A 115,343-nucleotide genomic window follows, 5' to 3' on the forward strand; every position below is an offset into this window, starting at 1 on the left:
ACAGGCACGCCACCATCAACGCGCACATCCCGGCGACGACACCACCGAGGACTACGAATCGCCACAAAGAGTCATGTGCGAAGGACAGGGCTAGCTCAGGACCGGCCAACCCAACAGGGGCGCGGCGAACTTCGCGAAACCGGGAGGCAACGACCCGCAGCCTCCGCTTCGCGCGGTTCCTCGCGCCCCTGTTGTGGTTGACGCCGGACTGCCGGTGCTGCCGGTCAGTTGGCCCGGTCGAAGTCGATCGCGCTGTACGCCCGCAGCTTGGAGAGCTTGTGGGTGGAGTGGATCTCGCGGATGGTGCCGCTCTTGGAGCGCATGACCAGTGAGCTGGTGGTGGCGGTCTCCTGGCGGTAGTGGACGCCGCGCAGCAGTTCGCCGTCGGTGATGCCGGTGGCGACGAAGAAGACGTTCTCGCCGCTGACCAGGTCGTTGGTGGTGAGGACCCGGTCGAGGTCGTGGCCGGCGTCGAGGGCGCGCTGCTTCTCGGCGTCGTCCTTGGGCCAGAGGCGGCCCTGGATGACGCCGCCCATGCACTTCATGGCGCAGGCGGCGATGATGCCCTCGGGGGTGCCGCCGACGCCGAGCAGCAGGTCGACGCCGGTGCCTTCGCGGGCGGTCATGATGGCGCCGGCGACGTCGCCGTCGGTGATGAACTTGATCCGGGCGCCGGCTTCGCGGACCTGGCGGACCAGGTCGTTGTGGCGGGGGCGGTCCAGGATCATCACGGTGACGTCCTCGACCGAGCTGCCCTTGGCCTTGGCGACCCGGCGGATGTTCACGGCGGGCGGGGCGGTGATGTCGACGAACTCGGCGGCTTCGGGGCCGGTGATGAGCTTGTCCATGTAGAAGACGGCGCTGGGGTCGAACATGGTGCCCCGGTCGGCGACCGCGAGGACGGCGACGGCGTTGGCCATGCCCTTGGCGGTCAGCGTGGTGCCGTCGACCGGGTCGACGGCGACGTCGCACTCGGCGCCGGTGCCGTCGCCGACCCGCTCGCCGTTGTAGAGCATCGGGGCTTCGTCCTTCTCGCCCTCGCCGATGACGACGACGCCGTTCATCGACACGGTCGAGACGAGCGTGCGCATGGCCTTCACGGCCGCCCCGTCGGCGCCGTTCTTGTCACCCCGCCCGACCCAGCGGCCGGCCGCCATCGCGGCGGCCTCCGTGACACGGACGAGCTCCAGGGCCAGGTTCCGGTCGGGTGCCTCGGGGGCCACCTCGAGGGAGCTGGGGAGGTTGTGGGAGTAGCGGTTATCAAACGCGTGCGTGGTCATCGTCGATACCTCTCTGTACGCGACGGCCAGTTAGCGCCCGACTACTGCCTGGTCGAACGCCGTGCTGAGGGTCCTGCGATCGTATCTGCCCATCAGATGACTGTCTGTGGCGCATCTCCTGCTCACCTGCGATTCTGTGCCGAAATGAGCCGATTCACCCGCCCGTGGGGGCCCCTGGTGTCAGCAGCCGGGGCGCGATGGGTCACCATGTGGGGATGGCAGGCAAGAGCAGCACGAGAGGCCGGCAGACCGTACGGGACATGATCCTGTCGATGCTGGCGGTCGTTGGAGTGGCGGCCGGAGCGTACGTGTTCATCCCGCACGCGACCGGAAACACCGTCCGCGCGGTCGACTACTCGTCGGCGCTCGCTTCGGCGAAGCGCGCCGCGCCCTACCCGGTACTGGGCCCGGACGGGCTCGCCGGGGACTGGAAGGCCACCTCGGTGCAGTACCAGAAGGACCAGAAGGGGTACGCGGTCTGGCACCTGGGCTTCGTCACGCCCTCCGGCCAGTACGCGGCGGTCGAGCAGAGCAACGCGGGCCGGGACGACGTCCTCGCCACCACCGTCCCCGGCGCCCAGGCGGACGGCGACGCCTCGGTGGCGGGCAAGGACTGGAAGCGTTACCAGGGCAGCCACTACCGGGGTCTGGCCGTGCCGACCGGCACCGCGACCACCGTGGTCACCGGCACCGCCTCGTACCAGGAGCTGGCCCAGCTCGCGCAGGCCCTGAAGTAGCACCCGGTTCCGACCGGACCGCCCCGCTGTCGAAGGCCCCCGCACGGTCGAAGGCCCCCACCGCACGGTGGGGGCCTTCGGCAGCAGGCTCGCGGAGGCCTCAGACGGTGGTGACGACCTCGTCGTACGACAGGCGCGGGCCGCGCGGGTACGAGGCGTTCTCGCCCGGCTTGCCGATGTTGACGACCATCAGCACCGAGTGCTCACCGTCGCCGAAGAACTCCTTGTCGATGGCCGCACCGTTGTAGCCGCCCATCGGACCGGCGGCCAGACCGGCCGCCCGGATGCCGAGCAGGAAGTAGGCGGCCTGCAGGGACGCCTGGAAGCGCGCGGCGGCCTCGCGGCCCGGGCGCTCGGTGAAGAAGTCCTTGGCGTTCGGGACGACGGGGAACTGGGTCGGCAGGTGCTCGTGGAACTCGTGGTCGGCCGCGAGGATGGCGACCAGCGGGGCGGCGGCGGTCTTGGCGCGGTTGCCGTCGTTCATGTGCGGCAGCAGGCGCTCGCGGCCCTCGGGGCTGCGGACCAGGACTATGCGCAGCGGCTGCGCGTTGAGCCCGGTCGGGGCGTACTTCACCAGGTCGTAGATGGCCTGGACCTGCTCGTCGCTGACGGGCTCGTCGGTGAACGCGTGGGCGGTGTGAGCCTCACGGAAGAGCAGGTCCTGGGCGGCGGTGTCGAGTACCAGGGCGTCGCTGGCTGCTGAGTTCATGCTGGTCTACCTAATGCTGGGAGTGGCATACCGGGCGGCCGGAATACCGCCCACGTCCGTCAACAGTAGGTGAAACTTAAACTATTCCGCGCCTGACTGTGAGCTGGATCACTCGCGACTGTTTTTGATCATTTCTGCCCGGTGCCCCCGGTATTCCCGGCGCCCCCGGTGCCCCCGGCCTCCTCGGCGGCCAGTGCGGCGTCCAGCCGGGCCCGCGCGCCGTCCAGCCAGCGCTGGCAGACCTTCGCCAGTTGCTCGCCGCGCTCCCAGAGCGCCAACGACTCCTCCAACGACACCCCGCCGGCCTCCAGCTGCCGGACCACCTCCAGCAGGGCGTCCCTGGCCTGCTCGTACCCCAGGCTGTCGTCCGTGCTGCCCGCCCGGCCCGTCTCGTTCTCCCGATCTGCCATGGCGCCAGCGTAGGGGGTGGCCGTGACAATTCGGATGTGCGCGCGGGGAGGCTGTCGCTAGCCTCCCACCATGATCCTGGTACGCCCCGCGACACCCGATGACGCCGCCGAGCTCGTCCGCCTGCGCGGCCTGATGTTCGAAGCCATGCCGTCCATGGCCGGAAAGGCGGGCCCGGGTCCGTGGCAGGCCGCCGCCGAGGGGGTGCTCCGCGACCGACTGGTCGCCGTCCCGCTGACGATGCCCGCGTTCGTGGTGGACGATCCAGAGCACCCCGGCCGGCTGGCCTCCTGCGCCGTCGGCACGCTGGAGCAGCGGCTGCCCGCGCCCGGCCACCCGGACGGCCTGTTCGGCTTCGTCTTCAACATCTGCACCGACCCGCAGGCCCGCTACCGGGGCTACGCCCGCGCCTGCACCGAGGCGCTGCTCACCTGGTTCGACGAGCACCGGGTGACCAGGATCGACCTCCACGCCAGCTCGGGCGGCGAGCAGCTCTACCGCAGCCTGGGCTTCCACGAGCACTCGATCCCGCTGTCCCGGAACCGGCAGCTCACCGGCTGACCGTCGCTCCCGGCGAGCCCGTCACTCCGGCCCGACCGTCACCCCGAAGCCGCCCTGGGCCACCCTCGCGTGCAGCTCCTCGCCCGCCGTGACCTGCGCCGGATCCGTCACCACGTGGCCGTCGGCCCGCTGCAGCACGGCGTAGCCGCGCTCCAGGGTGGCCAGCGGGGAGAGCGCGACCACCCGGGCCAGGGTGTGGCCGAGGTCCGACTCCGCGCCGTCCAGCCGGTGGCCGAGGCAGCGCCGGGAGCGCTCCAGCAGCGCGGCGACCTCCCCAGCCCGCCCGGCCACCAACTGCTGCGGCGCGGCGAGCACCGGACGGCTGAGCAGGCTCGCCAGCCCGGCCAGCTCGCGCTCGACCCGGCCGAACACGTGCCGCCGGGCCCGGTCACGCAGCTGGTGCACCTTGGTCAGCTCCTCGCCGACGTCCGGTACGACGCGCTTGGCGGCGTCGGTGGGGGTCGAGGCCCGCAGGTCGGCGACGAAGTCCAGCAGCGGCTGGTCCGGCTCGTGCCCGATCGCGCTGACCACCGGCGTCCGGGCCCCGGCGACCGTCCGGATCAGCCCCTCGTCCGAGAACGGCAGCAGGTCCTCGACGCTGCCGCCGCCCCGGGCCACGATGATCACGTCCACCTCCGGGTGCTCGTCCAGCTCCCGGACGGCCGCCGAGACCTGGGCCACCGCCCCGACGCCCTGGACGGGCACGTTCCGCACCTCGAAGCGGACGGCGGGCCAGCGGCGCCGGGCGTTCTCCAGTACGTCCCGCTCGGCGGCCGAGCCCCGGCCCGTCACCAGACCGACGCAGTGCGGCAGGAAGGGCAGCGGCTTCTTCCGCTCCGCCGCGAACAGCCCCTCCCCGGCCAGCCGCCGCTTCAAGTGTTCGAGTTTGGCCAGCAACTCGCCGAGCCCGACGAGCCGGATCTCCGCCGCCCGCAGCGAGAGCGTGCCGCGCGCCGCGTACCACTCGGGCTTCGCCCGCACGATGATCCGCGAGCCCTCCTGCACCGCGTCCGCGACCTGCTCGAAGACGGCCCGGAAGCAGGTGACGGTCAGCGAGACGTCCCGCTCCGGGTCGCGCAGCGTCAGGAACACCACGCCCGCGCCGGGCCGCCGGCTGAGCTGGGTGATCTGCCCCTCGACCCACACCTCACCCAACCGGTCGATCCAGCCGCCGATCAGCGCGGAGACCTTGCCGACCGGGATCGGGGCTTCGGGAGAGCTGCTGTTGGCCATGCGTACGAGGCTATCGCCGGGCGCCGACACCGGAGGTCTTCCGGAAGCCCGCCGTGCCCAGCTTCGATCGTTCATCCCCCGAGTCCGGTCGGCTTCTGCCGCACCCGCCCGCTGCGCAGGTTCGGGTCGGCGTCGCCCGTACCATGGATGCCATGTCCAACACTGCTCAGCGCCGTGTCCTGCTCGCCGCCCCCCGGGGCTACTGTGCGGGCGTCGACCGCGCCGTCATCGCCGTGGAGAAGGCCCTCGAGCAGTACGGGGCACCGATCTACGTCCGCAAGGAGATCGTCCACAACAAGTACGTCGTGCAGACCCTGGAGAAGCAGGGCGCGATCTTCGTCGACGAGACGGAGGAGGTGCCCGAGGGCTCCATCGTGGTCTTCTCGGCCCACGGCGTGGCGCCGTCCGTGCACGACGAGGCCAAGGTCGGCAAGCTCGCCACCATCGACGCGACCTGCCCTCTGGTGACCAAGGTCCACAAGGAGGCCGTCCGGTTCGCGGACGAGGACTTCGACATCCTGCTGGTCGGCCACGAGGGCCACGAAGAGGTGGTCGGCACCATGGGTGAGGCCCCGGACCGGATCCACCTGGTGGACGGCCCCGAGGACGTCGCCAACGTGCAGGTGCGCGACGAGAGCAAGGTCGTCTGGCTCTCGCAGACCACCCTCTCGGTCGACGAGACGATGGCCACCGTCGGCGAGCTCAAGAAGCGCTTCCCGCTGCTGGTCAGCCCGCCCAGTGACGACATCTGCTACGCCACCCAGAACCGTCAGGTCGCCGTCAAGCAGATGGCCCCCGAGACCGACCTGCTGATCGTGGTCGGCTCCAAGAACTCCTCCAACTCGGTCCGCCTGGTCGAGGTCGGCCTGGAGTACGGCGCCAAGGCCGCGCACCTGGTGGACTTCGCGGACGAGATCGACGAGTCCTGGTTCGAGGGTGTCACCACGGTCGGCCTGACCAGCGGCGCTTCGGTGCCGGAGATCCTGGTCGAGGGTGTACTCAAGTACCTCGCCGAGCGCGGCTACGCCGACGTGCAGACCGTCAAGACTGCCGAGGAGCACCTGATCTTCTCGCTGCCGAAGGAGCTGCGCCGCGACCTGCGCGCCGAGGCGGCCGGCAAGATCTGAGTCCTGACCAGATGCCCGGGGTGCGCTAGCGGATATCAGCTGACAGATTTCAAAATCTGTCAGCTGATATCTGTCGCCGCATCCCGGGCATCGTGCATCGCGCATCCCTCGTCCGTCGAATCGGCAGGCGTACGCCGCCCGGCGCCCGTACGTTGTGCACAGGCTGTGGACGACGGAAGGCGACGTGACAGTGGCGACGGTATTCGGTGTGGACATCGGTGGCTCGGGGATCAAGGGTGCGCCCGTGGACCTCGAACGCGGCGCGCTTTCCGAGGAGCGGTACAAGGTCCTGACACCCCAGCCGGCCTCGCCGGAGGCCGTGGTCGCGGCGGTCCGCGAGGTGATCGGGCACTTCGACCACCACGGCCCGGTCGGGCTCACCTTCCCCGGAGTGGTGGTCGGCGGCCACACCCGGACGGCCGCCAACGTGAACCCGGGCTGGATCGGGCTCGACGCCCAGGGCCTGTTCCGGGAGGCGCTCGACCGGCCCGCCACGGTGCTCAACGACGCCGACGCGGCCGGCCTGGCCGAACTCCGGCACGGCGCCGGCCGGGGGCGGGGCGGGGTGGTGCTGGTGCTGACCTTCGGCACCGGCATCGGCAGCGCCCTCTTCGTCGACGGCGCCCTCGTCCCCAATACCGAGCTGGGCCACCTGGAGATGCGCGGCAAGGACGCCGAACGCCGGGCCTCCTCCGCCGCGAAGGACCGGCACGAGCTGACCTGGCCCGAGTGGGCCGTCCGGGTGGACGAGTACCTGGACCTGGTGGAGCGGCTCTTCTCCCCGCAGTTGATCATCATCGGTGGCGGGGTGAGCCGTAAGCACGACAAGTTCCTGCCGCTGCTCCGGGAGCGCGACGCGGGCGTCGTACCGGCGCTGCTGCGCAACGACGCGGGAATCGTCGGCGCGGCGATGGCGGCGGCTGCGGCGGGCTGACGCGCGCCGCGCCGTCTCAGGTGCTCAGGTACCGGTCCGGCCCCTTCTGATGTGGCGCTGGGCCAGGAACCGGGCCGCCACGATCACGACCGCCAGCCCTGTGCCGCTGAACAGCCACCCGGCCCGCAGGGCCAGCCCGGTCGCCAACGCCAGCACCTGCCCCGTCACGCCGGGAGACGAGACCGGCCCGAGCAGCAGCAGCGCGGCGGCGAAGGCGATCGGTCCGCTGATCGGCGCGGCCGGCAGGTCCGCGAGGCGCACCCGTACCGCGAGCTGGAAGCAGATCACCAGGTAGCCGAGCCCGAACAGCGTCCCGAGCCCGTCGAACAGCACCCGGTCCACCGCCGCCACCGCCAGCGTCCCCACGACGGCGAGGAGGCCCGTCCCCACGGCGGTCAGCCGGGCGGGCCGCCCGCCGCGCGGCCGTTCGCGGCCCGGGGGGCCGAACTGCAGTGGCAGCTTCAGCCGCAGGCGCGGCACGGCACTGCTACCGGACAGCGTTCGCAGGCGGGTGTCGGGGGGCATGGCGGGCCCCGGTACGGCGGCCTCGGCGGCGCCGGCTGGCGGTCGGCGTCGGGGCCCGGGCGGCTGGGTACGGATGCTCTGCTCCACCCGACCAACGTACGGTCCGATCATCGCCACACGGTGTAATGGCCGCGTTCCGCCTGCCGTCGTGTCCCCGGACGGCGTAATGTCGGCCCGAATCAGCTGATCATCGGGGAGGCATCGTGGCCGACAGCTCCACCAGCCCCATCGGTTCCGACTTCACCTTCGAGCGGCTGCACCACGTGCAGCTGGACATCCCGGCCGGCTCCGAGGAGCTGTGCCGCGAGTTCTGGGCGGGGGTGCTCGGGATGACCGAGCTGGAGAAGCCGCCGGTACTCGCGGCTCGCGGCGGATGCTGGTTCCGTGGCGGCGGCGTCGAGGTGCACCTGGGCGTGGTCCCCGACTTCACCCCGTCCGCGAAGGGACACCCCGGCATCCTGGTCGCCGCCCTGCCCGCGCTGGCCGCCCGCCTGGAGTCCCACGGTGTCCCGGTCGTCTGGGACGACAACTTCCCCGGCTACCGGCGCTTCCACTCCGCCGACCGGCTCGGCAACCGCCTGGAGTTCCTGGAGCCCACGTTCCTGGAGCCCACGGCCACCCCCTGACCCGGACCCGTAGACTGGGTCGTCGGCCCGTACGGTGCCGCTCCACGCCCTCCAAGCCCACGGGACTGCGCTTCATGTCGCTCACGATCGGAATCGTCGGCCTGCCGAACGTCGGCAAGTCGACCCTTTTCAACGCCCTGACCAAGAACGACGTGCTGGCGGCCAACTACCCGTTCGCCACCATCGAGCCCAATGTCGGCGTCGTGGGCGTCCCGGACCCGCGCCTGAAGGTGCTCGCCGAGATCTTCGGCTCGCAGCGCCTGCTCCCGGCGACGGTGGACTTCGTGGACATCGCCGGCATCGTGCGCGGCGCGTCGGTCGGCGAGGGTCTGGGCAACAAGTTCCTCGCCAACATCCGCGAGTCGGACGCGATCTGCCAGGTCATCCGCGCCTTCGTCGACCCCGACGTGGTGCACGTGGACGGCAAGGTCTCGCCGAAGGACGACATCGAGACCATCAACACCGAGCTGATCCTCGCGGACCTCCAGTCCATCGAGAAGGTGCTGCCCCGCCTCCAGAAGGAGTCGCGCCTGAAGAAGGAGTCGGCGGCCACGCTGGCCGCCGCCGAGGCCGCGCAGAAGATCCTGGAGAGCGGCAAGACCCTCTTCGAGGTCGGCTTCGACTCCACCTCCGTCCGCGAGCTGCACCTGCTCACCACCAAGCCCTTCCTCTACGTCTTCAACGTGGACGAGGAGGAGCTGATGGACGAGGAGTTCAAGGACGCCCAGCGCGCCCTGGTCGCCCCGGCCGAGGCGATCTTCCTCAACGCGAAGATCGAGTCCGAGCTGATCGGCATGGAGGAGGACGAGGCCCTCGAACTCCTCCAGTCCATGGGCCAGGAGGAGACAGGCATGGCCACCCTCGGCCGCGTCGGCTTCGAGACCCTCGGCCTGCAGAGCTACCTCACGGCCGGCCCCAAGGAGGTCCGCGCCTGGACCATCAAGAAGGGCGCCACCGCCCCGGAGGCCGCCGGTGTGATCCACACCGACTTCCAGAAGGGCTTCATCAAGGCCGAGATCGTCTCCTTCGACGACCTGGTCGAGTGCGGCTCCATCCCCGAGGCCCGCGCCAAGGGCAAGGCCCGCATCGAGGGCAAGGAGTACGTCATGCAGGACGGCGACGTGGTGGAGTTCCGCTTCAACGTCTGACTCTCTGTCAGTCCAAGGGCTCGGCCTGCGCGTTGGCAGGCCGAGCCCTTGGAGTATGTCCGCACGGAGTCCTCGCGACCTGACCTGTGCGCGGCCCCGCCTCAGAATCGGACCGGCAGCCCGACGGGATAGCTGCCGTCGCCCGCGAACCCGACGCGCTCGACGGCGTCCCGTCCGACGGCGAGGGCCAGGCTGTCGCGCCGCAACAGCAGCTGGTCGAGGATCACCTCGGTCTGCAGGTTGGCGAGCGCGGCGCCGATGCAACGGTGCGCGCCGTGCCCGTAGGCGATGTGCCCTGCGCCGGGCGCCGCCTCACGGGTGAGGTCGAGCCGCTCGGCCTCACCGAAGGTGCCCGGGTCGCGGTTGGCGGCGAGCAGTCCACTGGTCACGCCCTCGCCGCGGCGGACCAGGACGCCGCCGAGTTCCACATCCTCGGTGGCGTAGAGCGTGGCGCCGATCCGGACCGTGGACACGTACCGCAGCAGCTCCTGCACTGCGCGCGGCAGTAGTTCGGGTTCGGCGCGCAGCCGTGCCACCTCCTGCGGGTGGTCGAGGAGGGCGAGCACCCCATCGGTGATGAAGAGGGCCGGCGGTGCGATCCCCGTGTTGATCAGCAGGAAGACCAGCGCGATCATCTCCTGTCGGTTCAGCCGCTGCCCCTTCGCTGCCTCCGCGCTGGATCGCAGCAGATCGGAGGCCAGGTCCTGGGCGGGCGCGGTGGCGCGGCGGTCGAGGAGGCCGTCGATGTACGCGGCGAGATGATCGATACCGGGGATGAACCGGTCCGGCTCACCCGATTCGTAGTCCCGGATCCAGCTGCCGACCTTCGGCCGGTCCGCCTGGTCGACTCCGATGATCTCGCAGATCACGTTCGTCATCAGCGGGTACGCGAAGGCGTGCAGCAGGTCGAACTCGGCTTCCTTCGCGGCGAGTTCCTCGGTCAGCTGCTGGGTGATGCGCTCGATCCGCGGCCGCAGTGCAGCGATCCGGCGCGGTGCGAAGGCCCGCATCACGTGCGTCCGCAGCCGGGTGTGCTCCGGCCCGTCGACCATCACCAGGATCTCCAGGTACTGCCGGTACTCCGCGGGCAGCCCCGCGTCGTCGAGCAGTTCCGCGCCGACGCCGCCGCCCTCCGCCCCCGGAACCTTCGTCAGATCCCGGACGAACCGGCTGTCGCCGAGCGCCGTCTTGACCACGTCGTACTGCGTGGCCAGCCACACCGGGGTCTTCGTCTGCGGCAGCGTCACCCGCATCAGCGGCGCGTGGCCGTGCGAGGCGTCGTCGACCTGGGCGTGGGTCAGTTCGAGCGGGGTGGCGGTGGGCTCGGGCATGTCGGTACTCCACTCCGTGTGGGCTTGGTGTGCGTCGGTGTGTGGTGCTTCGTGCGCCTGGAGCCCCTGGGGAAGGGCATGGTGGGGTCAGATGACGAGTACCGGCTCGCCGACTGGAGCCGGCGCGGGCTGGGGCTTGGTGTCGCGCATGACCAGAGTGGCCAGCAGGGCGGCGGCGAGGACGCCGATCGCGCTGATGGCGAAGGTGGTCGACATCGAGGCGGTGAAAGCCTGGCGGGCGGTGTGGATCAGGGCGGTGTCGCCGTGGGCGAGGGTGAGTGCGCCGGCGATCGAGTGCTTCGCCTGCTCGGGGGCGTCGGCGGGCATCCGGCCGGCGAAGCCGCTGGAAAGGAGCGAGCCGAGGATCGCGATGCCGAGCGCGGTGCCGGCCTGCTGGATGGTGTCGTTCAGAGCGGACCCGACGCCCGCCTGCTCGGCCGGGATGGTGCCCATCAGTGCGCCGACCGCGGCCGGCATCGCGAGGCCGGCGCCGAGGCCGAGCGGGCCGAGCGCGACGGCCGGGACGGTGAAGCCGCTGTCGGCCGAGACGGTGGTCAGCAGCGCGAAGGAGGAGGCCATCACGAGCATCCCGGCCAGCACCAGGTAGCGGTTGCCGATCTTCGCGGTGAGCTTGGCGCCCAGGCCGTTGCCGACCAGCGCGGCGACGGCCAGCGGCACGAACGCGACGCCCGCCTTGACCGGCGAGTAGCCGAGTACGAACTGCAGGTACTGGGTGAGCACCAGCAACAGGCCGCCGTTGCCGATCTGAACGAGGGTCAGCGAGAGCGAGCCGCCGCTGAAGTTGCGGTGCTTGAAGAGGGCCAGCGGCGCCATCGGCGCGGGTGTGACGTTCTCCCAGACCACGAACCCGATCAGGGAGACAGCGGCGACGGCCAGGGTGATCGCCGAGTGGCCGCCGAAGGCGCCGTACTGCGGGAGGTCGATGATCCACCAGACCAGGGAGGTCATGCCGGCCGCGGAGAGCACGGCGCCGAGCGGGTCGGGCTTCTGCCACGGGCCCTTCGACTCCGGCATCAGGGTGAGGCCCGCCAGGACGGCCAGCGCGACGACCGGGACGTTGATGAAGAAGATCGAGTGCCAGGAGTAGTGAGCGATCAGCCCACCGCCGAGCACCGGGCTGCCGACCAGGCCGAGCATCGACACCGAGCCCCAGACCGCCATCGCCTTGCCGCGCTCCTCCTCGTCGAAGACGGTGATGAGGATCGACAGCGTCGAGGGCATGATCAGCGCTCCGCCGACACCCATCGCGATCCGTGCGGCGATCACTTCGCCGGGATTGGTGCAGAAGGACGCGGCCAGTGACGCGGCTCCGAAGAGCAGCAGACCGATGGTCATGACCTTCCGACGGCCAAATCGGTCGCCGAGGCTGCCGGAGGCGAGCAGGAGGCCGGCGAAGACCAGGATGTAGGAGTCGAGGATCCACTGGGTGTCCTGGGCACTCGCGCCGATGTCCTTGGTCATCGACGGCACCGCGACGGTCAGCGCCATGCTGTCGACCACCAGGACCAGCGAGCTGAGGCAGAGCACGATGAGGATCCACCAGCGGCGTGGATTGCGGGTTTCCATGGGGTCTTCCCTCCGGGCTGCGCACGTTGTTCCGTCGTTGCGCACACTGTACGCATGTCGGAACAGTGTGCGCAATCTCCATTCCTGTACGCTGCATGCGAACGCTGTACGCAGGTAGGCATTAAGGAGCGCCATGGCCGCGGAGACCAACCCGATCCCGTCCGTCTGGGCCCGGCGGCAGCGAGAAAGCGACCAGCCCGCGCTCACCCGGGCCGCCATCGTCCGCGAGGCGATCGCCATGCTTGACGCCGACGGCATCGACGCGCTCAGCATGCGCAAGCTGGGCGCCCGCCTGAACGCAGGTGCGACCTCCCTCTACCGGCACGTCGCCACCAAGGACGAGCTGATGGAGCTCGCGGTGGACGAGGCGATCGCCGAGATCTCCGTTCCGCCCGCCGACAGCCCCGACTGGCGCGCCGCGGCCACCGAGGCCGCCGGGTCCTTCCGCGCGACGGCCCTGCGCCACCCCTGGCTGGCCTCGGTCCTCGGTCAGGCCGGCCTGGCCTACCTGGGCCCCAACCTGATGTCCTACTCCGAGCGACTGGCCGCCCTGTTCACAGCCGCCGGCTTCCCCGAGCCGAGCCGAGCCATCGACACCGTGCTGTCCTATGTCATCGGCATGAGCACCACCGAGGCGGCCTGGCTCACCGCCGTCGCCCGCTCCGGCGAGACCGAGACCGCCTTCATCGCCCGCCTGATGCCCGCCGCCCGAGAGACCGTCGCCGACCACGACCACCTCGCCGCCGCCTACGCCGAGGTCGCCGCCCTCGACCCCGTAGAGATCCGCGACAGCAAGTTCGCCTACGGGCTGGACGTCGTCCTCGACGGCCTGGCGATCCGGCTCCCGCGCTGACAGGTCGGGCCGCTGTGTTCGGCTGTATGGAGTCCATCATTCGCCGATGTTGCGCCGGAGGTGGCGGCGGCGGAGTGGCTTCCGGTCCGGCGGGGGCCGGTGTGAACCGCTTCGGTCTTCACCCGGTCGGCCGCCCCTGAGAGTGGTACGTTATTCGGTACCACTCTTCGAAGGGGTTCGAGTCATGTCGATCACTGCGAGCGAGGCCCGCAAGGTGCTCTTTCCACTGATCAAGAAGGTCAACGACGACCATGAAGCCATCGAGATCGTCTCTAAGCACGGGAACGCCGTGCTGGTCTCCGCGGAGGACTACGCCGCCCTGCGTGAAGGTTCCTACCTCTTGCGCTCGCCGGCGAATGCCCGCCGCCTGCTCAAGGCGTACGAGAATGCCCTCAGCGGTATCGGACTCTCCGAACGCGAGCTGATCGACCCCGATGCGGCAGATGCGGGGAAGGGCGCCGCGTGAGGCTCGTCTTCGAGGAGCAGGGCTGGGAGGACTACACGTCCTGGCTCAAGAATGACCGCAAGATGCTTGCTCGGATCAACAAGCTCATCGAGGACGTCCTCCGCGACCCCTTCAGTGGGATCGGCAAGCCCGAGCCGCTGAAATATCACCTGCCCGGGGCGTGGTCGCGGCGGATCGATGAGGAGCACCGCCTCGTCTACCTCGTGACTGATCGTGAGATCATCGTCTTGGCTGCTCGCTACCACTACTGACCGCGTTCCAGTCCGCAGGCAGTCCGCAGCACAATCGATCGCGACCGTCGTGTGCTGTCGCCGGCCAACCAAGACATGCCAGGTCAGGCGCATCGTCGGCATCCCGCTGCAGGTCGGGTCCGGCCGTCATTCGTTCCGCTTCAACGTCTGACGTTCCGACGGAAAGGCCGCCCGATCTGCCTCCGAGCAGGCCGGGCGGCCTTTGCGGTCCGCGAGTAGGTCTACGCCTCCCGGCTCGGCCTCGCCGTCGACCGGGTGACAGCGCTGTCGGACCTCCGACGACCCAGGTGCTAACCCGCGTGCGCCGCCGCCACCAGGTCGGGCAGCAACCGGTTCGCGTCCGGAGTGCCGAGCCCGGTGACCGGGTCCCAGCCCGTGGTTGCCAGGTATCCGGCGACGGTTGGGTCGGTCGTGTTGTCGCCGGTGGTGACGTCGTGGAAGTCGGCCGCGTACTTCGCCGGGTCGGCCGCGATCCGGTAGAGCGCGGGGTTGATCAACCCGAGGCCGCCGCCGTTCAGTTGGTCCGCGATGGCGACCAGGCCGGCCCACTGCGGGCAGGCGAGCGAGGTGCCGCCGATGTCGTACCAGCCGGTGCTGCACGGGACGGCGCCGCACTTCAGGCCGCTCAGTCCGTCCGGCGGGAGCGAGACGTAGACCAGCGCGCCGGTGCCGGGGCCGGCCTGCAGTGCCACGTCGGGGACGCCGCGCATGCTGCCGATCGCCGTGCTGCCGACCGGAGTGGTGAGCTGGTAGTCGGGTTGGCCGAAGAGCTGGCTGAAGCCACCGCCGGAGTTGGTCCAACCGACCTCGGCCACACCGGGGTTGGCCTGGCAGGTGCCTGGGTTGTCGGCACTGTCGATCACCCGGGCGCTGGTGGCGCTCGGGTCCGTGCACAGGTCCGTGCCGCCGACGCCGGTCACCAGTGGGTCGGAGGCCGGCCACTCGACCGACGGGTACGGGAGTGTCGTCCCGCCCGACTTCACCGGCGTCTTGGTGTTGCCCGCGCTACCGCTGTCGCCGGACGAGCCCAGCACGGTGACGCCGTTCAGAGCCGCCGACTTGAACGCGTGCCGCAGTGTCCCGACCGACTGCGCGCTCGCGAAGGCACCTTCGGCAGAGGCGAAGGACTGCGAGATCACGGTGGCCAAGTGGTGGTCCACCACGTACTGCTCGGCGTCCATCATCTGCGGGAAGCCCTGCACCCCGAGCGTCTCGGCGGTCGGTGTGGTGACCAGCAGGATGTTGGCGCCGGGTGCCATCGCGTGGGCGGTCTCCACGTCGAGCGCGACCTCCAGCGCCCAGTCACTCCTGGCCTCCTGCCCGGGACCCTGGCTGGTGGGCGGCGGCGCGACGGTCGCCGGCGAACCCTGGAGGTGCAGCTCGCTGAAGCTCGGCATGCCCGGCCCACAGGTGGTCCCCTCCTCGCCGCACATCGCCGCCACACCGAAGGCCTGGTCGAAGACGTGCAGGTCGTGGGCCATGGTGTCGCTGCCGTACGAGTCGACGATCGCGATCGTCTGCCCCCGGCCGTCGTATCCGCCGGCCTGCAGCGGGTTGACGTCGTACGCGGCGCGGATGCCCTGCGGACTGAAGCAACGGCGCCCCGCCGAGGCGCACTGGGCCTGCGTCGGGGGCGTCTGGTCGGCGCTCAGCTGGGTGTAGTCGGCGACGATCGGGCGGACGGCCGGGTAGGCCACGGCCGACGCTGTGCTGCCGGGTGCCGACAGCACGCCGGAAGCGGCCAGCGCGAGGCTGCTCACCCCGGCGAGCAGCCATCGGCGTGCGGTGGGAGCGTTCAAGAGTCCTCCTTGTGAGGGTGAAGAAGGGGACTTGCTCGAACCCGGGCCGGAGCTGGATCCCGCAGCCCGCCCGGGACCGGGGCGAGCCTAGGGGTGGGATGGCCAGTCCTCAATAGTTCCAACGCAGTTGATCCAGCTGGGCCCACGCCGACCGGGACGACCTGCTCGAGAACCGCTCGGTCCGCCGGCACGTGACTCACGCCTCAGGCGGCGGCTCGCGCGGCCGTGACGGTCTCGCGGAGGGCGTCCTCGGTCGGTGTGGGTGTGAGGGCGAAGGCTTCCTGGGCCCGGCTGGAGTCCACCACGAACGGATGGTCGAACTGGTAGCGGACCTCGGGGATCTCCCGGGCTTCGGCGCTGAACAGGCCGGCCAGGCGGAGTAGAGCGGTGGGCATCCGGCTGGTCCGGGCGGCAGGGGCGGCGGCCAGGGTGGCGGTGAGGTCGGCCAGTTCGCGGATGGACCTGGGCGGTGGGGTCGGGGCGTGCCAGGGGCGGCCCCAGGCCGACTCGTCGTCGGCGACGGCGACGAGGGTGCGGGCCATGTCGCCGGTGTAGGTCCAGCTGTGCGGGGCTTCCACGTCGGCGGGGGCGAGGGCGCGGCGGCCGCGCAGGACGGCGGGCAGCACCATGACGGTGAAGGAGGACACGACCCCGGCACCGAGGTAGTCGGAGCCGCGCACCTCGGCCGTGCGGATCCGACCGCTGTCGTGGGCGGCGAGCTGGGCGGCCCAGAGCTCGGCACGGACCCGGCCCTTCGCGGAGTTGGGGCGAGCGGGCAGGTCTTCGGTCATCGGGCCGTCCACCAGGCCGTACAGGTAGAGGTTTCCCACGCTGACCAGCACGGCGCCGGTCACCTCGGCGGCGCGCAGGATGCTCGCGTTGAGCGGCGGGAACTCGGTCGTCCAGCGGTGGTAGGGGGGTTGGGCGCAGTGGTGGATGGCGGTGGCCCGGGCGGCCAGCCGGATCAGGGCCTCCGGGTCGGTGGCGTCGGCCCGCACGCGTTCGATGCCGGGGTGCACCGGTCCGGAGCCGCTGCGGGTGATCAGGCGGACCTCGTCCCCCCGGTCGGCCAGCAACCGGGCGGTGGCCGAGCCGACGGGGCCGGCTCCCACGATGACGTGCAGGGACATGATCGACTCCAATGAGAGAACGGCGTTCTCGAACGGCAACACCGTACGAGCGGACGCCGTACCGCGTCAAGAACGCTGTTCTCCAAGAGGGATGGCGTTCTCTGTTGTGGGAGACTGGGGGTATGTCAGCACCGTCACTTCGCGCCCGGGTCCGCTCCGAGATGACCGAGGAGATCAAGGCGGTGGCTCGCCGACGCCTGGCGGCGGACGGGGCCAACCTGTCGCTGCGCGGGGTGGCCAGGGACATGGGAGTGGTCGCGTCGGCGCTCTACCGGTACTTCCCGAGCCGGGACGACCTGCTGACCGCGCTGATCACGGAGGCGTACGAGGCGCTCGCCACCGCTGCGAGGGAGGCCGACGCCCGGGTGCCACGGACGGACACCCGGGGGCGCTGGCTGGCCGTAGGGCACGCCGTACGGGAGTGGGCGCTGGCCCATCCGGCCGAGTACGGCCTGCTCTACGGCAGCCCGGTGCCCGGGTACGCGGCGCCGCAGGACACCGGTGCGCCGGCCACGGCCGTGGTCTTCCTGCTGGTCGGGGCAGCGGCCGAGGCGGCACAGGAGCGGCCCGGCGCCCTCCCGCAGTCCGCGCCGCTGCCCGAGGCGGTACGGGCCGACCTGCGCAGGCTGATCGACCAGCAGCCCGGTGAGATCCCCGAGGAGCTGCTCGGACGCGTGTTCGCGGGCTGGGTCCACCTCTTCGGGCTGGTCAGTTTCGAGGTGTTCGGTCGGATGGAAGCGACCATCGAGGCCCGCCGGGAGTACTTCGAACACCAGATGGGCCTGATGGCCGATCTGGCAGGGCTGCCGTCCGGCGCCCATTAGCCCGCGTCGGCCTGCGTCGGCTCCCGGCGCCCTCGAACTCCGGGGTGTCCGCGACGAATTGGCCGTACGTGGCCCGTTGGGTGGGCGTCGGGTCGGGGCGCGGACCGGCTCATTCGAACAGGTGCGCGTTGACCGCCCGTGCGGCCTCGGCCAGTTCGGGCAGTTCGACGACCGTCACCCCGGCGGCGCCGAGCAGCGCGGTGCCCTGGCAGCCCGTGACGAAGAGATCCGGCTCCCGCCAGGTGACGACCACCCGTGGGATGCCGGCGGCGATGATCAACTGGGCGCAGGTGCGCGGCCGGGAGGCGCGCTGCCCGCAGGGCTCCAGTGAGCTGTAGATGGTCGCGCCGCGCAGCCGGGGATCGTCGGCGGGCAGCTTGCCGAGTGCCGCCTCCTCGGCGTGGTCGTGCGCGTCGACCTCGCGGCTGTAGCCCTCGCTGAGCACCGTCCCGTCGGCGCCGACGATCACCGCGCCGACCGAGAAGGCGGTCTCGGACGGCGGGCAGAGCTTGGACAGCTCGACCGCGCGGGCCAGCCAGAAGAGATCGGTCACTGGGCGTACTCCTTTGGGGCGTACCGGAGCAGGACGACATCACCCACAGTACGTGCCCCCAACAGCCGCATCCGCCCACCGGGCCCGCCCGGAAAGGCGGCCGGGCCGACGAAGCGCGGCGCGCCCGCCTGGCCGACCAGCAGCGGTGCGACGGTGAGCTGAAGCTCGTCGGCGAGCCCCTGGGCGAGGAACTGGGTGTGTACGCCGCTGCCGCCCTCGACCATCAGCCGTTCGACGCCGCGCCCGCCCAGATCGTCCAGTACGGCGCCGAGTTCCACCGTCTCGCCGACCCCGGCCACCTCCGCCAGCCCGTCCAGCTCGGCACGCAGCCGGGGTGCCGAGGCGAGCGTGGTGTACGCGAGCTTCCGGCCCCCGGTGTGCCAGAACCTCAGCCCGGAACCCAGCGAACCGCTCCCGCTGAGCGTGACCTTGAGCGGGTACGCGGGTTTCCCGGCGGCGACCCGGGCCGCCCGTCGCTCGGGTGAGTTGACCAGCAGCCGGGGGTTGTCCAGGCGCAGGGTGTTACCGCCGACCAGGAGGGCGTCGCAGGAGGCGCGTACCTCGTCCACCCGGTCGAAGTCCTCGGGGTTGGAGAGCAGCAGGCGCTCCGGGGACGCGTCGTCCAGGTACCCGTCGATCGACATCGCGGCGCTGAGCAGGACGTACGGGCGGCGAGGTGCCAAGGCAGGGTCCGTTCTCTCGGAGTCTTCTCCCTCCGAGGCTTCGCTCGGTGCTGCCACCGTACGACCTGCGGACCCCCGTGGCTCAGCCGGTGCGGGGCGGTACCGGCAGGGGGAGTGCGGGCAGGCCGTCGATGCTGCTGCCGATGTACTGCTTGCCCTCGCAGTAGGCCGAGAACTGGTCCTCGCCCTTGCGCTCGAAGTACTCGGAGTGCAGGCTGCGGTCCTCCCGGAAGTCCATGAACGGGACGGCGTAGCCGCAGGAGTCGCTGACCCGCTCGGCGTGCACCAGGACGATCGCCCGCAGTCCGGCGCCGTCCACGGACGGGTCGAAGAGCGCCAGCAGCCCGGCGAAGCGCGGGTCGTCACGGAAGACCGGCTCACCGCGTCCGTGCACCCGCACCACCGTGGGTGGCCCGGTGAAGGCGCACCACATCAGGGTGATCCGCCCGTTCTCCCGCAGGTGGGCGATGGTCTCGGCGGTGCTGCCACCGAAGTCCAGGTAGGCGAGGGTCAGTTCGTCCAGTATCGCCAGCGTTCCGGAGCGTCCCTTGGGGGAGACGTTGACGTGCCCGTCGTCCGCGAGCGGGGCGGTGGCGGTGAAGAAGATCGGCTGACTCTCGATGAACTTCCGCAGGCGGCCGTCGATGCGCTCGTAGGTTTTTCCCATGACCTCAATTATGGCCAACATGAGTCGGGATGAGGATGGGTCCGGAGTGCGTCTTGAGATATGAGACTCATGTTCTCGATAGACGAGACGGCGCGTACGTTCGAAGCCGTCGCAGAAGAGCTGCACGACGAGTTGAGGGGAACCGTCATGACGGACCGGCAGGCTGTCTACACCCATGGCCATCAGGAGTCGGTGCTGCGCTCGCACCGCTCACGTACCGCCGCCAACTCGGCGGCCTACCTGCTGGCCGAACTGCGCCCGGGCCAGGCCCTGCTGGACGTGGGCTGCGGACCCGGCACGATCACCGCCGACCTGGCGGAGCTGGTCGGCCCGGCCGGCCGGGTGGTCGCGGTGGACACCTCCGCCCAGGTGTTGGCGCAGGCGGCCGAGTACGTTGCCGGGCGCGGGCTGTCCAACGTGGTCTTCGAGATCGCCGATGTGCACCAACTGCAGTACCGGGATGGTGAGTTCGACGTCGTACATGCCCACCAGGTGCTGCAGCACGTCGCCGACCCGGTGGCGGCGCTGCGCGAGATGCGCCGGGTGGCCGTACCCGGCGGGGTGGTCGCGGCGCGCGACGCCGACTTCGCGGCGATGACCTGGTACCCGCAACTGCCCGAACTGTCCGACTGGATGGCCCTCTGTCAGCGGGTGTCCCGCGCCAACGGCGGAGAACCGGACGCGGGCCGCCGCCTGCTGTCCTGGGCCCGCGCGGCGGGCTTCACCGAGATCGAGAGCTCCTCCGCCACCTGGACGTACGCCACGCCGGGGCAGCGCGAGTGGTGGGGCGGACTGTGGGCCGACCGGGTCGTCGGCTCCGACCTCGCGGACAGCGCCATCGCCAAGGGGTACGCGACCCCGGCGGACCTGGAGCGGATCGCGGACGGCTGGCGCCGCTGGGCGGCCGATCCGGACGGCTGGTTCGCCGTGCTGCACGGCGAGGTGCTGGCTCGCGCCTGAGGCGCGGCCCAGCCGGCCCTTACCTGCTGTTAACGGGGGGCGTACTCGCCGGTAGCAGTCCGTCGGTACCGTCTGAGCTGTACCAGGCCCGGCCCGTCCCCCACCGGGCCGGGTCTGCTGTCACGGTCCCGCCGCCGGCCCGGTCCGCTACCGTCAAGCGCATGGAGACGGCGTACCGGGTGATGCGGCAGGACGACAACGGCAACCGCTTCCTGGTCGCCGAGGGGCTCACCCGGCCGGCGGCGGAGGCGCTCGCGGCCGAGTTCGAGGCTCGCGGCCACAAGCAGTTGTACTGGGTCGAGCGCAACGACGCCGCACAGGTCCCCGACGGGTCCGCATAGGGTCTCGTCCATGGAGAACCGGATTGTCGTCGGCGGTGCCCTCATCCACCAGGGCCGGGTGCTGGCCGCCCGTCGCAGTGCGCCGCCCGAGGTGGCGGGGTACTGGGAGTTCCCGGGTGGCAAGGCCGAACCCGGCGAGACCCAGGAGCAGGCGTTGGAGCGCGAGCTCCACGAGGAGCTGGGTGTACGGGCTCGCGCGCTGGCGCAGCTGCCCGGCCGGTGGCCGCTGCGGCCGGGGTTGGAGCTGCGGATCTGGACCGCCGAGCTGCTCGCCGGTGACCCGCAGCCGCTGGAGGACCACTCCGAACTGCGCTGGCTCGGGCCGGAGGAGCTCACCGAGGTCGACTGGCTCGAACACGACCGCGAGGTGCTGCCCCACGTCGCCCGGCTGCTCACCGGCCGGCCCGGACCTGCCTGAACCCGACCTGCCTGAACCAGACTTGTCCGAACTGGCCCGGGCGACGTTTAGGCCAGGTAGGTCAATCGGAAAAGACGACCCTGAATGCCGGGATAGCCGGGCATTTTGCGGGGTATGTCACTGTTCGGCAGCATTCGTCACCATCGGTGAGGCGGAGCCGGGGCAGTCGGTGCGGAGCGTCGGTCACCCGCCGACGCACCCGCCACGGCACCGCCGCCGGGGTGGCAGTCCGAGCAGTCCGAGCAGCCCGAGAGCCGGAGGCTCCGTCGGTGTCGAGTACGGGTAACGGCGGGGGAGAGCGACCGCCCCAGGGCCTGCCCCGGCGGGAGCCGCAGCGTGCGACCGGCGCGGGTGACGGCCCGGCCCGCTCACGCTCGAACCCCAGCGGCAGCAGCGGCAGCAGCGGCGCTCGAAGCGCCAAGGGCGCACGGAGCGTGGGCAGCGCTGCCGCCCGCGCCCGCCTGCGACGCAGCACGCCCCCGCGCACACCGCCACGTACCCCACCGCGTACGCCTCAACGCACGCCCCCGCGCACGCTCCCGTCCGCAGTCGGCCCGCGCGAGCAGGGTGACCGGACCGCTCGGGGGCAGCAGCCCCACCACCGCTCGGCCGCCGCACCGGGCGGTCCGCCCGGCGCCCCCACCGCCCCCGGTGTGTTCGCCGCGCCCACCGCGCGGGGCCGCCCCGCCGCGCCCTTCCCCGGGACCGTCGTCTCGCCCGCCGAGCGCTTCGGCAGACACGCGCAGGGCAGCCTCTTCGACATCGTCAAGGTCGCCATCGCGATCCTCGACACCGCCGGCCGGGTGGTCCTGTGGAGCCCGGCCGCCGAGCAGCTGCTCGGCTGGCCGAGCGAGCTGCTGGTAGGCCGCCGGATCGAGGAGCTGATCGTCCAGGAGGCGCGGGTCAGCGAGGCCCGGGCGGCGATCCGGGACGCCCTGCGTGACGGGGACTGGCGCGGCCTGACCGAACTGCAGCACCGGGACGGCTGGAAAGTCCCGGTCGAAGCCCGGATCTCGCTGCTGGTCGACGGCGACGGCACCCCGTTCCTGCAGGTCGCGCTCGCCGAGGCCGGTACGTTGCGGGCGGTCGAGCGCGACCTCGCCGTCCGGGACGCGCTGTTCGAGCAGTCGCCGCTCGGTATCGCCATCCTCGACACCGAGCTGCGCTACACCGCTGTCAACCGGACCCTGGCCGAGATGAACGGCCTCGCCGCCGAGGACCATGTCGGCCGCACCACCGGCGAGACCCTCCCCGAGCGGGCCGCCGACGAGATCACCGCGATCCAGCGGCAGGTGCTGGCGACGGGCGAGCCGGTCGTCGACGTCACGCTGGCCGCGCCGAGCACCGCCCGCTCCGGCTACCGCTCGATCTCGTACAGCCGGATGACCGACCGCGCGGGCAAGGTGCTCGGCATCTCCGGCACCGTGATGGACGTGACCGACCGCTACCGGGCGGTGGCCAAGGTCGAGAACGCCCGGCGCCGGCTGTCGCTGCTCAACGAGTTCGGCTCCCGGGTCGGTGACCTGCTCGACGCCTCCCGGATCGCCCAGGAGCTGGCCGGGGCGGTCGTTCCTCGGCTGGCGGACTTCGCGGCGGTGATCCTGCTGCAGGCGGTCGCGCACGGCGACGATCTGCCCCGGCACGGTCACGACCGCCGTACCTCGCTGCTCCAGCTCGGCGTGGCCGCCGTCCAGGACGGGCCCGAGGTGGAGGTGATGCTGCGGCGCGGCGCCCGGGTCACCTTCGCCGAGGACTCCTCCTTCGGCCGCGTGCTGCGCACCGGCGTGCCCGAGCTGCTCTCCGGGCCGGCCGAGCTGAGCGATCTCACCTATCCGGGCGACCCGAAGGTGCAGGCGGCGCACGACCTGGGCGTGCACTCCCGGCTGGTCGTCCCGCTGCGCGCCCGGGGCATCGTGATCGGGCTGCTGGTGGTCAGCCGGGCCGGCTACCGCGAGGGGTTCGACCGGGACGACCTGGCGTTCACCGTCGAGCTCGCCGACCGGGCGGGCAGCTCGCTCGACAACGCCCGCCTCTACGCCCGGGAGCGTACTGCCGCGCTCACCCTGCAGCGGACCCTGCTGCCCCAGCAGGTGCCGCAGCCCCCCGGGGTCGAGGTGGCGTACCGGTACGTGCCCGGCAGCAGTGGCACCGAGGTCGGCGGCGACTGGTTCGACGTGATCCCGCTGCCGGGCGAGCGGACCGCCCTGGTGGTGGGCGACGTGATGGGCCACGGGCTGCGGGCGGCCGCGACGATGGGACGGCTGCGCACCGCCGTCCGCACCCTGGCCGGGCTCGACCTGCCGCCGGACGTCCTGCTCCGGCACGTCCACGACCTGGCCGACGACCTTGCCCAGGGCCCGGACGAGGCGCTGCTCGCCACCTGCGTCTACGTCGTCTTCGACCCGGCGACCGGCCGACTGACGGCGACCAAGGCAGGCCACATCCCGCCGATCCTGATCGTCCCCAAGGAGCCGGTGGAGGAGTCCGCCGGGATCGGCGGCGCGCTGCCCGGCGGGGTGGGCCAGATCCTGGATCTGCCGTCCGGTGCCCCGCTCGGCGTCGGCGGCGTCCCGTTCGAGTCGATCGAGCTGGAGATTCCGGAGGGCAGCCTGCTGGCCCTCTGCACGGACGGCCTGGTGGAGTCCCGGGACAAGGACCTGGACGTGGGGCTGGGCAGGCTGCTCAGCGTCCTGGAACAGCCGTACGCGTCGATCCAGCAGGCCTGCGAGGCGGTGCTCGCCACCATGGAGCAGGGGCGGGAGCCGGACGACGTCGCGCTGCTGCTGGCCCGCCTCGGGCGCGGGCAGGCGGGCGTCCCGACGGCCGGGTGGACGCTGCCCGCCGAGCCGACCGCCGTCTCCCGGGCCCGCCGACTGGTCCGTGGCACGCTCGCGGAGTGGCGGGTCGAGCACCTCACCGACACCGCCGAGCTGCTGGTCAGCGAGCTGGTCACGAACTCCGTCCGGTACGCCAGCGCCCCCATCGGCGTCCGGCTCACCCTCGGTGACACCCTGCTGGTCGAGATCTCCGACCCGCTGCCCGACCCGCCCCGGGAGCGGCACGCGGCCGCGGCCGACGAGGGCGGCCGAGGGCTGGAGCTGGTCCGCCGCCTGGCACTGCGCTGGGGGGCCCGGGCCGAGGGCATGGGCAAGGTGGTCTGGTTCGACCTGGCCCTGGTCGACCCGGGGTACGAGCCGGACAGCGAGTTCGACGACGCCCCGGAGCTGCGGTGATGAAGCTGTGGTGATGTGGCAGGTGATGTCGCATCAGGAAACCACGTGATTACCGACACATGTGCGAGCAACGGCCGCCTGTGGCACGGCTGTAGCTCGGCTGTGACACAGCGTGGGGCGCACCCCTGCGGCGGAGCGTGATCTTGCCGCTGCCCTGCGTGGTTCGAACAGGCCCGGCCGGGTAGGGAGACCCGGAGAAGGGACCACCCGATTCGATGTTGTGATGTCAGGGACGTGTGCGCGTGCTCTCCGATGATGAATGATGGGTCTTCTCGACATCCGGATGGGCGCGGGTTGGAGGGGTCGGTCCGTTGAACAGCATCCCGGCGCGGAGTGTGCCGAGTGGCAGCGGCCATGCCGCCGTACCCGGACAACCGGGCCCGGCGCCTGGCCGGGCGGCGGATCGTGATGCCCCGGCCGGCTGGGGGCACGGACAGGTGGGCTCCATCTACGACTACATCCGGGTCGCCACCTTCGCGATCGGTCCGGACGGGCTGATCAGCCAGTGGAGCAGCCGGGCCGCCGAGTTCTTCGGGGTCCCGGCCGACGAGGCGGTCGGGGCGGACCCGGTCACCGCCTTCGTGCCGCGCGAGCTCTGGCAGCGCGGCCGGGCCCGGCTGGACCGCATCCTGTCCGGCGAGGAGTGGGTCGGCACCGCCCCCTACCGGGACGCCGACGGTGGGGAGGGCCTCGCCGAGGTCTACCTGATGCCCGACAGCGGCACCCCCGGCGCCACCTGCCTCGCCGTCGACCTGGGCAGGCTCCGCCGGATCGAGACCGACCTCGCGGCCTCCGAGGCCGTCTTCGGGCAGACCCCGACCGGCTTCTTCCTCTTCGGCCTCGACCTGCGCCTGCAACGCGTCAACGACGCCTTCGCGGCCGGCCTCGGGCTCCCGCACGCGGAGCTGGAGGGGCTCACCCCGTACGACCTGTTCCTGCCCGGCGAGGCGGACCGGCTGATGGTCGCGCTGCGCAAGGTGCTGGCCGGCGGCGAGCCGATGCTCGACCTGCGCTTCACGGGTGCGGTGCCGCGCACCGCGAGCCCCGCCGTCACCGCGCAGGTCCGCGACGGCGTCCGTAGCTGGGCCATCTCGCTCTACCGCCTGAACAGCTCCGCCGGTCTCCCGATGGGCATCGCCGGGCAGGTCCTGGACGTCACCAGCCGGCACGTCGCCGAGCGTGAGGCGGCGGGCGTCCGGCGCAGCCTGGCCCTGCTCAACGAGGCCAGCACGCACATCGGTTCCACCCTCGACCTGGAGACCACCGCGAAGGAGCTGCTCGACGTCATCGTCCCGCAGTTCTGCGACCTCGCGACCGTCGACCTGTACACCGCGCTGCTCAGCGGTGACTCCGGCCCGATCGCCGTCCGCCCGGGCCTCTCCGACGGCTGCGGCGAACTGCGCCGGGTCGCCGTCTCCAGCGTGGTCGGCGGGGCGTCGAGCGTGTTCGGCGCCGAGGGTTCCGTCCCGGTCGCCGAGGCCGGCGGCACGCTCTGTTACCCCCGCCGCTCGCCGCACGCCCGCGCGCTGCGCACCGGCCGCAGCGTCGTCCCGCAGCCCGGGCCCGACCCGCTGCTGCGTTCCACCCTGGTCGTCCCGCTGGTCGCCCGCGAGCAGGTGCTCGGCCTGGTGCAGCTCTCCCGGGCGATCGGCAGCGAGCCGTTCGACGCCCGGGACGTGGCGATCGCCGAGGAGCTGGTCGCCCGCGCGGCCGTCTGCGTCGACAACGCCCGGCTCTACCGCCGCGAGCACGAACGCGCCCTGATCCTCCAGCGCAGCCTGCTCCCCCCTGGCAACCCGGCTGCCACCGGCCTGGAGATCGCCCGCCGCTACCTGCCGAGCAACAACAACACCGAGGTCGGCGGCGACTGGTTCGACGTCATCCCGCTGCCCGGCAGCCGTACCGCGCTGGTGATCGGCGACGTGATGGGCCGGGGCCTGCGCGCGGCGGTCGCGATGGGCCAGCTCCGTACGGCGGTCCGCACCCTCGCCATGCTCGAACTCGACCCGGCCGAGGTGCTCACCGCGCTGGACGAGATCGCCCGGGGCCTGGGCGGCGACACCGGCGCGCCCGGCGCCGACTCCACCGAGCTGTACCTCGCGACCTGCGTGTACGCCGTCTACGACGCCGTCACCCAGCGCTGCGTCTTCGCCAACGCGGGCCACCTCCCGCCCGTGCTGCTCAGCCCGGGCGAGCCGGCCCGGATGCTCGACGTCCCGCCGGGCCTGCCGCTCGGTGTGGGCGGCGAGCCGTTCGAGGAGGTCGAGGTCACCCTCCCGGACGACGCCGTGCTCGGCCTCTACACCGACGGTCTGGTGGAGTCCCGCAAGCACCAGCTGGACGAGGGCCTGCGGGCCTTCCGGACGGCCCTGTCGAACGGCTCGAAGCAGCTGGAGCAGCTCTGCGACGAGGTCCTCCACGAGCTGATCCCGCACCACGGCGAGGACGACATCGCCCTGCTGATGGCCAAGGTGCAGCCCCTCCCCGAGGACTCGGTGGGGGACTGGCGGCTCCCGTCCGAGCCCACCTCCGTCTCCAAGGCCCGCGAACTCGCCTGCAGTTGGCTGCTGGTCCGGGGCCTGGACGAACTGGTCGACACCACCGAGCTACTGGTCAGCGAGCTGGTGACGAACGCCCTGCGGCACGGCCGGGGCGAGATCCGGCTGCGCCTGCTGCGCGACCGTACGGTGATGTGCGAGGTCTGGGACGACGGCTACGCGCAGCCCCGGCAGCGCCGGGCCCAGGAGACCGACGAGGGCGGGCGCGGGCTGCAGCTGGTCAGCCTGCTGGCCGAACGCTGGGGCAGCCGCCGGACGCCGAACGGAAAGATCGTCTGGTTCGAGCTGACTCTCTGAGGCACCGAGGCTCGGGCAATGAAAGGGCGGGCCGACGACAGCGTCGGCCCGCCCGAAGTGACGTCAGGTCAAGTGACGTCAGGTCAGTAGAGCTTGACCGACGCGTCGTCGATCAGGAACGCGGTGTTGCCGGTGGTGGAGTGCGAGACCAGCTTGATCCCGACGGTGGAGCCGAACTCGGCCGCCACGTACGGGGTCAGGTCGAGGCTGATCTGCTGGTAGCCGTTGGTGGCGTCCAGGTTCGACCAGGTCTTCACGGTCGCGATCTGGTTGCCGGAGTACTGGTCGTACAGCTCCAGCGAGAGGGTGTCGGCGGCGCTGGTCCTCGGCGCGGTGCCGGTGATGTTCAGCCAGAAGGAGAAGAACTCCTTGCTGTAGCCCGGCGTGGTCTCCACCCACTGGGTGATGGAGTCGTCGGTGGTGGTGTTCTGCCCGAGCCAGGCGTACGAGTTCCCGCTGTGCGGCTCGTGCGCGCTCGACGGGGTGATGATGTTGTAGCCCGAGGCGTTCCAGGCACCGTGGTCCGAGGTGCCGTTCTCGAAGCCGGGGTCGGTGAGCTGCTCGATCGGGGCGCAGCCCATCTGGCCGCCGGCCCAGAAGCCGTACCAGAAGGTCTGGCTCTGGCTGTTGCCCTTGTCGTCCGAGGCGGTCACGGTGACGCCCTGCCAGCCGGAGACGTTGGTGCTGCCGGTGATGTGCCCGGTGGCCGGGTTGATGGTCAGACCGGCCGGCAGGCCCTTGGCGCTGTACGTGATGGCGCGTGAGGCACTGTCCGAGGCGAGGATCGCGTTGTCGATCGGTCGGCCCAGCGGGGCGGACTGGTCGCAGGGCTTGGTCAGCAGCAGCGGCTGGTTGGTGAAGACCGGGTCGTCACCGACACAGGCGTGGTCGTAGTTGGACCACATCGTCTGCACCGGGAAGGTGCCGGTGGAGAGTTGGAGGTCGAACAGCCCGCCGTTGGAACCCTTCGGGATCCAGGCGCACTTGTCGCCGACCTCCTGCCCGGTGGCGTCCGTCCAGGCGCCGCTGGGGTTCTGGTCGGTGATGGTCTCGGCGTACTCGTGCCCGCCGATGATCCCGTAGCCGTCGAGCCGGCCGCGCGCGGTGTTCTCACCGAACCAGTTGGTGCCGCAGTACTTGTTGTCCGTCTGGTACGGCATCAGCGTGTACGCCAGCGTGCCGTACGAGCTGCGCTCGAAGGTGTGCCAGGCGCAGTAGCCGAGCTCCTGCCACTTGTCGGCGTCGGTGCCCTTCGGGGTGTTGATGATGTACTGGACGTTGCGGTTCTGGTTCGGGTCGGAGTTCCCGAAGTGCTTCGCGGCGGCGAGGGCCTCGGCCGCGATCTGCGGCTCGGTGGCGGCGGCCGGAGCGGCGGCGGAGTTGTCCAGCCAGACACCCGCGAGGGTCTGTCCGGCGACCGGCATGCCGACGTGGTTGGCACCGGCCGGGCAGCGGCTTGAGCCGTTCGAAAGCCCCTCGCAGTACTGGCTCATGACCTTGGACCAGGTGTCGGTGCTGCTGCCCAGGCCCTTGAAGAAGTCCTGCTGGTACGGGGCCGCGCTGTCCGGGTCACCGGAGAGCGTGGCGTCGCCGCTGGCCGGGTCGGTGCCCTGGGTGCCCCACTGGGTTCCCCAGTAGATCAGGTAGACCTTGGGCTGACCGGTGGTGACACCGATCGAGTCCTGACCACCCCGGTAGGTCATCTGCAGGTCGTAGTTGTTGTTGGGGCGTACGACACCGGTGGATGCTGCGGCCGCCGCGGCCTTCTGCTCGCTGAAGGTCTTCGAGTTGGGCATCACGTGCGGGCGGGTGGCCAGGGTCTGCACCCAGGTGCCGTTGACGTTCTTCCAGCCCTCGGAGGCGGGGTGCGGGTTGGTCGGCAGCTGGTGCGGGGCCGAGACCGGGTGGTGCACGGGGGTGGGGGCGGATGCGTAGGCGGCGCCGGAGATCCCGCTCGCGGCGAGGCCCAGGGCGAGCGCGGCGACGGTGAGGCGTCGGGCCGCGCGGTGTGGTGCGGAGGCAGCGGACACGAAGGTCCCTCTCTGCGTGGGGAGATGTGGTGGGGGAGAAGAGTCGTGCAGTGTGAAATAACACATGTCACGTGTCATCCACGTCAAGGGGTCTGCGTATGGCAAAAGATTCGGCCGGTGCGCCAAGCGGGTGCTCCGGTGCGCGACTCCGCCGTGTCGCAGGCCCTCCACCGGCCCCGATGGCCTTCAGTGGTCAACTACCCCGATCTTCCAGTCAGCTGACGAACCAACCGAAGAACCTGCTGACAAGTCAACTCGCGGATCAGCTGACGAACCCACTCGCGAGCCGGCTGACGACCTGACCGAGCACCTGACTCACGAATCAACTGACGAACCGACGGAGGAGCGCATGCGCGCCAACCAGCTCACCGCCGCAGCCGTCGCCCTGCTGCTGGCCGGCTGCTCGGGCCACCCGGCGGCCACCGTTGCCCAGGGTGCCGACGTGACCGCCGCCGACCGGGCCCAGGTCGGCGAGGGCGGCACGCTGCGCTGGGCCGTGGACGCCGTACCCGCCACGCTCAACGTCTTCCAGTCGGCCGCCACCCCGGACTCCGCGCTGCTCGCGCACGCCCTGCTGCCCAGCCTGTTCCGGCTCGACCAGCACGCCCGTCCGGCCGCCGACCCGGACTACCTGACCGCCGCCGCGTCCACCCCGGCCGGTCAGTCCCCGCAGACCGTCACCTACCGGCTCAACCCCAAGGCGGTCTGGAGTGACGGCACCCCGCTCTCGGCCGCCGACTTCACCGCCCAGTGGCACGCCCTGTCCGGTACGGACCCGGCCTACCAGGGCGAGCAACCCGCCGGGTACGCGGCGATCGCCGCCGTGGCCCAGGGCGCGGACGCCCACGAGGTCAAGGTCACCTTCAAGCAGCCCTACGCGCCCTGGCGCGCGCTGTTCAGCCCGCTCTACCCCGCCGCCGCGACCGGCACCCCCGCCGCCTTCAACCAGCCGCTCGCCGCCGCCTTCCGGACCTCGGGCGGCCCGTTCGCCGTCGGCGCGTACGACAGCCCCGGCGGGAGGGTCTCGCTGGTCCGCAACCCCGCCTGGTGGGGTGACGCGCCGAAGGCCCAGGCGATCGACTTCCTGGCCACCCCCGCCGCGAACCGCCTGGACGCCCTGGACCAGGGCAAGCTGGACGTCGCCGCCCTCGCGGACGCCGTCGACCACGCCGCCCCCGGGGGAGTGGCCGCCGCCGCGCCGCCGGACGCCGCCGCCATGGTCCAGGCCTCGGTCCAGGCCCTCCGGCGCGCCGAGTCGCTGCCCGGGCTGGCCCTGCACCGCGCCCCGGCGCCCGCCTTCACCCAGCTCACCCTGAACGCGACCAGGGGCCCGCTCGCCGACCTGAACGTCCGCCGCGCGGTGGCCAGGGCGGTCGACCGGCAGAAGACCGCTGCCGCCGCCCTCGGCCCGCTCGGGCTGACGGCCGTGCCACTCGGCAACCACCTGCTGATGGCGGACCAGGACGGCTACCAGGACAACAGCCGCTCCGCCGGGGACACGACCGCCGCCCAGCTGCTGGACCAGGCGGGCTGGAAGAGCAACCCCGCAGGCGCCGCCTCGGCCCGGACCAAGGACGGCAAGGACCTCACCCTCGGCCTGCTCATCCCGGACGGCTCCGCCACCGCCCGCCGCACCGCCGACACCCTGACCGCCCAACTGGCGGAGGCCGGCATCACCGTCCACCCGCAGCCCGTCCCGGCCGCCGCCTTCGTCAAGGACCACCTGGCCACCGGCGACTACGACCTGGCCCTGTTCTCCTGGCCGGTGACCGCCTATCCGGCGAGCGACGAACGCGCCTACTACGCCAAGCCCGAGCCCGGCCCGGACGGCATCCCGGTGATCGGCCGCAACTACGCCCGCACCGGCACCGAGGAGATCGACCACCTCTTCGACCAGGCCACCGCCGAACTCGACCCCACCGCCCAGCGCGCCCTCCTCCAGCAGGCCGACGCCCGCATCTGGCAGCTCGCCCACTCCGTCCCGCTCTTCCAACGCCCCGACCTGGTCGCCGTCCGCACCACCGTGGCAGGCGCCGGCGCGTACGGATTCACCGCCCCGCGCTTCCAGGACCTGGGCTTCCGAAAAGGGGCTTGAGCCAATCCACCCGAAAGGTTGAACCCAGCCGGAAGCCGTAGCGCTACGCTGAGTCGCAGGGCCACACTTCCGCCCATGGGAGCAACGATGACGCTTGAACCTGTGCCGGACTGGCTCATCCCACCGGACGCCGGCTTCACCGCCGAGGACCTCGACCGACTCCCCGACCTGCCCCCGCACACGGAGCTGATCGACGGGAGCCTGGTGCTCGTGAGCCCTCAGCGGGACTTTCATGGCCTGGCCATGTACTTGCTGGAATACGGACTGCGCGCGGCAGCGCCGACCTACTTGCGCGTCCGTCGCGAGATGACGGTCACCCTCGGTCCTCGCCAGCGCCCAGAACCGGACCTCATGGTGCTACAGGCGTCCGCCATCACCGGGCCGAACGTCACCGGCTACCAGCCCGCCGACGTCCTGCTCGCCGTAGAGGTACTGTCCCCGGACTCCGAGGTGCGTGACCGGAAGCGCAAGCCGGAGCTCTACGCGGAAGCCGGCATCCCGCACTTCTGGCTGGTCGAGCAGGAGGACGGCCACCCGGTCGTGCACGCCTACGAGCTGGACGTCGTCACTGGCAAGTACGTCGCCGTCGGCGTTCACCGTGACCGGCTGAAGCTCGCCCGTCCCTTCGCGATGGACATCGACCTCACCGCCATCGACCGGCTCTGAACCCTCCCCGGCACCCGGCAGTGGCGGTGGCCGGAATGTGATCTTGGACGCTGTCCGGCGTCCGGACCGGCCCGTTTCTGCTCCTTTGGGATGTTCCACGTACCATAGGAGTAAGCCGTGGCATGTCGTGCCCGGCGGGTGGACCGGTAGTAGCAGGCGGAACGGGCGGCGGCGATCAGTACTGATCGCCGGTCGGCGTCACGCAGCCGGGCGCCGTAACCCACGATTCCGGGAGAATCCGCTCAGCATGCCCACGCGCAATGACATCCGTAACGTTGCCATCGTCGCCCACGTCGACCACGGCAAGACCACCCTGGTCGACGCCATGCTGAAGCAGGCCGGCGCTTTCGCTGCCCACCAGCACCTCGACGACCGAATGATGGACTCTAACGACCTGGAGCGCGAGAAGGGCATCACCATTCTCGCGAAGAACACCGCCGTCAAGTACCACCCGAAGGAGGGTGGCGCGCCGATCACGATCAACATCATCGACACCCCGGGCCACGCCGACTTCGGTGGCGAGGTCGAGCGCGGTCTGTCGATGGTGGACGCGGTCGTCCTCCTGGTCGACGCCTCCGAGGGTCCGCTGCCGCAGACCCGCTTCGTGCTCCGCAAGGCGCTGACGGCCAAGCTGCCGGTCATCCTCTGCATCAACAAGACCGACCGTCCGGACTCCCGGATCGACGAGGTCATCAACGAGACCTACGACCTCTTCCTGGACCTGGACGCCACCGAGGAGCAGATCGAGTTCCCGATCGTCTACGCCTGTGCGCGTGACGGTGTCGCCTCGATGACCAAGCCGGAGAACGGCACCGTCCCGGCCGACAGCGACTCGCTGGAGCCGTTCTTCTCGACGATCCTGCAGCACGTCCCGGCCCCGACCTTCGACGAGGGTGCCCCGCTCCAGGCCCACGTCACCAACCTGGACGCCGACAACTTCCTCGGCCGCATCGCGCTCTGCCGCGTCGAGCAGGGCGAGCTGCGCAAGGGCCAGCAGGTCGCGTGGATGAAGCGTGACGGCTCGATCGCGCAGGTGAAGATCACCGAGCTGCTGATGACCGAGGCGCTCACCCGCAAGCCGGCCGAGGTGGCGGGCCCCGGTGACATCTGTGCCGTCGCCGGTATCCCCGACATCATGATCGGTGAGACCCTGGCGGACCTCGAGAACCCGATCGCGCTGCCGCTGATCACGGTCGACGAGCCGGCCATCTCGATGACCATCGGTACCAACACCTCGCCGCTGGTCGGCAAGGGCGGCAAGGGCCACAAGGTCACCGCCCGCATGGTGAAGGACCGCCTGGACAAGGAGCTGGTCGGCAACGTCTCGCTCCGCGTCCTGCCGACCGAGCGCCCGGACGCCTGGGAGGTCCAGGGCCGTGGTGAGCTCGCGCTCGCCATCCTGGTCGAGACCATGCGCCGCGAGCTCTTCGAGCTGACCGTCGGCAAGCCGCAGGTCGTCACCAAGATCGTCAACGGCAAGACCCACGAGCCGGTCGAGCGGATGACGATCGACAGCCCCGAGGAGTACCTCGGCGCGATCACCCAGCTGATGGCCGTCCGCAAGGGCCGCATGGAGACCATGACGAACCACGGCTCCGGCTGGGTCCGCATGGAGTTCATCGTCCCCTCGCGTGGCCTGATCGGGTTCCGTACCCAGTTCCTGACCGACACCCGTGGCACGGGTATCGCGCACTCCATCTTCGAGGGCCACGAGCCGTGGTTCGGCGAGCTCCGGATGCGCAACAACGGCTCGCTGGTGGCCGACCGCGCGGGCGTCGTGACGCCGTTCGCCATGATGGGCATCCAGGAGCGCGGCACGCTCTTCGTCGAGCCCACCACCGAGGTGTACGAGGGCATGATCGTCGGCGAGAACTCGCGCCAGGACGACATGGACATCAACATCACCAAGGAGAAGAAGCTCACCAACATGCGTGCCGCTTCCTCCGACACCACCGAGAACCTGGTGCCGCCGCGCAAGCTCTCGCTGGAGCAGAGCCTCGAGTTCTGCCGCGAGGACGAGTGCATCGAGGTGACCCCGGAGACCGTGCGTATCCGCAAGGTCGTCCTGGACCAGAAGGAGCGCGGCCGTACGGCCTCGCGCGCCAAGAAGAACTGACGCTCGACAGTTCGCAGCACTCAGCCTCAGCAGTTCCGAGCGCTGAAGAAGGCGCTGAAACGCCGTCGGCCGGCTCCCCGTCAGGGGGGCCGGCCGACGGCGTTTCCGGTTACTCCCCGCTACCTGCCGCCGGAGGCCGAGTGTCCGTTAATCGGAGCTGATGGCCCGTTATTCATGCGGGCTGTCCGTTTCATCCATGTCTGACTATGTCTTGAATGTCCGGTATCCGGACTCAAGCGTTCGCTCATGTGATCAAAATGAGATCGCTAATCGTCAGGTTCATACCGCAGCGTGACCGATAGTGGTTGAAGTCAAGCTCGGGTCCAGGGGTACGCGCAGGGGTGCGCGCCGAACCACGGGCGCGGAACGCCGATATCAGGAGGCATCCCCATGCGCGGTGCTAGCCAGGCCAAGTGGGTCGTCACGGCAGTCGCAGTCGCCCTCGCCGCTACCGCTTGCGGCAGCAGCACTTCCGCGTCGAGCGGTTCCGGTGCGATCGACGCCAAGGGCGTCTACAGCTACCAGAGCGGTGAGCCGCAGAACCCGCTCCAGCCGGCCAACGCCAACGAGTCGCTCGGCTCACGCGTCGTCAAGAACCTGTTCCGCGGCCTGGTCGACCTCGACCCGACCACCAACAAGCCGCGCTACCAGGTGGCCGACAAGATCGAGACCACCGACGCCAAGCACTTCGCGGTGACGCTGAAGTCCGGCTGGACCTTCCACGACGGCACGCCCGTCACCGCGCACTCCTTCGTGGACGCCTGGAACTGGTCGGCCAATACCAAGAACAACCAGATCAACAGCAACTGGTTCTCCGACATAGCCGGCTACGACGCCGTGCACCCGGCCAAGGGCGACCCGACGGCCACCACCATGTCCGGTCTGAAGGTCGTGGACGACACGCACTTCACCATCGACCTGACGGGCCCGGTCTCGTACTTCCAGTACAAGCTGGCCTACATCGCCTTCTCCCCGCTGCCGAAGTCGTTCTTCGCCGACCCGGTCAAGGCCGGCGAGAACCCGGTCGGCGACGGCCCGTACAAGTTCGTCTCGTGGGAGCACAACAAGGCCATCACGCTGGCCGCCTACGACCAGTACGCGGGTGTGGACAAGGCGCAGAACGGCGGCATCGTCTTCAAGAACTACAGTGCCGCCGAGGCCGCCTACAAGGACCTGACCTCGGACAACCTGGACGTGCTCGACCAGGTCGACCCGACCGACCTGCCCAAGTACAAGTCGGACCTGGGCGACCGCGCCGTCGACCAGCCGCAGGGTGGCATCGTCTCCATCAGCTTCGCGATGTACCAGCCGGAGTGGCAGGGCGTCGACAAGGCGAAGGTCCGTCAGGGCCTGTCGATGGCGATCGACCGCGACACCATCACCAAGACGGTGCTGAACGGCTCGCGACTGCCCGCCGACAGCTTCGTCGCCCCGGGTACGGTCGGCTACAAGGCCGGCATCTGCGGTGAGGCCTGCACCTTCGACCCGGCCAAGGCCAAGTCGATGATCGCGGCCGGCGGCGGTGTCCCGAACAACAAGATCACCATCACCTACAACGCCGACGGCGGCCACAAGGAGTGGGTGGACGCGGTCTGCAACTCCATCCGCCAGTCCACCGGCGTGGAGTGCGTCGGCGACCCGAAGCCGGACATGAAGACCGCGCGCAAGGAGATCACCGCGCACACGGTCCCGAGCATGATGCGCACCGGCTGGGCGCAGGACTACCCGCTCAACGTCAGCTTCCTGCGCGACCTCTACCAGACCGGCGCCGACTCCAACGACGCGCTGTACTCCAGCCCGGAGTTCGACAAGCTCGCGAAGGCGGCCGACGCGGCGGCCACGGTGGACCAGACCGCCGACCTGTACCAGCAGGCCGAGGCCCAGCTGGTCAAGGACATGCCGGCCATCCCGCTCTGGTACTACAAGACCAACGCGGGCTGGTCCAACAACGTGACCAACGTGAAGTACGACACCTTCGGTGACCCGGTCTTCACCCAGGTCGAGGTCAAGCAGAAGTAAGCACCGCAGAAGTAAGCACCGCAGAAGTAAGTACGCAGAGGTAAGCAAGCGGCAGAAACGCGGCCGGTGCCCGTCCGCCCTCCCCGGGGCAGGGCAGGCGCCGGCCGTCGTCATGCCGACCCACTGCCGGCTTCTGCCCGTCAACTTCACGACATGGAGGGCACGATGGGGCGTTTTGTCGCCAGGCGACTGCTCCAGATGATCCCGGTCTTCCTGGGGACGACCGCGCTCATCTTCTTTATGGTGCACGTGCTACCGGGTGACCCGGTCGCCGCGATGTGGGGGGACAAGGCGGCGGACCCCGCCCAGCTCGCCGCCAAGCGCCACCAACTGGGGCTGGACCAGCCGCTGTTGCAGCAGTACGTCACGTACATGGGCCACCTCCTCACCGGTGACTTCGGTACCACCATGGGCCAGCGCAAGGTGATCGACGTGATCTCCGCCGCGATGCCGGTGACCGTCCGGCTGACGCTGATGGCCTTCGGCGTCGAGGTGGTCTTCGGGGTGCTGATCGGCCTGTTCGCCGGTCTGCGCCGGGGCAAGGCGTTCGACAAGGGCACCCTGGTCATCACGCTGCTGCTGATCTCGATACCGGTGCCGGTGCTCGGGTTCCTGTTCCAGACGGTCTTCGCCGACCAGCTGAAGCTGGTCACCCCGACCGTCCAGGACTCGATGAACTTCGGCCAACTGCTGCTGCCGGCCGTCGTGCTGGGCTCGCTGTCACTGGCGTACGTCGCCCGCCTGACCCGCACCTCCATCGTGGAGAACGTCCGCGCCGACTACATGCGCACGGCCGTCGCGAAGGGTCTGCCGAGGCGCCGGGTGATCGGTACCCACCTGCTGCGGAACTCGATGATCCCGGTGATCACCTTCCTCGGCACCGACCTCGGTGCCCTGATGGGCGGGGCGATCGTCACCGAGTCCATCTTCAACGTCAAGGGCGTCGGCAACGCGATGTACCACGCGATCAACCAGAGCGACGGCGCCACGGTGTCCGGCTTCGTGGCGGTCCTGGTGCTCGTCTTCCTGGCCGCCAGCCTGATCGTCGACCTGCTCTACGCGGTCCTGGACCCGAGGATCCGGTATGCCTGACCTGATCGAGAAGAAGAAGACCGAGGCCGTGGCCGTGAGCGCGCCGGAGAAGCCCGAGAAGGCCCGCAGCCTCGGCTCGGACGCCTGGCAGGAACTGCGGCGCAACCCCGTCTTCCTGCTCTCGGCCGCGCTGATCCTGCTGCTGATCGTCATCACCATCGCGCCGGGCCTGTTCACCTCGGTGGACCCCCGGGCCGGTGACCTGCGCAACCACTACCTGAGCAAGCCGAGTTACGGCCACCTGTTCCAGGACGACTGGTTCGGCTACGACGGCCAGGGCCGCTCGATCTACGCCCGGGTGATCTACGGCGCGCGCGCCTCGATCATCGTCGGCACCTGCGTCACCGCCGCGGTGACCGTGTTCGGCGGCCTGCTGGGCATGCTCGCGGGGTACTTCGGCGGCTGGGTGGACACGCTGCTCTCGCGGATCACCGACATCTTCTTCGGCATCCCGCTGCTGCTCGGCGCCCTGGTGGTGCTCAACGCCTTCACCGCGCGCACCGTCTGGAGCGTGGTCTTCGCGCTGGTCGCGCTCGGCTGGACGCAGATGGCCCGCGTGATGCGCGGTTCGGTGATCACCGTCAAGCAGGCGGACTACGTCACCGCCGCCAGGGCACTGGGTGCCGGTACGCCGCGCATCCTGTTCAAGCACATCCTGCCGAACGCCGTCGCCCCGGTGATCGTGGTCGCCACCATCGCGCTCGGCGGCTACATCGCCACCGAGGCGACGCTGAGCTTCCTCGGCATCGGCCTCCAGGACCCGACGATCTCCTGGGGTATCGACATCAACTCGGCCCAGAACGTCATCCGTACCGCCCCGCACGTGCTCTTCTTCCCGGCGGGCATGCTGAGCCTCACCGTGCTGGCGTTCATCATGCTCGGCGACGCGGTGCGCGACGCCCTCGACCCGAAGCTGCGCTGAGAGGCGGAACGCACGATGACCACTGTCATGGAGAAGAAGACGGAGACGGGTCGGCTCGTCCCCGGCACCCCGCTGCTCGAAGTCCGCGACCTGCACGTGGAGTTCAAGACCCGGGACGGCATCGCCAAGGCCGTCAACGGCGTCAACTACTCGGTCGCGGCGGGCGAGACGCTCGCGGTGCTCGGTGAGTCGGGCTCCGGCAAGTCCGTCACCGCGCAGACCATCATGGGCATCCTGGACATGCCACCGGGCCGGGTCGCCTCGGGCGAGATCCTGTTCCGGGGCCAGGACATGCTGAAGATGTCGGGCGAGGAGCGGCGGCAGATCCGTGGCCAGAAGATCGCGATGATCTTCCAGGACGCGCTGTCCTCGCTCAACCCCGTGCTCAGCGTGGGCTACCAGCTCGGCGAGATGTTCCGGGTGCACCGGGGCGCCTCCCGCAAGGAGGCCAAGGCCAAGGCGATCGAACTGATGGACCGGGTGCGGATCCCGGCCGCCGCCCAGCGCGTCGGCGACTACCCGCACCAGTTCTCCGGTGGTATGCGGCAGCGCATCATGATCGCGATGGCGCTGGCCCTGGAGCCGGACCTGATCATCGCGGACGAGCCCACCACGGCCCTGGACGTGACCGTCCAGGCGCAGGTGATGGACCTGCTGGCGGAGCTTCAGGCCGAGTACCACATGGGTCTGATCCTGATCACCCACGACCTCGGTGTGGTCGCCGACGTCGCGGACAAGATCGCGGTGATGTACGCGGGCCGGATCGTCGAGACCGCCCCCGTGCACCAGCTGTACGCCAACCCGGCGCACCCGTACACCAAGGGCCTGCTCCGCTCGATCCCGCGCCTGGACCAGAAGGGCGAGGAGCTCTACGCGATCAAGGGCCTGCCCCCGAACCTGCTCAAGGTCCCGGCCGGCTGCGCCTTCAACCCGCGCTGCGACGCCGCCACCGACCTGTGCCGCACCGAGACCCCCGCGCTGCACCAGGTGATGGACAAGGACGGCGCCGAGCTCGCCGGCCGCCGCAGCGCCTGCCACCTCTGGAAGGAGACCCTCCATGGCTGAGCAGCCCATCCTCGAGGTCAAGGACCTGGTCAAGCACTACCCGCTGAGCCAGGGCGTCCTCTTCCGCAAGCAGACCGGCGCGGTCAAGGCCGTCGACGGCGTCTCCTTCGCCCTGGGCAAGGGCGAGACGCTCGGCATCGTCGGCGAGTCCGGCTGTGGCAAGTCGACGCTCGCCAAGGTGCTGATGAATCTGGAGCGCGCCACCTCCGGCCAGGTGCTCTACAAGGGCGAGGACATCTCCAGGCTCTCGGGCGCCGCGCTGAAGGCCGTCCGCCGTAACATCCAGATGGTCTTCCAGGACCCGTACACCTCGCTCAACCCCCGGATGACGGTGGGTGACATCATCGGTGAGCCGTACGAGATCCACCCCGAGGTGGCGCCGAAGGGCGAGCGGCGCAGGGCGGTGCAGGATCTGCTGGACGTGGTCGGGCTGAACCCGGAGTACATCAACCGGTACCCGCACCAGTTCTCCGGCGGCCAGCGGCAGCGGATCGGCATCGCGCGCGGTCTGGCGCTCAAGCCGGAGATCATCATCTGCGACGAGCCGGTCTCCGCGCTGGACGTCTCGGTGCAGGCCCAGGTGATCAACCTGCTCGACCAGCTGCAGAAGGACTTCGAGCTGTCGTACATGTTCATCGCGCACGACCTCTCGATCGTCCGGCACATCTCCGACCGGGTCGGCGTGATGTACCTCGGCAAGATGGTCGAGATCGGCAGCGATCTGGAGATCTACGACCACGCGACCCACCCGTACACCCAGGCCCTGCTGTCCGCCGTCCCGGTGCCGGACCCGACGGCCCGGGAGACCCGGGACCGGATCGTGCTCTCCGGGGACATCCCCTCCCCGGCGAACCCGCCGTCCGGCTGCCGGTTCCGCACCCGGTGCTGGAAGGCGGAGGACCGCTGCTCCACCGAGGTCCCGCTGCTCGCGGTGCCGTCGCTGCTCAGCGGCCCGGCGGCGCACGCGTCCGCCTGCCACTTCGCCGAGGTCCGTCAGACCGTCACCACCTGACCCGGACTCAACCCGTAGGGCCCACAGCTGAGCTGTGGGCCCTACGGGTTTTCCGGGGCACCCATCCGGCCCTACAGCGGTCGCGCCGCCGCGACGGCGCCCTTCTCATGGGGTGTGATGCGTCACACACTCCGAGGAGGGACCTCCATGCCTGTAGCCACCCGCGTTCGCTGGGCCGTGATCGCTGCGACGTCCGTGGCCCTGGTGGCCACCGGTTGCAGCAGCAGTAGTAGCAGTAGTTCGGGGACGAATGCGAACGGTGTGGTCCAGGCATGGTGGGGTGACCCGCAGAACCCGCTCGAACCGGTGAACACCAACGAGGTCAACGGTGGCGCCGTCCTCAACATGATCTTCACCGGCCTGGTCTCCTACGATCCGAAGACCAGCAAGGCCAGCAACGCCAATGCCGACTCGATCACCTCGACCGACCAGCAGAACTGGACTGTGAAGCTGAAGCCGGGCTGGAAGTTCAGCGACGGCACCACGGTGACCGCCAGCTCCTACGTGGACGCCTGGAACTACGGCGCGCTGGTCACCAACAAACAGGTCAACGCGAGCTTCTTCCAGTACGTCCAGGGTTACAACGACGTGGCGCCCCCGACCGGCGCGCCCACCGCCCAGACCATGTCGGGCCTCAAGGTCGTCGATGACAACACCTTCACCGTCGCGCTGAGCCAGAAGTTCTCGACCTGGCCGCAGACCCTCGGCTACTCGGCGTACTACCCGGTGCCCAAGAGCTTCTTCACCGACCACGCGGCGTACCTCAACAAGCCGGTCGGCAACGGCCCGTACCTGATCCAGTCCTGGACCAGGAGCCAGAAGATGCAGCTGCGGCCCAACACGGCCTACAGCGGCACCAACAAGCCGAAGAACGGTGGCATCGACCTCAAGGTCTACACCGACACCAACGCGGCCTACGCCGACCTGCAGTCGGGCAACCTGGACCTCGACAACGGCATCCCGAACAGCGCGCTGAAGACGATCCAGACCGACCTGAACGGCCGGTACATCAACGAGCCCGCCGGCATCATCCAGACTATCTCCTTCCCGCTGTACCAGGTGGACTGGAACACGGACAACGCGAAGCTGGTCCGCCAGGGGATCTCGATGGCGATCGACCGGGCCACCATCACCAAGGTCGTCTTCACCAGCACCCGCACCCCCGCCACGGACTGGACCTCGCCGGTGCTCGGCGACGCCGGTGGTTACAAGGCGGGGCTCTGCGGCTCGGTCTGCAACTTCGACGCGGCCAAGGCCAAGCAGCTGATCCAGCAGGGCGGCGGCATCCCCGGCGGCCAGCTGACGATCAGCTACAACGCCGACGGCCCGCACAAGGAGTGGGTCGACGCGGTCTGCAACAGCATCAACAACGCGATGGGCGACACCAAGTCCTGCGTCGGCCGCCCGGTCGGCACCTTCGCGGACTTCCGCAACCAGGTCACCACCAAGCAGATGACCGGCGCGTTCCGGACCGGCTGGCAGATGGACTACCCGCTGATCCAGGACTTCCTCCAGCCCGTTTACACCACCGGCGCCTCCTCCAACGACTCGCACTACAGCAACGCGCAGTTCGACGCCCTGGTGAGCAAGGCCAACGCCGACGCGGACGTGACGCAGTCGGTCACCGACTTCCAGACCGCCGAGAAGATGCTCGCCACCGACCTGCCCGCCATCCCGCTCTGGTACCAGAACGGCACCGCCGGCTGGTCCTCCAAGGTCTCCAACGTGATGTTGGACCCGTTCAGCGTCCCGGTCTACTCCGAGATCACCGTCAAGTAGTCGGCGGCCGGGGCCGGCCCTTCCCGGGGCCGGCCCCGGCTCGACCGACGGTTCACTGGAGGTTCGTATGGGACGCTACGTCCTCAGACGGCTGCTCCAAATGATCCCGGTGTTCATCGGGACCACCTTCCTGATCTTCGTGATGGTCCACGCACTGGGCGACCCGGTCAACGCGCTCTTCGGCGACAAGGCACCGGACCCGGCCGTCGCGGCCCAGATCCGGGCCCAGTACAACCTGAACGACCCGCTCTGGCTCCAGTACGTCAAGTACATGGGCAATCTGTTCCGCTGGGACTTCGGGACCACCTTCAGCGGCCAGACCGTCACCTCGCTGCTCGCCACCGCCTACCCGGCCACGCTCAAGCTCACGGCGGTGGCCTTCACCATCGAGGTGGTCTTCGGCATCGGCTTCGGCCTGATCAGCGGCCTGCGCCGGGGCGGGGTGGCCGACAACAGCGTGCTGATCCTCACCCTGGTGGTCATCTCGATCCCCACCTTCGTCACCGGCTACGTGCTGCAGTACCTGATCGGCGTGAAGTGGGGCATCGTGCCCGCGACGGCGGGCGACCCCCTGACGCTGCAGTCGCTGTTGCTGCCAGGCATCGTGCTGGCCTCGGTCTCGCTCGCCTACGTCGCCCGGCTCACCCGGACCACCGTCGCGGAGAACTCCAAGGCCGACTACGTACGGACCGCGACGGCCAAGGGCCTGCCGCGCCGCCGCGTGGTGATCAACCACCTGCTGCGCAACTCGCTCATCCCGGTGGTCACCTTCCTCGGCACCGACCTCGGTGCGCTGATGGGTGGTGCGCTGGTCACCGAGCGCATCTTCAACATCCACGGTGTGGGTTTCTACCTGTACCAGGGGATCGTCCGCCAGAACAGCAACACCGTGGTGGGCTTCGTGACCATCCTGGTCATCGTCTTCCTGGCGGCCAACCTGCTCGTCGACCTGCTCTACGCGGTCCTGGACCCGAGGATCCGTTATGCCTGATCAGGACAAGTACAACGAGGCCGACCCGCTCTCCGAGGCCGGTACGGGCGAGGAGGAGATGCCGAGTGCGGTGGAGAGCCGCACCTTCGACCTCGGCACCATGGAGGGCCAGAGTTTAATCAAAGCCGAACGGCTGGCGGACCACCCGGAGACACCCGCGATCGAGGACCGGGTCGTCGCGCGCAGCCTCTGGCAGGACGCCTGGCGGGACCTGCGGCGGAACCCGATCTTCATCATCTCCGGACTGCTGATCATCTTCCTGGTCGTCATGGCGATCTGGCCCGGCCTATTCACCTCGACCGACCCGCTCAAGTGCGACCTGTCGAAGTCCCAGCAGGGCGCCGAGTCGGGGCACCCCTTCGGTTTCGACACCCAGGGCTGCGACGTCTACTCCCGTACGGTGCACGGCGCCCGCGCCTCCATCACGGTGGGCGTCTGCGCCACGGCGGGAGCCGCGCTGACCGGCACCGTGCTGGGCGGCCTGGCCGGCTTCTTCGGCGGCTGGCTCGACTCGGTGGTCTCGCGGATCGCCGACATCTTCTTCGGCATCCCGATCCTGCTCGGCGGCCTGGTCTTCCTCTCCGTGATTCCCAGCCAGTCGATCTGGATCGTGGTGGCGTTCATCGTGGTCCTCGGCTGGCCGCAGCTGGCCCGCATCGGCCGAGGCGCCGTCATCACGGCCAAACAGCAGGACTACGTCACGGCGGCCCGGGCACTGGGCGCCGGGAACGCCCGGCTGATGCTGCGCCACATCCTGCCCAACGCGGTCGCGCCGATCATCGTCGTCGCCACCATCGCGCTCGGCACCTACATCGCGCTGGAGGCGACGCTGAGCTTCCTCGGTGTGGGACTCAAACCGCCCACGGTCTCCTGGGGCATCGACATCTCCTCGGCTGCGGACACCTTCCGCAACGCGCCGCACATGCTGCTCTACCCGGCCGGGGCGCTCAGCCTCACCGTGCTGGCGTTCATCATGCTCGGCGACGCGGTGCGCGACGCTCTCGACCCCAAGCTGCGCTGACCGGCAAACGCTGACCGGCAGGCGTTGACCACCCGGGTCGACCATCCGGCGCTGATCCCCAAGTTGAGCCCGTATCAGTGAGAGAGGTGCCATGAGTACCAGTGTGAGCAGCGCGTCGGCCGGCTCCCGGGCGGACACCGTCGACTCATCGGACGCGCCGCTGCTCCAGGTCAACGACCTGCACGTGGAGTTCCGGACCAGGGACGGCGTGGCCAAGGCCGTCAACGGGGTGGACTACTCCGTCCGGGCGGGCGAGACGCTCGCGGTGCTTGGTGAGTCGGGCTCCGGCAAGTCCGTGACCGCGCAGGCCATCATGGGCATCCTGGACAGCCCGCCCGGCCACATCACCGGTGGCGAGATCATCTTCAAGGGCCGTGACCTGCTCAAGCTGGGCTCGGAGGACCGCCGCCAGATCCGGGGCGCCCAGATGGCGATGATCTTCCAGGACGCGCTGTCCTCGCTCAACCCGGTGCACACCGTGGGCGCCCAGCTCGGCGAGATGTACCGGGTGCACAAGGGCTCCTCCCGGAAGGAGGCCACGGCCAAGGCGATCGAACTGATGGACCGGGTCCGGATCCCGGCCGCGAAGGACCGGGTGAACGACTACCCGCACCAGTTCTCCGGTGGTATGCGGCAGCGCATCATGATCGCGATGGCGCTGGCCCTGGAGCCGGACCTGATCATCGCGGACGAGCCCACCACAGCCCTGGACGTGACCGTCCAGGCGCAGGTGATGGACCTGCTGGCGGAGCTTCAGGCCGAGTACCACATGGGTCTGATCCTGATCACCCACGACCTCGGCGTGGTCGCCGACGTCGCGGACAAGATCGCGGTGATGTACGCGGGCCGGATCGTCGAGACCGCCCCCGTCGGCGAGCTCTACGCCCGCCCGGCGCACCCGTACACCCGGGGGCTGCTGGACTCCATCCCGCGCCTGGACCAGAAGGGCCAGGAGCTCTACGCGATCAAGGGCCTGCCCCCGAACCTGCTGCACATCCCGGCCGGCTGCGCGTTCAACCCACGCTGTCCACGGGCCCAGGAGATCTGCCGGCAGGAGGTCCCCCGGCTCTTTCAGGTGACCGAGAACGACGGGACCGAGCTGGCGGGCCGGGGCAGTGCCTGCTTCTTCTGGAAGGAGACCCTCAATGGTGAGTAACGGGTCAAGCGCGCTGGGCGCGGCGGTGCCGGAGGAGATCGCGTTCGCGCAGAAGGTGGCGCCGGGCGAACCGATCCTCGAAGTCCGCGACCTGGTCAAGCACTTCCCGCTGACCAAGGGCGTCGTGTTCCGTAAGCTGGTCGGGGCGGTCAAGGCGGTCGACGGCGTCTCCTTCGACCTGATCCAGGGTGAGACGCTGGGCATCGTCGGTGAGTCGGGCTGCGGAAAGTCGACGCTCGCCAAGGTGCTGATGAACCTGGAGCCCGCGACGAGCGGCTCGGTGAAGTACAAGGGCGAGGAGATCTCCAGGCTCTCGGGCGCCGCGCTGAAGGCCGTCCGCCGTAACATCCAGATGGTCTTCCAGGACCCGTACACCTCGCTGAACCCCCGGATGACGGTCGGTGACATCATCGGTGAGCCGTACGAGATCCACCCCGAGGTGGCGCCGAAGGGCGAGCGGCGCAGGGCGGTGCAGGATCTGCTGGACGTGGTCGGGCTGAACCCGGAGTACATCAACCGGTACCCGCACCAGTTCTCCGGCGGCCAGCGGCAGCGGATCGGCATCGCGCGCGGTCTGGCGCTCAAGCCGGAGATCATCATCTGCGACGAGCCGGTCTCCGCGCTGGACGTCTCGGTGCAGGCCCAGGTGATCAACCTGCTCGACCGGCTGCAGAAGGACTTCGAGCTGTCGTACATGTTCATCGCGCACGACCTCTCGATCGTCCGGCACATCTCCGACCGGGTCGGCGTGATGTACCTCGGCAAGATGGTCGAGATCGGCAGCGATCTGGAGATCTACGACCACGCGACCCACCCGTACACCCAGGCCCTGCTGTCCGCCGTCCCGGTGCCGGACCCGTCGCAGCGGGAGGCCCGGGACCGGATCGTGCTGGAGGGCGACGTCCCGTCACCCGCGAACCCGCCGTCCGGCTGCCGGTTCCGGACCCGGTGCTGGAAGGCCCAGGAGAAGTGCACGCTGGAGGAGCCGCTCCTCATCGTGCGGCCGGGGCTCCAGCGGCTCGCGGCCCATGACTCTGCCTGCCACTTCGCCGAGGAGCGGGAGGTCGAGCTGACGGCGGAGGAGCGGCAGCAGCGACCTGCCGACGAATAGCCGGTTCTACTGCGGACCGGCTGCACTGCAACCGCCTGCACTGCAAAAGGGTGCGAGGCCCTGCTTGACGGCTCAGTTCGTCAAGCAGGGCCTCGCACCCGTGTCGGGGTCGCCTCAGACCGCAGCGGGCGCAGCCGCGAGGCCGCCGTCCTCCGGGAAGTGGCAGGCGGTGAGGTGGCCGTCCAGGTTGCCGGAGAGCTGGACGAGCGGGGGCTCCTCCGTGGCGCACTTCTCCTGGGCCTTCCAGCAGCGGGTGCGGAACCGGCAGCCCGACGGCGGGTTGATCGGCGAGGGGACGTCGCCGACCAGGCGGATGCGCTCGCGGTCGTCGTCCGGGTCGGCCTCGGGGACGGCGGAGAGCAGCGCGTGGGTGTACGGGTGCCGGGGGCTCTCGTACAGCGACTGGCGGTCGGCGATCTCGACGATCTTGCCGAGGTACATCACCGCGACGCGCTGCGAGAAGTGCCGGACGATCGCCAGGTCGTGCGCGATGAACAGGAACGCGATGCCGAGGTCCTTCTGCAGCTGCTGCAGCAGGTTGACGACCTGGGCCTGGATCGAGACGTCCAGCGCGGAGACCGGCTCGTCGGCCACGATCAGTTTCGGCGAGAGCGAGAGCGCGCGGGCGACGCCGATGCGCTGGCGCTGGCCGCCGGAGAACTCGTGCGGGAAGCGGTTGTAGTGCTCCGGGTTGAGACCGACGGTCTCCAGGAGCTCCTGGACCTTCTTCTGGATGCCGCCGGGCGGGTTGATGCCGTTGATCTCCATCGGCGCGCCGATGATGGCACCGACGGTCTGCCGGGGGTTCAGCGAGGAGTACGGGTCCTGGAAGATCATCTGGATCTCGGACCGGATCGGCGCCAGCTGCTTGCGTCCGGCGTGCGAGATGTCCTGGCCGGCGTACGTGATGGTGCCGGCGGTCGGCTCGTACAGCCGGGTGACCAGTCGACCGAGGGTCGACTTGCCGCAGCCGGACTCGCCCACCAGGCCGACCGACTCGTTGGCGTGCACGGTCAGGTCGACGCCGTCGACCGCGTGCACGGCGCCGACCTGGCGCTTGAAGAGGAAGCCGTCCATCACCGGGAAGTGCTTCTGCAGCCCGGAGAGCTGGAGCAGCGGCTCACCGATGGTCGGGGTGTGGCCATCGGTCTTGTCGAGGGTCAGTTCGTTGCTCATGGTGTGTAACCGGTCCCTCTCAGCCGAGCCGCGGCTGGATCTGGTCGATGAAGATTTCCTGCTTCTGTCCGCTGGACAGGTGGCAGGCGGTGGCGTGTCCGGCCTCCGGGGCGAGCGGCGGGCGCTCGGTGGTGCACTTGCCGCCGATGACCTGCTCCAGGTGGTCGCACCGGGGGTTGAACGGGCAGCCGGTCGGCAGGTTGATCAGGCTCGGCGGAGTGCCGCGCACCGGGCGCAGCGGTACGCCGACCGGGCCGGTCAGGTTGGGCATCGAGGAGAGCAGGCCCCAGGTGTAGGGGTGCTGCGGAGCCTTGAGCACCTCGCGGACGGTGCCGCGCTCGACGGCCCGGCCCGCGTACATCACCATGATGTCCTTGGCGGTCTTGGCCACCACGCCGAGGTCGTGGGTGATCAGGATGATCGCCGTGCCCATCTCCTGCTGGAGTTCCTTGAGCAGGTCGAGGATCTGGGCCTGGACGGTGACGTCCAGTGCGGTGGTCGGCTCGTCCGCGATGACCAGGGCCGGGTCGCAGACCAGCGACATGGCGATCATCGCGCGCTGGCGCATACCGCCGGAGAACTGGTGGGGGAAGTCGTCCACCCGCGTGGTCGGCTGCGGGATGCCGACCTTGGTCAGCATCTCGATCGAGCGGTCGCGGGCTTCCTTCTTGCTCGCACCGGTGTGCTTGCGGTAGGTCTCGCCGATCTGCGCGCCGATGGTGTGGAACGGCGAGAGCGCGGTCAGCGGGTCCTGGAAGATCATCGACATGGTGTGGCCCCGGAGCTTCTCCAGCTCCTTGTTGGGCGCACCCACAAGCTCCTGGCCCGCGAGCTTGATCGAGCCGGTGATCTCGCTGTTGGCCGGGTTGTGCAGGCCGAGGATCGCCAGGTTGGTCACGGACTTGCCGGAGCCGGACTCGCCCACGATGCCGAGCGTGGTGCCACGCTCGACCTCGAACGAGAGGTTGTCCACGGCCCGGACCACGCCGTCCTCGGTGCGAAAGCGGACCGAGAGGTCGCGGACGGAGAGGAAGGACGAGCTACCGCCGGGGGCGGCCGTCTCCTCGGGCTTGGCCTGGGTGGTCATGGACAGGGCTCCTCGGTGTGGTACGTGAGGTCGTGGTACGTGGGGTCGGAACGGCGGGTCGGCCGGGGGTGTCGGCCAGAGGCGTCGGCCGGTCAGGCCAGCCGGATGCGCGGGTCGATGAGAGCGTACGCGGCGTCCACGACGATGTTCGAGACCACGATCAGGGTCGCGGCCACCATGGTGACACCGACCATCATCGACAGGTCGGACTGGCGGATCGAGTCGATCGACAGCTGGCCGAGGCCCTGCAGTCCGAAGGTGTTCTCGGTGATGATCGCGCCACCGAGCAGGACGCCGAGGTCGATGCCGAACACCGTGACGATGGTGCCCATCGCGCCGCGCCAGGCGTAGCGCAGGAAGACCGAGCGGCCGGACATGCCCTTGGCCCGGGCTGTCCGCACGTAGTCCTCGGAGAGCTGCTCGACCATCGAGGAGCGGGTCATCCGGGTGTAGTTGGCCGTCCAGATCAGCGAGAGCACGAGCCACGGAACGAGCAGGCCGGTGAACCAGCCGATCGGGTCCTGGGTGATCGGCACGTAGGCCGGCAGCTGCAGCCAGTTGGTGCTGTAGACGAGCGCCCAGAGTGCCAGCGGGCCGGCCACGTAGATCTGCAGGGAAGAGGCGATCAGCGAGGCCGAGCTGGCGATCTTGTCGGCGGGCTTGCCCTGCTTGTTGGCGGCGAGCATGCCGGTGCCGATACCGAAGATCAGGAAGATCACGGCCGAACCGACGGTCAGCGAGAGCGTGGTCGGGAAGCGGTCGATCAGGGTGTTGGTGATCATCTCCTGCTTGACGTACGAGTACCCGAAGCAGGGGGCGTTGCAGTAGCCGGCACCGCCGAAGTCACGGCCGGTGAAGATTCCGCTGAACCAGTGCCAGAACTGCAGCGGAACCGGCTGGTCGAGCTGCATGCTGTGGCGGATCAGGGCCAGGTTCTCGGGGGTGCAGACCTTGCCGCAGGAGAGGCGCGCCGGGTCCGCCGGAATGGCGAAGAACAGCGCGAAGGTGACCATGCTGATGATCAGCAGGATGACGAGTGCGCCGAGGGAACGGCGGACGAGGAAACGGAGCATGGGTCGGGCTCTCCTGGTCGGGGCGCCGGCTGCGAGTGCGGTGGGCGGAGCAGGGCGGGGCGGTGGGGCCGGGCAGTGGGGCACCGGTCTCCGGATGCGGAGGCCGGCGCCCCACCGTGGTTACTGCTGGGCGCTGAGGACTACTTGACGAAGATGTTCAGCGGGCTCTGCAGACCCTGCAGCGAGTCGAACGTCACGCCGCCGAGGCCCGAGCCGTACAGGCTCATCGAGCGCTGGTAGACGTCCGGGATGGAGACCGCCTTCTGCTGCAGCTCCTTGTCGATCGCGGCCCAGGCCTTGCCCTGCGCGACCGGGTCGGCGATCTTCACCGCGTCCGCCATCTCCTTGGAGACGGCCGGGTCGTTGAAGTGCGCGTAGTTGGACGCGCCGTCAGCCATCGCGGCGCCGTCCCAGACCGGCTGCAGCGAGGTGTAACCGGTCGGCCAGTCGGCGCCCCAGCCGCCCCAGTACAGGTCGTACGGGTTGTTGAGCAGCGCGATGGCGTCGTAGTACGTCTTGGCGTCGAGCGGCTTGGCGACGAACTTGAAGCCGGCCTTCTCCAGGGCGACGCGAATCGCCTCGGTGACGGACTGCTGGATCGGGGTGTTGTTGTACGCGTACACGATCGTCGTGCCGAGCGCGTTGGCGTCGGTCAGCAGCTTCTTGGCGGCCACCGGGTCACCGGCGGGCGACTTCAGCGTGTCGAACACGTCGCTGGCCTCGTAGCCGAGCGTCAGCGGGCTCATGTACGTGGTGGCGAAGTCACCGTAGCTGGTGCCGCCCTGGAGCTGACGGGTCTGCTGGTGCGGGAACGCGCGGATCAGGGCCTCGCGGACCTTGGGGTCCTTGATCCGGGTGTTGTTGATGAAGTAGTAGTCCGTGAACGGCGTCAGGCCGTTGAGGGTACGGGACTTCAGCTTCGGGTCGGCCTTCACCTGGTCGACGAAGCTCGGGGCGACCGTCTCGTGGAAGCTGAAGGCGTCCTTGTCCGAGCCGTTGTCGGCCATGAAGCGCTGGGTCGACTGGTCGATCTGGACGCCGAACTCCATGTGCCACTTGTCCGGGTACGCGTTACGGATCGGGTCCGTGGACGCGTCCCAGTTCGGGTTCCGCTCCAGGTCCAGCGACTTGTCCGTGACGTGCGAGACGATCTCGTACGGGCCGGACGAGAACGGCTTCTTGTCGTACTGGTCCTTCGTGTCCTGCGCCTTGGGCACGATGCCGTAGCCGGTCATGGCGAAGGTGAAGTTCGCGTCCGGGTGGACGTCCGTGAACTTGTAGATGACCGTCTTGGCGTCCGGGGTCTGGACGGACGGCAGGTCCTGGCCGCTGTACGGGCCCGGGTAGGCCTCGCGGTACTTGTCCGGGCTGCCGGTCAGCCAGCTCTGGATGTAGGTCGGGCCGGACTTGATGAACGGCGCGAAGGTCCGCTCGATCGAGTACTTGACGTCGGCCGAGGTGATCGCCGTACCGTCCTGCCACTTCACGCCGTCCTTCAGCGTGAACTTCCAGGTCTTGCCACCGTCGGTGGTGGTGCCGCTGTCCGTCGCGAGGTCACCGACCAGCTTGGTGGAGCCGTCCGGAAGGGTCTTGTAACCCGTCAGGCCACGCGTGAAGAGCAGCGAGACCTCGCTGTTGGTGTTCAGGTAGACCTGGGCCGGGTCGAGGTGCGAGAAGTCGTCGCGGTCGATCATGTTGACCGTGCCGCCCTTCTTCGCGCCCGCCGGGGCGATGGCGGGACCGGTCGAGTCGGCGGCGGTACCCACGGCCACGGTGGTGGCAGCGACCTTGGACTCGTCGGTGCCGGCGCCGGCGCCGCCGGAGTGGGCACTGGAGCAGGCGGTCGTGACGGTGAGTGCCCCGACAACCATGACGGCGGCTGCGAGCCTCCGCGACTTACGAGCGTTCATGTTCATCCTGCCTATGTGGAAGATGCTGATTATTCGGTGGGTTGCCCGGGGCGGGCGTGCCGATCCCCCCGGAGTCTGTGGGTGTGCCGCTGGGTGCCGACCCGTCAGCGCCTGGGTGTCAGCGCTTGGTCTTCGGGTCGAAGGCGTCCCGGACGGAGTCCCCGAGCAGGTTGAAGGCGAGGACGAAGATCACCATCGCCAGACCGGGGAAGAGCAGGAAGGTGATGTCGGTCCGCAGGTAGTTCGCGGAGTTCGCGATCATGCGGCCCCAGTCCGGAGTGGGCTCGGTGACGCCGACGCCGAGGTAGGACAGACCGGCTTCGGCGGTGACGAAGGCCGGGAGCGCGAGCGTGGACTGCACCAGGATCGGGGTCCACAGGTTGGGCAGCAGCTCCTTGAAGATGATCCGGGCCGGGGAGGCACCGGTCACCTTGGCCGCCTCGACGAACTCCCGCTCACGCAGCGACAGGGTGGTCGCCCGCAGGATCCGGGAGAGTGACATCCAACCGAGCAGGGACAGCACGAGGGTGACGGCCACGAACGGCAGCCAGCCGGGCGGGTTCTGGTCTGCGGGCACCAGCAGGCTGGTGACGATCGGCATGGCGGCGATCAGGAAGATCTGCGACGGGAACGACATCAGGACGTCGATCGCGCGGCCGATGAAGTAGTCGGTCTTGCCGCCGAGGTAGCCGGACGCGATACCGAAGGCCACACCGAGCACGGTGGTGATCACCGAGGTCGCGACGGCGATGATCAGCGAGGTGCGGATGCCGTAGACCAGCTGCATGAAGATGTCGCGGCCGAGGCCGGGCTCGAGACCGAACCAGAAGTCGCCGCTCATCCCGCCGTTGGCACCGGTCGGCAGACCGGAGTCGGTCAGGAGCGTCGGGTCGTTCTGCCCGTAGGTGGTGGTGGCGTCCTTGCCGTAGAGCATCGAGATCAGCGGCGCGCAGATGGCGATCAGAAGGAAGATCGCCACGATCACGGCGCTGATGACGCCGGTCCGGTCGCGGAGGAAGCGACGCCACATCAGCTTGCCGGGAGAGAGCCCCCGGAAGACCGGGGCTGACGGGGTTTCGGTCTGGCTGAGCGCGTCGGCCGTCCCGAGAGTGTCGGCCTCGGTCGGGGCCTGAGTGGGGTTAGTCATGGTGCTGGAGCTCCCGCCCGGGGTGTAGCGGCTGCAAAAAGGTGATCGCACGGACTCTTGCAAGTCGTTTATCGAACGTCAAGAGTTCCTCAGTTGCTGGCCACGCATTTCTTGCATTGTGTTGGAATGTCAACCACTTTGTAGTTCCAGACATCTTGACAAGCGCTGAGCGAGACGGGCATATCGGACATAAAGGGATTAATCCCGTTCACACGTCCGTAACGCGACTTGGTCAACTCCGTTATCAGGACACCTCCTTCGAGAGGTGGTCACGCAACGCGCGTAGATCTGATGTCCGATTTGTTCCTTCTGGCAGTATTTGTTGGTGGTATTTGAGTGTCCGATTATCGGACGGTCCTGTTTTTGGGTGTGCTCGAGGAATTTTGGGCCCCCTTCAGCAGTGAGGCGCATAATCCACCGCGTGAATGTCACGCACTGTTGCTGGCAATTTCACGCCATTGGCGAGTGTCCGCCGCTTTTTGCGATCCCCGAGAGCCCCCTTCAGCGCCGTTCGCTACTTCGTCCGCCATCTCTGGCAGCGGACGATCTCGTACGCGAAGCCGGTACCGCAGGGTGTTCCGGGCGGGCGGCCCGGACCGGGGCCGGGCTCACCTGGTGGCACATCCTGCTGACGGGGGAACGGCTTGTCGACGGACCGGCCATCAAGTCTTGGTAACGCGCCGGTAGGGGCCGCCGGCTGAGCCGGATTGTCCGGTTATGGCCCGCCACTGGCGAGGATTGGCCAGGGGCGCCCGGGGGTGGGTACGACGGAGCGCCCAGGGGCGGGAGGCTGTCCGGCCTCCGCCCCTGGGCGCTCCTGGGTGCTGCCCGGCGTTGTTCGGCGTTGTTCGGCGCCGCTGGGCTCGACCGGCGTCAGCCCGCCGGGAACCGGAAGACCCGGTCCTTGGCGGCCGTCTTGTCGAACACCGAGGCGATGCCGTCCGCGACGTCCTGCGGGGTGATCGCCGAGGAGACGCCGTTCTTCTTGGTCTTCGACTTGTCGAAGGCGCCGCCCAGGGCGTCGTTGAGCTTGTCGTAGTCCCACTTGAGCGCGACCGTGCCGGAGGCGTCCGGTACCAGCGTGAGCGCCTTCGCAGCGGTGCTCTTGCCGAACTCGAACCTCTTGGTACCGGCCATGACCGTCACGTTCCCGTTCAGCACCGCCTTGCCGAGGCTGTTGGCGGCGGCCTGCAGGGCGTCTGTGGACACCTTCGGCTGAGCGGCCGTCACCGGGACGGTCAGCACGGTGTCGGGCTGCCCGGCCGCGCGGTTGCGGTACGCCTGCTCGATCAGGCCCAGCGCGGCGGTGGCATCCACGGCCTGGCCCGCCCTGCCGGGCACGACCTCGGTCTGCCCGTCCGGGGTGAACCGCACGAAGCCCTCCTGGAGACCCTGCCCGGAGTTTCCGCCCAGGGTCTCCAGCGCCGCCTTCAGCTTGGCCTCGTCGATCTTCACCTCGGGTGCGACGGCCTTGCTGCCGCCCGCGAGCGAGCCGATCACCTCGACCGGGTTGTAGCTGTGCTTGGTGAGGGCGTCCACCGTCGCGGTGGTGTCGAAGCTCAGACCGGCGGCCGTCGGGTCGAGATTGACGGTCTGGTCGCCGACCTTGAGCTGGACCGGGCGCTGCCCCGCCTTGCCGACCGTCCCGTCCAGCAGGCTGAGCGCCTGGTCACGGGCATCGCCGCCGATGTTGGTGCCGAGCACGGTGGTGCCGGAGGGAATGTCCGCCTGGTTGAGCATCAGGCCGGTGCCGTACGCGGCGGCGCCCGCGAAGAGCAGGCCGCCGACCGCGTACGCGGCGAGCTTGGGTGCCTTGCTCCGGCGGCGGGGTGCTGCTGCGGCCGGCTTGTCGTCGGAGCCGGCTGCGGACCCGGACGCCTCGGTCTCGGGCGCCTCGGGTGCTTCGGGTACCTCGGACTGCGTCGCCGACTGCGCCGTCGGCTGGGGGCGGCCCGGGCGCGGCAGCTCGTTGAACCCGGCGGGGGCCGTCGGGGTGGCACCGGTGGGACCGGTGGGACCGGTGGCTCCGGTGTTGCCGAGGGTGCCGGGGAAGGGCGGCGCGGGCTCGTACGAGACGTCGGCGAAGCGGCCGCCGCGAGCCGGCTGGGCGGGCCCGAACGGGTCCTGCTGGGCCGCCTGGGCGGGCTGACGGTTCGTCGCGAAGGGGTCGGCGCCCTTCGGGGCGGCGGGGCGGGGGTTGCCCGGGTTGGCCGGGTTGGTCTGGGGGGTCTGCGGGGCCTGGGGGGTCGCCCCGAAGACGTTCGTCGTCGGCAGGCCGGGTATGGCCGCCGTCGGGAGGTCGTCCCGGGCCGGGGCGAAGCCGCCCACCTGGGTGTCCTCCGACCCGCTCGTCGCCCGTGGCGGCTCGGACTGCCGGGGGCCGCGCTGCGGAGCCCGCTGGGTCGCGAACGGGTCCGTGGCGGGGGTGGGCGCGGGAGCGGTCGTGAACGGGTCCGCAGGGCCGGTGGCGAACGGGTCCGGTGCGAACGGGTCCGGCGGGCCCTGGCGGTAGGGGTCGGCGGAGTACGGGTCGGCGGCGAACGGCGCGCCGCCGAAGGCGGGACCGCGCCCGTTGGCGCCGCCGCCCTGCTGCTGACCTTGCGACCGGTGCTGGTTCTGCTGCTGGCTCGGCCCCTGGCCCTCGGCCGCCCGGCGCCCGGCGTTGTTCCCGGAGAACGGCGAGGCCGGCGTGCCGTTCGGCAGCGGCCCGGGTCCCTGCGAAGGCTGCGCGGACCGCGCGGGCTTGGTGGCCTGCGGGGACTGCATGCCGGGTGCCGGTGCGGGCGAGGGCGCAGCCGTCCTGGGGGCGGCGCCGGCGGGCACCGGCGCGGGCCCGGACTGGCTCCGCTGCCGGGGCCGGAACCACTCACCGGTGGACTCGGAGGAGGAGCCGGCCGCCGGCTCGCGCTCCGACTGCTGCCACTCCGGCGGCAGGTTCGGTGGCGTCGTGGTCCGCTCACCGGAGTCGACCACCCCGAGCACGGGGGAGGCGGACGCGCCCGAGCGATGCCGGGGCCCGGTCGGCTCGGCCGGAGCCTCCTCGTTCTTCACCGTGGAGCGCACCACCACCGGCGGGATCGGACGGGACCCGGGGATGTTGATCCGTACCCGGGTCGTCAGCGTGGTCTCGGTCTTCGGCACGTCGTCGCCGTCGGGCATCCCGGCCGGCTCCGCCGGGCCGGTGCCCAGGCCGTTCGGAAGCCCGGTGCCGTAGGGCGGGGTGCCCGACGGGTAGGCGTCCGCACCCTCCCCCTGCCTCCGGCCGGGGGAGCCCCCCTGGCGGGGCGACGGGTACGCGCTGTCAGATTCGCGGCTGCTCAATGCTGCTCTGCTCCGGGTTCGCGGCCGCGCCGTGGGACGGCGACCGCGGGTTGTGGGCCGCCAGACCTCATCGTGCGGCGACTGCCGCCGCGCGCTGAACCTGACGAACCCTCCGACACCAGCTTCTTTAACGTGTGGGCCTGCGGCACGCCGCCTGCCTCGCGATTGCGCTGAAGGTACCTGCTGTTCCTTCCTCCGCGCCCGCCGGGGCCGACCTGTCGCGGCACCACCTTACTGGGAAGAACCGGACGGTGAACGGCATCGGATAGAACCTGATACGTCCAGGTTGTGTCCGGTATGAGCCTACGGGCGCCGCTCCCTGACTGCCCGTCGCCGCCCGCTCACCGCTTGGGGCCGGGGGCCCCGAATCCGAAGCCCGACCTGGTCGGCAGAGTGGCGCAGATCACGCCGCTGATCGAGCCGATGAAGAGATAGGCGTACGAGGCCCCGTCGGCCGCCAGTACGAAGGACCCCTCGGGACGAGGGGTCATCAGCACCAGCAGCGTCAGGAACCAGCCGATCATCGGCGCCCCGGCGCCGAGCTTGGTCCCGGTGAGCCGCAGCCCGCCGTAGAACACCGCCGCCGTCGCGGCCAGCGCCAGCAGCAGCCCGCCTGGCTGCCAGAGCGACTGCACGAAGCAGCCGCAGAGCGAGACCAGCGCGCCGAGCACGAAGAGCACCACGTACGCGACGACCCGCCCGGCGAGCGGCGGCTGGGACTCGGCGAGCCGCTCGCGACGACTGCCGAGAACACGCGCGATCGGGCTGCGCCTGGTCGGGCCGGCGGTCGTCGGCGTGCGGTCCGTCGGTGTACGGTCCATCGGGCTCCGGTCGATCGGACTGGCGGTCATCGGAGTGCCTCCGCGTCCAGGCCGGCGAACAGGTCGGTCTCCGGCGTTCCGGGTCCTGCTCCGCCGTGGACGAGCTGGTAGTACTCGGTCGTCAGCAGTGGCTGCCCGAGGTTGTTGCTGAGTGCGAAGAACTCCCCGGCGGACTCCCCGTCGAGGGTGATCTGGGTGGCGTGCGCCCGCATCGCGGCGGCCTTCGCCCCGGCGTACGCCGTCCCGTCCACGACGGTGGTGACCACTCCGTCCTCCACCACGCCGGGGATGTCGCCGACTTCGGCCACCCCCGGGAAGGACGCCTTGGCGGCGGTGTCGCGCAGCCCCTGCTCGATGACCGAACGCGGCACCCGGTTGTAGTAGACCTTGGCGATCCGCCAGGCCGCGCCCAGCTCCGGCCGGTAGCCGGCGTCGGCCGCGAGCTCGTACGCCCGCAGCGCGACCCGGTGCGCCTGGATGTGGTCGGGGTGCCCGTACCCGCCGTGCTCGTCGTACGTCACCAGCACCTGCGGGCGCACCTCGCGGACCACCGCGACCAGGTGGGCGGCGGCCTCGTCCAGGTCGGCCCGCCAGAAGCAGCCCGGGGCGTCGTTCTCGGGCACGCCCATCATCCCGGAGTCCCGGTAGCCGCCCGCGCCGCCCAGGAAGCGGAAGTCGCCGACCCCCAGCTCGCGCATCGCGGCGGTGAGTTCGCCGATCCGGTACGCGCCGAGGCTGTCGTCCCGATCGGCCGTCAGGTGGGCCAGCCCGGGCGGGATCACCTCGCCGCCCTCGCCGAGGGTGCAGGTCACCAGCGTGACCGAGGCGCCCTCGGCGGCGTAGCGGGCCATGGTGGCGCCGTTGTTGATCGACTCGTCGTCGGGGTGGGCGTGCACCAGCAGCAGGCGGCGGGTCGGCCGGTCGGTGGCAGCGGTCATGGGCAGCAGCCTATCGACCGCCGCCGGAGGTCTAGAGCTTCAAGCCATTGATCATCCCGGCGACGTTGCTGGTCACCTGTTGGATCGACGGCGCGATCGAGCTGGACGCGAGGTAGAAACCGAGCAGCGAGCAGATGATCGCGTGTGCCAGCTTCAGGCCGGACCGGCGGATCAGGACGATCACGATGACCAGCATCAGCACGGCTGCGGAGATGGACAAAGGCATGACGGCTCACACCCCTTTCGGGTGCGCCGCCCCGGGGGAGGGCGGCGGTCGGACAAGCTCTCGACCCGGCGCCGGGTGAACGGGACGTTCCGGCTCCGGATCGATGACTCAAGGAATACCCGATCAGTGAGGATTGCATTACTTACCGTGAGGCCGCACAGGCCGGGGCACGGGAGCGTCCGGGGGCGCATGCCCCGGTGGGACGGGGTGCGGTGGCCCGACGGGGTGACTTCCGGTAGCTGCTCCGAACGGGTGAGCCGCAGGTCGGGAGGGTCTGCCAATAGGGTCAGGTGCCATGACCACCGATACCTCTGCCGCCACCTTCCCCCGGCAGTACGCGCGCACCCTGCGCTACACCGTCGGCGCGCCCCGGTCGTTCGCCGTCGCACCCGACGGCGCCCGGGTCGCCTTCCTCCGCTCCCGGTCCGGGACGGACCGGGCCAACCTGCTCTGGACCCTCGACACCGCGACCGGCGAGGAGCGGATCGCCGCCGACCCGGTGGCCCTGCTCGGCGGCGGCGAGGAGGACCTGTCGCCCGCCGAGAAGGCCCGCCGCGAGCGCAGCCGCGAGGGCTCGGCCGGCATCGTCGGCTACGCCCTGGACGGCTCCGGCACGCAGGCCGCGTTCGCCCTCTCCGGTCGGCTGTTCACCGCTGACCTGCTTACCGGCATGGCCCGCGAGCTGCCCGCCGCCGGACCGCTGGTCGACCCGCGACTGTCGCCCGACGGCGTCCACGTGGCGTACCCGAACACCGTCGGCGAGCTGCGGCTCAGCCGCGCCGACGGCACCGAGGACCGCGCCCTCGCCGTACCGGAGCGCGCGGGGATGACGTGGGGGCAGGCCGAGTTCATCGCCCAGGAGGAGATGAACCGCGACCGTGGCTACTGGTGGTCCCCCGAGAGCGACCGGCTGCTCGTCGCCCGCGCCGACGACGCGCCCGTGCAGCGCTGGTGGATCGCCGACCCGGCCAACCCCGGCACCCCGCCCGCCGAGATCGCCTACCCGGCCGCCGGTACGCCCAACGCCGAGGTGACCCTCTGGGTGATCGGCCTGGACGGCTCGCGCACCGAGGTCGAGTGGGACCGCGAGGCCTTCCCGTACCTGGCCCGGGTGCACTGGTCGGCGGGCGGCGCGCCGCTGCTGCTCGTCCAGGCCCGTGACCAGCGCAGCCAGCAGATCCGTACCGTCGACCCCGCGACCGGCGCCACCGAGCTGCTGCGGGCCGAGCGGGACGAGATCTGGCTCGACCTCTTCTCCGGGGTCCCGGCCTGGACGCCGGACGGGAAGCTCGTCCGGATCGACGACGAGAGCCAGGTCCGCGCGCTGGTCGTCGGTGAGCGGCAGGTCACCGGTGACGCGCTGCACGTCCGCTCGGTCTTCGCGATCACGGACGACTCCGTCCTGTTCAGCGCCTCCGCCGGGCCCGCCGAGATCGATCTGCCGCCGGGCTGGACGGGCCTCTTCCGGGCCGGCCCGGACGGCGAGGTCACCCGGTTCGCCGACAACGGGGACGGCGCCGCCTCGGCCGTCCACGCCGGCGGGGTCACCGTGCTCTCCACCACCTCCGCCACCCAGGCCGGCTCGACCGTCCGGGTGCTGCGCGACGGCGAGGTGATCGCCACCATCGCCTCGTACGCCGAGACGCCGCTGCTCACCGCCCGTCCGCAGTTCCGCTTCGCGGGTGAGCAGTGCATCCCGTGCGCCGTCTTCCTGCCGACCGGGTACGAGCGGGAGCGTGACGGCCTGCTGCCCGTCCTGATGGACCCGTACGGCGGTCCGCACGGGCAGCGCGTCGTCCAGGCGCACAACCCGCACCTGACCTCGCAGTGGTTCGCCGACCAGGGCTTCGCCGTGATCGTCGCGGACGGGCGCGGCACCCCCGGGCGCAGCCCCGCCTGGGAGAAGGCCATCGCCTTCGACTTCGCCGGGGTCACCCTGGACGACCAGGTCGAGGCCGTGCAGGCGCTCGCCGAGGAGTTCCCGCTCGACCTCGGCCGGGTCGGCATCCGCGGCTGGTCGTACGGCGGCTACCTGGCGGCGCTCGCCGTGCTGCGGCGGCCCGACGTCTTCCACGCGGCCGTCTCCGGCGCGCCCGTGACGGACTTCGCGCTCTACGACACCCACTACACCGAGCGCTACCTCGGCCACCCGGCCGAGCGGCCCGAGGTGTACGAGGCCAACTCGCTGATCCCGGACGCGGCCAAGCTGGAGCGGCCGCTGATGATCATCCACGGCCTGGCCGACGACAACGTGGTCGCCGCGCACACCCTGCGGCTCTCCTCCGCGCTGCTTGCGGCGGGCCGCGCGCACACCGTGCTGCCGCTGTCCGGGGTCACCCACATGACCCCGCAGGAGGAGGTCGCGGAGAACCTGTTGCTGCTGCAGGTGGAGTTCCTGAAGGAGTCGTTGGGCCTGGAGAAGTCGGTCTGAGCCCCCCGCCGTCGTGTCCTCCCCATGACATCTGTCATGCGGAGGACACGACGGCACACACTGACGCCCGGTGGGCCGGTCGCGGGAATCTTGGGAGGTCAGCCTTTCAGGAGAGGACGCGGACGGATGAGTACACGGGTCAACGAGGGCGGTGAGGTCGCCGCCTTCAGGAACGTCAGCAAGAGCTACGGCCGGGTGAAGGCGGTGAACGGTCTCGATCTGGTGCTGCGGCCCGGCGAGACGGTGGCGCTGCTCGGCCCGAACGGCGCCGGGAAGTCCAGCAGCCTCGACCTGCTGCTCGGCCTGCGCGAGCCGGACCAGGGCAGTGTCTCGCTCTTCGGCGGGACGCCCCGCGCGGCGATCGAGGCCGGCCGGGTCGGCGCGATGCTGCAGAGCGGCGGCCTGATGGGGGACGTCAAGGTCCGCGAGCTGGTGAAGTTCGCCTGTGCCATCCACCCCCGGGCCCACCGCGTCGAGGACGTGCTGCGCAGCGCGGGCATCGCCGAGATCGCCGACCGCAAGGCCGACAAGCTCTCCGGCGGCCAGGAGCAGCGGGTCCGGTTCGCCCTCGCCATCGCCGGGGCCAACGACCTGATCGTGCTGGACGAGCCCACCACCGGCATGGATGTGACGGTCCGTCGGCAGTTCTGGGCCACCATGCGGGCGCAGGCCGACGCCGGGCGGACGGTGCTGTTCGCCACCCACTACCTGGAGGAGGCGGACTCGATCGCCGACCGGGTCCTGGTGCTCCACAAGGGCCGGCTGATCGCCGACGGCACCTCCGCCGAGATCAAGGCCAAGGCGGGCGGGCGCCGGATCACCTTCGAGCTGCACAGCTCGGACGGCGTCGTGGACGAGGCCGCCCTGCGGGCGCTGCCGGGCACCGTCAGCCTGGACGTCACCGGTCACGCCGAGGGCCTGCGGACGGTGCGGATCCGCAGCATGGACGCCGACGCCGGGGTCGCCGCCCTCTACAAGGCCGGGTTCTACCCGCACGGCCTGGAGGTCACCAGCCTGGGCCTGGAGCAGGCGTTCCTGACCATCACCGGCGAGGCCGACGACGAGGACCGGGGCGCCGAAGGCTCCGAGGGCTCCGCCACCGAGAACCGTGACGCCGAGGAGCGTGCGCTGTGACCACCCTGATCCAGCTGGAGATCCTGCGCACCCTGCGCAACAAGCGGTACCTGATGTTCACGGTGCTCTACCCGGCTCTGCTCTACGTCTTCTTCATCAGCGCCTACAGCGGCGGCTCGGTGGCCGGGGGCATCCCGGCGAAGTCGTACTTCATGGTCTCGATGGCCACCTTCGGCGCGGTCGGCGCCGTCCTCACCGGCAGCGCGCAGCGGATCTCGCTGGAGCGCAAGAGCGGTTGGGTGCGGCAGCTGCGGCTGACGGCCCTGCCCGGCCGGGCGTACACCCTGGGCAAGATCGCCTCCTGCGCGGTCACCACGCTGCCCGCGATCCTGGTGGTCTTCGCGATCGGCGGGATCGAGGGGGTCGAGCTCAGCGCGGCGCAGTGGCTCGGGCTCGGGGCCGCGCTCTGGCTCGGCAGTTTCGTCTTCGCGGCGCTGGGTGTCGCCCTCGGGTACGCCGCGCAGCCGGACTCGGTGCAGCCGATCGTGATGATCGTCTACATGCTGATGGCCCTCTTCGGCGGTACCTGGTTCCCGGTCGGCGACTCGCTCAAGAAGTTCGCCCGGTTCAACCCGGTCTACCAGTACAACCAGTTGGCCTCCTTCACCCGGCCCGGCCAGTCGGTCGACACCGCCGCCATCGCGGGGCTGGCGGGCTTCCTGGTGCTCTTCGTCGCGGCGGCGGCCTACCTGTACCGCAAGGACACCAAGCAGGCATGATGGCCGTCATGTCCAAGACGCTCCTGAACCGCCGCCCCGACCACTCCGGGCAGGACGGGCAGGAGCGTCGCCTGCTCAGGTCGGTGGTGCCCGGGGCGCCGGTCGAGAACCGCCGCCAGCTGGTGGTGAAGCTCTCCTGGATGTCGCTCTGGATGATCTACCTGCTCTACCCCGTGGGCGACCTGGCGAGCAGTCGGCACGGGACGGCCGCCAAGGTGGCCGGAGCGATCGGGCTGGTGCTGTTCCTGGCCTGTTATTTCAGCCTGGTCGCGTTCAGGTCGACCGGGCGGTCCGGCCAGTGGCGTGGCAACTACGTGCTGGTCGGCCTGATGCTGACGCTCGCCACCGTCAGCTCGTTCGGCCTCGGCCAGCCCTGGCTGACGCTCTACACGTACGCCTCGGTCTGCACCGGCGCGGTGCTGGCGCCAAGGCTCGGGCTGCCCGGGGTGGCGCTGGTCACCGCCCTGGCGCTGGCCGTCTCGCTGAGCGTGCACGCCGACCTGACCACGCTGATCTCGATCGTCCTGCCGTGCTTCCTGGGCGGGTTCGCGATGACCGGCCTGCAGCGGCTGATCGGCACCATGCGGGAGCTGCGCGAGGCCCGGGCCGCCGTCGCCCACCTCGCCGCCGCCGAGGAGCGGCTGCGGCTCGCCCGGGACCTGCACGACCTGCTCGGGCACTCGCTCTCGCTGATCACCATCAAGAGCGAGCTGGCCGGGCGGCTGATGGACCAGGACAAGCAGGAGGCAGCCCGCGCGCAGGTCGCGGACATCGAGAGCGTCGCCCGGCAGTCCCTGATCGACGTCCGGGAGGCGGTCGGCGGCTACCGCAGGCCGACCCTGCCGGTCGAACTCGCGGCGGCCCGAAGCGCCCTGACGGCCGCGCAGATCACCCTGGAGGCCGACCCCTCGGTCGCCGACGGGCGCCCGGGTCTGGGCACCGACGAGACCGGCGCGCTCGCCTGGGCGCTCCGCGAGGCCGTCACCAACGTGGTCCGGCACGGCGAGGGTGCGACCGTCTGCACCGTGACCATGGACGAGACCTGGGAGGGCGACGGCGAACGCTACGCCGTCCTGGAGATCGCCGACAACGGTCGCGGGCCGGGCAAGTCCGGCCCAGGGAACGGACTTTCGGGCCTGGAGGAGCGGCTCGCCCTGGTGGACGGCCGCCTGGAGACGGGCGTCGGCGCGCGCGGCAAGGGCTTCCGGCTCCGCGCGCTCGTCCCGCTGCGTACCGTCACGACGCCGGCGGCCGACGCCGGGGCGTCCGGGTCGTGAGCGTGGCCACCGTCTGCGGGTCCGGGTTCCGGACTGCCTAGGCTGGCCGCATGACTGACCAGACGCCAGAGACGCCCGTACGAAGTGTGAGAGTCCTGCTCGCCGAGGACCAGGGGATGGTGCGGGAGGCGCTCGCCGCACTGCTCGGGCTCGAAGGGGACATCGAGGTGGTCGCGCAGGTCTCGCGCGGCGACCTGGTGGTGGACGCGGCGATCCAGCACGACGTCGAGGTCGCCGTGCTGGACATCGAGATGCCGGGGATGACGGGGATCGAGGCCGCCGCCGAACTGCGCAGGCGCCGGCCCGGGACGAAGGTCGTGATCGCCACCACCTTCGGGCGGCCCGGCTACCTGCGGCGGGCGATGGAGGCGGGCGCGGACGCCTTCCTGGTCAAGGACGCCCCGGCCGCCGAACTCGCCCAGGCGATCCGCCGGGTGCTGGCCGGCGAGCGGGTGATCGACCCGACGCTGGCCGCCGCCGCCCTGGCGGACGGCGCCAACCCGCTGACCGGACGGGAGCGCGACGTGCTCGCGGCGGCGGCGGACGGTGCGGTGAACGCCGACATCGCCAGGCGGCTGCACCTCTCGGAGGGGACGGTCCGCAACTACCTCTCGATGGCCATCCAGAAGACCTCGGCGCGCAACCGCACGGAGGCGGTCCGGGTCGCGCGGGAGAAGGGCTGGCTGTAGGGCCTGGCTGTGCGGCCTGCCCGACGGTCAGTTGAGGCGGTGCCGGGACGCCCGGGCTTCGCGCCGGACCCGGGCGGCGGCGTCGGGGTCGAAGGTGTCCAGGATCTCCGCGTACGCCTCCATCTCGTCCGCTCCGGCCAGGAAGTCGCCGGTGCGGACGAGCAGTTCGGCCCGTTCCAGGCGCAGCTGGGCCGGGTGGCGCGGCAGCAGCAGGGAGAGCTCGGTGGCCCAGAGCTGGGTACGGGCGTGTTCGGGCCGGTCGGCCGCCCAGTTGCGGATGTTGCCGAGGACTCGCAGGACGAGGTCCAGCGGGGCTGCGGGGGTGAGGAGTTCGGGGGAGAAGTGGTGGCCGGTGGCGAGGACCAGCTGCGCGACGTCCGGCAGGTCGAGCAGCCGTCCGCCGTGGTACGGGTCGGCGAGCACGTAGTCGTTGTCGTCGGTCGGGCCGCCCACCGCGACGATGAAGTGGCCCGGCAGGGCGATCCCCCGGACGGTCAGCCCGGCGCGGGCGGCGACCGCGCTCCAGACCAGCGAGAGCATGATCGGCAGCCCGCGCCGCCGCCGCAGCACGTCCGGGAGCAGCGAGGACTCCAGCCTCCGGTAGTCCGCCGGCCGTCCGTGGAAGCGCTCCCGGCCGCCCAGTACGGCGGCGAGCAGCGCGGCCGTCTCCTCCGGGTTGGCGGGCGCCCGCTCGGCGACCGCCAGGCGCACGGCGGCGGCGTGCCGGTCCAGCGCCGCCTGGCAGGCGGCCAGCAGGGCGTCCAGCGTGGGCGGTTCCTCGGGCTCCCCGGCCACGGCCGGGACGGGCTCGGCCAGGGTGTGCTCGGCGGCCGCGAGCAGGCAGAGCAGCACCGGGTCCGGGTGCTCGGCCCTGGCCTCGGTACGGAAACGTGTTCTGCTCTGCTCGGTCACAGCAGCCTTCGTCTGTCCGGGGTGGGTGTTACCGCTGGGTCGTTCGGCTGTCTCGGCCGTCTGGGTTGTCTGGGCTGTTACGGCTCTTACGGCTTTTACGGTTGGGGAAGGCGGGCGTAGTGGTAAGTGTGACTGGTCGTGAAACCGAGCCTGTCATAGAGCGCCGCCGCAGCGGTGTTCTCCGCCTCGACCTGAAGGCAGCCGCCGGTCGCGCCCTCCTCGGCGGCCCGGGCCGCCAGCACGGCCATCACGGTGGTGGCCAGACCGGTGCGCCGAGCGTCCGGGGCGGTCTCGATCGCGCTGAAGTACGCCCACGGGCCGTCCACCGCGCAGCGGCCGATGGCGAGCGGCGCGGCGCCGTCCGGGGCCGGTACGGTCGCGAACCAGACGGACGCCCCGCCGTGGAGCACCTTCCGCGCGGCCTCCTCGGCCTCGGGGGAGGACCCGGCCGAACGTCGGTAGTGCGAGAGCCAGTCGGGGCCGGCGGTACGGGCGAGCCGGACACTCCGGTACCCGCTGCCGAGCTTGACGAGCGGTGCGAGCGGGCCGGTCCTGACGTCGGTCGGGCTCTGGCGCGGGGTGAGGAGGTCCAGTTCGGCGGGCGAGCCCGGGGTGGTCACCTCGACGAGGGTGGGCAGGCCGCGGGCGGCGTACCAGGCCCGGACGGCCGCGAGGGCCTCGGGCAGCGGCAGGCCGGGGTCGCCGAGGGCCTGGGCGGAGTTGGCGCGCTGGGTGAAGCCCGCAGAGGCGCGCAGGGTCCAGTCGCCGAGCCGCTGCTGCTCCACGGCGGGCCAGCAGCGGGCGGCGAGCCGCTGGAGCTCGACCGGGGCGGCGGTGGGGGCCGGACCGCGCCGGGCCGGGAAGAGCGGTACGGTCTTGCCCGCGACCAGCAGATTTTCGGGAAAGGAGACCGGTTCACGGTCACGGGGGACTACCGTCAGACCATGATCGTCCCAGGATGTGAGCACACCGATCACATCTCGGAACACCGGACGTCCGTCCACGAGCTCCGAGACGCGCCGTGCTGAGACCCGTCGTCCCACGTCAGAGCGGTCTATCCGCACCTCGGGGCGGCGATCCCTGGGGGCTTCGGCGATCATCTAGGGCACCTCCTGTGCATTCACGGTCTCTGACCCGCGATACTAGGGGCGGGCATCGACGACGCCGCGCGCAACCGCGCACGCAAGCATTAGTTTGGGCGGCCAGCCCTTCCGAGGAGGAACGACAGCGTGACCTACGTCATCGCGCAGCCTTGTGTCGACGTCAAGGACAAGGCGTGCATCGAAGAGTGCCCGGTCGACTGCATTTACGAGGGGGCGCGCTCTCTCTACATCCACCCGGATGAGTGTGTCGACTGTGGTGCGTGCGAGCCGGTGTGCCCGGTCGAGGCGATCTTCTACGAGGACGACACTCCTGAGGAGTGGAAGGACTACTACAAGGCGAACGTCGAGTTCTTCGACGACCTCGGTTCGCCCGGTGGTGCCTCGAAGCTCGGCCTGATCGAGAAGGACCACCCGTTCATCGCGGCCCTCCCGCCGCAGAACGCCGACCACTGATCGGTGGCACCTGAGCTGTGAGCACGAACAACGCTCCGCACGCGCCGCTTCCGGGACACCCGGGGGCGGCGCGCCGCGTATCGGACCTTCTCCCGGTGTTCCCCTGGGACAAGTTGGAGCCGTACAAGAAGACGGCGCTCGCCCACCCGGGCGGGCTCTGCGACTTCTCGGTCGGCACCCCGGTGGACTCCGTCCCCGAGGTGATCCAGAAGGCCCTGGCGGCCTCCTCGGACACCCCCGGGTACCCGACCGTCTGGGGCCCGCTGGAACTCCGGACGGCGATCGCCGGCTGGCTGAACCGCCGGGTCGGCGCCGAGATCGGCCCCGAGGCGATCCTGCCGGTCGTCGGCTCCAAGGAACTGGTGGCCTGGCTGCCGACCCAACTCGGGCTCGGCCAGGGGGACCAGGTCGCGTACCCGCGCCTGGCCTACCCGACGTACGAGGTCGGGGCCCGGCTCTGCGGCGCCGAGGCGGTCGAGTACGACGACGTGTCAGAGCTGGACCCGGCCCGGGTCCGGCTGCTCTGGCTGAACTCCCCCTCCAACCCGACCGGGCGGGTGCTGTCCGTCGCGGAACTCCGCCGGGCGGTGGAGTGGGCGCGGGAGCACCGGGTGCTGCTGGTCAGCGACGAGTGCTACCTGGAGCTGGGCTGGGAGGCCGACCCCGGGTCGGTGCTGCACCCGGACGTCTGCGGTGCCGGCCCGGAGGGACGGCACGAGGGTCTGCTCGTGGTCCACTCGCTCTCCAAGCGGTCCAACCTGGCCGGTTACCGGTCCGCCTTCGTGGCAGGCGACCCGGTGGTGATCCGGGAGCTGCTGGAGATCCGCAAGCACGGCGGCATGATCGTGCCCGCCCCCGTGCAGGCCGCCACGATCGCGGCGCTCGCGGACGATGCGCACGTCGCCGAGCAGCGCGCTCGCTACGCCGCGCGCCGTGCGGCGCTGCGCACGGCGCTGGAGGCGTACGGCTTCCGGATCGAGCACTCCGAGGCGAGCCTGTACCTGTGGGCGACCCAGGACCGGCCCTGCTGGGAGACCGTGGCCGAACTGGCCGAACTGGGCATCCTGGTGGCGCCCGGGGACTTCTACGGCCCGTCCGGTGACCGCTTCGTCCGGGTGGCGTTCACCGCCACCGACGAGCGGGTACAGGCGGCCGTGGAGAGGCTCACCGCCAGGGCCTAGGCAGTCGGCAAGGGGCGCGGGAGCCGCGCGAGATCGGAAGTGACGGCCTGTCGCCTCCGATCCGCGCGGCTCCCGCGCCCCTGTCGGTTACGCGGTCACGCGGTCACACCCGTGCGTCAGATCGGCAGGCCGGCGCCGCTGAGGCCCGCCACGCCGAGGCCGCCGACCACGTTGGTGAGGGAGCTGAGGGGGTCACCCCCGCCGAGCGCCGGGAGGCCGCCCAGGCGGTGGCTGTCGGTGTGACCGGTCAGCGCGTCCAGCGGCAGGGCGTCGGTGCCGGGGAGGGACGGCAGGGCCGGGACGGACTTGGTGAGCCCGCCGGTGCCGGGCAGACCGCCCGTCAGGCCGCTGGGCAGGCCGCTCGTCAGGCCGGCGGTGGGCAGGCCCGAGGTCAGGCTGCCGAGCGGGTTGCTGGCGGTGGCGGCGCGCTGGGCGCCGCCGCTCACCGGGGTGAGCTTGCCGGCGACGGCCGGGCCGACCCGGTCGAGCAGCGCCGGGGCGAGCCTGCCCGCGACGCTGGTCAGGGTGCCGGTGGTGGCGGCGGTCTTGGCGGCCGGGCCGGTCACGCCGCCGAGGGTCTTGTTGGCGTCGGGCAGCGCCGCCGCGACGGTGTGGCCGGCCGCGTCGGCGGTGGCCGGGACACCGGCCTGGACGGTGGCGGCGCCCGTGGTGCCCGCGGCCTCGCCGAGGTCGTGGGCTGCTCCCTGCACCGTCGACGCGCCGGACGGCGCGTCGAACTGGGTCAGGCCGGCCCCCAGGTCGCTCTTCGGCAGCAGGTCGGCGGCAGACGCGGACCCGGAGGCGACGAAGGGGGTCGCACCGGCCGCGACGAGCAGCGCGGCCTGGGCGATCCGGCGCGTGAGGGGGTGAGACATGGTGCTCCTAAGAGGTGAGGTTGCCCCGCCAGGTCCTGCACGAGGGGGCAATCCGCCGGGCGGACGGAGTGATTACCGCCGGAGCAGCCAGAAGGTTTCGCTCGAATAAGGTAAAGGATTTCTAAAGATCAGACGATCCTTTTTCCGGCATCACGGACATTTCGCTTAAGGGATCGATCCCTGAAGAAACGTCACATCCCTTGATGCGCAAAGGGAGACCGAAACCGCCCCACCCGGCCTCGGCGGGGTGGGGCGGTGGGTTCGTTCCGTCCACCGACGTTGACAGGAATCACCCGTCAGGCGGTAACTCGGACACCAGTGCGTCAACCGGCTGTCCACCACGTGCGGGTAGCGGTGGCACTCCAGGGCCTGCCGTAGGTGTCGTCAGGTGTCGTCAGGTGCCGCCGGGTGTCGTCCGGTGTCGTCAGTGCTTCGCGGGGGCTCCGAGCGTGAGCAGCACGTGGTCCGTCGAGGCGGCCGGGGCCTTCGCCTGCCAGCCGGACGTGGGCTTGTCGAAGCTCCACACCTTGCCGTCGTACGCCACGACGCCGATGCCCAGCTCCTGCGCGTGCGCCACCGCCCACTGCGCCACCGCCCAGCCGCCCTGGCGCTGTGCGTCCGGCCCGGGGTCGGTGCCCTCCCCTGCCTGCGGCGTGACGGCCAGTACGGTACGCGGGTCCTTGTCCGCCTTGGCGGCGGGCGCGGTGGTGGCGGTCCGTCCGAACTCGCGGCGCACCCGGTCGGCGACGCCCTGCGGCTCCGGGCTCCCCGAGGGGTCGGGGGAGGCGGACGAAGCAGCGTCGGCGGCCGCCGGGGTGGCGGCGGCCGGCGCGGCGGCGAGCTGGTGCACCACGCAGTCCAGCGCGGCCGGCGCGCGGCCGGTGAACACCGAGGCCAGCAGCGTCGCGTCGGTCTCGTGCTTGGCGTACGCCTGCGGGTAGCCACTCTTCTGCACCGCCTGGGCCGCGTCGGTGAGCGGCAGCCGCGCGTAGCCGGGGACCCGTACCAGGCTGTCGAGGAACTTGTTGGTGGCGTAGACCGGGTCCTGGATCTGCGCCGCCGTGCCCCAGCCCTGCGAGGGACGCTGCTGGAAGAGGCCGACCGAGTCGCGGTCGCCGCCGGCCAGGTTGCGGAGCTTGGACTCCTGCATCGCGGTCGCCAGCGCGATGGTTGCGGCCCGCTCGGGCAGGCCGCGCGAGAGGGCGACGGCGGTGATGGTCGCCGCGTTCGACGCCTGCGAGAGATCCAGCGAGCCCTGTCCGGTCGCCGTCGTGACCTTGCAGCCCTCGTCCGGGGTGATCAGCTGCTTCCGGTTGACGAACAGCACCACGGCCGCCACCACGGCGAGCATGAGCAGGCCGATCATCACCTTGCGCAGCGGTCGACGGCGGCGAGGCGCCTCGTACTCGTCGTAGTCGTCGTACTCGTAGCAGTCGTCGTACCCGGCGTGGCCGTCGTTCCGGTCCGGCCCGTGCTGCCCGTCGTACCCGGAGCCGTCCGGCCCATTTTCCGCACTCCTGGCCACCGCACTCCCTCTCGCCTCGCGCTGTCGCTCGCACACCGTACCTACTCGGACGGCCGTCCGGTGAGCCCGGTTGCGGGTGCGTGCCGCCACACGTGAGGGTGCCGTGACCCCGGTGGGTGGGGACGGGGTGCACCGATACGCTTGGCGACCATGAGCAGCTCCGAGACCCCCCTTGACCTGACTCTCGACGGTGGCGCGCTGACCGCGTGGCTGGTCGACTTCCCGTCCGTCAGCGGTGACGAGCAGGCGCTCGCCGACGCGGTCGAGACCGCGCTGCGGGCCTACCCGCACCTGACCGTCGACCGGTACGGCAACAACGTCGTGGCCCGGACGAACCTGGGCCGGTCGGAGCGGGTGCTGCTGGCCGGCCACCTGGACACCGTGCCGATCGCCGACAACCTGCCCTCGCACGTCGAGGGGGACCTGCTCTACGGCTGCGGCACCTCGGACATGAAGTCCGGCGTGGCCGTGCAGCTGCGGCTCGCCGCCACGCTGGCCGAGCCCAACCGCGACCTCACCTTCGTCTTCTACGACTGCGAGGAGATCCAGGCCTCCCGCAACGGCCTCGGCCATGTCGCCAAGGAGCACCCCGACTGGCTGGCGGCCGACTTCGCCGTCCTGATGGAGCCCAGTGGCGCCGTCGTCGAGGGCGGCTGCCAGGGCACCCTGCGCGCGGACATCACCCTCACCGGCGTCCGGGCCCACTCCGCCCGCAGCTGGCTCGGTGACAACGCCATCCACAAGGCCGCCGAGGTGCTCCGCCGCCTCGCCGAGTACCAGCCGCGCCGGGTGGAGATCGACGGCCTGGAGTACCGCGAGGGCCTCAACGCCACCCGGATCGGCGGCGGCGTGGCCGGCAACGTCATCCCGGACGAGTGCAAGGTGCACGTGAACTTCCGGTACGCGCCGGACCGTACCGAGGCCGAGGCGGCGGCGCACGTCCGCGAGGTCTTCGCCGGGTACGACGTCGACGTGACCGACACCGCACCAGGCGCGCTGCCCGGGCTCTCGCAGCCCGCCGCCCGGGACTTCCTGGCCGCTGTCGGCGGCGAGCCGCGGGCCAAGTTCGGCTGGACGGACGTGGCCCGGTTCAGCGCGCTGGGCGTGCCCGCCGTCAACTACGGCCCGGGTGACCCGAACCTGGCGCACAAGCGCGACGAGCACTGCTCGCTCACGGCCATCGCCGAGGTCGAGAGCCGGCTGCGGGCCTGGCTGACCGGTCCCTGACCGGCCCCTGACCAGCTCCTGACCGTCATCTGGCGTTTGCCCGCCTACTGCCGGAAATCGTTTGGCGGCAGGCGTAGGGTTTCGTCATGACAGGCACTGGAGACGAAAAGCACAACGACCGTGCCCACTACGGGCACGGCCCGGAGCAGGTCGACGCGCCCGAGCGCCGGAAGAGCGTGCCGGAGAAGCAGAAGGGCCCGGTGCTGCTCCGCCGCGACCAGGTCGGTACCAGCACCACGGACCAGCGGCTGCTGGACACCACCGGCCCGACCGACTGGCTCCACACCGACCCGTGGCGGGTCTGGCGGATCACCTCGGAGTTCGTCGAGGGCTTCGGCGCGCTGGCCGAACTCCCCACCGCGATCAGCGTCTTCGGCTCCGCCCGGACGCCGGTCGACTCCGCCGACTACGCGGCCGGCGTGGCGATCGGCCGGGCGCTCGCCACGGCCGGCTACGCGGTGATCACCGGTGGCGGCCCCGGCGCGATGGAGGCCGCCAACCGGGGTGCCTCGGACGCCGGCGGCCTCTCGGTCGGGCTCGGCATCGAGCTGCCGTTCGAGCAGGGGCTCAACGAGTTCGTCGACCTGGGGCTGAACTTCCGTTACTTCTTCGTCCGCAAGACGATGTTCGTGAAGTACTCCCAGGGCTTCGTGGTGCTGCCCGGCGGCCTGGGCACGCTCGACGAGCTGTTCGAGGCGCTCACCCTCGTCCAGACCAAGAAGGTCACCCGCTTCCCGGTGATCCTCTTCGGCACCGCCTACTGGGGCGGCCTGGTCGACTGGCTGACCAACACCCTGGTCGCCGAGGGCAAGGCCTCCCCGGCCGACCTGGAGCTGTTCCACGTCACCGACGAGATCGACGAGGTGCTCAAGATCCTGGAGGAGAGCCGCCGCCCCAACGGGGACATCTGAGGCGCCCGAGCAGGCAGGGGCAACCTGAGGGGGCGCAGGGAACTGTCAGATCAACTGCGTGCGTGCGCAACCATGCACTCACGTCGTGCCCTGGTCGCACGGTTCCTCGCACCCCTGGCGGGGTTCCCGCGCGCTCAGGCAAGACCCCTGCGGGCCACGGCCGGGGGCCGGGTGCCCAGGATCGAGGCGACCATGTCCAGCACCTCGCGGGTCTCGGCGACCTGGTGCACGCGGTAGATCCGGGCGCCGAGCCAGGCCGAGACGGCGGTGGTGGCCAGGGTGCCGAGCAGGCGTTCGTCCACCGGCTTGTCGAGCGTCTCGCCGACGAAGTCCTTGTTGGAGAGCGAGACCAGCACCGGGAAGCCGGTGGCCGTCATCTCGGGCAGCCGGCGGGTCGCCTCGAGTGAGTGGCGGGTGTTCTTGCCGAAGTCGTGCCCGGGATCGATGATCAGCGCGTCCCGGCGGACGCCCAGCGCGGCCGCGCGCTCCGCCAGGCCGACGGTGACGCGCAGAATGTCCGCCATCACGTCCGGGTACCCGACCCGGTGCGGACGGGTACGCGGCTCGACGCCGCCCGCGTGGGTGCAGACCAGCCCGACGTCGTACCGGGCGGCGACCTCGGCGAGCTTCGGGTCCGCCCCGCCCCAGGCGTCGTTCAGCAGGTCCGCGCCGACCTCGCAGACCGCCTCGCCGACCTCGTGCCGCCAGGTGTCCACGCTGATCACGGCCTCGGGGTGGCGCTTGCGCAGCTCGGCCACGAACGGGACGGTACGCCGCAGCTCCTCCTCGGTGGTGACCTCCTCGCCCGGCCCGGCCTTGACCCCGCCGATGTCCAGGATCGCCGCCCCGGCGGCGACCGCCCGGTCGGCGGCGGCGAACGCGGCCTCGTCGGTGAAGGTCGCGCCCCGGTCGAAGAACGAGTCGGGGGTGCGGTTGACGATGGCCATGATCACCAGCTCGTCGTCGCCGAACTCACGTGGGCCCAGGCGCAGTGCCACCGGTCTCTCCTCCACAGCTTCCCCGGGTGCGATGATGGGCCCCGGCTACTCAGGGACCATGCTCGCATTTTCCAGTTCGGGCACCCATGACCGGGCCGACCAGGAGCCTCGGGAGGACAGTTCGTGTTCTGGATCATCGTGGCGGCGATGGCGGTGGTGGTCGGTGGCGCCGCGCTGGTGGCGCTCGGCGGAGGCGGCACGCTGCCGGACGCCGTACACGACCGGATCGCGGCCCGGCTGCCGCAGGACCGCCCGTTGAGCAGGCACGACGTGGACGAGATCCGGCTCCCGATGGCCCTCAGGGGTTACCGGATGGACGAGGTGGACGACGTCCTCGACCGCCTCGGCGCCGAGCTGGCGTACCGGGACTCGCGGATCGCGGAGCTGGAGGCCGCCGCAGCCGTACGCGACGCGGTCGAGGCCGGCACCGACCCGCAGCCCGGGCTGGAGCCGCTGCCGGGGCTGGAGGACTTTGCCAGGATCGTCAGCAGCGAGCCCGTGAAGGACGCTGCGGAGACGGCCGCCGGCCCGAAGGACGCCGCTGCGGAGGCCGACGTCACGAAGGACGCCGCCGAGCAGAGCGCCGCTGCGGAGGCGGACGCCGAGCAGAGCGCCGCCGACGTGAACGACCACCGTTCGGTGTCCGGGCAGTGAGCGCCGAGGAGGTGACCGGCACCGTGCTCGGCGCCGACGGGCTGCGGCGGTGCGGGTGGGGCGACTCGTCCGACGACTACCGCGTCTACCACGACACCGAGTGGGGGCGTCCGGTCCACGGTGACCAGGCGCTGTTCGAGCGGATCTCGCTGGAGGCGTTCCAGTCCGGGCTGTCCTGGATCACCATCCTGCGCAGACGGGAGGGCTTCCGGGCGGCCTTCGCGGGTTTCGAGATCGCGAAGGTCGCCGAGTTCGGGCCCGAGGACGCCGAGCGGCTGCTGCTGGACGAGGGCATCATCCGCAACCGCGCCAAGATCGCCGCGACGATCGCCAACGCCCAGGCCGCGCTGGAGCTGCCCGAAGGCGGCCTGGACGAGCTGATCTGGCGCTTCGCGGGTGACCCGGACCGGCCGGCGCCCCGCGCGCTGAGCGAGGTGCCGGCCGTCACGCCGGAGTCGACGGCGTTGGCCAAGGAGCTGAAGAAGCACGGCTTCCGCTTCGTCGGTCCGACCACCGCGTACGCGCTGATGCAGGCCTGCGGCCTGGTGGACGACCACCTGGCCGACTGTCATGCCCGGGGTCAGCGGCCCAGGTAGCGGGGCTGCTCCTTGGCGACGAAGGCGGCGACGGCGATCCGGTGGTCCTCGCTCGCCCCGGCGAGGGTCTGCAACTCGTCCTCCTTGTCCAGGAGTTCGCTCAGCGAGTGGGAGGCGCCGTACGCCAGCGACTCCTTGATCGCGCCGTAGGCGACGGTCGGTCCGTCGGCCAGCCGCTTGGCGAACTCCCGTGCGGTCGCGGCCAGTTCGGCAGCCGGGACGACCTGGGTGGCCAGGCCCAGGCTGAGTGCCTCGGGGGCCTTCACGGTGCGCGGCAGCATCAGCAGCTCGGTCGCGCGGGCGTGCCCGACCAGCCGGGGGAGCGTCCACGACGCGCCCGAGTCGGCGGTCAGTGCGACACCGGCGAAGGAGGTGTTGAACCCCGCCGTGTCGGCGACGATCCGGAAGTCGCAGGCGAAGGCGAGCGACGCGCCCGCACCCGCCGCGACCCCGCCGACGGCGGCGACGGTCGGCTTGCGCATCCCGGCGAGCGCGCGGACCAGCGGGTTGTAGTGCTCCGCGACGGTCCGCAGGGCCCCCTCCCCGGTCTCCTGGGCCCGCTCCAGCAGGCCCAGGTGCTCCTTGAGGTCCTGTCCCACGCAGAAGGCCTTCCCGCCCGCCCCGGCGAGCAGCACGGCCCGTACGGCCGGGTCCTCGGCGGCGGCGGTCACGGTGTCGCGCAGGGCCACCTTGGTGGGGGTGTCCAGCGCGTTCATCGCGTCGGGCCGGTTGATGGTGATGACGGCCAGGCCGCCGTCGAGCTCGTACAGGACGGAGTCGGACATGGGCGAGGGCTCCCCGGGGATCGTCGAGTCGGTCGGAAGGTGGGACGTGTCGGAGGTGGGACGTAAGGTGCGACGGAGTCAGCATGCCCGAGCCCGGCAGTGGGTGGGGAGTGTGAGGTACGGCACGTCCCCCCGGGGCGCGAAGTCCCGTGCGGGCGGGGCTTCTGGCACGTATTGAGACGATCCGGACGGGTGTGGTCACGCTTGCGGAGAGAGTGACGTTGGTCATCGGGCCGCCGCATGCGGGATAATGGCTACCGATCAATGCGTTCGATACCGGCGGTGGACGGACTTGCCGGTACGTAGCTTTGCGGTTGCAGGAAGGGGAACGAGCATGGCGGCCATGAAGCCGCGGACGGGTGACGGCCCGCTCGAGGTCACCAAAGAGGGGCGGGGCATCATCATGCGAGTTCCGCTCGAGGGCGGCGGGCGCCTCGTAGTGGAGCTCACGCCCGATGAGGCCGAGGCGCTGGGCGATGCCCTGAAGAAGGTTGTCGGCTGAGACAGCAGGTGCTCCCCTGATCTCCTGGAGCTGCGTACACAGAGCCCGGGCCCGGTTTCCACCGGACCCGGGCTCTGTCTCGCTCTGCGGGCCTCGCCCGGGGCGGGGCCTGGCTGCCGCCTGGCCACCTGCCGCCTGGCCGCCTGCCGCCTACCGCTTGACGGCGCAGAGCAGCCCGTCGCTCACCGGCAGCAGGGCGGGCAGCAGCACGTCGCTCTCCCGGACGTCCCGGACGAGCTCCCGGACGGCGTGGGTCTGCGGGTCCTGGTGCTCCGGCTCGGCCAGCCGGCCCTCCTGGAACACGCCTTCGAAGCAGACCATCCCGCCGGGGCGGAGCAGCCGCAACGATTCTGCAAGGTAGGACCCGGACTCCGCCGGGTCGCCGTCGCAGAACACCAGGTCGTACTGGCCGTCGGCGAGCCGGGGCAGCACGTCCAGCGCCTTCCCCGGGATGAACCGCGCCCGGTTCGAGGCGAAGCCCGCCGCGTGGTACGCCTCGCGGGCGAACTGCTGGTGCACCGGCTCGGAGTCGACGGTGGTCAGCACCCCGTCCGGCCGCATCCCGCGCAGCAGGTAGACGCCCGACACGCCCGTACCGGTGCCGATCTCCGCCACCGCCTTGGCGTCCACGGCCGCCGCCAGCAGCCGTAGACAGGCCCCGCCGCTCGGTCCGATCGCCCGGATCCCGGTTCTGGCGGACTGCGCCCTGGCGTAGGTCAGCACCGCGTCCTCCCCGACGTAGGTGTCGGCGAGTGCCGCATGCGCGGGCCCGAACTCGGTGATGGCTGCCTCTTCCGGAGCGCGTGGAGTCTGATGTCGGAGTTGCTGTCGGAGCTGCTGTCGGACTCGTTGCCGTCGGAGCGGATGCTGGAGCTGCCGGCGAAGCCCGCTGTCGAAGGCTGATGTCGATATTTCCAGCCACAGATTACTGGCCGACCGGGAACCGCGTTCGATGACCGGCCGTTGGTCCAGGAGAGAGAGGGTGATCGGCTCACGCACGATGCCCGGTGGGCTCCCCGAGGTGCCGCTGCCAAGGGTGGTTGAGCACTTTTATCCAGATCTGACGGGTGAGGTGGATATGGTGGTGGCCCTGCTGGGCAGAAGAGCCGACCGAGGAGGTGTGGCCGAGGGCGACGCCCCTGTGCTGCGGCACTTCCGTGGCATTGCGTCGGTCCGTACGCCGAAGCCCGTGATGAACAAGTCCGCGCAGACCCCCCTGGACAAGACGACCGCAGCCGACGACGCGGTGGCCGTGGCTCCCGCCCCGCTCGCGACCTTCGCCGAGGGCCCCGACGCGCAGACCTGGACGCCCCCCAGCTGGGAGGAGATCGTCGAGGCGCACAGCGCCCGCGTCTACCGCCTGGCCTACCGCCTGACGGGCAACCAGCACGACGCCGAGGACTTGACCCAGGAGGTCTTCGTCCGGGTCTTCCGTTCCCTCTCCACGTACACCCCGGGCACCTTCGAGGGCTGGCTGCACCGGATCACCACCAACCTCTTCCTCGACATGGTCCGCCGACGCCAGCGGATCCGCTTCGACGCCCTGGGCGACGACGCCGCCGAGCGCCTCCCCAGCCGCGAGCCGAGCCCGGCCCAGCACTTCAGCGACACCCACTTCGACGCCGACGTCCAGCAGGCGCTGGACACCCTCGCGCCCGAGTTCCGCGCCGCCGTGGTGCTCTGCGACATCGAGGGCCTCTCGTACGAGGAGATCGCCGCCACCCTGGGCGTCAAGCTCGGGACGGTGCGCAGCCGTATCCACCGTGGCCGCTCGCACCTGCGAGCCGCTCTCAAGCACCGGGCCCCCGGTGCCGCCCCCGGCCGGGTCCGGCGTGGCGGGACTTCGGAGCCGGTGGCCGTCGGCGCCGAGGCGGGCCCCTCCGGCGGGAGTGAACGGGGGCGCTCGTGAGTGGCGTCAACCCGTCCGGCCCGGCCGGGTACGAACCGCCGGGCCGGGCCCGGCGCGGCCCCGGCTGGGCCCAGCTGGGCCGCCGGGGCGAGGCCCCGGCCCCGGCCGAGCCTTCCACCTCGCTGCGTGCCGTCTCGGTACGCGGCACCGAGCAGCCCGCCGAGGAGCATCACCTCGGCGAGCGGCTCTCCGCCTTCGTGGACGGCGAGCTGGGCCACGACTCGCGGGAGCGCGTCCAGGCCCATCTGGCGACCTGCCCGGAGTGCCTCGCGGAGGCCGACGACGGCCGCGCGGTCAAGCATCTGCTCACGCACACCGGCACCCCCGGCCCCTCCGCCACGCTGATGTCCCGGCTGCTGGCGGTCGCCGCGCTGCCCGACGACGAGCAGGGCGGCGGTGGCCCGGGTGCCACCACTCCCGGCCCGCTCGGCGCGGCGGGCACCATCGGCGGCAGCCGCCTGACGGGCGGCTCGTTCGGGCGGGGCGCGGGTGCCTCCTTCGGCGCGGGCGCACTCGGTGCGCAGGCGCCGCTGCCCGGCGTCGACCCCCGGGCCGGCCGGGCCGAGCCCGGCTCCTTCTTCGGTGGCCGGCGCTCGGGCGCCGGGGCGCCGCAGGGCGCCGACGGGCGCGGCCAGGCCGAGCGGGGCCGGCCGACTCTGCGGGACCAGAGCCAGCGCGTCCAGCGGCCGCTGGCGGCCCTGCTGCAGGCGCCTGCCGCCCGTCCGGCCGCACCCCGTGCGCGGCGGTTCGTCTTCGCTGCGGCCGGCGCCTTCTCGGTGGCCGCGGTGACGCTCGGCGGGGTCGGCAGCATCTCCGCCCTGACGGGCGAGGAGCAGCACGGCACGGCCGTCAACCCCGTCCGGGTCCAGGGCGGCGCGGTGGTCGTCCCCGGGACGGGTGAGCTGTCGGTCGACTTCCCCGTGTACCCCGTCCGGGGGGCGCACGGCGCGGGCGCCGTCCCCCCGGCGCCGTACGGTGCCGGGGCGGACGCCTACCAGGCCGAGCCGAAGCGCCAGCTCCGCTAGCCCAGGCCCTGCGAGACCTCTCCGGGCGGGCCCGTCCGACGGCAGGCCATCGGCTGGTCTTTTCCCCGGCTTCATCGACTCGGGGCTCGAAGACCGGCCGGTGGCCACTACGCTGTAGTGACCGCTGTCCTTCGAGCTCGTCGGGTTCGTCATCAGGAGCTGGGAGCTTACGTGTTTGCAGACATAGCCCCTCTGGAGGTCGTGACGCTGGCCATCATGGCCGTGGTGATCTTCGGGCCGGACAAGCTCCCCAAGCTGATCCAGGACACGATGGGCTTCATCCGCAAGGTCAGGTCCTTCGCGGACAGCGCCAAGGAGGACATCCGCAGCGAGCTCGGTCCGGAGTTCCAGGACTTCGAGTTCCAGGATCTCCACCCGAAGACCTTCGTCCGTAAGCAGCTGCTCGGCGGCAACGAGGACCCACTCGGTTTCAAGGAGATCCGCGACGGCCTGGACTTCAGGTCGGTCCTGAACGACGAGCCGGCTCCGTCCTCGTCCTTCGGTCTGACCAGGACCACCCCGCCCGCCACCGGCGGCGCGGCGCTGCGCGACGGCGAGCGGCCCCCGTTCGACCCCGACGCGACCTGAACCTCCTACCCCCCTGCCCCTCCCCACCACCACCGGCGCGTCCGCCCGTTCGGAGCTGCTGCGCGGGGCTGTGCCAGGCGCGCGGCTATTGTGCTGGAGTGCTCCGCTGTGCCACAGGTCACCGAGGTTTCGGTGCCGACCTGCCCGGCCGGAGCACCGGCGTGCGCCACGATGGAGCCCGCTACCGCAGGGAACAGCGTGTTGAGGAGGCCCGGGGATGGACGCAACGAGTCGTGCGACGGTAACGGCTACGGCGGGGGAGCCGGCCGGGGTCGTGGTCGGCAGTCAGCCCGGGCCGCCGGCTGATCCGCTGGCGCCGTACCAGGCGGCGGACTTCCCCTGGTACGGGCTGGACGACGCCTGGACGGGCCGCCGCTGGCTGATGCAGGCCGGTGCCGGGAACAACCGCGCGGGCCACCAGCACGGCAGCGTGGACTACGGCACCCTCGGGCACGGCGAGGAGCCGGCCAAGCAGTACGAGGCACGGGACGTCCGGCGCTTCGCGGTGGTGGTCACGATGGCCCGCCGCGAGGTGCGCCGCAGCGCCGACAACACCGGGACACTGGAGGCCACCACCGCCTCCTCCGCCGCCTGGCTGGCCGGCTCCGGCCTGCTCGCCGCGACCTGGCCCGGCCAGCTGGACCGCGCCCTGCGCCAGGACTGGCTGGACCAGCAGACCACCCTGGCCTGGGACCTGGCCGACGACCTGGACGGCCCCGGCTGGTCCCCGCTGACCCTCCCGGTGAACGGCCTCCCCCAGCCCTTCCGCTACCGCGAGTCCGAGTACGGCTGGGTCCTGGCCGGCGAGGCCCCGGGCGTCCTGCTCGGCGCCTACGGACGCGGCGTCAGCGCCTACGGAGCGGGCTTCAGCCCCGTCCCCGACCTCACGGCCTACACCCGCCGCTGACGTCGCCTCAGCAGGTGCCCGGGTAGGCGACTGGGCCGCCTTGAGGCGGTCCTCCGAAGCAGGGCCGTCTTCGAGACTCCGGCAGGCGCCGTCCGGTCGATAGGCTGCCTGGGTGACGCATACGGAGTTGGTGGTCGATCTCAGAGGGCGGCAGATCCGGTCGCCGGCGGACTTCTGGGACGCCGTCGCCGTCCCCTGCGGCCTGCCGGACTGGTTCGGGCGGAACCTGGACGCCTGGTGGGACACGATCGAGACCCGTGGGATCTCGGAGGTCATCGACCGGCACGACCTGCTGATCGTTCGAGCGGACCGGCACGGCCTGTTCTCGCCGAGCAACCCGGACGGCGCACGCCTGGCCGAGGTCTTCCGGGAGTCCGGTCAAGCCACCCTCGAACTCGGTGGCCTGACGGCAGCCTGCCCGCAACGTTCCTGATCTTCCCGGCAGCTGACGTTGAGTCATGGCAGGTCGTCTCCGGGGCCGGAGCCGCCGCCGAGTCGGTCGCATTCGCCGTCCCGAGGCGGGTGCGCATGACGGCCAACGGGCTGGTCAGCCGGGCGGACGAATGCCTATCCGCTGACCAGCCCGTTGCCCGATCAGAACTTGTTCTTCGGCGTCAGCCCCAGCGACATCCCCGAGAGCCCGCGCTGGCGGCCGCCGAGCTTGCCCGCGATGGTGCGCAGGGCGGAGCCGGCCGGGGAGTCGGGGTCGGTCAGGACTACCGGGCGGCCGTCGTCGCCGCCTTCGCGGAGGCGGACGTCGATGGGGATGGAGCCGAGGACCGGGACGGTGGCGCCGACCGAGCGGGTGAGGGCGTCGGCGACGGTCTGGCCGCCGCCGGTGCCGAAGACGTCGATCATCTCGTCGCAGTGCGGGCAGGGCATGCCCGACATGTTCTCGATCACGCCGACGATCTTCTGGTGGGTCTGCAGCGCGATGGTGCCCGCGCGTTCGGCGACCTCGGCGGCGGCCATCTGCGGGGTGGTGACGATCAGGATCTCGGCGTTAGGGACCAGCTGGGCCACCGAGATCGCGATGTCGCCGGTGCCCGGCGGGAGGTCGAGCAGCAGGACGTCCAGGTCGCCCCAGTAGACGTCGGCCAGGAACTGCTGCAGCGCGCGGTGCAGCATCGGGCCGCGCCACACCACGGGGGCGTTGCCCGGGGTGAACATGCCGATCGAGATGACCTTCACGCCGTGCGAGGACGGCGGCATGATCATGTCCTGCACCTGGGTCGGGCGCCCCTCGACGCCCAGCATGCGCGGCACGCTGTGGCCGTAGATGTCGGCGTCCACGACGGCGACCTTCAGCCCGTCGGCGGCCATCGCGGCGGCCAGGTTGACGGTGACCGAGGACTTGCCGACCCCGCCCTTGCCGGAGGCGACCGCGTACACCCGGGTCAGTGTGCCGGGCTTGGCGAACGGGATCTCCCGCTCGGGCGCGCCACCGCGCAGCAGGTTGGAGAGCTCCTTGCGCTGCTCCTCGCTCATCACGTCGAGCTCGACCTCGACGCCCGTCACACCGGCGACCTTGGAGACCGCCTCGGTGACGCGGTTGGTGATCGTCTCGCGCATCGGACAGCCGGAGACGGTCAGGTACACCCCGACGCGGACCACGCCGTCGTCGCCGATCTCGACCGATTTCACCATCCCGATCTCGGTGATCGGTCGGTTGATCTCGGGGTCGTTGACGGTCGCGAGCGCCTCGCGTACGGACTCCTCCGTGACGCCGACCGCAACCTCTGTCTCGTTGGCCATGCCTTGATGGTACGGCGCGTCGGATCGCGGTTAACCCGGCAGTAGCGTGCTGCCGGTCACAACATGTCGGCGGACTCCCGCTGGCCGTCCAGGTCCTTGAGCAGCGCCTGCAGTTCGGACCGGATGAAGTCCCTGGTCGCCACCTCGCCGAGGCCCTGCCGCAGGGCCGCGACCTCCCGGGTGAGGTACTCGGTGTCGGCGATGTTGCGGTCGCTGCGGGCCCGGTCCTGCTCCATGTTGACGCGGTCCCGGTTGTCCTGCCGGTTCTGCGCCAGCAGGATCAGCGGCGCCGCGTAGGAGGCCTGCAGCGAGAGGACGAGGGTCAGGAAGATGAAGGGGTAGCTGTCGAACCGGTAGCTGCCCGGGAGCAGGGTGTTCCAGAGCACCCAGATGACGATGAACACCGTCATCCAGACGATGAACCGCCCGGTGCCGAGGAAGCGCGCGATCCGTTCGGAGAGCTTGGCGAACGCCTCCGGGTCGTACGAGGGCAGCGTGATCAGCCCGGGGCGCGAGGTGCGCGGCTGGTCCAGCTTGGTCCGGGCCGTGCTGCCGGAGTCGGCGCGCGGTGTGTTGCCCTCGCGCACCCGGAGTTCGCGCAGCTGGCGCAGTTCGCGCAGCTCGCCCTGGAGTCGCTGGCGCGGGCTCTCGTCCCGGCGCCCCTTCCGGTCAGCGTCCACCGGCTTCCTCGCTCTCGTGCCCGTGATCCATGGCCTCGGTGTCGCCGCCGTGCAGGGACGACTCGCGCCAGTCGTCCGGCAGCAGGTGGTCCAGTACGTCGTCGACGGTGACCGCGCCGAGCAGGTGGTCCGCCTCGTCCACCACCGGGGCCGCGACCAGGTTGTACGTCGCCAGGTAACTGGTGATCAGTGGCAACGGGGTGTCCGGCGGCAGCGGGTCGAGGTCGTCGTCGACGATCGAGCCGACCAGGACGTACGGGGGCTCGCGCAGCAGCCGCTGGAAGTGCACGGTGCCCAGGTACTTGCCGGTCGGCGTCTCGTTCGGCGGGCGGCAGACGTAGACCTGGGCGGCCAGCGCGGGCTTGTTGTCGGCGATCCGGACCCGGGCCAGCGCCTCGGCCACGGTCGCGTCCGGCTCCAGCACGATCGGCTCGGTGGTCATCAGACCACCGGCGGTGTCCTCTTCGTAGGAGAGCAGCCGGCGCACCGAGGCGGCGTCCTCGGGCTCCATCAGCAGCAGCAGCCGCTCCGCGTCCGCCTCCGGGAGGTCGGACAGCAGGTCGGCGGCGTCGTCCGGGTCCATCGCCTCCAGGACGTCGGCCGCGCGCTCCTCCTTGAGCTTGCCGATGATCTCGATCTGGTCGTCCTCGGGCAGCTCCTCCAGGACGTCCGCGAGCCGGTCGTCGTCCAGCGCGGCGGCGACCTCGGCGCGGCGTTTGGGGGAGAGGTGGTGCATCACGTTGGCGAGGTCGGCCGGGCGCAGCTGCTCGAAGGTGGCCAGCAGGTTGGCCGCGCCCTGGCCCTCCTCGGTCAGCGCGAAGCCCGTCACCGCCGACCAGTCCAGCATCACCGTCTCGGCCTTGGCCTTGCGCAGCCGACCGGCCTTGCCGACCTGGACGAAGACCTTGCTGATCTCCCACTCGCGGACCCGGGTCTGCACCATGGCGACGTCCAGCACGGTGACCTCGTCGCCGGTCTTGGTACGGGTGACCGTACGGTCCAGCAGCTCGGCGAGGACCAGGGTTTCGGAGGTGCGCTGCTCGAACCGCCGCAGGTTGATCACGCCGGTGGTGATGACCTGTCCGGACTCCAGGCTGGTCACCCGGGTCATCGGCAGGAAGATCCGCCGTCGGCCGACCACCTCGACCACCAGGCCCAGCACACGCGGCGGACGGCCGCCGATCCGCAGCGAGACCACGACGTCGCGCACCCGTCCGACCTGGTCGCCGTTGGGATCGAACACGGCGATCGCGGAGAGATGTGAGATGAAGACCCGGCTGCCTGGCCCTGCCATGGACTCCCTCTCTCCGGACGTTGCGGCCCAGGCTACCCGGGCCGCAACCGCAGAGCCCGCAAAGCCCCGGGGGCGCGGTACGGCAAGTCGCGCGCCCCCGGCGCTGGTGCGGAGCGTGCGTACGCGGACCGTGTGTACTCGGAGCGGACGCACCCGGACCGTGCGTACTCAGGGCGTCGTGATCGGCTCCTGCAGTTCGGTCACCCAGGTGTCCGGATCGCCCGCCACCTCCAGGTAGAGCTCGCGGGCGTAGCCGGTGGACCGGTGGCCGGTCGCGTCGATCCAGCGGGCCAGGGTCTGCGCGGTCGTCAGGACGGCGTCCATCGAACCCCGGTGCACGATGGTCGCGGCGTTCTCGATGGCCGGCAGGTCCACGATCGCGAAGTCGTGGCCGTCCTGCGGCGTCGCGGCGACCGGGACGGCGGCATGCACCGTCACCGCCTCGCCGCCGTCCTCGGCCGCCGTGTAGTAGGCGATGCTCGCGCCGGCCGGGGTGAGGCCCGCCTCGGCCACCCGGCGGCACAGCTCCCCGAACAGCGGCCCGACCACCGGTCCGATGTGCTCCGGCTCGAAACCGGCTGCGGTGCCGGTCAGTTCGGCCACCCGGACCGCCGGAATGCTCTTGACCACCACATCGTCGCTGGGCATGAGTCCCTCACTCTCGATCGTACGGAGCCTCGCCTCGACCCTGGTCAGCCGGGTGGCCGTCTCGGCCACCACCGCCTCCAGCTCCGCGCGCCGCAGCCTGAGCATCCCGCGCAGCTCCTCGGCGCCCACCTTCTCGTCCAGGATCGACTGCACCTGCTGCAGCGTGAAGCCGAGATCCTTCAGGGCGATCACCCGGTTGAGCCGGGCCAGTTGGGCGGCCTCGTAGCAGCGGTACCCGCTGACGGGGTCGACCCGGGCGGGGCGCAGCAGCCCGATGGCGTCGTAGTGCCGCAGCATCCGGACGGACACGCGGCCGTGCTTGGCGAAGTCTCCGATGGTGAACATGATGTGTCCCAGTGGAGGGCCTGACACGGTGTGAGGGTCAAGCGTCGGGTTGCCCCAGGGTCGACCTACTTGCGGCGCCTGAGCAGCAGCTTCGGCAGCCCGGCCGGGACGGGCTCGCGGGTGGTGGCGGTGGAGGGCATCGGGACGGCGGCGTGCGAGCCGTCCGGCATCGCGGCGGGGTGCTCGGTGAGCGGGCCGGTCGGCTCCAGTCGGAGCACCCGGCACTCGCGGGCCCAGCGGTCGCCGATGGTGTCGGTGTCGGGGGCGTTGAGCCGTTTGCCCTTGAGCTCCTCGACCGCGCCGAGCCACGCCTCGCTCTGCGGGGCGAGTTCGGTGACCCGGGCGGTCCAGCCGGTCAGCCGTCCCCACTTGTCCTTGCTGCGTACCGTCACGGCGGCGGTGGAGCCCGCCGTGAGGCCGTGCAGCGGCTGCTCGGCACCGTCGCCGACCACCACCACCGCACCGTCCTGCCAGGCGTGCCAGAGGGCCCGGCTCTGCTGCTCGCCGTCGGCCCGTACCCAGAGCAGGCCGGACTTCTTCGCGGCCTCCTCCAGGAGCGCCCGGTCGAGGAAGTGAGCGGCGTCGGTCGTCGTAGGCTCCATGGCGCACCAGCGTACGGCGTCGGACCCCGGCCGCGCCCGGGTGGTCTCCCACCTGGCCGGTCGCTGTCGGACCGCTGGTCGCACCGCTGTCCCACCGCCGTCTCACCGCTCAGGACGACAGTCGTGTGACCCGGGTACAGGCCTTACCGTTGTAGCGCCCCCGTCACCGCGAAGTCCCCGGAGAAGTGCTGTGCCCACCGTCGCCCGGCCCGACACGGAAGCCCCGTCCCGGGCCGTGGCCGAGCCCGCTCCACCCGCCTCGCCCGCACTGCCCAGGTTCGATCTCGTCCTGCTCGCGGTCTCCGTCGCGGGTATCTCGCTCTCGGCCCCGCTGATCAGTGCCACGGCGGCGCCCGCGCTCGCCATCGCGCTCTGGCGCAACGTCATGTCGGTCGGCGTGCTCGGCCCGTACGCGCTGCTCAGACACCGCGCCGAGCTGCGTGGCATCGGACGGCGGGCGCTGCTGCTGGCGATGGCGGCGGGCGCGCTGCTCGCCGTGCATTTCGCGCTCTGGATGCCGAGCCTGCGGATGACCTCGGTGGCCTCGGCGACGGCCCTGGTGACCACCACGCCGCTCTGGACGATCCTGCTGATGCGCCTGTTCGGCAGGCGGGCGCCCCGGCTGGTCTGGATCGGCATGTGCGTGGCCTTCTCGGGGGTGCTGGTCCTGACCGGGGTCGACCTGTCGCTGTCGTCCAGGGCGCTGCTCGGGGACGGGCTGGCGCTCGGCGCGGGGCTGGCGGCGGCCGGGTACATGCTGCTCGGGTCGGAGGTCCGGAGGACCGTCAGCACCACCGCCTACACGCTGGTCTGCTACACCACCACGGCGGTGGTCCTGCTCGGCATCTGCCTGGCGACCGGCACCTCGCTCGCCGGTTGGTCGGCCGGGGTGTGGTGGCAGATCGCGCTGCTGATGGTCGCGGCCCAGCTGCTCGGCCACTCGCTGAGCAACCGCGTGATCCGCACGCTGGGCCCCTCGATCACCTCGACGGCGATCCTGCTGGAGACCCCGGGTGCGGCGCTGATCGCGGCGGTCTGGCTCGGCCAGCTGCCGCCGGTGGCCGCGTACCCGGCGGTCGGCCTGATCCTGCTCGGCCTGGTCCTGGTCGCGCGGGGCGGCCGCAGCCGCTAGCCGTACCCACCACGGAGGTAGGGTCAGGGCCATGGCGCACGACTTCCCGCTCTTCGGTGACCCCTCGGACGCTTCGTCGTCCGGCTCCGCCGAGCTCTCCCGCGAGGCCGTACTGGCTGCGGTCGAGGCCCGGCTGCTGACCACCTTCGGTGAACCGAGCGGGCGGGCGGGGGTCACCTTCCTGGGCGCCGACCGGATCGAGGTACTGCGCTTCGGGCCCGACGCCGAGGATCTGGTGCGGTACGCCACCCTGGGCATGTCCGCCGCCCCGATGGCGGACCCGACCTCGATGGTCGCCGACCCGGTGCGCGGACCGCGCGTCGAGCTGGTGCTCACCGTCCGCGGGGGGCGCGACGACGTACTCCGCACGCTGGCCACCTTCGCCGCGACGCCGCAGGTGGAGGGCCTGGTGCTGGCCCCCGGCGGCTCGCTCGACCTGGGCGCACCGCTCTGGGAGGGCGCGCCGTTCACCTCTGTGCTGGCGGCCGAGCCGGGCGGTCTGGTCCCGGATCTGGAGCTCGCCGACCCGGCCGACCCGGTGCGTTTCCTCCCGCTGCTGCCGATGACGCCGAACGAGGCCGCGCACAAGCGCGTGCAGGGCGCGGCCGCTCTGGAGGAGCGCTGGCTGCGCCACGGCACCGACCTGCGCGACCCGCAGCGACGCGGCGTCCCGCTCGACTGACCGCGCCCGCGCCCGCTCGCATCCGGGCGCTCAGCCGCTGATCGGCGCTGCCCCCGTCGCCTGGGCGAGCAGCGCCTCGTACACGGCCGGGTCGGTGGTGTGTTCGCCGAGCCGGACCGTCTTGCGGCTGCCGTGGTAGTCGCTGGAGCCGGTGATGAGCAGGCCCAGGTCGGCGGCCAGGCCCGTCAGGTGGGCGCGGGTCTCCTCGTCGTGGTCGATGTGGTCCACCTCCAGCGCCGCCAGACCGGCCGCCGCCAGGTCGGCGATGACCTGCTCGGAGACCGTCCGGCCGCGCTTGACGGCGCCCGGGTGGGCGAAGACCGGTACGCCGCCGGCCGCCCGGACGAGCTTCACGGCCGTCACCGGGTCGGTCTCGTGCTTGCGGACGTCGGCCCGGCCGCCGTTGGCGAGCCAGTCAATGGTGAAGGCGTCCGAGACGGTGGCGACGACGCCCGCCTCGACCAGCGCGCTGGCGATGTGCGGACGGCCCACCGAACCCGTCCCGGCAATCCGCCGCACCTGCTCCCAGCTGATCGGGGCGCCCAGCTCGCGGCAGCGCTCGACGACCGCCCGGCCGCGCCGGAACCGGTCGGTGCGGACGAGTTCGCGCTCCTCGGCGAAGGCGGGCTCGGCGGGATCGAAGAGGTACGCCAGCAGGTGCATGCTGATGCCCTCGACCTGGCAGGACAGCTCCGCTCCGGGCACCAGGGTGAGCCGGCTGCCGGACGGCAGGGCCCGTACCGCCTCGGCCGCCTCGGCGTGGCCGGACACCGTGTCGTGGTCGGTCAGGGCGACCACGTCCAGCCCGGCGGTTACGGCGGCGGCGACCAGCTCGGTGGGGGTGTCCGTGCCGTCGGAGGCGTTGCTGTGGGCGTGCAGATCGATGCGCACGGTGTCAGGGCTCCTGGGGCTGGGGCGCGAAGGCGGTCAGCCCAGGATAGTCAGCCCAGCAACCGTGGGGAGAGGGCTCCGCAGGGCAGCAGTTCGAGCTCGGCGCCGGCGTCCCGCAGGTCGGTGAGGACCAGCTCGTCGTACATCATCAGCGCGGAGGTCTCGGGCCAGACGATCGCCCAGAGCCAGAGCCCGCGTGCCTCGCCCACGAAGACCGCGCGGTCGGAGGGCGCGTCCGGCACGTGGAACATCGGGGTCGGACGCCCGGCGGCCAGCAGTTTGGCGTCGGCGGGCTTGTAGAGCGAGACGGACTCGCCCGGGTCCGGGCCGGGCAGGCCCGCGTACCGGGCGCCCAGGCCGACGCCCAGCTCCTCGGCGACCAGGACCAACTCGCCGAAGCCGCCCAACGGAGCCGGCCCGGAGCAGGCGACCGCCGTGGCGCGGGCACCGGAGACGTCGTCCCCCGCGTGCGCGATGCCGGTGAACAGCCAGCCGACCGGCAGCGGCCAGGGCAGCCAGACCGGCACCTGGGAGCGGGCGACCGCGACGCCCAGGGCCTCGACGCTCGGCGGCAGCACCGGTTGCATCGGGTGCACGGCGCCGTGCTGGTCACACTGCCAGGTGTCGGAGAAGAGACCGGGCGCCCGGACCCGACCGGCACACCTCGGGCAGCTTGGCTCGCCCCTCATAGCCGACAACGGTCCTCCCTCCGGCCCGCCGCGTCAAGGACGATCACCCGCACGAAGCGGTGGCGCGTCACCTGCCCCGGATGGCCCGGAATTCGGCGGAAGTCCTGCTAGGGGATGTCCCGTGCGGCTCACCGGCAAACGTGCCATGGGCCGGACGGCGCAACGACCCCGGCCCGCCGGCCGAGCGCACGGGAGGCCGGGGCGGACGTACGGGTGGTGTACGGGCAGGCAGGCGGGCCGGACACACTGACGCCCCGTCATCGACCCATCGGCTGATCGTACGATCGGCCGGAGGATGACGGGGCGTCAGTGCGGTGCTGGAGCCTCGAACGCGGTGGTAGCCGGTCCGCTCCGGGTCAGACCGCCTTGCACGGTCGGATGTAGAGGCGCTCGCCGGTGCGGGCGGCGGCCTCCACGAGCTTGCTGACGGTTGCGGCGTCGGCGATCAGAGTGTCGGTGGCGATGCCCTGGACGTCGTCCAGTCGGAGGATCTCGAAGCGCATGGCCTCTCCTTTCCTGGCCTCGGCGGTCAGTGGCCGAGGCTCGTTCGGTTCGGTTCGGTCGGTCGTGCGGGGTGGTGCTGCGTACGGCGTCCCGGGGATCACAGTGCCCCGGTCCTGCTACCGGGCGATTGCCCGCCGGTGAAGTCCCGGTTTCGGCTGCCCGGCACCTTCAGGGTCAACCGGGCGCCTGGGCGAAATGATTCCCGGACAGAGTCAAATATTACCCGAACTAAAGACTTCTGTCCTGTGTTATGTCAGTCGCGAGTGACCTCGGGCACAGCGCGACGCAGCGCGGCGCAGTGTTCGGAAGCCGGATCAGGTCCAGAAGTCCACGAGCGCGGCGGCCGTGGCGGCGGGCTGCTCGGCGTTGGGGGAGTGGCCCGCGTCGTCGATCAGCACGCGTCGGGCGCCCAGCCGCTCCGCCATCGCGGACTGCTCGCCGACCGGCCAGGCGTAGTCCTGAACACCCGAGAGCACCAGCTTCGGCAGCGCCACGGCGGCCAGCTCCGCGACCCGGTCGGGGGCCGCGACCAGGTGCCCGCCGGTGGTGACCAGGGCCTCGGGGACGTTGGCCACCCAGCGGCGGTGCAGGAAGTCGGCGATCTCGGGGCGCAGCGGGACGGCAGGGCCGCCGCTGTCCTTCTCCATTCGGCGCAGCAGCTGCCAGATGGACTCCAGGTCCATCGTCCGCAGCGCGTCGATCAGCAGTTTCGTCCGGCCGGCCTCGTTCGGGTCGATCGACGCCGGCCCGGTCGAGAGCAGCGTCAGCGACTGCCAGGGCAGCTCCCGCCCCGCCCGCAGCACGGCCTCCCGGACCACCTGGCCGCCGAACGAGTGCCCGAGCAGGTGCAGCGGCCCGCCGCCGGACAGCTCGGCGGAGAGCGCCAGCACGTCGTCGGCGAGCTGCTCGATCGCGTACGCGGCCGGATCGGCCGGGCCGCCCGTCTCGTACTGCCCGCGCTGGTCGACGGCAAGCACCCGGTACCCGGCCGCCGCGAGCGGCTCCAGGAGGGCGATGAAGTCCTCCTTGCTGCCGGTGAACCCAGGGACGAGCAGCGCCGTCCCGCGCGGCGGCCCGTCCGGTACGGCCAGCAGCGCGGCGAACTCACCGCGCGCGGTCGTCAGGCGCAGCGCCTCGGCGCAGGCGGGGAGGGCGAGGAACGGCGGGGTGCTCATCGGTACGTACTCCTGCGGGCTGAAGCGAACGGATGGACGAGGCCGGGAAACAGCGGACGGGCGGACCGGATCGTGGTGATCCGGCCCGCCCGTCCACGCTGGACCGCTCAGCTCTCCGGCGTGACCTCGGCTGCGGCGGTCTTACGGGCACGGGTACGGCGGCGCGGGGCTGCCGGGGCGTCCTCCGCCGGGGCCTCGACGGCCTCGGCGGTCTCGGTGGTCTCCACCGCTACGGCCTTGGGAGCGGCCTTGGCCCGGGACGCGCGCTTCTTCGGCGCGGCCTTGACCTCGGCGACCTCGGCCACCGCAGGCGCGTCGGTAACCGCAGCGGCCTCGGCGACGACCTCGGCAACCGGGGCCTTGGCGGCCTTGGCCCGGGACGCGCGCTTCCTCGGCACCTTGACCTCGGCGGCCTCGGCGACGACCTCCGCGACCGGCGCTGCCTCAACGACCGGCGCCGCCTCGACGACCGGTACGGGCTCGGCGACCGGAGCCGCCTTGACGACCGGCGCTGCCTCGGCGATCACCGGGGCGGCCACGGTCTCCACGGCCTCGACCGCAGCCGCGTTGCGCGGACGGCGGCGGCGGCGACGCGGCGCCTCACCGTCGGCCGGCGCGGCCGGAGCCTCGACCTGAGCCTCGACCGGTGCGGCGACAGCGGCGACAGCGGTAGCCGTCTCCACGACGGCGGCCGTGCCCTCTGCGGAGCCCCCGCCACCACGGGTGCGCCGGCGCTCACGCGGCTGGCGCGCGGGGCGCTCGGCCGGCTGCTCGGCGACAGCGGGGCTGGAGCCGGAGCCGCCGCGACCGCCACGGGCCGGACGGCCCGCCGAGCGCGAACCGCGCCCGCCGGTCTCGCCCAGGTCCTCGACGGCCTCGGCGCCCAGACCCGCCCGGGTCCGCTCGGCGCGCGGCAGCACGCCGGTGGTGCCCGGGGCGATCTTCAGCAGCTCGTAGAGGTGCGGGGAGGTCGAGTAGGTCTCCTCCGGGTCCGGGAACTTGAGGTCCAGCGCCTTGTTGATCAGCTGCCAGCGCGGGATGTCGTCCCAGTCGACCAGTGTCACGGCGGTGCCGGACGCCCCGGCGCGGCCGGTGCGGCCGATCCGGTGGAGGTAGGTCTTCTCGTCCTCGGGGCACTGGTAGTTCATGACGTGCGTGACGCCCTCGACGTCGATGCCACGAGCGGCGACGTCGGTGCAGACCAGCACGTCGACCTTGCCGGCCCGGAAGGCCCGCAGGGCCTGCTCGCGGGCGCCCTGGCCGAGGTCGCCGTGGACGGCGCCGGCCGCGAAGCCGCGCGTGGTCAGCTCGTCGGCGACGTTGGCGGCGGTCCGCTTGGTCCGGCAGAAGACCATGGCCAGGCCGCGACCCTCGGACTGCAGGATGCGCGAGACCATCTCGACCTTGTCGAGCGAGTGCGCGCGGAAGACGTGCTGGGTGGTGTTGGCCACGGTGTGGCCGGTGTCGTCCGGCGCGGCGGCCCGGATGTGGGTCGGCTGGCTCATGTAGCGGCGGGCGAGGCTGATGACCTGGCCCGGCATGGTGGCCGAGAACAGCATGGTCTGCCGCTTCGCGGGCAGCATGGTGATGATCTTCTCGACATCGGGCAGGAAGCCCAGGTCGAGCATCTCGTCGGCCTCGTCGAGCACCAGCGCGCGGACCTTCGAGAGGTCGAGCTTGCGCTGTCCGGCCAGGTCGAGCAGGCGTCCCGGGGTGCCGACGATGATGTCGACGCCCTTCTTGAGCGCCTCGACCTGCGGCTCGTACGCCCGGCCGCCGTAGATCGCGAGGACACGTACGTTGCGGACCTTGCCGGCCGTCTGCAGGTCGTTGGTGACCTGGGTGCACAGCTCACGGGTCGGGACGACGATCAGGGCCTGCGGGCTCTCGGTGAGCTGCTCCTCGGTGGCGCGGCCCGCGTCGACGTCGGCGCGGACGATCACGCGCTCGATCAGCGGGAGGCCGAAGCCGAGGGTCTTGCCGGTGCCGGTCTTGGCCTGGCCGATGACATCGTGGCCGGTCAGCGCGACCGGCAGGGTCATCTCCTGGATCGGGAAGGGGTGGATGATGCCGACGGCCTCCAGGGCCTCGGCGGTCTCCGACAGGATCCCCAGTTCCCGGAAAGTGGTCTTGGTGGGTTCAGCGGTGGTGGACAGGGTGCTGCCTCTTCCATGTGGTGGGACCGAGAGCGAGAAGCGCGGCGGGCAGCCACGTGGCTGCGTAGGGCCTGTCCGGGCCCTGCGGCAGCTACGGGGACGCACAACCGCGCCGGCCCCTGCGGCCTGCCGTCATGAGCGGCCCGGTGACGGGCGCGTCGTGCGGCGGCGTGGGGGAGGATTCCCTGCGGGGCCATGCGCGGGACCTTCGCCCTGAGGGTCGCGGTCCGCGGCGGCCCTCGCTCGGCCACTGATGCGGTGCCAAGGCTTGAAGTCCAAGCCGAGGTCGGAGCCGATCGGGTCTCCGACCGGGCATCCGCGTACGTGAGCGCCCGGTGTCCGTACGGCGCACGTTCGTGCCGCCTGGGTACATCGGGCCTCACTACCACCATACAGTCAGGCGTCGACTCGAACACGTGACGCGTCTTACCGGTTTCCGCACGGCCCGGCCAGGAGGCTCGCCAGTCGGGGCCCCGGAGGGTGCGCGGTGCTCGGGTGCCTGACCTGCCGGTAGCAGGGACTAGGGTGGCGAGCCATGGACACTCACGCAGACGGGACCTCGATCGGTGACTGGACGAGCTGCGCGGCCGACCCCGGCTACCGGGCAGCCGTGCTGGACCTGCTCGGAGCCCTCGCGTACGGCGAGCTGAGCGCCTTCGAGCGGCTTGCGGAGGACGCCAAGCTGGCGCCCGGGCTGCCGGACAAGGCCGCCCTCGCCCGGATGGCGTCCGCCGAGTTCCAGCACTACCAGCTGCTGCACGACCGCCTGGTCGAGGTCGGCGCCGACCCGACCGAGGTGATGACCCCGTTCGTCGAGCCGCTGGAGTCCTTCCACCGGATGACCGCGCCCTCGGACTGGCTGGAGGGCCTGGTCAAGGCGTACGTCGGCGACGCGATCGCGACCGACTTCTACCGCGAGGTGGCCGTCCGGCTGGACGACGACACCCGGGACCTGGTGCTGAGGGTGATGTCCGACACCGGGCACGCGCAGTTCGCGGTGGACCGGGTGCGGCAGGCGATCGAGGAGAACCCGAAGGTCGGCGGCCGGCTGGCCCTCTGGGGCCGACGGCTGATGGGCGAGGCGCTCAGCCAGGCGCAGCGGGTGGTCGCCGAGCGCGACGCACTCTCCAACCTGCTGGTCGGCGGGGCCGTGCAGGGCTTCGACCTGGTCGAGGTCGGCAAGATGTTCAACCGGATCACCGAGGCCCACACCAAGCGGATGGCCGTCCTCGGCCTGGCCTCATAACGGGCACCCCAGGGGCGCGGGCTCTGCTGAATGAACCGCGTGCGCGAAACCGGAAGTGACGGCGCCGCACTCTCCACTCCGCGTAAGTCCCGCGCCCCCGGCGGGACGCCTCACGCGTGGCGGTGCCGCCCGCGAGGGTGCTGGGACGCCCGGTCGGGCCTGGCCAGGACCGAGACCAGCAGGACCGAGCCGATCGCCGAGACCGCCAGCGAGACCCCCGGCAGCCGTCCCCCGAGCGCGTAGTGGGCGATCAGCCCGCCGAGCATGGCGGCGACCAGCGCGGTCGCGACGGTCAGCCCCCGGGCGCCCGGGAAGTACTCGGGCAGCAGGAGCAGGGCGCCGGCTCCGACGGCCAGTCCGATGAACGCGAAGCCGATCGACTCGATGAGCACGGGCTGCCTCCAGGCGCTGTCCGGGCCGGCTGGGTCCGGTCGTACCTCGGCCATACCCCGCACCCCTGACTGCCGAAACGGCTGGGCCCCGCTCCTCACCCGAGGAGCGGGGCCCAGCCGTTCTATTGGCAGGCGTCTCAGAGGTTGCCGAAACCAACCTTGCGCACGGTCTGCTCGCCGATCTCCACGTACGCCAGGCGCTCGGCCGGGACGATCACGCGGCGGCCGTGCTCGTCGGTCAGCGTGAAGAGCTTCGAGGTGCCCTCCAGCGCCTTGGCGACCGCGCTCTCGACCTCTTCGGCAGTCTGCGCGCTTTCGAGAACGATCTCTCGGGGCGCGTGCGCCACGCCGATCTTGACCTCCACGGCTTCCGTCCCTCCGGGGTTGCAGACATCCATGCGCGGCAGCCCCGAACCGGTGTTCGCGGCGACCGCGTCGTACGGCTTCACCATAGAGCACCGGGGTCGCCGTGCGAGGAAGGTCAGGTGATCACCTATTCGGCGCTGGAGCCGTCCGAGTGGTCGGCGACCTGCTCTCCGCCCTGGTCGGCGGCCGGGTCGGTCGGGTGCATGGGGAAGCCCTTGAGGCCGCGCCAGGCCAGGCTGGCGACCAGTCGCACAGCCTCGTCGCGCGGGATCTCCAGGCCCTGTGAGAGCCAGTAGCGGGCGGTGATCTGGGCCAGACCGCAGACGCCGGCGGCGAGCAGCTTGGACTCGTGCTCCGGGAGGTCGGTGTCCTCGGCGATGACCTTGCTGACCAGTGTCGCGCTGGCGTCCGAGGCCCGCTCGACCCGCTCGCGGACGGCCGGCTCGTTGGTCAGGTCGGACTCGAAGACCAGCCGGAACGCGCCGGACTCGCTGGAGACGTAGTTGAAGTACGCCTCCATGGTCGCGGCGACGCGCATCTTGTTGTCGGTGGTCGCGGAGAGCGCGTTGCGGGTCGCGTCGACCAGCGCCTCGCAGTGCTTGTCGAGCAGGGCCAGGTAGAGCTCCAGCTTTCCGGGGAAGTGCTGGTACAGCACCGGCTTGCTGACACCGGCCCGGTCGGCGATGTCGTCCATGGCCGCAGCGTGGTAACCCTGGGCGACGAACACCTCCTGAGCAGCGCCGAGCAGCTGTTCGCGGCGGGCGCTTCGCGGCAGGCGGGCACCGCGTGGGCGCTCCTGCGCCTCCTGGATGGCCGTCACGGGCGCTCCTCACTTCACGGTCTGCGGCAGGCCCGCCCACGGTTTGGACGGTGTGCCGTGCATAGCTGGCAAGGTGGCCGATTCTACTTTTGGGTAACTGGATCTGCGCCGGTCGGAGGCGAGAAAAGCACGGCAAGCCCTTGTCGGAAGCCCACAATACGGGGCTGACCTGTGCTGTCCAGAGCGTGAGATGACACCGGGGTCGGGGAACCGTGCGCGGGCCTCACTACCATCGTCCTCCATGAGCGCTGAGCAGCAGGTGGCGGCCCCGGCCGAGCCTCTCCGTACCGTGGCCTTCCGTACCGTCGCCGTCCCCGGAGCCGTCCTCGCGGTCACCGGCCCGCCCGCCGGTACGGAGGGGCTGCCGCCGGCCCTCTTCGTGCACGGTCTCGGCGGCTCGGGCGACAACTGGACCGAGCTGATGACCGAACTCTCCGACGTGGTGGCGGGCGAGGCCGTGGACCTGCCCGGGTTCGGCTGGTCGGCGCCGCCGCAGGACGGTGACCTCTCGGTGTCCGGGCACGTCAGGGCGGTGATCGGGTACCTGGAGCAGTCCGGACGCGGCCCGGTGCACCTGTTCGGCAACTCCCTCGGCGGCGCGGTGGCCGTCCGTCTCGCGGCCGTCCGCCCGGACCTGGTCCGCAGCCTCACGCTGATCTCGCCCGCCCTCCCCGAGCTGCCCCCGCAGCGCACCGCCTGGCCCACCGGTCTGCTCGCGGTGCCCGGCGTGCCCGCCCTGCTCCAGCGCGTCCCGGCCAACGGCCGGAGCGCCGAGGAGGCCACCGAGAGCCTGCTGCGGCTGGTCTACGGCGACGCACCGGGTGTACCGGCCGAGCGGCGCGAGCGCGCGGTGGCCGAGTACCGGCGCCGCGCGGCGCTGCCGTACGCGCTGCAGGCCCTGGTCGGCAGCGCGCGGGGGATCGTCTCCGCCTACACCGAGCGCGGGGAGCAGTCGCTCTGGCGGCAGGCCGAGCAGGTCGGGGCGCCGGTCCTGCTGGTGTACGGGCTCAAGGACAAGCTGGTCTCGTACCGCTCCGCCCGCCGGGCCTGCGCCGCCTTCGCGGACGCCCGGCTGCTGGTCCTGCCGGACTCCGGGCACGTGGCGATGATGGAGCACCCGGCCCAGGTGGCCCGGGCGGCCCGGGAGCTGCTGGGGCGCCGCCCCCAACGGCCGGTCGGTCTTAGGCGTAGTCGGCCTCGGCGCGCGGAGCGGGCGGGCCGAACGCCGCGAGGGGTGGTAGGTCACGCTGATTCACTCGTTCAGGTGGCAACCAGGCACGTGAGCGAGGAGTTGTCGGTCTCTCGCTCTACCTTCGTGATGTCGGACCGAACAGGTGTGGGGGAGTAGCAGCCGTCGGGTGCCCAAGGGGCGGCTGCGAAAGGGGCGTCGAGCGCTACGCCCGGGGTCGTGGCCGCAGGGAGAGCGGCTGTCGGCCCGGGCGGCGCTGCCGAGCCCGTCGAGGGCCACGCCCTCCTTCTGAGTACTGGCGTTCTGGCTGATCAGGCTCCCTGTCGTGACGTAGTTGCATCCCTGGTCCATCGAACCGCTCTGCTCTGGAGGTCGTCGTGCGCATTGCTCTGCTCACCGAGGGCGTTCATCCGTACGCACCGCGTGCCGGCGGCAGCTGGTGCGGGCGACTGGTCGAAGGGCTGGCCGAGCACGAGTTCCGGCTGTACCTGCTGTCCACGGGCGACGGCGTGGGTGATCGGTCCGGTGGCCGGCTGCGAGCCGTCCACGAGCTGCCGATGTGGGGCCGACGGCCGGCCGGTCGTGCGCCCGCGCTGCACCGCCGTCGGTTGTACGTCCGGGCCCACCGCGATCTGGTCCGCGCTCTGGTGCTGCCCGGCGAGCGCGCCGGGTTCGCCACCGGGCTCTACCAGCTCGCCGCGCTCGCCCGTGCGGACGGTGCGGGTGCGCTGCCCGCCTTCCTGGCCTCGGGGCCCGCCCGGCGGACGCTGGAGCAGGAGTGGGGCGCGCCCGGCGCGGACACGGCCGCCGGGCAGCCGCAGGTCTGCGACGTGCTGGTCGCGGGGGACTTGCTGGAGCAGTGCCTGCGCCCGCTCGCCGCCCCCTGGTACGGCACCGACGAGGAGGGTCTCGGCGCGGTCGATCTCTGCCACGTGGTCGGCGGCGGCCCGGCGGCGCTGCCCGCCCTGGCGGCCAAGCAGCTGCACGGGGTGCCGTTCGTGGTCACCGAGCACGGTCTCCACCTGCGCGAGCAGTACCGCAGCTACCGCAGCGCGCCCTACCGCTGGCCCGTCCGGGCCCTGCTGCTCAGCTTCTTCCGGCTGCTCGCCGAGGAAACGTACCGGCAGGCGGCCGTTTTGACGCCGGGCAGCGCCTACGACCAGCGGTGGCAGTTGCGTTGCGGGGCGAACCAGGCGCGGACCAGGGTGGTGCACGAGGGCACCCCGGCAGTGGCCCGCGCCGCCGCCGGGCCCGATCCCGACCGGCCGACCCTGGTGTGGGCCGGGGCGCTGGAGCCCGGCCGTGATCCGGCCCTTATGTTGCACGCCTTCGCCAGGGTGCGGGCCGAGCTGCCGGAGGCCCGGCTGCGGATGTACGGCGAGGAGGGTCCGCCGGGTTACCTCGCCCACTGCCGGGCGGTCGCGGAGCGGCTGGGGCTCGGCACCTCCGTCACCTTCGAGGGCCGTCCGGCGGGCATCGCCGAGATGTGGGAGGCGGGCAGCGTGGTGGTCTTCTCGGCGCTCGCCCAGTGCAGCCCCCGCCTGCTCGCGGACGCGATGCTGAGCGGGCGGGCGGTGGTCTCCACCGAGGTCGGCGTGGCCCGGGAGGTGGTCGGCCCGACGGGCCTGCTCGTCCCGCCGCGCAGCCCGCAGCCGCTGGCGGGCGCCTGCCTGGCACTGCTGCGGGACGAGGAACGCAGAGCCCGGCTCGGCCTGGCCGGGCGGCTGCGCGCGCAGGAGCGTTTCGCCGTCGAGCCGGTGGTGGCGGCCTTCCGCGAGATCTATCTGGAGCTGCTCTCGCACTGGCCGGCCTTCCCGGCCGGTGACGGGGTTACGGGGGAGCGGCTCCGCCCGTTCGCCCGGCCCGCCGAGTACTGGGTGACGGGTACGCGGGCGGCGGCCGAACCGCCGGCGGCCGGTGCGCCCGATCGAACGCCCGGCCGCCTGCCCAAGGGCATGCCGGGCGGCGCACCTGACACCGGGCCGGGGGTCGCCGAACCGGGGGCGTTGGCGGAGGCGGTCTGATGGCCGGCCCCCAGCCCGGCCCCGACCGAGGGTCCTACGGCACCCGGGTCACCGAGCGGCCCGGCAGCCCGCCCGCCGATCCGGTCCGGGAGCTGATGGAGCAGCACCGCGCCCTCTGCGAGCGGGCCGTCGACGTACTGGAGATCGCCGCCGGGCTGGAGGACAGCGGTATCGGCCCGGCCGAGGCCGCCCGCTACCGGCACGTGGACGTCTTCGCGCTGGCCGAGGAGCTGTACGCCCGGGTGCCGCGCCGCCCGCCCGAGGCGGGCCCGCCCCCGCACGGCACCTCCTGGCGGCAGCGGGCGGGCCGGGCGCTGCGCAGCACCGCCCGGCACTGGCTGCCCTGCGCCGTCCTGGCCGCTGTCCTGGTCGCCACCCGGGCCCTGCCACCGGTGATCGGGCTGCTCGCGTCGGCCGTCTGCGGTGGCCGGCTGGTACGGGTCGCTGCCGGACGATGGGCGCTGCCCCAGCTCGGGTACGGGGTCGGAGTGGCCCTGCTGCTGGTCCTGCCGCTGCGGGCACCGGCGCCCGAGGCGGCGCTCGGGCTGGCCGCCGCGCTGGGCATGGGATCTGTCGAGTGGGCCGTCGGCTGGCTCGGGCACGCCGCCCGTGGTCACCTCGGTTCGGCCAGGACACTGGCCGAGTACCGGGCCCGGATGCGGCCCGCCCTCCCGGTCGCGATCCTGCTGCACCTCGCCGTCCTCTCGGGGCTCTGCTTCGCCGCCCTGGCCGTACTCACCGAACTGGCCCCCCGGCCGGGGCCGGCCGTGCTGCACCAGGCGGCCCTGCGGGCCTCCGGCACGCAGTGGGCCGGGGCGGCCGCGCTCGGGCTGCTGCTGGTGTCCGCCGCCGTCCTGCGGCTCGGCGGCCGGGCCGGGCCTGCCGGCGCCGGGCTGCTCGCCGCCGGGGCGGGCAGCGTGCTGCTGACAGCGGCCGGATCGGCCCCCGCCACGGCTCAGCTGTTCTGCTGCGGTGCGGTCGTGGCGCTGCTGCTCCCGTACGCCTCGGTCGTCCTCGGCCGTCCCGAGACCGGGATCGAGATCGGGATCGGGGAGAGGGCGGCCCCCGGGAGCGGGACTGGGACCGGGACCGACGGGTCCGCGGCCCTCGACTCCCGTTCCGATCCCCGTCCTGACCCTCCGTCCTGACCCCCTGCCGGAACATCCCCGCCCAATGACCCCGCCCGAATATTCGCAATCCGCGTATTCGTAAGCTGCCCGGCCCGCACGGGCCGGGCTTCGTGGAAGGACACCCCCGATGAGGGTGCTGCTGCTGGGCGCCGACGGCTTCATCGGCCGTCGGGTCGCCGACCGTCTCGTGGCCGACCGGGAACTCCAGGTCACCGTGCTCGGCCGACGTGACTCCGCCGACATCCGTTTCGACCTGACGGCGGGCAGCCCCGGCGCACTGTCGAGGTTCCTGGACGCGGTGGCCCCCCAGGTGGTGATCAACTGCGCCGGGGTGACGTACGGGACGTCGCGCGCGTTGATCAAGGCCAACACGCTGGCCGTCGCGACGGTCTGCGAGGCGATCCGGCGCAGCCGGGAGCCGGCCCGGCTGGTGCACGTCGGCTCGGCGGCCGAGTACGGTCCGATGCCCGCTGGGGCCCCGATCCCGGAGACGGCCGAACCCCGGCCGGTCGGCCCGTACGGGGTCTCCAAGCTGGCCGGTACCGAGCTGGTGATCTCGTCCGGCCTGGACGCGGCGGTGCTGCGGGTCTTCGACGTGGTCGGGCCGGGGTCGCCGACGGCCTCGCTGTTCGGGCGGCTCTCCGAGGGCCTGCGGCGCGCGCTGGAGCACGGTGAGCACCAGGTGCGGATGCCGGACCTGTCCGGATACCGGGATTTCGTGGACGTCCGGGACGTCGCCCGGGCGATCCAGGCGGCGGCGGTGTCCGCCGCCACCGGCGTGATCAACATCGGCAGCGGCCATGCCGTCCGGGCCCGGGACGCGGCCCAGCTGCTCGTCCGTGCCTCGGGTTTCGAGGGCACGATCAGTGAGGACGCCCGCCAGGTGCTGCTCCCCAGCCAGCCCGCACCCGCCGCCGACCACCACCAGCACCCCCACCGGAGCGCCGCCGATCAGCACCGGGCCCCGGACGCGCGTCCGATCCTGGAGCCCGTCCAGTGGCGCCAGGCGGACGTCCGGACCGCCCGGGATCGTCTCGGCTGGCGGACACAGGTCCCACTGGAGGAGTCACTCGGCGACATCTGGATGGAGACCGCCTGCCGGGTCTGAGCCGCCCGGACCGGGTCGTCCGGCCCGCACGGCCGCGTGCTGTGGCTCGACGGGGGCTCAACCGGGGGCCCGACCGGGGCTCAACAGGCCGTACCGGCCGTGGCCCGGGTGGCGATCCGGGCGGCGGTGCCGGTCGCGAGCCGTCCAGCGGCCCGATCCCACCATCCGGTGCGTACCGTCTCGCCAATTGGACTCCCTGTCTCGGAATACCAAGGGGGCATGACACTGTTGGCGTAGCTGAATCGAAGCTCAAACCGATATGACGACGACCATCGGAGTCCCCGTGTCGCTGCCACCCCTGGTCGAGCCGGCCGCCGAGCTCACCGTTGACGAGGTCCGCCGGTACTCCCGCCACCTGATCATCCCGGATGTCGGGATGGCCGGGCAGAAGCGGCTGAAGAACGCGAAGGTGCTGTGCGTCGGCGCCGGCGGCCTCGGCTCACCGGCCCTGATGTACCTGGCCGCCGCCGGTGTGGGCACGCTCGGCATCGTCGAGTTCGACACCGTCGACGAGTCCAACCTCCAGCGCCAGATTATCCACGGCCACTCCGACATCGGTCGTTCCAAGGCGGAGTCCGCACGGGACACCGTCAGGGAGATCAACCCCTACGTCGACGTGATCCTGCACGAGGAGCGCCTCGACAACTCCAACGTGATGGAGATCTTCGCCGGCTACGACCTGATCGTGGACGGCACCGACAACTTCGCCACCCGCTACCTGGTGAACGACGCCGCGGTGCTGCTCGGCAAGCCGTACGTCTGGGGCTCGATCTACCGCTTCGACGGCCAGGCCAGCGTTTTCTGGGCCGAGCACGGCCCGTGCTACCGCTGCCTCTACCCGGAGGCCCCGCCGGCGGGCATGGTCCCCTCCTGCGCCGAGGGCGGCGTGCTGGGCGTGCTCTGCGCGTCCATCGGCTCGATCCAGGTCACCGAGGCGATCAAGCTGCTCGCCGGTGTCGGTGACCCGCTGGTCGGCCGCCTGATGATCTACGACGCGCTGGAGATGACCTACCGTCAGGTCAAGGTCCGCAAGGACCCGAACTGCGCGCTCTGCGGCGAGAACCCGACGGTCACCGAGCTGATCGACTACGAGGCGTTCTGCGGAGTCGTGTCGGAGGAGGCCCAGGCCGCCGCCGCAGGCTCCACCATCACCTCCAAGCAGCTCAAGGAGTGGCAGGACGACAACGAGGACATCTTCCTCGTCGACGTCCGCGAGCCGAACGAGTACGAGATCGTCAGCATCCCCGGTGCCACGCTCATCCCGAAGGGCGAGTTCCTGATGGGCACCGCGCTGGAGCTGATGCCGCAGGACAAGAAGATCGTGCTGCACTGCAAGACGGGCGTCCGCTCCGCCGAGGTGCTGGCGGTCCTCAAGGCGGCCGGCTTCTCCGACGCGGTGCACCTGGGCGGTGGCGTGGTCGGCTGGGTCAGCCAGATCGAGCCGGACAAGCCGATCTACTAGCTGCGCCGAGCTTCAGCGAAGGTGCGCGGGGACTGCGCGAGGCGGCAGGTGCGGCAACGTGCCTTCCGGTTCGCGCAGTCCCCGCGCCCTTGCTATGGCTGGGCGAGCGCTCAGAGCGCGCCCTTGCGTTGCAGGACGTTGTAGGAGATCCACCCCGGGAGTACCGGCAGCCAGAAGGTCAGGGCCCGGTAGAGGAAGACGGCCGGGGTGGCGGCCACCGGCGGTACGCCGGACAGGGTCAGTGCGCCGACCAGGGCGATCTCCACCGGGCCGATGCCGCCCGGGGTCGGGATGGCGGAGCCGGCCGCGTTGGCGGTCAGGAACACCACCGCGACGGCGGAGAAGCTCATCGACCAGCCGAAGGCCCGTACCGAGGCGTCCAGGCAGGCGGTGAAGCTCAGGGTCAGCAGGATGATCCCGCCGAAACCGGTGACCAGCTTGCTGGGCGTCTGCATCAGGTCGAGCATCCGGGGGACGACGCCGAAGAACAGCGAGCGCACCCGGGTCACCACGAACCGCCGCAGCGGCCCGACGGCGGCGACCACCAGTGCCAGTACGGCGGCCGTCAGCACCCCGATGATCACCGCGCGGGAGGCACCGAGGTCCCCGTTGGTCTGGCTGCCGGTGATCAGGCCGAAGCAGAACAGCAGCCCCAGGTGTCCGGCGAGCCCGGCCAGCTGCGAGGCGCCGACGCTGGCGACCGCCTGGCCGGAGCGGATGCCCGCCTTCTGCAGGTAGCGGGTGTTCAGCGCGATGCCGCCGATCGCGGCGGGCGCCACCAGCTTCACGAACGACCCGGCGACCTGGGCGGCCACCGTACGCCGGAACGGCAGCCGCTCGGGTACGAAGCCGGTCAGGCTCATCGCCGCCGCGACGTAGCTGACGGCGGCGGCGGCCAGCGCGACCGCCGCCCAGGCCCAGTCCATCTGGGAGAGCTTGAGCTGCGCGGGCTTGACGGTGGTGAGCGTCAGGTAGGCGGCGAAGGTCAGCGCGATGACCATGATCAGGGTCTTCGGCTTGAGCCGCTCCAGCTTCGCCGGAGCCATCGGGGCCTCCGGCGCGATCTGCAGGATCTGACCACGGATCCGGCTCAGCAGGTCCTCACCGGCGGTGGCGATGTCCTCCTCCGCCTGCTGCTGGGTGCGCTCGCCCGCTGCCACCTGTTCAAGGGCCAGCGCCTGCGCGGCGGCCTTGCGCTCCTTGCTCAGGCGCGTCAGGTCGATCCGGGTGCTGCGGCTCATCCCGACCGGCTGCAGCAGCGGCAGTGAGGCGGCGACCCGGTCGGCGCCGAGCACCGCGTTGGCCGTGGCCACCGCCCGCTCCGGTCCGACCCGCAGGGCGAAGGTGGTGAGCAGCTGGGCGACGTCGATCCGCAGCGTCAGGTCGCTGGCCGCGATGTCGCCGCCGGACAGGTTGACCAGGCAGCCGGTCTTGTCGTCCACCACCAGCAGTGACTCGCCGGTGAGCCGCCGGTGTGCGATCCGGCGCTCGTGCAGTGCGCCGACCGACTCCCAGAGCGAGGCCATCACCTGGTCGGTGATCTCGTCGCCCGCCAGCTCGTCCAGGGTCCGGCCCGGGACCTGTTCGTACACCAGGATCGCGGCGTCCGGGCCCAGCTCGGAGGTGGCCACCAGCTGCGGGGCCCGGGCACCCGAGGCGGCGGCCGCGTAGGCGATCAGCGCCTCCTGCTCCAGGGCCTGGCGCAGCGACTGCGGGCTGCGCCGGACGGCCACCGAGCGCAGCCGGAGCCTTCGCCAGGCGCGGTAGAAGAAGCCGGAGGCCTGCTGCTCGCGGTCGATGATGTGGACGTCCAGCGGTGGCCCGTCCTGCTGCTCGACGTAGTAGCGGCGGGTGCCGCCGGGCGCGTCGTAGGCCCGGTGCGCGCCGGCCGGGGCGAAGCCGACCTTGCGCAGTCCGAGCATCAGGTGGTTCCCGGTCGGGCGGATGTTCGGCGAGCCGATCGCGTACAGCGTGCCGTACGCGACGGACCAGCCGATCAGTACCGTCAGGAGCAGCGACAGCAGCGTGGTGTAGCCGCTGACCAGTTCGGTGATGCCGCTGAGGATCACCACCACCCAGAGCGCCACCCGCCAGCGCGGACGGCTCGACATGCCGACCGCCGTCATATAGGCGATCACCGGAGCGAGATAGCCGTGCACCGGGTCGGTCAGCGTCCGGCTGCCGTCCGGCGGGAGCTGGGTGAGGGCCTCCCGGATGACCTTCGAGGCGCCCGCCGCGACCCACCAGTCGACGCCCAGCGAGACCCCGTACGCCAGCACCGAGGCGAGCACGCCGTCGGCGACCCGCAGCCCGTCGCGTTTGATCAGGCGTTCGACGGCGAAGGCGAGCGGCACGGCGAGTACGGCCACGCTCGACACCAGGGCGGCGACGGTGCTCAGCAGACCGGGGATCCGCTGGGTGTTGGCGGAGATGTCGAGCTCGAGGCCGGAGGTGGTCGAGACCGCGAAGGTGGCCAGCAGGAAGAGCGCGACGATGCCCATCACCCCGGCCAGGAACCGGATGAGGTCCGAGGGCCGGTGCGCGCGGGCCGCGAGCAGCGGCTCGTCCACGGCGAGGTGATCGCCGGTCGGAGGCTCGTCGGCCGCCACGCCCTGCTCCCCCTTGTGCGAATCCTGCCTGTGCGACTCCTGGTACGAGTCGGTGTGAAAGTCTCCGTGCGGTCGGGTGCGCGGTAGCGGTTCCGTCCGGGGTTCTGTCCGTGGTTCTGGGCGCGCTTCTGCTCGCGGTTCCGTCCGTGGCTGCTTCAGCAGTGAGATCCGTCGCGGCTCGTCCGGAGGGACCTGCGCCGAGGCCGCAAACCGGTCGGTGGCGGGCCCGACCGAGCCCTTGTCCACGTCCACGTCTGCCGTCCCGGTCATCTGGTCTTGTCCTTGTATCACCACTCACCGCCCCGAAGATGGTGGCATGCCCGGGCGGCCCTTGCTGGACAGGGGCCGCATCGGGCGCGGCGAATCCCTCGCACGGCGCCCCGGACTGGACCGGATGAGGAAAAATGCCGCAGATGGAAGACAGTGTGCGCCCGGAGGGGCCTCCACCGTACGCGGAATCGGTGCTCGACCTCACCGAACGCATCCCGGCCGGGCGGGTGATGACCTACGGGGACGTCGCCGAGTACCTCGGTCAGGGCGGCCCGAGGCAGGTGGGCCGGGTGATGGCGCTGTACGGCGGCGCGGTGCCCTGGTGGCGGGTGATCCGGGCGGACGGGCGGCCGCTCCCCGGCCACGAGGACCGGGCCCTGGCCAACTACCGGGTGGAGGGGACGCCACTGCGTACGGTCGGCGGCGAGCCGAGAGTGGACCTGAAACACGCCCGCTGGGACGGCGACCAGCCCCCGGGGAAGTAGCAGCACCCAGGGAATCTGTCCGGTCGCCGTCGCGGCATGCCTGCCGGCGGGCGCGTCCGGCGGGCGGCGCGCCCCCTCTCCCGCCGATCCGGGTGCGGCGACGGGAAGTGCGGGGCAGGATCGTAGGCTCGACGCGTACGGGCCCCGCCCGACCCGCCCGCCTCCCCAGCCCAGGATGTCCGTGACCTCCCCCTTCCGTCTGGTGCGCAGCCCGCTCGCACAGCCCGCCCCACCCACGCTGGACCCGTACCAGCAGGCGGTGGCCGAGCACGCGAGCGGCCCGCTGCTGGTGCTCGCGGGCCCGGGGACGGGGAAGACCACCACGCTCGTGGAGTCCGTCGTCCGGCGGATCGAGCGCGGCACCGACCCCGAACGCATCCTGGTGCTCACCTTCAGCCGCAAGGCGGCGATGGAGCTGCGCGACCGGATGACCGGGCGGCTCGGCAGCGTGGGGGTGTCGCCGCAGGCCACCACCTTCCACTCGTTCTGCTACGCCCTGCTCCGCGCCCACCAGGACCCGGAGGCGTACGCCGAACCGTTGCGGCTGCTCTCCGGCCCCGAGCAGGACGTGATGGTCCGCGAGCTGCTCGCGGGCGACGCCGAGGACGCGAAGCAGGGTGTCGGCCGGATCAGCTGGCCGCTCGACCTGCGGGCCTGTCTGACCACCCGCGGCTTCGCCGACGAGGTCCGCGCGGTGCTGGCCCGCAGCCGCGAACTGGGTCTCGGCGAGGCCGAGCTGAGCCGGTTCGCCGACGGCGTGCAGCGCCCGGACTGGGCCGCCGCCGCGCACTTCCTCGCCGACTACCTCGACGTGCTCGACCTGCGCGGCGTGCTCGACTACGCCGAGCTGGTGCACCGCGCGGTACTGCTCGCCGAGCGCGCCGAGGTGGGGGCCGCGCTGCGCGAGCGGTACGAGGTGGTCTTCGTCGACGAGTACCAGGACACCGACCCCTCGCAGGTCCGGCTGCTCCGCCAGCTCTCGGGCGGCGGCCGGGACCTGGTCGCGGTCGGCGACCCGGACCAGTCGATCTATGCCTTCCGGGGCGCCGACATCAACGGCATCCTCGACTTCCCGCAGTCCTTCCCGCAGGCCGACGGCAGCCCGGCCGAGGTCAAGGTGCTGCGGGTCTCCCGCCGCTCCGGCGCGGTGCTGCTGGCGGCCACCCGGGAACTGGCCCGCCGGATGCCGATGGGCCGGCTGCCCGCCGACAAGCTGGCCCAGCACCGCGCACTGCTGCCCTCCCGCGAGGGCGGCCGGGCCGAGGTGTACACCTACCCGACGCCCGGCACCGAGCTGGACTCCATCGCCGACCTGCTCCGCCGCGCGCACCTGGAGGACGGGGTGCCGTGGGGCGAGATGGCCGTACTGGTCCGGGCGGGCTCCCGCTCGATCCCGGGCGTACGGCGGGCGCTGGGCGCGGCCGGGGTGCCGCTGGAGATCGACGGTGACGACCTGCCGCTCCGGGAGGAACCCGCCGTGGCCCCGCTGCTGCTCGCCCTCCGGGTCTGCGCCGAACCCGCCGAACTCTGCACCGCCGAACTGGCCCACACCCTGCTCACCGGCCCGCTCGGCGGCCTGGACGGCTCCGACCTGCGGCGCCTCGGGCGCGCCCTGCGCGAGGAGGAACGCCAGGCGCTGCGGCACCGCCCGGGGCACGAATCGGAAGGCTCCGGGCCTGAGCCGGATCGCGTCCCTGAAAAAACCGTCCGCTCGGCGGAGGAGTTGATCCGGGAGGCGTTGGTCGAGCCCGAGCGGCTGGTCGCGATGGATCCCTCGTTCAGTCGGCGGGCCCGGGACCTCGGGGTGCTGCTGCGCAAGGTGCGGGAGTTGCTGGCCGGGGGCGGCGGCGCCGAGGAGGCGCTCTGGGAGCTCTGGGACGGCAGCCGTCGCTGGCGCGAGCGGCTGGAGCGGGCCGCCCTGCGCGGCGGTGCCGCCGGGCGGAACGCGGACCGGGACCTGGACGCGCTCTGCGCGCTGTTCGAAACGGCCGCGCGGGCGGAGGAGCAGCTTGCCGGTCATCGGAGCGCCCTGGACTTCCTGGCCGAGCTGGAGGCGCAGGACATCGCCGCCGACACCCTCACCGTGCGGGCGGTCCGGCCGGAGGCCGTCCGGCTGATGACCGCGCACCGGTCCAAGGGCCTGGAGTGGCGGGTGGTCGTGGTGGCCGGGGTCCAGGACGGGCTCTGGCCCGACCTGCGCCGCCGGGGCTCGCTGCTGGAGGCCGACCGGATCGGCCGGGACGGGCTCGCCGAGCCGCTCTCCCCGGCCGCGCTGCTCGGGGAGGAGCGCCGGCTCTTCTACACCGCCGCGACCCGGGCGAGGGACCGGCTGATCGTCACCGCCGTCAAGGCCCCGGCCGAGGACGGCGACGAGCCGTCCCGCTTCCTGCGCGAGCTGTACCGCGAGGAGCTCGACCCGCGTACGGGCAAGGTGCGCAGCCGTACCCCGCAGGTGATCGTCGAGGACATCACCCACCGCCCGCGCCGCCCGCTCGCGGTGTCCGCACTGGTCGCCGAGCTGCGGGCCGTCACGGTGGACCCCGGGCGCAGCCCGGAGCTGCGGCGGGCGGCCGCCGAGCGGCTCGCCCAGCTGGCCGCCGCGCTGGACGAGGACGGGGCGCCGCTGGTGCCCGCCGCCCACCCGGACCGCTGGTGGGGCCTGACCGACCGGACGGACGTCCCCGAGCCGCTGCGCGAGCCCGGGCTGCCCGTACGGCTCTCCGGCAGCGGGCTGGAGCAGCTGGAGAACTGCTCGCTCCAGTGGTTCCTGGACAAGGACGTCAAGGCCGCGACCACCACCACGGCCGCCCAGGGCTTCGGCAACGTGGTGCACGCGCTGGCCGACGAGGTCGGCTCCGGCCGCACCCCGGCGGACCTGGCGGTGCTGATGGAGCGGTTGGACGCGGTCTGGGACGCGCTGGCCTTCGACGCGCCGTGGAAGTCCCACCAGGAGAAGGACCAGGCGCGGGCCGCCCTGGAACGCTTCCTGCACTGGCACGTCCTGGAGCGCGGCCGGACCACCGTCGCCACCGAGCACGGCTTCGACCTCACCATCCCGGTCGGCGGCATCGACGTCCGGATCCGGGGCTCGATGGACCGGGTCGAGCGGGACGAGGCCGGCCGGGCGTACGTGGTCGACTTCAAGACCGGCAAGCAGATCCCCACCGAGAAGTCGCTGCCCGAGCACAAGCAGCTCGCGGTCTACCAGCTCGCCGTACGCAACGGCGCGCTTGCCGACCTGCCGGGGTTCGAGGACGGCGCGGCGTCCGGCGGCGCGGAGCTGGTCCACCTGCGGGAGCCCGCCAAGGGCACCGTCGAGGCACCGAAGGTCCAGCAGCAGGGGGCCCCGGACGGCGAGCCGTGGATCGAGAACCTGCTCGCGGACGCGGCCGGACGCGTCCTCGCGGAACGCTTCCTCCCGACGACGGGGGACGGCTGCGCGCGGTGCTCGTTCCGCAGCAGCTGCTCGGCGCAGCGTGACGGCCAGCAGCTGATCGAGTAACGCCGGCCATGGTCGGGCGCGAGGCGGTAGGTGCGGCGCCGTTACTTCCGGTTTCGCGCAGTTCCCCGCGCCCCTGGAATGTCGGCCCGAACAGTTAGGTTTGGCGCTGTGCGCCCAGTACTCACCCACCCCGAGCAGCTCAAGGAGCTGCTCGGCATTCCCTTCAACCGGGAGCAGATGCTCGCCATCGGCGCCCCGCTGGAGCCTGCCGTGATCGTGGCGGGGGCCGGGTCGGGGAAGACCACGGTGATGGCGGCCCGGGTGGTGTGGCTGGTGGGGTCGGGGGCGGTGCGGCCGGAGGAGGTGCTCGGGCTCACGTTCACCAACAAGGCGGCGGGTGAGCTTGCGGAGCGGGTCCGGACGGCGCTGCTGCGGGCCGGGGTGATCGACCAGGACGAGGAGTCGCTCGGCGAGCCCGACATCTCCACGTACCACGCGTTCGCCGGGCGGCTGCTCAAGGAGCACGGCCTGCGGATCGGTATCGAGCCGGATGTCCGGCTGCTCGCCGACGCCACCCGGTTCCAGCTGGCCGCCAAGGTGCTGCGCTCGGCCCGGGGGCCCTTCCCGGGGCTGACGGGTGCGTTCTCGGGCCTGGTCGCCGACCTGATCGCGCTGGACAGCGAGCTGGCCGAGCACCTGGTGGCCCCGGCGGAGCTGCGGGCCTTCGACACCGGCCTGCTGGACGAGCTGGCCGGCGCCAAGCTCAGCAACGACGACCTGCGGGCGATCCCGGTCACGGCGAGGGCCCGGCTGGAGCTGCTGCAGCTGGTGGAGGAGTACCGCCGCCGCAAGCAGGCCGCCAACCTGATGGACTTCGGCGACCAGATCGCCGCGTCCGCCCGTCTGGCCCAGCAGCGGCCCGAGGTCGGCGAGCTGCTGCGCGCGCAGTTCAGGGTGGTGCTGCTCGACGAGTACCAGGACACCTCCGTCGCCCAGCGCCTGATGTTGGCCGGTCTGTTCGGCGGGACCCCGCCCCGAGCCGAAGGGCGCGCCGGTGCCGAAAGCGAGGAACGCCGACGCCGGGTCGGAGCGCCCGGAGGCGAGTGGGTGAGTAGCGGCCACCCCGTCACGGCGGTCGGCGACCCGTGCCAGGCGATCTACGGCTGGCGCGGTGCCTCCGTCGCCAACCTGGACGACTTCCCCCGGCACTTCCCGCGCCGGGGCGGCACCCCCGCCATCCGGTACGCGCTCAGCGAGAACCGCCGCAGCGGCGGCCGGCTGCTCGCCTTCGCCAACCACCTCGCCACCGACCTGCGGGCCATGCACGAAGGTGTCGAGGCGCTGCGTCCGGCGCCCGGCGACGAGCAGCACGGGTTCGTCCGCTGCGCCCTGCTGCCCACCCACGCGGAGGAGATCGACTGGCTGGCCGACTCGATCGCCCACCTGGTCCGCACCGGCACCGCGCCCGGCCGGATCGCCGTGCTCTGCCGGGGTGGCGCGGCCTTCCCCGACATCCACGCGGCGCTGGTCGCCCGGGAGGTCCCGGTCGAGGTGGTCGGGCTCGGTGGGCTGCTGCAGCTGCCGGAGGTGGCGGACCTGGTCTCGGTCTGCGAGGTGCTGCAGGACCCGACGGCCAACGCCGCGCTGGTCCGGCTGCTGATCGGCCCGCGCTGGCGGATCGGCCCGCGCGACCTCGCCCTGCTCGGCCGCCGGGCCACCGACCTGGTGCGGACGGGCCGTCCGGAGGGCGTGGACGCGCTGACCGCTGCTGTCGCCGAGACCGACCCGACGGAGGTGGTCTCGCTCGCGGACGCGCTGGAGACCTTCCTCGACGCCGACCAGCCCGACGAGCTGCCGTTCTCCGCCGAGGCCCGGGTCCGCTTCGCCCGGCTGGCCCAGGAGATCCGCGAGCTGCGCCGCGCACTGGCCGAGCCGCTGATGGACGTGCTGCACCGGGTGCTCGCCGCGACCGGTCTGGAGGTCGAGCTCTCCGCCTCGCCGCTCGCGCTGGCCGCCCGCCGCCGGGAGACGCTGCACAGCTTCCTGGACGTCGCGGCCGGCTTCGCCGACCTGGACGGCGATCCGGGGCTCGCCGCCTTCCTGGCCTTCCTGCGGGCCGCGCAGGAGTACGAGCGCGGGCTCGACAACAGCCTGCCCGGCGGCGAGGACACCGTGAAGGTGCTCACCGTGCACAAGTCCAAGGGCCTGGAGTGGGACGTGGTGGCCGTCCCGAACCTGGTCAAGGACGTCTTCCCGGGCGGCAAGGGCCGCGAGCGGTGGACGAGTACGAAGCGCGTCCTGCCGCACAGCCTGCGCGGCGACGCGGCGACCCTGCCGGACCTGGACAGCTGGGCCCCGAAGGAGATGACGCTCTTCAAGAAGGAGATGGCGCAGCACTCGACGACGGAGGAACTCCGGCTCGGGTACGTCGCGTTCACCCGCCCGCGCTCGCTGCTGCTCGCCTCCGGCCACTGGTGGGGCCCGAGCCAGAAGCGCCGCCGAGGCCCGTCGAGCTTCCTGCAGGAGCTGCGCGAGCACTGCGAGCGGCCCGGTTGCGGCGAGATCGAGCACTGGGCCGAGGCCCCGGCGCCGGACGCCGAGAACCCCGCGCTGACCAGTACGGTCGAGACGCCCTGGCCGCTGCCGCTGGACCCGGCCGCCCAGCTGGCCCGCCGCCGGGTCGCGGCGGTGGTGCAGCGCAGGCTGGCGGGCGAGCCGGCCCCCGAGCCCGAGCAGCTGGCCCCTGAGGACCAGCGCCAGGCGGACTCCTGGGACCGCGATCTGACCGCGCTGCTCGGCGAGTTGGCGCGCTCCCGGCGGGCCGTCCGGGAGGTTCCGCTGCCGGCCACGATGTCGGCGTCCCAGCTGATGCGCCTCGCCGCCGATCCGGACGGCTTCGCCCGCGAGCTGGCCCGCCCGATGCCCCGCGCGCCGCAGCCCGCCGCCCGCCGGGGCACGCGCTTCCACGCCTGGGTGCAGTCCAGGATCGAGCCCCTGATGCTGATCGAGCCAGGCGCCCTGCCGGGGGTGGACGACGACGGGATCGAGGACGAGCGGGACCTCGAACGCCTCAAGGAGGCCTTCCTGCGCAGCCCGTACGCGCACCGGACGCCCTACCGGGTCGAGGCGCCGTTCCAACTGGTGCTCGCGGGGCGGGTGGTGCGCGGCCGGATCGATGCGGTGTACCGGGAGAGTGACGGTGGCTCAGGGTCACCACGGTCCGCGCGCTACGAGGTGGTGGACTGGAAGACCCACCGCGAGGAGACGGCGGACGCGCTGCAACTGGCCATCTACCGGGTCGCCTGGGCCGAACAGATGGGGCTGGAGCCGGAGCAGGTCACGGCCTCGTTCCTCTATGTCCGCAGCGGGCGGGTCGAAAGACCGTCAGGACTTCCTGACCGAAAAGAGTTGACCCGGCTGCTGATCGGGAATAGTGAAGAATGAGTCACGCAGAGCATCCATGTCATCACAGGATCGTGCGAAACCTGTTCAGAGTGCACTTTTCGCGCCTATTGTGGGGTCGGTAACCGGTCACCCCCGTACTCCGGCCACCAGCAAGGCCCGCAGTTCGTAACCCTCAGTCATCACCGCAGGTGTCCCAGGCACCGGCCACCTTCTGCTGGAGAGACCGAAGTTGAGCGCGACCGGATGGATCAGAGCGCGGCTCGGGGGGCCGACCCCGGGAGCCGTTCCAGGTACCGTCACCGGTACCTGGCCAAGGACCGCCCTGGCACTGCCGTTCATCGGCATGCTCCTGGTGGTCTCCCTCGACTACTTCAGCAACAGTGAAGTCACGGTCGAACCCGCCCTCACCGCCGTTCCCGCGCTGGCCGCCGTGGTCAGCCGCCGGACCTGGTTCCCGCTGCTGATCGGGCTCTGCACCGAGGCGGCGGCCTTCCTGATGGCCTTCTACAACGACGTGCTCGGCGAGTCCGTGCACAGCGCGACGGTCTTCGCCATCGCGCTGGTGGCCGGGATCGGCTGGGTCAGCGTGACGCTGCGGCTGCGCCAGGAGGCGGCGCTCGCCGACGCCCAGCTGGTCGCCGAGATCGCCCGCCGGGTGCTGCTGCGCTCCGTCCCCGACCGGGTCGGCTGCGTCCGGGCCGCCGTGCACTACGCCGCCGCCGCCGCGCACGCCTCGATCGGCGGGGACCTGTACGAGCTGGTCAACACCCGGCACGGCGTCCGGGCCGTGGTCGGCGACGTCCGGGGCAAGGGGCTGAACGCCGTGGAGACGGCGGCCGCCGTGCTCGGCGCCTTCCGCGAGGCGGCGCACCAGGAACCGGCCCTGGAGAAGGTCGCGGGCTGGCTCGCCGTCAGCCTGGACCGTGCCCTGCACGAGAACGACCACCCCGGCGTCGAGGAGGAGTTCGTCACCCTCGTCCTGATCGGCGTCCGCCCGGACGGCACCGCCGAGATCGTCAACTGCGGCCACCCCGCCCCACTGCTGCTCCGGGCCGGCGAGCCGGTCCGCGCCCTGGAACTGGACGAGACCGTCCCCCCGCTCGGCGTCCTGGACCCGGCCGACGTCCACCCGCCCGTCCAGCGGATCGCGATCCACCCCGGCGACCGCGTGCTGCTCTTCACCGACGGCGTGATCGAGGCCCGCGACCACCGAGGCGCCTTCTACCCGCTCGCCGACCGCCTCCCGCACTGCGCCACCGGCAGCCCGACCGAGGTACTGCGCCGGGTGCACGACGACGTCGTCCGACACGTCGGCCGCGCCCTCTCCGACGACGCCGCGATGCTCCTGCTCCAGTACGAGCCGACCGGACCGCACCTCCCGCACCAGAACGGCCAACAGGCCCTCACCGCCGGCTGACAGGGGCCGGAAATTCCTGTTATGTGAGGGGTCGTCCGGTGCTGGGCCGGGCGGCCCCTTGATCGTGTCTGATGCCGCGTCAACCAGCGACCAGAGGATGAGATCTTCCTCAGCGTCTCCTTCCACGGATTGATGCGGGCGCGCTGGCCGGACCGTGAAGCTGGCTCCGCCGGACCCTCCGGTGATCGTCGAAGGAGAACCACATGACGAACGGTCAGACCATGTCGCGGCGCGGTCTTCGCCTCGCCGCCGGGCTGCTCGCGGGCGCCACCGTACTCGCGCTCGCACCGGCGGCCGGCGCCGCCACACCGCCGAGCGGCCCGCTCGCCCTCGCGCCCGCCGACGGCCCCTCGGCCGGCCGTTCCGACAGTGCCGCGCTCCAGCAGGCGCTGGACGCGATCACCACACAGGCCGGCGCCACCAGCGCCATCGCCGAGGTGCGGGAGAACGGCAAGGTCGCCTGGCGTGGCACGACCGGCGTGCGGGACCTCGCCGGCAAGGCGCCGGCGCCGGTCGACGGGCGGTTCCGGGCCGGCAGCGTGACCAAGACCTTCCTGGCCACGGTGCTGCTGCAGCTCTCCGCCGAGGGCAAGGTCGGCCTGGACGACCCGATCGAGCGCTACCTGCCCGGCGTCGTCCCGGGCGGCGGCGCGATCACCGTGCGCCAGGTGCTCAACCACACCGCCGGCATCTTCGACTTCGGGGACCTGCCGGAGTTCGCCCAGGACACCGAGGCCCAGCAGGAGCAGTTCGCCGCCACCATCCGCTGGCAGACCTTCACCCCGCAGCAGCTGATCGCCGCCGCCACCAGCCACCCGCCGTACTTCGCCCCCGGGCAGGGCTGGCACTACTCAAACACCGACTACATCCTGATCGGCGAGATCATCGGCAAGGTGACTGGCCACTCCTGGCGCACCGAGGTCCGGCAGCGGATCCTGCGGCCGCTGGGGCTGGACCACACCTCCCTCCCGGGGACGGCCACCACGATCCCCGGCCCGCACAGCCATGGCT

General features: G+C 71.5%; 99 protein-coding genes and 1 pseudogene (1 of these 100 running past the window's edge). 58 read left to right on the forward strand and 42 right to left on the reverse strand.

Going from position 1 to position 115,343, the window contains the following annotated elements:
* Positions 1–224: 224 nt before the first annotated feature.
* Positions 225–1,280 (reverse strand): class II fructose-bisphosphatase, encoded by a 1,056-nt coding sequence (glpX, locus tag P3T29_RS05270; RefSeq protein ID WP_280715092.1) that lies wholly within the window; start codon positions 1,278–1,280, stop codon positions 225–227.
* 215 nt (positions 1,281–1,495) lie between these two features.
* Between glpX and P3T29_RS05275 the strand changes: the two genes are divergently transcribed.
* Complete coding sequence (locus tag P3T29_RS05275; protein ID WP_280715093.1) at positions 1,496–2,017, forward strand: DUF4245 domain-containing protein; 522 nt, start codon at positions 1,496–1,498, stop codon at positions 2,015–2,017.
* A gap of 100 nt (positions 2,018–2,117) precedes the next feature.
* On the opposite strand, the gene P3T29_RS05280 is transcribed toward P3T29_RS05275, so the two are convergent.
* Both P3T29_RS05280 and P3T29_RS05285 read right to left on the reverse strand, forming a co-directional pair.
* Positions 2,118–2,726, reverse strand: coding sequence for a malonic semialdehyde reductase (locus P3T29_RS05280; RefSeq protein WP_280715094.1), 609 nt, complete (start codon positions 2,724–2,726; stop codon positions 2,118–2,120).
* Between the two features lie 128 nt (positions 2,727–2,854).
* On the reverse strand, positions 2,855–3,136 hold the full coding sequence (locus tag P3T29_RS05285; RefSeq protein WP_280715095.1) for an exodeoxyribonuclease VII small subunit: 282 nt from the start codon (positions 3,134–3,136) through the stop codon (positions 2,855–2,857).
* Between the two features lie 70 nt (positions 3,137–3,206).
* Here P3T29_RS05285 and P3T29_RS05290 point away from each other — a divergent pair, with 70 nt between their 5' ends.
* Positions 3,207–3,695, forward strand: coding sequence for a GNAT family N-acetyltransferase (locus tag P3T29_RS05290; protein WP_280715096.1), 489 nt, complete (start codon positions 3,207–3,209; stop codon positions 3,693–3,695).
* 21 nt (positions 3,696–3,716) lie between these two features.
* Here P3T29_RS05290 and xseA read toward each other — a convergent pair whose 3' ends face one another.
* Positions 3,717–4,928, reverse strand: a complete 1,212-nt coding sequence (gene xseA, locus P3T29_RS05295) for an exodeoxyribonuclease VII large subunit (RefSeq protein WP_280715097.1) — start codon at positions 4,926–4,928, stop codon at positions 3,717–3,719.
* 152 nt (positions 4,929–5,080) lie between these two features.
* On the opposite strand from xseA, the gene P3T29_RS05300 reads away from it, so the two are divergent.
* Entirely contained in the window at positions 5,081–6,055 is a 975-nt protein-coding gene (locus tag P3T29_RS05300; RefSeq protein WP_280715098.1) for a 4-hydroxy-3-methylbut-2-enyl diphosphate reductase, read from the forward strand.
* Positions 6,056–6,245: 190 nt separating this feature from the next.
* The gene (ppgK, locus tag P3T29_RS05305) at positions 6,246–6,989 is read left to right on the forward strand and encodes a polyphosphate--glucose phosphotransferase (protein WP_280715099.1); all 744 of its coding nucleotides are present in this window, start codon (positions 6,246–6,248) and stop codon (positions 6,987–6,989) included.
* 24 nt (positions 6,990–7,013) lie between these two features.
* Here ppgK and P3T29_RS05310 read toward each other — a convergent pair whose 3' ends face one another.
* Entirely contained in the window at positions 7,014–7,601 is a 588-nt protein-coding gene (locus P3T29_RS05310; protein WP_280715100.1) for a DUF6542 domain-containing protein, read from the reverse strand.
* 116 nt (positions 7,602–7,717) lie between these two features.
* Between P3T29_RS05310 and P3T29_RS05315 the strand changes: the two genes are divergently transcribed.
* Both P3T29_RS05315 and ychF read left to right on the forward strand, forming a co-directional pair.
* Positions 7,718–8,140 (forward strand): glyoxalase, encoded by a 423-nt coding sequence (locus P3T29_RS05315; RefSeq protein WP_280715101.1) that lies wholly within the window; start codon positions 7,718–7,720, stop codon positions 8,138–8,140.
* 74 nt (positions 8,141–8,214) lie between these two features.
* On the forward strand, positions 8,215–9,288 hold the full coding sequence (gene ychF / locus P3T29_RS05320) for a redox-regulated ATPase YchF (RefSeq protein ID WP_280715102.1): 1,074 nt from the start codon (positions 8,215–8,217) through the stop codon (positions 9,286–9,288).
* A 101-nt stretch (positions 9,289–9,389) separates the two neighbouring features.
* Here ychF and P3T29_RS05325 read toward each other — a convergent pair whose 3' ends face one another.
* Together P3T29_RS05325 and P3T29_RS05330 are read right to left on the reverse strand one after the other, a co-directional pair.
* Positions 9,390–10,619, reverse strand: a complete 1,230-nt coding sequence (locus P3T29_RS05325; protein WP_280715103.1) for a cytochrome P450 — start codon at positions 10,617–10,619, stop codon at positions 9,390–9,392.
* Between the two features lie 87 nt (positions 10,620–10,706).
* On the reverse strand, positions 10,707–12,206 hold the full coding sequence (locus tag P3T29_RS05330; RefSeq protein WP_280715104.1) for an MFS transporter: 1,500 nt from the start codon (positions 12,204–12,206) through the stop codon (positions 10,707–10,709).
* A gap of 133 nt (positions 12,207–12,339) precedes the next feature.
* On the opposite strand from P3T29_RS05330, the gene P3T29_RS05335 reads away from it, so the two are divergent.
* From P3T29_RS05335 to P3T29_RS05345, 3 genes are all read left to right on the forward strand, one after another.
* Positions 12,340–13,059: a TetR/AcrR family transcriptional regulator C-terminal domain-containing protein gene (locus tag P3T29_RS05335; protein ID WP_280715105.1), complete on the forward strand. Its 720-nt coding sequence runs from the start codon at positions 12,340–12,342 to the stop codon at positions 13,057–13,059.
* A 184-nt stretch (positions 13,060–13,243) separates the two neighbouring features.
* On the forward strand, positions 13,244–13,525 hold the full coding sequence (locus P3T29_RS05340; protein ID WP_280715106.1) for a type II toxin-antitoxin system prevent-host-death family antitoxin: 282 nt from the start codon (positions 13,244–13,246) through the stop codon (positions 13,523–13,525).
* Positions 13,522–13,776, forward strand: coding sequence for a Txe/YoeB family addiction module toxin (locus P3T29_RS05345; protein ID WP_280715107.1), 255 nt, complete (start codon positions 13,522–13,524; stop codon positions 13,774–13,776). Before P3T29_RS05340 ends, P3T29_RS05345 begins: the two co-directional genes overlap by 4 nt.
* Before the next feature lie 290 nt (positions 13,777–14,066).
* Here the strand turns inward: P3T29_RS05345 and P3T29_RS05350 are convergent, their stop codons facing one another.
* Both P3T29_RS05350 and P3T29_RS05355 read right to left on the reverse strand, forming a co-directional pair.
* Positions 14,067–15,575, reverse strand: coding sequence for a S53 family peptidase (locus P3T29_RS05350; protein WP_280715108.1), 1,509 nt, complete (start codon positions 15,573–15,575; stop codon positions 14,067–14,069).
* Positions 15,576–15,778: 203 nt separating this feature from the next.
* Positions 15,779–16,705, reverse strand: coding sequence for an NAD-dependent epimerase/dehydratase family protein (locus tag P3T29_RS05355; RefSeq protein WP_280715109.1), 927 nt, complete (start codon positions 16,703–16,705; stop codon positions 15,779–15,781).
* Positions 16,706–16,827: 122 nt separating this feature from the next.
* On the opposite strand from P3T29_RS05355, the gene P3T29_RS05360 reads away from it, so the two are divergent.
* The gene (locus P3T29_RS05360; protein WP_280715110.1) at positions 16,828–17,529 is read left to right on the forward strand and encodes a TetR/AcrR family transcriptional regulator; all 702 of its coding nucleotides are present in this window, start codon (positions 16,828–16,830) and stop codon (positions 17,527–17,529) included.
* A 109-nt stretch (positions 17,530–17,638) separates the two neighbouring features.
* Here the strand turns inward: P3T29_RS05360 and P3T29_RS05365 are convergent.
* Positions 17,639–18,726: pseudogene (locus P3T29_RS05365) on the reverse strand (dihydrofolate reductase family protein).
* 121 nt (positions 18,727–18,847) lie between these two features.
* Entirely contained in the window at positions 18,848–19,432 is a 585-nt protein-coding gene (locus tag P3T29_RS05370; RefSeq protein ID WP_280715111.1) for a pyridoxamine 5'-phosphate oxidase family protein, read from the reverse strand.
* 60 nt (positions 19,433–19,492) lie between these two features.
* Here P3T29_RS05370 and P3T29_RS05375 point away from each other — a divergent pair, with 60 nt between their 5' ends.
* The 5 genes from P3T29_RS05375 to P3T29_RS05395 all read left to right on the forward strand — a co-directional run bounded on the left by P3T29_RS05375 (position 19,493) and on the right by P3T29_RS05395 (position 27,239).
* The gene (locus tag P3T29_RS05375; RefSeq protein ID WP_280715112.1) at positions 19,493–20,392 is read left to right on the forward strand and encodes a methyltransferase domain-containing protein; all 900 of its coding nucleotides are present in this window, start codon (positions 19,493–19,495) and stop codon (positions 20,390–20,392) included.
* 161 nt (positions 20,393–20,553) lie between these two features.
* Entirely contained in the window at positions 20,554–20,733 is a 180-nt protein-coding gene (locus tag P3T29_RS05380) for an SPOR domain-containing protein (protein ID WP_280715113.1), read from the forward strand.
* 10 nt (positions 20,734–20,743) lie between these two features.
* On the forward strand, positions 20,744–21,151 hold the full coding sequence (locus P3T29_RS05385; protein WP_280715114.1) for a (deoxy)nucleoside triphosphate pyrophosphohydrolase: 408 nt from the start codon (positions 20,744–20,746) through the stop codon (positions 21,149–21,151).
* Between the two features lie 269 nt (positions 21,152–21,420).
* Positions 21,421–24,384, forward strand: a complete 2,964-nt coding sequence (locus P3T29_RS05390; protein WP_280715115.1) for a SpoIIE family protein phosphatase — start codon at positions 21,421–21,423, stop codon at positions 24,382–24,384.
* Positions 24,385–24,821: 437 nt separating this feature from the next.
* Positions 24,822–27,239, forward strand: coding sequence for a SpoIIE family protein phosphatase (locus tag P3T29_RS05395; protein ID WP_280715116.1), 2,418 nt, complete (start codon positions 24,822–24,824; stop codon positions 27,237–27,239).
* Positions 27,240–27,322: 83 nt separating this feature from the next.
* On the opposite strand, the gene P3T29_RS05400 is transcribed toward P3T29_RS05395, so the two are convergent.
* Positions 27,323–29,269, reverse strand: a complete 1,947-nt coding sequence (locus P3T29_RS05400) for an Ig domain-containing protein (RefSeq protein ID WP_280715117.1) — start codon at positions 29,267–29,269, stop codon at positions 27,323–27,325.
* A 349-nt stretch (positions 29,270–29,618) separates the two neighbouring features.
* Between P3T29_RS05400 and P3T29_RS05405 the strand changes: the two genes are divergently transcribed.
* From P3T29_RS05405 to P3T29_RS05465, 13 genes are all read left to right on the forward strand, one after another.
* Positions 29,619–31,364, forward strand: a complete 1,746-nt coding sequence (locus P3T29_RS05405) for an ABC transporter family substrate-binding protein (RefSeq protein ID WP_280715118.1) — start codon at positions 29,619–29,621, stop codon at positions 31,362–31,364.
* 87 nt (positions 31,365–31,451) lie between these two features.
* A complete protein-coding gene (locus P3T29_RS05410) occupies positions 31,452–32,030 on the forward strand; it encodes a Uma2 family endonuclease (RefSeq protein ID WP_280715119.1) in 579 nt (192 codons plus the stop codon).
* 247 nt (positions 32,031–32,277) lie between these two features.
* Complete coding sequence (gene typA / locus P3T29_RS05415) at positions 32,278–34,146, forward strand: translational GTPase TypA (RefSeq protein ID WP_280715120.1); 1,869 nt, start codon at positions 32,278–32,280, stop codon at positions 34,144–34,146.
* Positions 34,147–34,536: 390 nt separating this feature from the next.
* Positions 34,537–36,165, forward strand: coding sequence for an ABC transporter substrate-binding protein (locus tag P3T29_RS05420; RefSeq protein ID WP_280715121.1), 1,629 nt, complete (start codon positions 34,537–34,539; stop codon positions 36,163–36,165).
* A gap of 165 nt (positions 36,166–36,330) precedes the next feature.
* Positions 36,331–37,257, forward strand: a complete 927-nt coding sequence (locus P3T29_RS05425; RefSeq protein ID WP_280715122.1) for an ABC transporter permease — start codon at positions 36,331–36,333, stop codon at positions 37,255–37,257.
* A complete protein-coding gene (locus tag P3T29_RS05430; RefSeq protein WP_280715123.1) occupies positions 37,250–38,179 on the forward strand; it encodes an ABC transporter permease in 930 nt (309 codons plus the stop codon). Before P3T29_RS05425 ends, P3T29_RS05430 begins: the two co-directional genes overlap by 8 nt.
* A 15-nt stretch (positions 38,180–38,194) precedes the next feature.
* Complete coding sequence (locus P3T29_RS05435; protein WP_280715124.1) at positions 38,195–39,244, forward strand: ABC transporter ATP-binding protein; 1,050 nt, start codon at positions 38,195–38,197, stop codon at positions 39,242–39,244.
* On the forward strand, positions 39,237–40,256 hold the full coding sequence (locus P3T29_RS05440) for a dipeptide ABC transporter ATP-binding protein (protein ID WP_280715125.1): 1,020 nt from the start codon (positions 39,237–39,239) through the stop codon (positions 40,254–40,256). Before P3T29_RS05435 ends, P3T29_RS05440 begins: the two co-directional genes overlap by 8 nt.
* Before the next feature lie 147 nt (positions 40,257–40,403).
* Positions 40,404–42,035, forward strand: coding sequence for an ABC transporter substrate-binding protein (locus P3T29_RS05445; RefSeq protein ID WP_280715126.1), 1,632 nt, complete (start codon positions 40,404–40,406; stop codon positions 42,033–42,035).
* Positions 42,036–42,102: 67 nt separating this feature from the next.
* Positions 42,103–43,026 (forward strand): ABC transporter permease, encoded by a 924-nt coding sequence (locus P3T29_RS05450; protein ID WP_280715127.1) that lies wholly within the window; start codon positions 42,103–42,105, stop codon positions 43,024–43,026.
* Positions 43,019–44,047: an ABC transporter permease gene (locus P3T29_RS05455; protein ID WP_280715128.1), complete on the forward strand. Its 1,029-nt coding sequence runs from the start codon at positions 43,019–43,021 to the stop codon at positions 44,045–44,047. Before P3T29_RS05450 ends, P3T29_RS05455 begins: the two co-directional genes overlap by 8 nt.
* A gap of 91 nt (positions 44,048–44,138) precedes the next feature.
* Entirely contained in the window at positions 44,139–45,203 is a 1,065-nt protein-coding gene (locus tag P3T29_RS05460; RefSeq protein WP_280715129.1) for an ABC transporter ATP-binding protein, read from the forward strand.
* Positions 45,193–46,314: a dipeptide ABC transporter ATP-binding protein gene (locus P3T29_RS05465; RefSeq protein WP_280715130.1), complete on the forward strand. Its 1,122-nt coding sequence runs from the start codon at positions 45,193–45,195 to the stop codon at positions 46,312–46,314. The genes P3T29_RS05460 and P3T29_RS05465 overlap by 11 nt, the downstream gene beginning before the upstream one ends.
* 114 nt (positions 46,315–46,428) lie before the next feature.
* Here the strand turns inward: P3T29_RS05465 and P3T29_RS05470 are convergent, their stop codons facing one another.
* The 9 genes from P3T29_RS05470 to P3T29_RS05510 all read right to left on the reverse strand — a co-directional run bounded on the left by P3T29_RS05470 (position 46,429) and on the right by P3T29_RS05510 (position 58,013).
* Positions 46,429–47,490 (reverse strand): dipeptide ABC transporter ATP-binding protein, encoded by a 1,062-nt coding sequence (locus P3T29_RS05470; RefSeq protein WP_280715131.1) that lies wholly within the window; start codon positions 47,488–47,490, stop codon positions 46,429–46,431.
* A gap of 19 nt (positions 47,491–47,509) precedes the next feature.
* Positions 47,510–48,577: an ABC transporter ATP-binding protein gene (locus tag P3T29_RS05475; protein ID WP_280715132.1), complete on the reverse strand. Its 1,068-nt coding sequence runs from the start codon at positions 48,575–48,577 to the stop codon at positions 47,510–47,512.
* A gap of 92 nt (positions 48,578–48,669) precedes the next feature.
* On the reverse strand, positions 48,670–49,650 hold the full coding sequence (locus tag P3T29_RS05480; RefSeq protein WP_280715133.1) for an ABC transporter permease: 981 nt from the start codon (positions 49,648–49,650) through the stop codon (positions 48,670–48,672).
* Between the two features lie 140 nt (positions 49,651–49,790).
* The gene (locus P3T29_RS05485; RefSeq protein WP_280715134.1) at positions 49,791–51,560 is read right to left on the reverse strand and encodes an ABC transporter substrate-binding protein; all 1,770 of its coding nucleotides are present in this window, start codon (positions 51,558–51,560) and stop codon (positions 49,791–49,793) included.
* 118 nt (positions 51,561–51,678) lie between these two features.
* Positions 51,679–52,707: an ABC transporter permease gene (locus P3T29_RS05490; protein ID WP_280715135.1), complete on the reverse strand. Its 1,029-nt coding sequence runs from the start codon at positions 52,705–52,707 to the stop codon at positions 51,679–51,681.
* An 873-nt stretch (positions 52,708–53,580) separates the two neighbouring features.
* Entirely contained in the window at positions 53,581–56,028 is a 2,448-nt protein-coding gene (locus P3T29_RS05495) for a peptidoglycan binding domain-containing protein (RefSeq protein ID WP_280715136.1), read from the reverse strand.
* 341 nt (positions 56,029–56,369) lie between these two features.
* A complete protein-coding gene (locus P3T29_RS05500; protein ID WP_280715137.1) occupies positions 56,370–56,879 on the reverse strand; it encodes a DUF6113 family protein in 510 nt (169 codons plus the stop codon).
* A complete protein-coding gene (gene mshB / locus P3T29_RS05505) occupies positions 56,876–57,787 on the reverse strand; it encodes an N-acetyl-1-D-myo-inositol-2-amino-2-deoxy-alpha-D-glucopyranoside deacetylase (RefSeq protein WP_280715138.1) in 912 nt (303 codons plus the stop codon). The genes P3T29_RS05500 and mshB overlap by 4 nt, the downstream gene beginning before the upstream one ends.
* Positions 57,788–57,818: 31 nt before the next feature.
* On the reverse strand, positions 57,819–58,013 hold the full coding sequence (locus P3T29_RS05510) for a DUF2304 family protein (RefSeq protein WP_280715139.1): 195 nt from the start codon (positions 58,011–58,013) through the stop codon (positions 57,819–57,821).
* A gap of 295 nt (positions 58,014–58,308) precedes the next feature.
* On the opposite strand from P3T29_RS05510, the gene P3T29_RS05515 reads away from it, so the two are divergent.
* The 5 genes from P3T29_RS05515 to P3T29_RS05535 all read left to right on the forward strand — a co-directional run bounded on the left by P3T29_RS05515 (position 58,309) and on the right by P3T29_RS05535 (position 64,263).
* A complete protein-coding gene (locus P3T29_RS05515; RefSeq protein ID WP_280715140.1) occupies positions 58,309–60,444 on the forward strand; it encodes an alpha/beta fold hydrolase in 2,136 nt (711 codons plus the stop codon).
* A gap of 126 nt (positions 60,445–60,570) precedes the next feature.
* Complete coding sequence (locus tag P3T29_RS05520) at positions 60,571–61,578, forward strand: ABC transporter ATP-binding protein (RefSeq protein ID WP_280715141.1); 1,008 nt, start codon at positions 60,571–60,573, stop codon at positions 61,576–61,578.
* Complete coding sequence (locus P3T29_RS05525; RefSeq protein WP_280715142.1) at positions 61,575–62,297, forward strand: ABC transporter permease; 723 nt, start codon at positions 61,575–61,577, stop codon at positions 62,295–62,297. The genes P3T29_RS05520 and P3T29_RS05525 overlap by 4 nt, the downstream gene beginning before the upstream one ends.
* Positions 62,298–62,305: 8 nt before the next feature.
* Positions 62,306–63,574: a histidine kinase gene (locus tag P3T29_RS05530; protein WP_280715143.1), complete on the forward strand. Its 1,269-nt coding sequence runs from the start codon at positions 62,306–62,308 to the stop codon at positions 63,572–63,574.
* 50 nt (positions 63,575–63,624) lie between these two features.
* The gene (locus P3T29_RS05535; RefSeq protein ID WP_280715144.1) at positions 63,625–64,263 is read left to right on the forward strand and encodes a response regulator transcription factor; all 639 of its coding nucleotides are present in this window, start codon (positions 63,625–63,627) and stop codon (positions 64,261–64,263) included.
* A gap of 27 nt (positions 64,264–64,290) precedes the next feature.
* Here P3T29_RS05535 and P3T29_RS05540 read toward each other — a convergent pair whose 3' ends face one another.
* The gene (locus tag P3T29_RS05540; protein WP_280715145.1) at positions 64,291–65,175 is read right to left on the reverse strand and encodes a transglutaminase-like domain-containing protein; all 885 of its coding nucleotides are present in this window, start codon (positions 65,173–65,175) and stop codon (positions 64,291–64,293) included.
* A 95-nt stretch (positions 65,176–65,270) separates the two neighbouring features.
* Entirely contained in the window at positions 65,271–66,143 is an 873-nt protein-coding gene (locus P3T29_RS05545) for a GNAT family N-acetyltransferase (RefSeq protein ID WP_348532793.1), read from the reverse strand.
* Positions 66,144–66,404: 261 nt separating this feature from the next.
* Here P3T29_RS05545 and fdxA point away from each other — a divergent pair, with 261 nt between their 5' ends.
* Positions 66,405–66,731, forward strand: coding sequence for a ferredoxin (gene fdxA, locus P3T29_RS05550; RefSeq protein ID WP_280715147.1), 327 nt, complete (start codon positions 66,405–66,407; stop codon positions 66,729–66,731).
* A 17-nt stretch (positions 66,732–66,748) separates the two neighbouring features.
* A complete protein-coding gene (dapC, locus tag P3T29_RS05555; protein ID WP_280715148.1) occupies positions 66,749–67,912 on the forward strand; it encodes a succinyldiaminopimelate transaminase in 1,164 nt (387 codons plus the stop codon).
* Positions 67,913–68,028: 116 nt separating this feature from the next.
* Here the strand turns inward: dapC and P3T29_RS05560 are convergent, their stop codons facing one another.
* A complete protein-coding gene (locus tag P3T29_RS05560) occupies positions 68,029–68,787 on the reverse strand; it encodes a hypothetical protein (RefSeq protein WP_280715149.1) in 759 nt (252 codons plus the stop codon).
* Between the two features lie 424 nt (positions 68,788–69,211).
* Positions 69,212–70,312 (reverse strand): hypothetical protein, encoded by a 1,101-nt coding sequence (locus P3T29_RS05565; protein ID WP_280715150.1) that lies wholly within the window; start codon positions 70,310–70,312, stop codon positions 69,212–69,214.
* A gap of 150 nt (positions 70,313–70,462) precedes the next feature.
* Between P3T29_RS05565 and dapE the strand changes: the two genes are divergently transcribed.
* On the forward strand, positions 70,463–71,539 hold the full coding sequence (gene dapE / locus P3T29_RS05570) for a succinyl-diaminopimelate desuccinylase (protein WP_280715151.1): 1,077 nt from the start codon (positions 70,463–70,465) through the stop codon (positions 71,537–71,539).
* An 86-nt stretch (positions 71,540–71,625) separates the two neighbouring features.
* The gene (locus P3T29_RS05575) at positions 71,626–72,450 is read left to right on the forward strand and encodes a TIGR00730 family Rossman fold protein (protein WP_280715152.1); all 825 of its coding nucleotides are present in this window, start codon (positions 71,626–71,628) and stop codon (positions 72,448–72,450) included.
* Positions 72,451–72,584: 134 nt separating this feature from the next.
* Here P3T29_RS05575 and folP read toward each other — a convergent pair whose 3' ends face one another.
* On the reverse strand, positions 72,585–73,397 hold the full coding sequence (folP, locus tag P3T29_RS05580; RefSeq protein WP_280715356.1) for a dihydropteroate synthase: 813 nt from the start codon (positions 73,395–73,397) through the stop codon (positions 72,585–72,587).
* 174 nt (positions 73,398–73,571) lie between these two features.
* Between folP and P3T29_RS05585 the strand changes: the two genes are divergently transcribed.
* Positions 73,572–74,102 carry a DivIVA domain-containing protein gene (locus P3T29_RS05585; protein WP_280715153.1) on the forward strand — a complete coding sequence of 177 codons (531 nt, stop codon included), beginning with the start codon at positions 73,572–73,574 and terminating at the stop codon, positions 74,100–74,102.
* Positions 74,099–74,698: a DNA-3-methyladenine glycosylase I gene (locus tag P3T29_RS05590; RefSeq protein ID WP_280715154.1), complete on the forward strand. Its 600-nt coding sequence runs from the start codon at positions 74,099–74,101 to the stop codon at positions 74,696–74,698. The genes P3T29_RS05585 and P3T29_RS05590 overlap by 4 nt, the downstream gene beginning before the upstream one ends.
* On the opposite strand, the gene P3T29_RS05595 is transcribed toward P3T29_RS05590, so the two are convergent.
* The gene (locus P3T29_RS05595; RefSeq protein WP_280715155.1) at positions 74,683–75,483 is read right to left on the reverse strand and encodes an enoyl-CoA hydratase-related protein; all 801 of its coding nucleotides are present in this window, start codon (positions 75,481–75,483) and stop codon (positions 74,683–74,685) included. The two genes, P3T29_RS05590 and P3T29_RS05595, sit on opposite strands and share 16 nt — an antisense overlap.
* A gap of 334 nt (positions 75,484–75,817) precedes the next feature.
* On the opposite strand from P3T29_RS05595, the gene P3T29_RS05600 reads away from it, so the two are divergent.
* Complete coding sequence (locus P3T29_RS05600) at positions 75,818–75,985, forward strand: DUF3117 domain-containing protein (RefSeq protein ID WP_280715156.1); 168 nt, start codon at positions 75,818–75,820, stop codon at positions 75,983–75,985.
* Positions 75,986–76,135: 150 nt separating this feature from the next.
* On the opposite strand, the gene P3T29_RS05605 is transcribed toward P3T29_RS05600, so the two are convergent.
* On the reverse strand, positions 76,136–76,708 hold the full coding sequence (locus P3T29_RS05605) for an O-methyltransferase (RefSeq protein WP_280715157.1): 573 nt from the start codon (positions 76,706–76,708) through the stop codon (positions 76,136–76,138).
* Between the two features lie 355 nt (positions 76,709–77,063).
* Here P3T29_RS05605 and sigE point away from each other — a divergent pair, with 355 nt between their 5' ends.
* From sigE to P3T29_RS05630, 5 genes are all read left to right on the forward strand, one after another.
* Positions 77,064–77,894 carry an RNA polymerase sigma factor SigE gene (gene sigE / locus P3T29_RS05610; RefSeq protein ID WP_280715357.1) on the forward strand — a complete coding sequence of 277 codons (831 nt, stop codon included), beginning with the start codon at positions 77,064–77,066 and terminating at the stop codon, positions 77,892–77,894.
* A complete protein-coding gene (locus P3T29_RS05615) occupies positions 77,891–78,919 on the forward strand; it encodes an anti-sigma factor (protein WP_280715158.1) in 1,029 nt (342 codons plus the stop codon). Before sigE ends, P3T29_RS05615 begins: the two co-directional genes overlap by 4 nt.
* A gap of 171 nt (positions 78,920–79,090) precedes the next feature.
* Complete coding sequence (locus tag P3T29_RS05620) at positions 79,091–79,507, forward strand: sec-independent translocase (protein WP_280715159.1); 417 nt, start codon at positions 79,091–79,093, stop codon at positions 79,505–79,507.
* Positions 79,508–79,724: 217 nt separating this feature from the next.
* Positions 79,725–80,414 (forward strand): hypothetical protein, encoded by a 690-nt coding sequence (locus P3T29_RS05625; RefSeq protein ID WP_280715160.1) that lies wholly within the window; start codon positions 79,725–79,727, stop codon positions 80,412–80,414.
* Positions 80,415–80,526: 112 nt separating this feature from the next.
* The gene (locus P3T29_RS05630) at positions 80,527–80,847 is read left to right on the forward strand and encodes a barstar family protein (RefSeq protein WP_280715161.1); all 321 of its coding nucleotides are present in this window, start codon (positions 80,527–80,529) and stop codon (positions 80,845–80,847) included.
* Positions 80,848–81,008: 161 nt separating this feature from the next.
* Here the strand turns inward: P3T29_RS05630 and P3T29_RS05635 are convergent, their stop codons facing one another.
* The 5 genes from P3T29_RS05635 to P3T29_RS05655 all read right to left on the reverse strand — a co-directional run bounded on the left by P3T29_RS05635 (position 81,009) and on the right by P3T29_RS05655 (position 85,738).
* Positions 81,009–82,169 carry an Mrp/NBP35 family ATP-binding protein gene (locus tag P3T29_RS05635; RefSeq protein ID WP_280715162.1) on the reverse strand — a complete coding sequence of 387 codons (1,161 nt, stop codon included), beginning with the start codon at positions 82,167–82,169 and terminating at the stop codon, positions 81,009–81,011.
* Positions 82,170–82,225: 56 nt separating this feature from the next.
* Positions 82,226–82,771, reverse strand: coding sequence for a DUF1003 domain-containing protein (locus P3T29_RS05640; protein ID WP_280715358.1), 546 nt, complete (start codon positions 82,769–82,771; stop codon positions 82,226–82,228).
* A 67-nt stretch (positions 82,772–82,838) separates the two neighbouring features.
* The gene (locus tag P3T29_RS05645) at positions 82,839–84,143 is read right to left on the reverse strand and encodes a CBS domain-containing protein (protein ID WP_280715163.1); all 1,305 of its coding nucleotides are present in this window, start codon (positions 84,141–84,143) and stop codon (positions 82,839–82,841) included.
* 168 nt (positions 84,144–84,311) lie between these two features.
* Entirely contained in the window at positions 84,312–85,136 is an 825-nt protein-coding gene (locus P3T29_RS05650) for a MerR family transcriptional regulator (RefSeq protein WP_280715164.1), read from the reverse strand.
* 65 nt (positions 85,137–85,201) lie between these two features.
* A complete protein-coding gene (locus tag P3T29_RS05655) occupies positions 85,202–85,738 on the reverse strand; it encodes a hypothetical protein (RefSeq protein WP_280715165.1) in 537 nt (178 codons plus the stop codon).
* Positions 85,739–85,973: 235 nt separating this feature from the next.
* On the opposite strand from P3T29_RS05655, the gene P3T29_RS05660 reads away from it, so the two are divergent.
* Together P3T29_RS05660 and P3T29_RS05665 are read left to right on the forward strand one after the other, a co-directional pair.
* Positions 85,974–86,870 carry a DMT family transporter gene (locus P3T29_RS05660; RefSeq protein ID WP_280715359.1) on the forward strand — a complete coding sequence of 299 codons (897 nt, stop codon included), beginning with the start codon at positions 85,974–85,976 and terminating at the stop codon, positions 86,868–86,870.
* Between the two features lie 31 nt (positions 86,871–86,901).
* Positions 86,902–87,552 carry a suppressor of fused domain protein gene (locus tag P3T29_RS05665; protein WP_280715167.1) on the forward strand — a complete coding sequence of 217 codons (651 nt, stop codon included), beginning with the start codon at positions 86,902–86,904 and terminating at the stop codon, positions 87,550–87,552.
* A gap of 30 nt (positions 87,553–87,582) precedes the next feature.
* Here P3T29_RS05665 and P3T29_RS05670 read toward each other — a convergent pair whose 3' ends face one another.
* The 5 genes from P3T29_RS05670 to P3T29_RS05690 all read right to left on the reverse strand — a co-directional run bounded on the left by P3T29_RS05670 (position 87,583) and on the right by P3T29_RS05690 (position 92,853).
* Entirely contained in the window at positions 87,583–88,443 is an 861-nt protein-coding gene (locus P3T29_RS05670; protein ID WP_280715168.1) for a PHP domain-containing protein, read from the reverse strand.
* 50 nt (positions 88,444–88,493) lie between these two features.
* The gene (locus tag P3T29_RS05675; RefSeq protein WP_280715169.1) at positions 88,494–89,132 is read right to left on the reverse strand and encodes a DUF6758 family protein; all 639 of its coding nucleotides are present in this window, start codon (positions 89,130–89,132) and stop codon (positions 88,494–88,496) included.
* Between the two features lie 356 nt (positions 89,133–89,488).
* Positions 89,489–89,635 carry a hypothetical protein gene (locus P3T29_RS05680; RefSeq protein WP_280715170.1) on the reverse strand — a complete coding sequence of 49 codons (147 nt, stop codon included), beginning with the start codon at positions 89,633–89,635 and terminating at the stop codon, positions 89,489–89,491.
* A gap of 315 nt (positions 89,636–89,950) precedes the next feature.
* Positions 89,951–90,811 (reverse strand): alpha/beta fold hydrolase, encoded by an 861-nt coding sequence (locus P3T29_RS05685; RefSeq protein ID WP_280715171.1) that lies wholly within the window; start codon positions 90,809–90,811, stop codon positions 89,951–89,953.
* Between the two features lie 107 nt (positions 90,812–90,918).
* The gene (locus P3T29_RS05690) at positions 90,919–92,853 is read right to left on the reverse strand and encodes a DEAD/DEAH box helicase (RefSeq protein ID WP_280715172.1); all 1,935 of its coding nucleotides are present in this window, start codon (positions 92,851–92,853) and stop codon (positions 90,919–90,921) included.
* A gap of 649 nt (positions 92,854–93,502) precedes the next feature.
* On the opposite strand from P3T29_RS05690, the gene P3T29_RS05695 reads away from it, so the two are divergent.
* Positions 93,503–94,213, forward strand: coding sequence for a ferritin-like fold-containing protein (locus P3T29_RS05695; protein WP_280715173.1), 711 nt, complete (start codon positions 93,503–93,505; stop codon positions 94,211–94,213).
* A gap of 110 nt (positions 94,214–94,323) precedes the next feature.
* Here P3T29_RS05695 and P3T29_RS05700 read toward each other — a convergent pair whose 3' ends face one another.
* The 3 genes from P3T29_RS05700 to P3T29_RS05710 all read right to left on the reverse strand — a co-directional run bounded on the left by P3T29_RS05700 (position 94,324) and on the right by P3T29_RS05710 (position 95,791).
* The gene (locus tag P3T29_RS05700; protein ID WP_280715174.1) at positions 94,324–94,605 is read right to left on the reverse strand and encodes a hypothetical protein; all 282 of its coding nucleotides are present in this window, start codon (positions 94,603–94,605) and stop codon (positions 94,324–94,326) included.
* Between the two features lie 137 nt (positions 94,606–94,742).
* Positions 94,743–94,970 (reverse strand): DUF3107 domain-containing protein, encoded by a 228-nt coding sequence (locus P3T29_RS05705; RefSeq protein WP_280715360.1) that lies wholly within the window; start codon positions 94,968–94,970, stop codon positions 94,743–94,745.
* Between the two features lie 128 nt (positions 94,971–95,098).
* The gene (locus P3T29_RS05710; RefSeq protein WP_280715175.1) at positions 95,099–95,791 is read right to left on the reverse strand and encodes a TetR/AcrR family transcriptional regulator; all 693 of its coding nucleotides are present in this window, start codon (positions 95,789–95,791) and stop codon (positions 95,099–95,101) included.
* A gap of 241 nt (positions 95,792–96,032) precedes the next feature.
* Here P3T29_RS05710 and P3T29_RS05715 point away from each other — a divergent pair, with 241 nt between their 5' ends.
* The 5 genes from P3T29_RS05715 (at position 96,033) to moeZ (ending at position 102,704) form a co-directional block, all read left to right on the forward strand.
* Entirely contained in the window at positions 96,033–97,139 is a 1,107-nt protein-coding gene (locus tag P3T29_RS05715) for an alpha/beta hydrolase (protein WP_280715176.1), read from the forward strand.
* Between the two features lie 218 nt (positions 97,140–97,357).
* Positions 97,358–99,004: a DUF3492 domain-containing protein gene (locus tag P3T29_RS05720; RefSeq protein WP_280715177.1), complete on the forward strand. Its 1,647-nt coding sequence runs from the start codon at positions 97,358–97,360 to the stop codon at positions 99,002–99,004.
* Entirely contained in the window at positions 99,004–100,152 is a 1,149-nt protein-coding gene (locus P3T29_RS05725) for a hypothetical protein (RefSeq protein ID WP_280715178.1), read from the forward strand. Before P3T29_RS05720 ends, P3T29_RS05725 begins: the two co-directional genes overlap by 1 nt.
* A 109-nt stretch (positions 100,153–100,261) precedes the next feature.
* On the forward strand, positions 100,262–101,242 hold the full coding sequence (locus P3T29_RS05730) for an NAD(P)-dependent oxidoreductase (protein ID WP_280715179.1): 981 nt from the start codon (positions 100,262–100,264) through the stop codon (positions 101,240–101,242).
* A 283-nt stretch (positions 101,243–101,525) separates the two neighbouring features.
* Complete coding sequence (gene moeZ / locus P3T29_RS05735; protein WP_280715361.1) at positions 101,526–102,704, forward strand: adenylyltransferase/sulfurtransferase MoeZ; 1,179 nt, start codon at positions 101,526–101,528, stop codon at positions 102,702–102,704.
* Positions 102,705–102,814: 110 nt separating this feature from the next.
* On the opposite strand, the gene P3T29_RS05740 is transcribed toward moeZ, so the two are convergent.
* The gene (locus tag P3T29_RS05740) at positions 102,815–105,313 is read right to left on the reverse strand and encodes a lysylphosphatidylglycerol synthase transmembrane domain-containing protein (protein ID WP_348532794.1); all 2,499 of its coding nucleotides are present in this window, start codon (positions 105,311–105,313) and stop codon (positions 102,815–102,817) included.
* Positions 105,314–105,726: 413 nt separating this feature from the next.
* Here P3T29_RS05740 and P3T29_RS05745 point away from each other — a divergent pair, with 413 nt between their 5' ends.
* The 5 genes from P3T29_RS05745 to P3T29_RS05765 all read left to right on the forward strand — a co-directional run.
* Entirely contained in the window at positions 105,727–106,068 is a 342-nt protein-coding gene (locus P3T29_RS05745; RefSeq protein ID WP_348532795.1) for an MGMT family protein, read from the forward strand.
* 175 nt (positions 106,069–106,243) lie between these two features.
* Entirely contained in the window at positions 106,244–109,570 is a 3,327-nt protein-coding gene (locus tag P3T29_RS05750) for an ATP-dependent DNA helicase (RefSeq protein ID WP_280715181.1), read from the forward strand.
* A 108-nt stretch (positions 109,571–109,678) separates the two neighbouring features.
* The gene (locus P3T29_RS05755; protein WP_280715182.1) at positions 109,679–112,954 is read left to right on the forward strand and encodes an ATP-dependent DNA helicase; all 3,276 of its coding nucleotides are present in this window, start codon (positions 109,679–109,681) and stop codon (positions 112,952–112,954) included.
* Positions 112,955–113,144: 190 nt separating this feature from the next.
* On the forward strand, positions 113,145–114,332 hold the full coding sequence (locus tag P3T29_RS05760) for a PP2C family protein-serine/threonine phosphatase (RefSeq protein ID WP_280715183.1): 1,188 nt from the start codon (positions 113,145–113,147) through the stop codon (positions 114,330–114,332).
* 203 nt (positions 114,333–114,535) lie between these two features.
* Positions 114,536–115,343 carry the 5' portion of a serine hydrolase domain-containing protein gene (locus P3T29_RS05765; RefSeq protein ID WP_280715184.1) on the forward strand. The gene runs 458 nt beyond the window's last position, so only the first 808 of its 1,266 coding nucleotides appear in the window; the start codon lies at positions 114,536–114,538; its stop codon lies off the right edge, out of view.

The sequence above is a fragment of the Kitasatospora sp. MAP5-34 genome (assembly GCF_029894335.1).
Lineage (GTDB): Bacteria > Actinomycetota > Actinomycetes > Streptomycetales > Streptomycetaceae > Kitasatospora.

Bases quoted from the DNA above. Each gene is read 5' to 3' on its own strand.
- typA (WP_280715120.1), top strand. From the start codon at position 32,278: ATGCCCACGCGCAATGACATCCGTAACGTTGCCATCGTCGCCCACGTC.
- P3T29_RS05470 (WP_280715131.1), bottom strand. From the start codon at position 47,490: ATGAGCAACGAACTGACCCTCGACAAGACCGATGGCCACACCCCGACC.
- P3T29_RS05465 (WP_280715130.1), top strand. From the start codon at position 45,193: ATGGTGAGTAACGGGTCAAGCGCGCTGGGCGCGGCGGTGCCGGAGGAG.
- sigE (WP_280715357.1), top strand. From the start codon at position 77,064: ATGGTGGTGGCCCTGCTGGGCAGAAGAGCCGACCGAGGAGGTGTGGCC.
- ychF (WP_280715102.1), top strand. From the start codon at position 8,215: ATGTCGCTCACGATCGGAATCGTCGGCCTGCCGAACGTCGGCAAGTCG.
- P3T29_RS05725 (WP_280715178.1), top strand. From the start codon at position 99,004: ATGGCCGGCCCCCAGCCCGGCCCCGACCGAGGGTCCTACGGCACCCGG.
- P3T29_RS05360 (WP_280715110.1), top strand. From the start codon at position 16,828: ATGTCAGCACCGTCACTTCGCGCCCGGGTCCGCTCCGAGATGACCGAG.
- P3T29_RS05475 (WP_280715132.1), bottom strand. From the start codon at position 48,577: ATGACCACCCAGGCCAAGCCCGAGGAGACGGCCGCCCCCGGCGGTAGC.
- P3T29_RS05685 (WP_280715171.1), bottom strand. From the start codon at position 90,811: ATGAGCACCCCGCCGTTCCTCGCCCTCCCCGCCTGCGCCGAGGCGCTG.
- P3T29_RS05535 (WP_280715144.1), top strand. From the start codon at position 63,625: ATGACTGACCAGACGCCAGAGACGCCCGTACGAAGTGTGAGAGTCCTG.
- P3T29_RS05490 (WP_280715135.1), bottom strand. From the start codon at position 52,707: ATGACTAACCCCACTCAGGCCCCGACCGAGGCCGACACTCTCGGGACG.
- P3T29_RS05275 (WP_280715093.1), top strand. From the start codon at position 1,496: ATGGCAGGCAAGAGCAGCACGAGAGGCCGGCAGACCGTACGGGACATG.
- P3T29_RS05380 (WP_280715113.1), top strand. From the start codon at position 20,554: ATGGAGACGGCGTACCGGGTGATGCGGCAGGACGACAACGGCAACCGC.
- P3T29_RS05430 (WP_280715123.1), top strand. From the start codon at position 37,250: ATGCCTGACCTGATCGAGAAGAAGAAGACCGAGGCCGTGGCCGTGAGC.
- P3T29_RS05435 (WP_280715124.1), top strand. From the start codon at position 38,195: ATGACCACTGTCATGGAGAAGAAGACGGAGACGGGTCGGCTCGTCCCC.
- P3T29_RS05420 (WP_280715121.1), top strand. From the start codon at position 34,537: ATGCGCGGTGCTAGCCAGGCCAAGTGGGTCGTCACGGCAGTCGCAGTC.
- P3T29_RS05655 (WP_280715165.1), bottom strand. From the start codon at position 85,738: ATGGAGCCTACGACGACCGACGCCGCTCACTTCCTCGACCGGGCGCTC.
- P3T29_RS05715 (WP_280715176.1), top strand. From the start codon at position 96,033: ATGAGCGCTGAGCAGCAGGTGGCGGCCCCGGCCGAGCCTCTCCGTACC.
- P3T29_RS05690 (WP_280715172.1), bottom strand. From the start codon at position 92,853: ATGACCCTGCCGGTCGCGCTGACCGGCCACGATGTCATCGGCCAGGCC.
- P3T29_RS05370 (WP_280715111.1), bottom strand. From the start codon at position 19,432: ATGGGAAAAACCTACGAGCGCATCGACGGCCGCCTGCGGAAGTTCATC.
- P3T29_RS05650 (WP_280715164.1), bottom strand. From the start codon at position 85,136: ATGTTCACCATCGGAGACTTCGCCAAGCACGGCCGCGTGTCCGTCCGG.
- P3T29_RS05745 (WP_348532795.1), top strand. From the start codon at position 105,727: ATGGAAGACAGTGTGCGCCCGGAGGGGCCTCCACCGTACGCGGAATCG.
- P3T29_RS05510 (WP_280715139.1), bottom strand. From the start codon at position 58,013: ATGCCTTTGTCCATCTCCGCAGCCGTGCTGATGCTGGTCATCGTGATC.
- P3T29_RS05405 (WP_280715118.1), top strand. From the start codon at position 29,619: ATGCGCGCCAACCAGCTCACCGCCGCAGCCGTCGCCCTGCTGCTGGCC.
- P3T29_RS05485 (WP_280715134.1), bottom strand. From the start codon at position 51,560: ATGAACGCTCGTAAGTCGCGGAGGCTCGCAGCCGCCGTCATGGTTGTC.
- P3T29_RS05460 (WP_280715129.1), top strand. From the start codon at position 44,139: ATGAGTACCAGTGTGAGCAGCGCGTCGGCCGGCTCCCGGGCGGACACC.
- P3T29_RS05675 (WP_280715169.1), bottom strand. From the start codon at position 89,132: ATGAGGGGCGAGCCAAGCTGCCCGAGGTGTGCCGGTCGGGTCCGGGCG.
- P3T29_RS05325 (WP_280715103.1), bottom strand. From the start codon at position 10,619: ATGCCCGAGCCCACCGCCACCCCGCTCGAACTGACCCACGCCCAGGTC.
- P3T29_RS05450 (WP_280715127.1), top strand. From the start codon at position 42,103: ATGGGACGCTACGTCCTCAGACGGCTGCTCCAAATGATCCCGGTGTTC.
- P3T29_RS05410 (WP_280715119.1), top strand. From the start codon at position 31,452: ATGACGCTTGAACCTGTGCCGGACTGGCTCATCCCACCGGACGCCGGC.
- mshB (WP_280715138.1), bottom strand. From the start codon at position 57,787: ATGACCGCTGCCACCGACCGGCCGACCCGCCGCCTGCTGCTGGTGCAC.
- P3T29_RS05455 (WP_280715128.1), top strand. From the start codon at position 43,019: ATGCCTGATCAGGACAAGTACAACGAGGCCGACCCGCTCTCCGAGGCC.
- P3T29_RS05665 (WP_280715167.1), top strand. From the start codon at position 86,902: ATGGCGCACGACTTCCCGCTCTTCGGTGACCCCTCGGACGCTTCGTCG.
- P3T29_RS05645 (WP_280715163.1), bottom strand. From the start codon at position 84,143: ATGGCAGGGCCAGGCAGCCGGGTCTTCATCTCACATCTCTCCGCGATC.
- P3T29_RS05300 (WP_280715098.1), top strand. From the start codon at position 5,081: ATGTCCAACACTGCTCAGCGCCGTGTCCTGCTCGCCGCCCCCCGGGGC.
- P3T29_RS05330 (WP_280715104.1), bottom strand. From the start codon at position 12,206: ATGGAAACCCGCAATCCACGCCGCTGGTGGATCCTCATCGTGCTCTGC.
- P3T29_RS05730 (WP_280715179.1), top strand. From the start codon at position 100,262: ATGAGGGTGCTGCTGCTGGGCGCCGACGGCTTCATCGGCCGTCGGGTC.
- P3T29_RS05600 (WP_280715156.1), top strand. From the start codon at position 75,818: ATGGCGGCCATGAAGCCGCGGACGGGTGACGGCCCGCTCGAGGTCACC.
- P3T29_RS05635 (WP_280715162.1), bottom strand. From the start codon at position 82,169: ATGGCCAACGAGACAGAGGTTGCGGTCGGCGTCACGGAGGAGTCCGTA.
- P3T29_RS05280 (WP_280715094.1), bottom strand. From the start codon at position 2,726: ATGAACTCAGCAGCCAGCGACGCCCTGGTACTCGACACCGCCGCCCAG.
- P3T29_RS05680 (WP_280715170.1), bottom strand. From the start codon at position 89,635: ATGCGCTTCGAGATCCTCCGACTGGACGACGTCCAGGGCATCGCCACC.
- P3T29_RS05560 (WP_280715149.1), bottom strand. From the start codon at position 68,787: ATGTCTCACCCCCTCACGCGCCGGATCGCCCAGGCCGCGCTGCTCGTC.
- P3T29_RS05750 (WP_280715181.1), top strand. From the start codon at position 106,244: ATGTCCGTGACCTCCCCCTTCCGTCTGGTGCGCAGCCCGCTCGCACAG.
- P3T29_RS05385 (WP_280715114.1), top strand. From the start codon at position 20,744: ATGGAGAACCGGATTGTCGTCGGCGGTGCCCTCATCCACCAGGGCCGG.
- P3T29_RS05375 (WP_280715112.1), top strand. From the start codon at position 19,493: ATGAGACTCATGTTCTCGATAGACGAGACGGCGCGTACGTTCGAAGCC.
- P3T29_RS05530 (WP_280715143.1), top strand. From the start codon at position 62,306: ATGTCCAAGACGCTCCTGAACCGCCGCCCCGACCACTCCGGGCAGGAC.
- P3T29_RS05515 (WP_280715140.1), top strand. From the start codon at position 58,309: ATGACCACCGATACCTCTGCCGCCACCTTCCCCCGGCAGTACGCGCGC.
- P3T29_RS05425 (WP_280715122.1), top strand. From the start codon at position 36,331: ATGGGGCGTTTTGTCGCCAGGCGACTGCTCCAGATGATCCCGGTCTTC.
- folP (WP_280715356.1), bottom strand. From the start codon at position 73,397: ATGGCCATCGTCAACCGCACCCCCGACTCGTTCTTCGACCGGGGCGCG.
- P3T29_RS05595 (WP_280715155.1), bottom strand. From the start codon at position 75,483: ATGTCCGACTCCGTCCTGTACGAGCTCGACGGCGGCCTGGCCGTCATC.
- P3T29_RS05480 (WP_280715133.1), bottom strand. From the start codon at position 49,650: ATGCTCCGTTTCCTCGTCCGCCGTTCCCTCGGCGCACTCGTCATCCTG.
- P3T29_RS05355 (WP_280715109.1), bottom strand. From the start codon at position 16,705: ATGTCCCTGCACGTCATCGTGGGAGCCGGCCCCGTCGGCTCGGCCACC.
- P3T29_RS05520 (WP_280715141.1), top strand. From the start codon at position 60,571: ATGAGTACACGGGTCAACGAGGGCGGTGAGGTCGCCGCCTTCAGGAAC.
- P3T29_RS05445 (WP_280715126.1), top strand. From the start codon at position 40,404: ATGCCTGTAGCCACCCGCGTTCGCTGGGCCGTGATCGCTGCGACGTCC.
- P3T29_RS05575 (WP_280715152.1), top strand. From the start codon at position 71,626: ATGACAGGCACTGGAGACGAAAAGCACAACGACCGTGCCCACTACGGG.
- xseA (WP_280715097.1), bottom strand. From the start codon at position 4,928: ATGGCCAACAGCAGCTCTCCCGAAGCCCCGATCCCGGTCGGCAAGGTC.
- P3T29_RS05695 (WP_280715173.1), top strand. From the start codon at position 93,503: ATGGACACTCACGCAGACGGGACCTCGATCGGTGACTGGACGAGCTGC.
- glpX (WP_280715092.1), bottom strand. From the start codon at position 1,280: ATGACCACGCACGCGTTTGATAACCGCTACTCCCACAACCTCCCCAGC.
- P3T29_RS05285 (WP_280715095.1), bottom strand. From the start codon at position 3,136: ATGGCAGATCGGGAGAACGAGACGGGCCGGGCGGGCAGCACGGACGAC.
- P3T29_RS05440 (WP_280715125.1), top strand. From the start codon at position 39,237: ATGGCTGAGCAGCCCATCCTCGAGGTCAAGGACCTGGTCAAGCACTAC.
- P3T29_RS05340 (WP_280715106.1), top strand. From the start codon at position 13,244: ATGTCGATCACTGCGAGCGAGGCCCGCAAGGTGCTCTTTCCACTGATC.
- dapE (WP_280715151.1), top strand. From the start codon at position 70,463: ATGAGCAGCTCCGAGACCCCCCTTGACCTGACTCTCGACGGTGGCGCG.
- P3T29_RS05335 (WP_280715105.1), top strand. From the start codon at position 12,340: ATGGCCGCGGAGACCAACCCGATCCCGTCCGTCTGGGCCCGGCGGCAG.
- P3T29_RS05500 (WP_280715137.1), bottom strand. From the start codon at position 56,879: ATGACCGCCAGTCCGATCGACCGGAGCCCGATGGACCGTACACCGACG.
- P3T29_RS05290 (WP_280715096.1), top strand. From the start codon at position 3,207: ATGATCCTGGTACGCCCCGCGACACCCGATGACGCCGCCGAGCTCGTC.
- P3T29_RS05625 (WP_280715160.1), top strand. From the start codon at position 79,725: ATGGACGCAACGAGTCGTGCGACGGTAACGGCTACGGCGGGGGAGCCG.